Source organism: Pedobacter sp. N36a (genome assembly GCF_014472395.1).
In the GTDB taxonomy this organism is placed as follows: Bacteria; Bacteroidota; Bacteroidia; order Sphingobacteriales; family Sphingobacteriaceae; genus Pedobacter.
In genome coordinates, this window is record NZ_JACSZW010000002.1 from 346029 (window position 1) to 461371 (window position 115343).

At 41.1% G+C, this 115343-nt stretch carries 98 protein-coding genes and 2 pseudogenes (2 of these 100 cut by a window edge); 53 read left to right on the top strand and 47 right to left on the bottom strand.

Going from position 1 to position 115343, the window contains the following annotated elements; all coding sequences use genetic code 11:
- Together H9X96_RS05220 and H9X96_RS05225 are read right to left on the bottom strand one after the other, a co-directional pair.
- Positions 1 to 935: the 5' portion of an MFS transporter gene (locus tag H9X96_RS05220; RefSeq protein WP_187665266.1), read on the bottom strand. It extends 307 nt beyond the left edge of the window; the window shows 935 of its 1242 coding nt (coding positions 1-935); its start codon is at positions 933 to 935; its stop codon lies off the left edge, out of view.
- Positions 936 to 938: 3 nt separating this feature from the next.
- Positions 939 to 1661, bottom strand: coding sequence for a trans-aconitate 2-methyltransferase (locus H9X96_RS05225; protein WP_187665267.1), 723 nt, complete (start codon positions 1659 to 1661; stop codon positions 939 to 941).
- Between the two features lie 89 nt (positions 1662 to 1750).
- Between H9X96_RS05225 and H9X96_RS05230 the strand changes: the two genes are divergently transcribed.
- Entirely contained in the window at positions 1751 to 2326 is a 576-nt protein-coding gene (locus H9X96_RS05230; protein WP_187665268.1) for a TerD family protein, read from the top strand.
- A gap of 13 nt (positions 2327 to 2339) precedes the next feature.
- Here the strand turns inward: H9X96_RS05230 and H9X96_RS05235 are convergent, their stop codons facing one another.
- The 11 genes from H9X96_RS05235 to H9X96_RS05285 form a co-directional block, all read right to left on the bottom strand.
- Positions 2340 to 4958, bottom strand: coding sequence for a PAS domain-containing protein (locus H9X96_RS05235; RefSeq protein WP_187665269.1), 2619 nt, complete (start codon positions 4956 to 4958; stop codon positions 2340 to 2342).
- A 131-nt stretch (positions 4959 to 5089) separates the two neighbouring features.
- A complete protein-coding gene (locus H9X96_RS05240) occupies positions 5090 to 5671 on the bottom strand; it encodes a DUF4136 domain-containing protein (protein WP_187665270.1) in 582 nt (193 codons plus the stop codon).
- A 193-nt stretch (positions 5672 to 5864) separates the two neighbouring features.
- Positions 5865 to 6473 (bottom strand): hypothetical protein, encoded by a 609-nt coding sequence (locus tag H9X96_RS05245; RefSeq protein WP_255431005.1) that lies wholly within the window; start codon positions 6471 to 6473, stop codon positions 5865 to 5867.
- Positions 6454 to 7254, bottom strand: coding sequence for a metallophosphoesterase (locus H9X96_RS05250; RefSeq protein ID WP_187665271.1), 801 nt, complete (start codon positions 7252 to 7254; stop codon positions 6454 to 6456). Before H9X96_RS05250 ends, H9X96_RS05245 begins: the two co-directional genes overlap by 20 nt.
- A 127-nt stretch (positions 7255 to 7381) precedes the next feature.
- A complete protein-coding gene (locus H9X96_RS05255; protein ID WP_187665272.1) occupies positions 7382 to 7831 on the bottom strand; it encodes a hypothetical protein in 450 nt (149 codons plus the stop codon).
- 131 nt (positions 7832 to 7962) lie between these two features.
- Positions 7963 to 8274, bottom strand: coding sequence for a hypothetical protein (locus H9X96_RS05260; RefSeq protein ID WP_187665273.1), 312 nt, complete (start codon positions 8272 to 8274; stop codon positions 7963 to 7965).
- A 343-nt stretch (positions 8275 to 8617) separates the two neighbouring features.
- A complete protein-coding gene (locus H9X96_RS05265; protein WP_187665274.1) occupies positions 8618 to 8929 on the bottom strand; it encodes a hypothetical protein in 312 nt (103 codons plus the stop codon).
- 186 nt (positions 8930 to 9115) lie between these two features.
- Complete coding sequence (locus H9X96_RS05270; RefSeq protein ID WP_187665275.1) at positions 9116 to 9694, bottom strand: NAD(P)H-dependent oxidoreductase; 579 nt, start codon at positions 9692 to 9694, stop codon at positions 9116 to 9118.
- A 66-nt stretch (positions 9695 to 9760) separates the two neighbouring features.
- Positions 9761 to 10327, bottom strand: a complete 567-nt coding sequence (locus H9X96_RS05275) for a Crp/Fnr family transcriptional regulator (RefSeq protein WP_187665276.1) — start codon at positions 10325 to 10327, stop codon at positions 9761 to 9763.
- Between the two features lie 415 nt (positions 10328 to 10742).
- Positions 10743 to 11057: a hypothetical protein gene (locus tag H9X96_RS05280; protein WP_187665277.1), complete on the bottom strand. Its 315-nt coding sequence runs from the start codon at positions 11055 to 11057 to the stop codon at positions 10743 to 10745.
- Between the two features lie 243 nt (positions 11058 to 11300).
- Entirely contained in the window at positions 11301 to 11882 is a 582-nt protein-coding gene (locus H9X96_RS05285; RefSeq protein WP_187665278.1) for a hypothetical protein, read from the bottom strand.
- Positions 11883 to 12077: 195 nt separating this feature from the next.
- Between H9X96_RS05285 and H9X96_RS05290 the strand changes: the two genes are divergently transcribed.
- From H9X96_RS05290 to ribB, 3 genes and pseudogenes are all read left to right on the top strand, one after another.
- The gene (locus H9X96_RS05290; protein WP_187665279.1) at positions 12078 to 12575 is read left to right on the top strand and encodes a hypothetical protein; all 498 of its coding nucleotides are present in this window, start codon (positions 12078 to 12080) and stop codon (positions 12573 to 12575) included.
- Positions 12576 to 12588: 13 nt separating this feature from the next.
- The gene (locus tag H9X96_RS05295) at positions 12589 to 13452 is read left to right on the top strand and encodes an AraC family transcriptional regulator (protein ID WP_187665280.1); all 864 of its coding nucleotides are present in this window, start codon (positions 12589 to 12591) and stop codon (positions 13450 to 13452) included.
- Between the two features lie 105 nt (positions 13453 to 13557).
- Positions 13558 to 14181, top strand: a pseudogene (gene ribB / locus H9X96_RS05300) (3,4-dihydroxy-2-butanone-4-phosphate synthase); the annotation flags it as partial.
- On the opposite strand, the gene H9X96_RS05305 reads toward ribB, so the two are convergent.
- Both H9X96_RS05305 and H9X96_RS05310 read right to left on the bottom strand, forming a co-directional pair.
- Positions 14161 to 15432 carry a prephenate dehydrogenase gene (locus H9X96_RS05305; protein ID WP_187665282.1) on the bottom strand — a complete coding sequence of 424 codons (1272 nt, stop codon included), beginning with the start codon at positions 15430 to 15432 and terminating at the stop codon, positions 14161 to 14163. The pseudogene ribB and the gene H9X96_RS05305 overlap by 21 nt on opposite strands.
- Positions 15433 to 15511: 79 nt before the next feature.
- A complete protein-coding gene (locus tag H9X96_RS05310; RefSeq protein WP_187665283.1) occupies positions 15512 to 17776 on the bottom strand; it encodes a family 20 glycosylhydrolase in 2265 nt (754 codons plus the stop codon).
- A 346-nt stretch (positions 17777 to 18122) separates the two neighbouring features.
- Between H9X96_RS05310 and H9X96_RS05315 the strand changes: the two genes are divergently transcribed.
- Positions 18123 to 18644, top strand: a complete 522-nt coding sequence (locus H9X96_RS05315) for a DUF2314 domain-containing protein (protein ID WP_187665284.1) — start codon at positions 18123 to 18125, stop codon at positions 18642 to 18644.
- A gap of 488 nt (positions 18645 to 19132) precedes the next feature.
- Complete coding sequence (locus H9X96_RS05320) at positions 19133 to 19822, top strand: ABC transporter substrate-binding protein (RefSeq protein WP_187665285.1); 690 nt, start codon at positions 19133 to 19135, stop codon at positions 19820 to 19822.
- Here the strand turns inward: H9X96_RS05320 and H9X96_RS05325 are convergent.
- Complete coding sequence (locus H9X96_RS05325; protein WP_187665286.1) at positions 19819 to 20637, bottom strand: ion transporter; 819 nt, start codon at positions 20635 to 20637, stop codon at positions 19819 to 19821. The two genes, H9X96_RS05320 and H9X96_RS05325, sit on opposite strands and share 4 nt — an antisense overlap.
- Positions 20638 to 20659: 22 nt before the next feature.
- On the bottom strand, positions 20660 to 21364 hold the full coding sequence (locus tag H9X96_RS05330; RefSeq protein ID WP_187665287.1) for a FadR/GntR family transcriptional regulator: 705 nt from the start codon (positions 21362 to 21364) through the stop codon (positions 20660 to 20662).
- Between the two features lie 167 nt (positions 21365 to 21531).
- Between H9X96_RS05330 and H9X96_RS05335 the strand changes: the two genes are divergently transcribed.
- The 9 genes from H9X96_RS05335 to H9X96_RS05375 all read left to right on the top strand — a co-directional run bounded on the left by H9X96_RS05335 (position 21532) and on the right by H9X96_RS05375 (position 37057).
- Positions 21532 to 24846 carry a SusC/RagA family TonB-linked outer membrane protein gene (locus H9X96_RS05335; protein ID WP_187665288.1) on the top strand — a complete coding sequence of 1105 codons (3315 nt, stop codon included), beginning with the start codon at positions 21532 to 21534 and terminating at the stop codon, positions 24844 to 24846.
- Positions 24847 to 24855: 9 nt separating this feature from the next.
- A complete protein-coding gene (gene nanU, locus H9X96_RS05340) occupies positions 24856 to 26430 on the top strand; it encodes a SusD family outer membrane lipoprotein NanU (protein WP_255431006.1) in 1575 nt (524 codons plus the stop codon).
- An 89-nt stretch (positions 26431 to 26519) separates the two neighbouring features.
- Entirely contained in the window at positions 26520 to 27449 is a 930-nt protein-coding gene (locus H9X96_RS05345; RefSeq protein WP_187665289.1) for a dihydrodipicolinate synthase family protein, read from the top strand.
- A gap of 53 nt (positions 27450 to 27502) precedes the next feature.
- Complete coding sequence (locus H9X96_RS05350) at positions 27503 to 28624, top strand: galactose oxidase (RefSeq protein ID WP_255431007.1); 1122 nt, start codon at positions 27503 to 27505, stop codon at positions 28622 to 28624.
- Positions 28625 to 28627: 3 nt separating this feature from the next.
- On the top strand, positions 28628 to 29869 hold the full coding sequence (locus tag H9X96_RS05355) for an MFS transporter (protein ID WP_187665291.1): 1242 nt from the start codon (positions 28628 to 28630) through the stop codon (positions 29867 to 29869).
- A gap of 191 nt (positions 29870 to 30060) precedes the next feature.
- The gene (locus tag H9X96_RS05360) at positions 30061 to 31635 is read left to right on the top strand and encodes a sialidase family protein (RefSeq protein ID WP_222943836.1); all 1575 of its coding nucleotides are present in this window, start codon (positions 30061 to 30063) and stop codon (positions 31633 to 31635) included.
- A gap of 110 nt (positions 31636 to 31745) precedes the next feature.
- Positions 31746 to 33842 (top strand): GDSL-type esterase/lipase family protein, encoded by a 2097-nt coding sequence (locus tag H9X96_RS05365; protein WP_187665292.1) that lies wholly within the window; start codon positions 31746 to 31748, stop codon positions 33840 to 33842.
- A gap of 13 nt (positions 33843 to 33855) precedes the next feature.
- On the top strand, positions 33856 to 35040 hold the full coding sequence (locus H9X96_RS05370; protein ID WP_187665293.1) for an AGE family epimerase/isomerase: 1185 nt from the start codon (positions 33856 to 33858) through the stop codon (positions 35038 to 35040).
- A 76-nt stretch (positions 35041 to 35116) separates the two neighbouring features.
- Positions 35117 to 37057, top strand: a complete 1941-nt coding sequence (locus H9X96_RS05375; RefSeq protein WP_255431025.1) for a beta-N-acetylhexosaminidase — start codon at positions 35117 to 35119, stop codon at positions 37055 to 37057.
- On the opposite strand, the gene H9X96_RS05380 is transcribed toward H9X96_RS05375, so the two are convergent.
- The gene (locus tag H9X96_RS05380; protein WP_255431008.1) at positions 37052 to 37792 is read right to left on the bottom strand and encodes an arylesterase; all 741 of its coding nucleotides are present in this window, start codon (positions 37790 to 37792) and stop codon (positions 37052 to 37054) included. The two genes, H9X96_RS05375 and H9X96_RS05380, sit on opposite strands and share 6 nt — an antisense overlap.
- A gap of 153 nt (positions 37793 to 37945) precedes the next feature.
- Between H9X96_RS05380 and H9X96_RS05385 the strand changes: the two genes are divergently transcribed.
- From H9X96_RS05385 to H9X96_RS05400, 4 genes are all read left to right on the top strand, one after another.
- Positions 37946 to 38647, top strand: coding sequence for an ABC transporter ATP-binding protein (locus H9X96_RS05385; protein WP_222943837.1), 702 nt, complete (start codon positions 37946 to 37948; stop codon positions 38645 to 38647).
- Positions 38640 to 41204: an ABC transporter permease gene (locus H9X96_RS05390; RefSeq protein WP_187665294.1), complete on the top strand. Its 2565-nt coding sequence runs from the start codon at positions 38640 to 38642 to the stop codon at positions 41202 to 41204. The genes H9X96_RS05385 and H9X96_RS05390 overlap by 8 nt, the downstream gene beginning before the upstream one ends.
- Before the next feature lie 39 nt (positions 41205 to 41243).
- Positions 41244 to 41615 carry a DUF2784 domain-containing protein gene (locus H9X96_RS05395; protein ID WP_187665295.1) on the top strand — a complete coding sequence of 124 codons (372 nt, stop codon included), beginning with the start codon at positions 41244 to 41246 and terminating at the stop codon, positions 41613 to 41615.
- 185 nt (positions 41616 to 41800) lie between these two features.
- A complete protein-coding gene (locus tag H9X96_RS05400) occupies positions 41801 to 42559 on the top strand; it encodes a hypothetical protein (RefSeq protein WP_255431011.1) in 759 nt (252 codons plus the stop codon).
- A gap of 27 nt (positions 42560 to 42586) precedes the next feature.
- Here the strand turns inward: H9X96_RS05400 and H9X96_RS05405 are convergent, their stop codons facing one another.
- Positions 42587 to 43444 (bottom strand): HD domain-containing protein, encoded by an 858-nt coding sequence (locus H9X96_RS05405; RefSeq protein ID WP_187665296.1) that lies wholly within the window; start codon positions 43442 to 43444, stop codon positions 42587 to 42589.
- Between the two features lie 207 nt (positions 43445 to 43651).
- Here H9X96_RS05405 and H9X96_RS05410 point away from each other — a divergent pair, with 207 nt between their 5' ends.
- The 3 genes and pseudogenes from H9X96_RS05410 to H9X96_RS05420 all read left to right on the top strand — a co-directional run bounded on the left by H9X96_RS05410 (position 43652) and on the right by H9X96_RS05420 (position 47828).
- The gene (locus H9X96_RS05410) at positions 43652 to 44800 is read left to right on the top strand and encodes an MFS transporter (protein ID WP_370576718.1); all 1149 of its coding nucleotides are present in this window, start codon (positions 43652 to 43654) and stop codon (positions 44798 to 44800) included.
- Between the two features lie 108 nt (positions 44801 to 44908).
- Positions 44909 to 46594, top strand: coding sequence for a sodium/sugar symporter (locus H9X96_RS05415; RefSeq protein WP_187665298.1), 1686 nt, complete (start codon positions 44909 to 44911; stop codon positions 46592 to 46594).
- Positions 46595 to 46886: 292 nt separating this feature from the next.
- Positions 46887 to 47828 (top strand): annotated as a pseudogene (locus tag H9X96_RS05420) (type IX secretion system membrane protein PorP/SprF).
- A gap of 205 nt (positions 47829 to 48033) precedes the next feature.
- Here H9X96_RS05420 and H9X96_RS05425 read toward each other — a convergent pair.
- From H9X96_RS05425 to H9X96_RS05440, 4 genes are all read right to left on the bottom strand, one after another.
- Positions 48034 to 49257 (bottom strand): Gfo/Idh/MocA family protein, encoded by a 1224-nt coding sequence (locus H9X96_RS05425; protein ID WP_187665299.1) that lies wholly within the window; start codon positions 49255 to 49257, stop codon positions 48034 to 48036.
- 2 nt (positions 49258 to 49259) lie between these two features.
- Positions 49260 to 50618: a Gfo/Idh/MocA family protein gene (locus H9X96_RS05430; RefSeq protein ID WP_187665300.1), complete on the bottom strand. Its 1359-nt coding sequence runs from the start codon at positions 50616 to 50618 to the stop codon at positions 49260 to 49262.
- 10 nt (positions 50619 to 50628) lie between these two features.
- Positions 50629 to 51990: a DUF1080 domain-containing protein gene (locus H9X96_RS05435; protein WP_187665301.1), complete on the bottom strand. Its 1362-nt coding sequence runs from the start codon at positions 51988 to 51990 to the stop codon at positions 50629 to 50631.
- A gap of 64 nt (positions 51991 to 52054) precedes the next feature.
- The gene (locus H9X96_RS05440) at positions 52055 to 53089 is read right to left on the bottom strand and encodes a PmoA family protein (RefSeq protein ID WP_187665302.1); all 1035 of its coding nucleotides are present in this window, start codon (positions 53087 to 53089) and stop codon (positions 52055 to 52057) included.
- 184 nt (positions 53090 to 53273) lie between these two features.
- On the opposite strand from H9X96_RS05440, the gene H9X96_RS05445 reads away from it, so the two are divergent.
- A complete protein-coding gene (locus H9X96_RS05445; protein WP_187665303.1) occupies positions 53274 to 54302 on the top strand; it encodes an LD-carboxypeptidase in 1029 nt (342 codons plus the stop codon).
- An 18-nt stretch (positions 54303 to 54320) separates the two neighbouring features.
- On the opposite strand, the gene H9X96_RS05450 is transcribed toward H9X96_RS05445, so the two are convergent.
- Both H9X96_RS05450 and H9X96_RS05455 read right to left on the bottom strand, forming a co-directional pair.
- Complete coding sequence (locus tag H9X96_RS05450) at positions 54321 to 54560, bottom strand: hypothetical protein (protein WP_187665304.1); 240 nt, start codon at positions 54558 to 54560, stop codon at positions 54321 to 54323.
- A gap of 125 nt (positions 54561 to 54685) precedes the next feature.
- Positions 54686 to 54940, bottom strand: a complete 255-nt coding sequence (locus tag H9X96_RS05455) for a YtxH domain-containing protein (protein WP_187665305.1) — start codon at positions 54938 to 54940, stop codon at positions 54686 to 54688.
- 100 nt (positions 54941 to 55040) lie between these two features.
- Between H9X96_RS05455 and xseA the strand changes: the two genes are divergently transcribed.
- Genes xseA through H9X96_RS05470 form a run of 3 tightly spaced genes read left to right on the top strand, consistent with a single transcriptional unit; the run spans position 55041 to position 57556 of the window.
- A complete protein-coding gene (xseA, locus tag H9X96_RS05460; RefSeq protein WP_222943838.1) occupies positions 55041 to 56414 on the top strand; it encodes an exodeoxyribonuclease VII large subunit in 1374 nt (457 codons plus the stop codon).
- Positions 56392 to 56595, top strand: a complete 204-nt coding sequence (gene xseB / locus H9X96_RS05465) for an exodeoxyribonuclease VII small subunit (RefSeq protein WP_062548805.1) — start codon at positions 56392 to 56394, stop codon at positions 56593 to 56595. The genes xseA and xseB overlap by 23 nt, the downstream gene beginning before the upstream one ends.
- A 40-nt stretch (positions 56596 to 56635) precedes the next feature.
- On the top strand, positions 56636 to 57556 hold the full coding sequence (locus H9X96_RS05470; protein ID WP_187665306.1) for a tol-pal system YbgF family protein: 921 nt from the start codon (positions 56636 to 56638) through the stop codon (positions 57554 to 57556).
- 21 nt (positions 57557 to 57577) lie between these two features.
- On the opposite strand, the gene H9X96_RS05475 is transcribed toward H9X96_RS05470, so the two are convergent.
- The 3 genes from H9X96_RS05475 to H9X96_RS05485 are packed head-to-tail and all read right to left on the bottom strand — an operon-like array spanning position 57578 to position 60887.
- On the bottom strand, positions 57578 to 58567 hold the full coding sequence (locus H9X96_RS05475) for an NAD(P)-dependent oxidoreductase (protein WP_187665307.1): 990 nt from the start codon (positions 58565 to 58567) through the stop codon (positions 57578 to 57580).
- Entirely contained in the window at positions 58564 to 59685 is a 1122-nt protein-coding gene (locus H9X96_RS05480) for a hypothetical protein (protein WP_187665308.1), read from the bottom strand. The genes H9X96_RS05475 and H9X96_RS05480 overlap by 4 nt, the downstream gene beginning before the upstream one ends.
- A complete protein-coding gene (locus H9X96_RS05485; RefSeq protein ID WP_187665309.1) occupies positions 59682 to 60887 on the bottom strand; it encodes an aminotransferase class I/II-fold pyridoxal phosphate-dependent enzyme in 1206 nt (401 codons plus the stop codon). The genes H9X96_RS05480 and H9X96_RS05485 overlap by 4 nt, the downstream gene beginning before the upstream one ends.
- A 454-nt stretch (positions 60888 to 61341) precedes the next feature.
- Between H9X96_RS05485 and H9X96_RS05490 the strand changes: the two genes are divergently transcribed.
- On the top strand, positions 61342 to 61680 hold the full coding sequence (locus H9X96_RS05490) for a hypothetical protein (RefSeq protein WP_187665310.1): 339 nt from the start codon (positions 61342 to 61344) through the stop codon (positions 61678 to 61680).
- A 156-nt stretch (positions 61681 to 61836) separates the two neighbouring features.
- On the opposite strand, the gene H9X96_RS05495 is transcribed toward H9X96_RS05490, so the two are convergent.
- Complete coding sequence (locus tag H9X96_RS05495) at positions 61837 to 62442, bottom strand: hypothetical protein (protein ID WP_187665311.1); 606 nt, start codon at positions 62440 to 62442, stop codon at positions 61837 to 61839.
- Between the two features lie 228 nt (positions 62443 to 62670).
- Between H9X96_RS05495 and H9X96_RS05500 the strand changes: the two genes are divergently transcribed.
- Together H9X96_RS05500 and H9X96_RS05505 are read left to right on the top strand one after the other, a co-directional pair.
- Complete coding sequence (locus H9X96_RS05500) at positions 62671 to 63522, top strand: dienelactone hydrolase family protein (protein ID WP_187665312.1); 852 nt, start codon at positions 62671 to 62673, stop codon at positions 63520 to 63522.
- A 460-nt stretch (positions 63523 to 63982) separates the two neighbouring features.
- Positions 63983 to 64291, top strand: coding sequence for an RNA-binding protein (locus H9X96_RS05505; protein WP_062548794.1), 309 nt, complete (start codon positions 63983 to 63985; stop codon positions 64289 to 64291).
- A gap of 77 nt (positions 64292 to 64368) precedes the next feature.
- Here H9X96_RS05505 and H9X96_RS05510 read toward each other — a convergent pair whose 3' ends face one another.
- Positions 64369 to 64980, bottom strand: a complete 612-nt coding sequence (locus tag H9X96_RS05510) for a hypothetical protein (protein WP_187665313.1) — start codon at positions 64978 to 64980, stop codon at positions 64369 to 64371.
- Between the two features lie 128 nt (positions 64981 to 65108).
- Here H9X96_RS05510 and H9X96_RS05515 point away from each other — a divergent pair, with 128 nt between their 5' ends.
- Both H9X96_RS05515 and H9X96_RS05520 read left to right on the top strand, forming a co-directional pair.
- Positions 65109 to 66335: a sterol desaturase family protein gene (locus H9X96_RS05515; protein WP_187665314.1), complete on the top strand. Its 1227-nt coding sequence runs from the start codon at positions 65109 to 65111 to the stop codon at positions 66333 to 66335.
- Positions 66310 to 66999 carry a lysoplasmalogenase gene (locus H9X96_RS05520; protein ID WP_187665315.1) on the top strand — a complete coding sequence of 230 codons (690 nt, stop codon included), beginning with the start codon at positions 66310 to 66312 and terminating at the stop codon, positions 66997 to 66999. The genes H9X96_RS05515 and H9X96_RS05520 overlap by 26 nt, the downstream gene beginning before the upstream one ends.
- Here H9X96_RS05520 and pbpC read toward each other — a convergent pair.
- The 4 genes from pbpC to topA form a co-directional block, all read right to left on the bottom strand.
- Positions 66996 to 69386 carry a penicillin-binding protein 1C gene (gene pbpC / locus H9X96_RS05525; RefSeq protein WP_187665316.1) on the bottom strand — a complete coding sequence of 797 codons (2391 nt, stop codon included), beginning with the start codon at positions 69384 to 69386 and terminating at the stop codon, positions 66996 to 66998. The genes H9X96_RS05520 and pbpC overlap by 4 nt on opposite strands.
- Position 69387: 1 nt before the next feature.
- Entirely contained in the window at positions 69388 to 74952 is a 5565-nt protein-coding gene (locus tag H9X96_RS05530) for an MG2 domain-containing protein (protein ID WP_187665317.1), read from the bottom strand.
- Positions 74953 to 75022: 70 nt separating this feature from the next.
- Positions 75023 to 75427 carry a hypothetical protein gene (locus H9X96_RS05535; RefSeq protein WP_187665318.1) on the bottom strand — a complete coding sequence of 135 codons (405 nt, stop codon included), beginning with the start codon at positions 75425 to 75427 and terminating at the stop codon, positions 75023 to 75025.
- 24 nt (positions 75428 to 75451) lie between these two features.
- Complete coding sequence (gene topA, locus H9X96_RS05540; RefSeq protein ID WP_187665319.1) at positions 75452 to 78034, bottom strand: type I DNA topoisomerase; 2583 nt, start codon at positions 78032 to 78034, stop codon at positions 75452 to 75454.
- Between the two features lie 461 nt (positions 78035 to 78495).
- On the opposite strand from topA, the gene H9X96_RS05545 reads away from it, so the two are divergent.
- Positions 78496 to 79008: a glutathione peroxidase gene (locus H9X96_RS05545; RefSeq protein ID WP_187665320.1), complete on the top strand. Its 513-nt coding sequence runs from the start codon at positions 78496 to 78498 to the stop codon at positions 79006 to 79008.
- A 76-nt stretch (positions 79009 to 79084) separates the two neighbouring features.
- Here the strand turns inward: H9X96_RS05545 and H9X96_RS05550 are convergent, their stop codons facing one another.
- From H9X96_RS05550 to H9X96_RS05565, 3 genes are all read right to left on the bottom strand, one after another.
- Complete coding sequence (locus H9X96_RS05550; protein WP_187665321.1) at positions 79085 to 79396, bottom strand: rhodanese-like domain-containing protein; 312 nt, start codon at positions 79394 to 79396, stop codon at positions 79085 to 79087.
- A gap of 526 nt (positions 79397 to 79922) precedes the next feature.
- Positions 79923 to 80123, bottom strand: coding sequence for a hypothetical protein (locus H9X96_RS05560; protein ID WP_187665323.1), 201 nt, complete (start codon positions 80121 to 80123; stop codon positions 79923 to 79925).
- A 12-nt stretch (positions 80124 to 80135) separates the two neighbouring features.
- Positions 80136 to 80663 (bottom strand): serine hydrolase domain-containing protein, encoded by a 528-nt coding sequence (locus tag H9X96_RS05565; RefSeq protein WP_187665324.1) that lies wholly within the window; start codon positions 80661 to 80663, stop codon positions 80136 to 80138.
- Positions 80664 to 80821: 158 nt separating this feature from the next.
- On the opposite strand from H9X96_RS05565, the gene H9X96_RS05570 reads away from it, so the two are divergent.
- Positions 80822 to 81199, top strand: coding sequence for an RNA polymerase sigma factor (locus tag H9X96_RS05570; RefSeq protein ID WP_187665325.1), 378 nt, complete (start codon positions 80822 to 80824; stop codon positions 81197 to 81199).
- A gap of 330 nt (positions 81200 to 81529) precedes the next feature.
- Entirely contained in the window at positions 81530 to 81811 is a 282-nt protein-coding gene (locus H9X96_RS05575) for a hypothetical protein (protein ID WP_187665326.1), read from the top strand.
- A 14-nt stretch (positions 81812 to 81825) separates the two neighbouring features.
- Here H9X96_RS05575 and H9X96_RS05580 read toward each other — a convergent pair whose 3' ends face one another.
- Entirely contained in the window at positions 81826 to 82002 is a 177-nt protein-coding gene (locus H9X96_RS05580; RefSeq protein ID WP_187665327.1) for a hypothetical protein, read from the bottom strand.
- 126 nt (positions 82003 to 82128) lie between these two features.
- On the opposite strand from H9X96_RS05580, the gene H9X96_RS05585 reads away from it, so the two are divergent.
- From H9X96_RS05585 to H9X96_RS05625, 9 genes are all read left to right on the top strand, one after another.
- The gene (locus tag H9X96_RS05585) at positions 82129 to 83019 is read left to right on the top strand and encodes a CorA family divalent cation transporter (RefSeq protein ID WP_187665328.1); all 891 of its coding nucleotides are present in this window, start codon (positions 82129 to 82131) and stop codon (positions 83017 to 83019) included.
- 440 nt (positions 83020 to 83459) lie between these two features.
- Positions 83460 to 84893, top strand: a complete 1434-nt coding sequence (locus H9X96_RS22860; RefSeq protein WP_255431013.1) for a LuxR C-terminal-related transcriptional regulator — start codon at positions 83460 to 83462, stop codon at positions 84891 to 84893.
- 237 nt (positions 84894 to 85130) lie between these two features.
- Complete coding sequence (locus tag H9X96_RS05595) at positions 85131 to 85679, top strand: RNA polymerase sigma factor (protein ID WP_187665329.1); 549 nt, start codon at positions 85131 to 85133, stop codon at positions 85677 to 85679.
- A 57-nt stretch (positions 85680 to 85736) separates the two neighbouring features.
- A complete protein-coding gene (locus tag H9X96_RS05600; RefSeq protein WP_187665330.1) occupies positions 85737 to 86768 on the top strand; it encodes a FecR family protein in 1032 nt (343 codons plus the stop codon).
- Positions 86769 to 86859: 91 nt separating this feature from the next.
- Entirely contained in the window at positions 86860 to 90153 is a 3294-nt protein-coding gene (locus H9X96_RS05605) for a TonB-dependent receptor (protein ID WP_187665331.1), read from the top strand.
- Positions 90154 to 90163: 10 nt separating this feature from the next.
- Positions 90164 to 91522 carry a RagB/SusD family nutrient uptake outer membrane protein gene (locus tag H9X96_RS05610; RefSeq protein ID WP_187665332.1) on the top strand — a complete coding sequence of 453 codons (1359 nt, stop codon included), beginning with the start codon at positions 90164 to 90166 and terminating at the stop codon, positions 91520 to 91522.
- Positions 91523 to 91629: 107 nt separating this feature from the next.
- Positions 91630 to 92874: a YdcF family protein gene (locus H9X96_RS05615; protein WP_187665333.1), complete on the top strand. Its 1245-nt coding sequence runs from the start codon at positions 91630 to 91632 to the stop codon at positions 92872 to 92874.
- A 157-nt stretch (positions 92875 to 93031) separates the two neighbouring features.
- A complete protein-coding gene (locus tag H9X96_RS05620; RefSeq protein WP_187665334.1) occupies positions 93032 to 96565 on the top strand; it encodes a chemotaxis protein CheB in 3534 nt (1177 codons plus the stop codon).
- A gap of 6 nt (positions 96566 to 96571) precedes the next feature.
- A complete protein-coding gene (locus H9X96_RS05625; RefSeq protein WP_187665335.1) occupies positions 96572 to 97150 on the top strand; it encodes a MarR family transcriptional regulator in 579 nt (192 codons plus the stop codon).
- Here the strand turns inward: H9X96_RS05625 and H9X96_RS05630 are convergent.
- Genes H9X96_RS05630 through ribD form a run of 3 tightly spaced genes read right to left on the bottom strand, consistent with a single transcriptional unit; the run spans position 97147 to position 99672 of the window.
- Positions 97147 to 97761, bottom strand: a complete 615-nt coding sequence (locus tag H9X96_RS05630) for a YigZ family protein (protein ID WP_187665336.1) — start codon at positions 97759 to 97761, stop codon at positions 97147 to 97149. The two genes, H9X96_RS05625 and H9X96_RS05630, sit on opposite strands and share 4 nt — an antisense overlap.
- Positions 97751 to 98617, bottom strand: coding sequence for a DMT family transporter (locus tag H9X96_RS05635; RefSeq protein ID WP_187665337.1), 867 nt, complete (start codon positions 98615 to 98617; stop codon positions 97751 to 97753). Before H9X96_RS05635 ends, H9X96_RS05630 begins: the two co-directional genes overlap by 11 nt.
- Positions 98614 to 99672, bottom strand: coding sequence for a bifunctional diaminohydroxyphosphoribosylaminopyrimidine deaminase/5-amino-6-(5-phosphoribosylamino)uracil reductase RibD (gene ribD, locus H9X96_RS05640; protein WP_187665338.1), 1059 nt, complete (start codon positions 99670 to 99672; stop codon positions 98614 to 98616). The genes H9X96_RS05635 and ribD overlap by 4 nt, the downstream gene beginning before the upstream one ends.
- Positions 99673 to 99720: 48 nt before the next feature.
- Here ribD and prmC point away from each other — a divergent pair, with 48 nt between their 5' ends.
- Complete coding sequence (gene prmC / locus H9X96_RS05645; protein ID WP_187665339.1) at positions 99721 to 100569, top strand: peptide chain release factor N(5)-glutamine methyltransferase; 849 nt, start codon at positions 99721 to 99723, stop codon at positions 100567 to 100569.
- 15 nt (positions 100570 to 100584) lie between these two features.
- Here the strand turns inward: prmC and xerD are convergent, their stop codons facing one another.
- Positions 100585 to 101484, bottom strand: coding sequence for a site-specific tyrosine recombinase XerD (gene xerD / locus H9X96_RS05650; RefSeq protein ID WP_187665340.1), 900 nt, complete (start codon positions 101482 to 101484; stop codon positions 100585 to 100587).
- Positions 101485 to 101528: 44 nt separating this feature from the next.
- Between xerD and aroQ the strand changes: the two genes are divergently transcribed.
- Positions 101529 to 101948: a type II 3-dehydroquinate dehydratase gene (gene aroQ / locus H9X96_RS05655; protein ID WP_187665341.1), complete on the top strand. Its 420-nt coding sequence runs from the start codon at positions 101529 to 101531 to the stop codon at positions 101946 to 101948.
- An 8-nt stretch (positions 101949 to 101956) separates the two neighbouring features.
- The gene (locus tag H9X96_RS05660) at positions 101957 to 102919 is read left to right on the top strand and encodes a M20/M25/M40 family metallo-hydrolase (RefSeq protein ID WP_255431014.1); all 963 of its coding nucleotides are present in this window, start codon (positions 101957 to 101959) and stop codon (positions 102917 to 102919) included.
- A gap of 149 nt (positions 102920 to 103068) precedes the next feature.
- Here the strand turns inward: H9X96_RS05660 and H9X96_RS05665 are convergent, their stop codons facing one another.
- Positions 103069 to 104088, bottom strand: coding sequence for a glycosyltransferase family 2 protein (locus H9X96_RS05665; RefSeq protein ID WP_187665342.1), 1020 nt, complete (start codon positions 104086 to 104088; stop codon positions 103069 to 103071).
- Positions 104085 to 104966, bottom strand: a complete 882-nt coding sequence (locus tag H9X96_RS05670) for a lysophospholipid acyltransferase family protein (protein ID WP_187665343.1) — start codon at positions 104964 to 104966, stop codon at positions 104085 to 104087. Before H9X96_RS05670 ends, H9X96_RS05665 begins: the two co-directional genes overlap by 4 nt.
- A gap of 38 nt (positions 104967 to 105004) precedes the next feature.
- Between H9X96_RS05670 and H9X96_RS05675 the strand changes: the two genes are divergently transcribed.
- Genes H9X96_RS05675 through mgtE form a run of 3 tightly spaced genes read left to right on the top strand, consistent with a single transcriptional unit; the run spans position 105005 to position 108107 of the window.
- Complete coding sequence (locus H9X96_RS05675; RefSeq protein WP_187665344.1) at positions 105005 to 105610, top strand: WbqC family protein; 606 nt, start codon at positions 105005 to 105007, stop codon at positions 105608 to 105610.
- A 1-nt stretch (position 105611) separates the two neighbouring features.
- The gene (gene corA / locus H9X96_RS05680) at positions 105612 to 106730 is read left to right on the top strand and encodes a magnesium/cobalt transporter CorA (RefSeq protein ID WP_187665345.1); all 1119 of its coding nucleotides are present in this window, start codon (positions 105612 to 105614) and stop codon (positions 106728 to 106730) included.
- Between the two features lie 27 nt (positions 106731 to 106757).
- Positions 106758 to 108107: a magnesium transporter gene (gene mgtE / locus H9X96_RS05685; RefSeq protein ID WP_187665346.1), complete on the top strand. Its 1350-nt coding sequence runs from the start codon at positions 106758 to 106760 to the stop codon at positions 108105 to 108107.
- Between the two features lie 147 nt (positions 108108 to 108254).
- On the opposite strand, the gene H9X96_RS05690 is transcribed toward mgtE, so the two are convergent.
- Genes H9X96_RS05690 through H9X96_RS05700 form a run of 3 tightly spaced genes read right to left on the bottom strand, consistent with a single transcriptional unit; the run spans position 108255 to position 110797 of the window.
- Positions 108255 to 109637 carry an MATE family efflux transporter gene (locus H9X96_RS05690; protein WP_255431015.1) on the bottom strand — a complete coding sequence of 461 codons (1383 nt, stop codon included), beginning with the start codon at positions 109635 to 109637 and terminating at the stop codon, positions 108255 to 108257.
- A 27-nt stretch (positions 109638 to 109664) separates the two neighbouring features.
- The gene (locus tag H9X96_RS05695) at positions 109665 to 110309 is read right to left on the bottom strand and encodes a helix-turn-helix domain-containing protein (RefSeq protein WP_187665347.1); all 645 of its coding nucleotides are present in this window, start codon (positions 110307 to 110309) and stop codon (positions 109665 to 109667) included.
- A gap of 2 nt (positions 110310 to 110311) precedes the next feature.
- Positions 110312 to 110797 carry a DUF4442 domain-containing protein gene (locus tag H9X96_RS05700; RefSeq protein WP_187665348.1) on the bottom strand — a complete coding sequence of 162 codons (486 nt, stop codon included), beginning with the start codon at positions 110795 to 110797 and terminating at the stop codon, positions 110312 to 110314.
- A gap of 244 nt (positions 110798 to 111041) precedes the next feature.
- Between H9X96_RS05700 and H9X96_RS22865 the strand changes: the two genes are divergently transcribed.
- From H9X96_RS22865 to H9X96_RS05720, 4 genes are all read left to right on the top strand, one after another.
- A complete protein-coding gene (locus H9X96_RS22865; protein WP_255431016.1) occupies positions 111042 to 111188 on the top strand; it encodes a hypothetical protein in 147 nt (48 codons plus the stop codon).
- Positions 111189 to 111294: 106 nt separating this feature from the next.
- Complete coding sequence (gene hemF / locus H9X96_RS05710; protein WP_187665516.1) at positions 111295 to 112191, top strand: oxygen-dependent coproporphyrinogen oxidase; 897 nt, start codon at positions 111295 to 111297, stop codon at positions 112189 to 112191.
- A gap of 131 nt (positions 112192 to 112322) precedes the next feature.
- Positions 112323 to 114935, top strand: coding sequence for a DNA gyrase subunit A (gene gyrA, locus H9X96_RS05715; protein ID WP_187665349.1), 2613 nt, complete (start codon positions 112323 to 112325; stop codon positions 114933 to 114935).
- A gap of 24 nt (positions 114936 to 114959) precedes the next feature.
- Positions 114960 to 115343, top strand: partial view of a tetratricopeptide repeat protein gene (locus H9X96_RS05720; RefSeq protein WP_187665350.1) — the 5' portion only. 705 nt of this gene lie beyond the right edge of the window; the window shows 384 of its 1089 coding nt (coding positions 1-384); it begins with the start codon at positions 114960 to 114962; the stop codon falls past the right edge of the window.

Sequence of the window (115343 nt, forward strand, 5' to 3'; positions counted from 1 at the left end):
AGTGGGGAACCGAAGGGAAGCATGAGCACCAGGAAGGATGCCGCAATTAAGAGTACCCCAATGGTGATAAAGAATATCGAGGATTTTTTGCCTTCGATTTTATGAATCATCACCATTTCAAATAGGGCGATAATTATGCCATTGAGGCCTAAAATTAAACCAATCATAAACTCATCGATTTTCCATGATTCTTTGAAGAATACAGGAACCACCCTAAACATGAGGAAAAAGCAGATGATAAAAATGGTACTTAGCAGCAGGAATTTGATAAACAAAACATCTTCCCATGGCTTTCTAACCACAATGCCTTTTACCTTTTCTTTAATCGCCTTTCTATACCCTTTGATTTTCGGCAGGAAGCATAAAATGCTCAGGCCGGCAAAGATGCCAACGGCACCATCTACATAAAACAGCAGTCTGTAGTTATAAGAGGCGATTAATCCACCCATACTTACGCCAAATGCCCATCCCATATTTGTTGCCAGGCGATTCAAAGAGTAGGACCTGGTTTCCAGACCGGGTTTTGCATAGGCAGCAATCGCCGCAAAATTTGCTGGACGGAATGCTTCAGCAAAGAAGCTGATCACCACGGCCAGGACACAAAGCGTCTCGAAGTGTGTAATGCTGGCAAAAAACAGGAAAAACAAACCGCCTATAATGGCAGAGAGGATCTGAACCGGTTTGAAACCGATCACATCAGTGAGTTTTCCTCCTGCCGCAGAACCCATTATGGAGCCCACACCAAACAGGGTAATGATCAATCCTGCATCAGATGCGGAACGGTGTAATGATTGGGTCACATATAAGCCCATAAAGGGCACAGCCATGTATCCACTACGATTAATGAGCATAACGATGCTCAAAATCCAGGTCTCCTTGCTCAGTCCAGAGAACGAACGTTTGTAGTTCCCTGCGATATCTTGAAGTAAAGTCATGATTTATTTTATTCCTCCGAAAGCAGCAAAACAAAGGTTTTTGTGCAATACTTCTACGTGTTTAAAGCCGATTTCCTGCATCAGATTTAACTGATAATTGATAGATCTTGGCGTGTCCTCATGGTCAATATAATCCAGTACTTTCTGACAATACTCCGGTCCGCCCAATTCCTTCAGATAATCCGAATACCGCTGCTGGAAAAGCAAATTCAGGTGTGGGGCATCATGACTGATCAGGTCTGAAATCCAGAAGCAGCCACCAGGCTTTAAGGCCCGGTAAATTTTATTGAAAACAAGGTGCCAGTCCTCATCCCCACGAAGGTGATGTAAGGTAGCCGCGGCAAAAACGATGTCATATTTATCATCTTCGAGTTCCAATTCCCGCATGTCAAGCTGGATGGTGGTGACCTGTCCATTCGTAACCGCGCCAACGCGTTGTTCTGCTCTGCTCAGCATGGGTAAGCTAAGGTCATTTAAGGTACAGTTTAGATCCTTGATTTTCCCAAGCATTTTCAGCGTATAATTTCCCGCACCGCATCCAATATCCAGAAGTTCAGTGGCCTCTGGCACTACATGTTTTGCAGCTTCAGTACACAGCTCCATCGTTAATGCTGCATCAAGGGTAGTCAGCTGTCCGGTATCGAGATTGGAAAAACGTTCTACATCCTGATCAAATCTATGTTCGATTTCCTCGTTACTGGCTTTAGCTGAATAATCCTTTTTCATGATACTTGTAATATTTGTGCCAAGATAAATAAATAGAATTGTCATTCTTATAAAACATACTAACTTTAAAAAGTTCAAATGAAGAAAATATGGCAATTAACTTACGTAAAGGCGAAAAGATTAACATTGGCCTCACAAAAATCAGTGTAGGCCTGGGTTGGGACCCGAATGAAGGAACAGGGCATGATTTTGACTTAGATGCTTCTGCATTTATGGTGGATGGGAGCAGGGTGATTCCTGCAGAGGAGTATTTCGTTTTTTATGGAAATGATAAATCACCTGATGGCGCTTTATTCCATACTGGTGACGACCCTACGGGTGGGAACAGTGCCACCGGCGACGATGAAATTGTTAAAGTAGACCTATCTCTGGTAGACGACCGCATTCAGGAAATCCTGTTTGTAGTGACCATTCATGATGCACAGGCGAGGAGACAGAATTTCGGACAGGTACGCAGTTCTTACATTAGAATAGTAGACGACACCAACGGCGATGAAGTGGCCAAATATGAATTAGATGAAGATTTCTCTATTGAAACGGCCATTGAATTCGGCAGACTCTATAAAAGAAATGGCAGCTGGAAGTTCGAAGCTTCGGGCAGGGGATATAAAGAAGATCTGGCCTTTTTTCTGGCTAAATATTATACAGGGGAAATTATCAAATAACTTCCCCAATAAACTACCGTAAAGTAAGGACAGTAGGTGGATCATTTACCGGGAGAAGGATATGGAATTTAGTCCCTTTTCCCGGTTCACTGAACACCTGAATGGTGCCGCCAAGGTCGTCTACCTGTGTTTTTACCATAAATAGTCCCATTCCTTTTCCATCCACGTCAACATCAAACCTTTTATAAAGGCCAAACAGCTGACTGCCATGTTTCTTAAGGTCAATACCTTTTCCATTGTCCTCAAATATAATATTCAAGTGCTTTCCTGTCAGATAGGTCTTAATGATCATTCTTGGAGAAAGGTTGGCCTGTCTGTATTTTATGCTATTCAGAATCAGGTTGTAAAATATGCTGTATAGGTAACTGCGTACGGTATAAATCTTACTTTCTTGCAGCTGATATTCAAACGTCATATTTTCACTGACAATCAGGTTATTGATGCTGCTTTTAATTTCATCTACCAGAATTTGTATGCTCAGCTGCTCTTTCAGGCGCTCAGGTGCATCCTTTTTGACGGTCAGCACATAGTTCAAATCCTTGATTACCGTGTCCAAATTTTTAATAGAGCTGCGAAGCCCATGCATCAGCTCCCTCACTGAAGCAGGGTCTGATTCTACTTCACTGAGTAAATCGCTGATGCCTATGATGTTGGCAACTGGTGCGCGTAAGTTATGGGAAACCACATAAGTAAACTGCTCCAGGTCTTTATTTCTACGGATGAGCTCCGAGGTCATGTTATCCTGTGCTTTGGCAATACTTTTTTGATCGGTGATGTCTTTGATCGACAAAATGAATCCCCAGTATTGGTTTTCATCGTCATTTACCGCAATCCATTTTAAAGCATACCATTTTTCTGATCCGTCTTTTTCAATGACATTCGTTTCATAAGACATGTTTTTCCCATTGATCACATCATCCACAATCTTTTGAAGCCTTGCCCGCTTATTTTTTGCAAAATAATCTAAAATGCTATTTCCCTCCAGTTCTTTATAATGTCCTCTGAATTCGGCAATTTCTTTTGCCATCTGGCTATAGGAGATGATTTTCAATTGTTGATCTACCAATATATAGGCGGCATCGGTATGGTCTAATAAAGTACGGAGGTTGGCTTCAGATTTTTTAAGCGTATCCTCTGCGGCTTTAATGGAAGTCACATCCTGCAGTGTTCCATAGAGCCTGGTGGTGACCCCTTCTTTGTTAAACTCAATCCGGTTTTCCCCCTGCAATATTTTCACTTCTCCTGCGGGATTCCTGATGCGAAAACTAGTTTTCATGTTTTTTCCAAGGCGGATCAATTTATCCACCTCATATTCCACCCTAAGTTTATCCTCAGGATGAATCAGGGCATCAAAATATTCGTTTACCGGAACCAGGGATTCATCACCCCAGTAAATTTCTTTTAAGGCATCGGACCAGGTCAGCTCTTGTTTGGTCAGGTCGAAATTCCAGTTGCCAATCTGTGCCATCTTTTGTGCTTCGGAAAGGACAGACTCTGCCTGTTTGATTTTTTCTTCCGTTTGCTTCCATTGGGTAATGTCGCTGACTACGCCATCTACTGCATAGATTTCCCCATTCAGATGATGTGGGACTGCTTTTATCTCAATCCATCGGATACTTTTGTCTTTGCGGATGATCCGGTATTGGCTTTTTGTTTGTTTACCTTTTACCAGTGCCGGACCATCAAGTTCTGCGATATGACGGTCTTCAGGATGAATTACATCATACCATAAATTGGGGTTCTCATGAAACTCCGCCAAACTATAACCATATATTTTAGAACAGCCGGCCGACAATTTCAGGTAACGGTTATTTCGAATATCTTTAAGGAAAAACCCTTCATTTACTGCATCCAGTAACCTTTCTATTTCATGGCTTACCTGTTCTTTTTCTTTTCTGTACTGCACTTGTTCCGTGACTTCCAAACCAGAGAGGAGCAAGCCTTCAATGGTTCCTTTTGCATCCCTTAAGGCTTGAATGGTAAAATTGAAATAAGCGCCTTTGAGTGCGGCACTGGTGAATTCTTTTACCACATAAGGATGTCCGGTTTCATAAACTTGATCTGCCTCTTCATTTAGAAAAGCAAGCTCTGTATGCTCGTATGCCTCTTTTAAACTTTTATTTAGAATCAGTTGATCTCCGATTTTTTGTTGAAAAAAAGTATTGACAAACTTAAAAATGTGTTGCCTGCCCATGAGGACTGCCACCGCAGAAGGCATTTCCTGAAGTAAGTCGAAGTTTTCCTGCTGATGTGGTACAGCTATACCTGCTGTCGCCTGCAAAATGGCAGTGGGCAACCTCAGCAATCTGTCTGATAAGAGGTAGTCTGCAGCACCTGAATGTACGATTTTCAGGGCTTCCTCCTCGAATTCAGGTTCGCTGATACAAATGAAAACGGACTGACGATCACTTTCTTGCAATAGGCGGAAGGCTTCATGCCCGGTTGAATTTTTATCACCGCAAAATGCAAGTACAATATCTGGAGCAAAGCTTTTTAAAGTAAACTGAAAATCAGAGAGCTTCACAGTTTTCTGATATTGAAAGGGAAGTGCTGATTGGTCTAAGATGTTGGTTATTAAATTACTATCATTTGCTGGATCTCCAAAAATAAGGATTCTCAGAATGTTTCTCATTAGTTAAACTTGTTTTAATATGTAGGTAAAGGATAATATAGACATAATTTTAAAATCCTTGTCATTATTTTGATAAAAAACAAAAAGCCTCTAATTGGAGGCTCTTTATTTTGCTTGATAAGTATTGGAGACTAAGGCAGTTGCTTGAAAATATTCTCTACTACTTTAGGGATTTCATTAATAGCTTTTTGCGGATCTGTCAATTCACCTTCTGCCCAGCCTCTCCAGATTACTTTGGAGCTGCTGCGCTCGATAATATCGATCATAATATTTCCTTCTTTAATTGGCATTTTGCGTTCTCTGCTGCCTACATAAACCGGGAATGGGTTGTCATAAACATAAAAGAATCGCGCACGACCTTGATAATAAGCAATTCTAGGACTGAGCATTGGTGGCTGATTGTAATAAATCGGCTCATCATAAATTTTCATGCTCTTGTTCACAATTGCAGAATAACGGATCAACAGATCAGGGTTTTTACTGTCCAGGGTTAAGCCCTTTTTAGCAAGCTCCGTTTCTGTAGTTTGAACGATCTTATCGGTCACGATGTCATTGTTGTAAATGTTATTGGTTTTTGCGTCTTCTGGAGGAAGCCAGGCATACGTTTTAAAGTCGGTTCCAACAGGCTTACTGCCAACGGCATAGTAATTGTAAGGTGAGCAAGCCGACAGCATTCCTGTGGCTACTAGTAAGAATAATAGTTGTCTTTTCATGGCAAACGTTTTAGAGTAGGGTAAATTTTTAATACTTTTTGATTGTAGGTTAATTTCGTTTGTATGCGGACATAGTTCCGATTTATTTTAACCTAATAATTGTATTACAATAAATGCTCTAAAATGTTTAATCAATTTTAAAATAAATGAAAAAAGATGTTTACTGGCACAATAAATTTAGAAATGGATGGCCTTAGAATTTAACGCGCATCCCTATTCCCAACTGAAATATGTCTGCAAGGGTAAGTGCAGAGGTGTTTTGAAAGTAATTGACGATGTAATAATCATTGGTATTCATTTCTGAATATAAGCTGATGGCTTTAATTCCGGAATCCTTCCATATTTTTTTCATATTGAACTCAATTTCATTGCCGATGGAAAGATTGGGCCTCAATGCTTCAGACCAATAATAGTAATTATCAGGGAATAGATGTTGATTGAAACGGTAAGAAAGCTTAGGGTGAAAAGTATAACTCGCAAAGAACCCCGGATTAAATGGATAAAACTTTCCCCAGTCTTTCAGTTTAATCTCATAGAACTTATACGCAAACTTTGCCGTAACGATGTGTAATTCGCCTCCTTTATCTGCGGGCACATAACCATAATTGAAATCCAGAATTCCCTTCTTATTTTTAAAAAGGTCATAGCCGGCACCGACACTGAAATAGCCGATACTGCCTGCAAACTGTACAATCGCATTGTCGGGAACTAGTAATTTAAACCCTTGAGCTGATGCTTTCCCTGAAAAAACAATCAGGAAACCCAATAATATATAGACGTGCTTAAAATGATATCCGTTCAAAACTTATTTTATGATTAATGATTTCAACTAGTAAAAATTCTTCATTGCCCATGGCGCTGGTAATGATATAGGGAATTCCTGAATCGTCAGGGTAGTAAAGTTCATAAACATGTGTATGGGCATGTAATGAGGCCAGGAATCCTGGTGTTTGTGCAAAAGCATCAGTATAATCTTTTACCAGATTCTGGTCAAAGTCTGAATTGAGAGGCGGCACATGAGAAACGGCCACATAGTTGCTCACGTCTGCTTGTGGCTGCAATTCTGTTTTTAACCAGGAAATACTGGGAACCTGTCCATTAAATTTATACTCTCTACTATTGGTATCATGGCAGATGAATTTTGTTCCACCATAAGTGAAGGAATAATTCAAAGCACCGAACATTCGTTCAAAAACTTCTCTTCCACGGGAGGTCAGGTCATGGTTACCGATCACACCCATATAAGGAACATTAAGTTTTGATAAGCTTCTGGCAATCCATTCCATTTCCTTGAGCACGCCAAATTCAGTGAAATCACCAGCTACGAGCACAAAGTCAACATCGGGCATCTCATTCACCTTTTTAACAAAGGCCACCGTTTCATCTCTTGAGCGTTGCGTATCTCCGGTTAGGATAAATCTGACCTTATCGTCAGTTTTGCCATCTCCAAGTCGCTTTAAACTGCTGGCATTAATGTCTTGAGGGGAATTCCGATCGAAAATCTGATTTGGGCTATACTCAAAGCGATTACAGCTCCCCAAACCAAGACTAAAAACAAGCCCCAATAGTATAAATTTGTTCATCGAAAATTCAGATATTTCCGCAAACCTAAGGTTTAAACAAAGAGTTTAAACATCTAATTAGTTGTTATGGCATTAGGATAACCGTTAAATGGCATTAATTTAACATTTCTGTTAAACTCCTGAAAAGCTACAATTCTGGAAAAATGCTGGTCAGCAGGCTAACTGCCTGAGCTTCTTTTGCTGCCGCTTGAAAAAGGGGGAGGGGAATAAATTTCCAGGTAATTTGCTGTTCTTCCAACACATTTAAGACCTCTATCGCCTGGTTTATTAAGTGCTGCTCGAAGAACACCTGCTTGCTGGATGCCCAGGCTTTTGGATCTCCCAGATTTGCGGGCCAGGTATAGAGTTTATGAGCTTCCATGAATTTTCCATCCAGGATATGAGTAGATCTTTTAGAAATAACTAAACTAATATCATATTCCTGAACAGTCGCTTCAATGCCAGAATCACCATTGATCAAGGCTATAGCTTTGGCACTAAATCCGCTGACCATGATATTTTGTCCTTCCTGTTGTATCGGAGTTCCAAAAAACAAATACTTTCCCGGTGTCAATTGTTGCAGTCCTGTAGCCATCATAATTTTGTGCTAAAGCTACCATTTTATATGGCAGTTTTACTGCTGATATGATGGGTTTTTAGGGGTACTAAAGAAAAAGGGCCGGATTTCTCCAGCCCTTTTTAAACATACATTATATTGTTTGATTGGGATTATTGAATGATTTTGCCATCTACTCCAATTTTGATCGCTGCAGTTTCTGCCTCTTTCTTTACTTCGATTTCGTAGTATTGTGTTTTGTCTGCATTAGTTACCAAAGATGCTGCTGTTGGTGTCCATGCTTTAACAGGATCTGATTGCAAAGTAGTTTTCACTGCTTCTGGAAGATCTTTCAATTCTACCGGAGTTTTTGTAGTACTATCTTGTTTTGCAGTAATAGCTACTGGATTTTTTATTTCTGTTGCGTTTACTGCAGTGATTGATGCGAATGCTAAAAATGCTGCTGATAAAATGATCTTTTTCATATCTTATATATTACTGTTAAATATTCTTGTTGATTATACTAGGTAAAGGTTCATAATGATGCCAGAAAAGAAAGTGTATAGCATCGCACTGTAAATGAGGCTGTTGAGAATTGTCAAGGGATTTTAACTGTAGAGATGTGCCACACTTTGTGGCTAAATGAAGCGCTTTTAAGAGTTTTAACGCCATTGGCCTGCTGTGATCTTTAGGTCCGACTCAATTGGAGCCTAAGATGCAGGATTAAAGCAATGGATGGCGGAGCATTACAAAATTCAGGGGCACCAAAGAAAAAGGGCCGGATTTCTCCAGCCCCTTTTTAAACATACACTTATAGTTGAATACGGATTATTGGATAATTTTACCGTCCGCTCCAATTTTTATTACCGCAGTTTCTGCGTCTTTCTTTACTGCGATTTCGAAATATTGTGTTTTGTCAGCATTAGTAACCAAAAATGCAGTAGATGGTGTCCATGCTTTAACTGGTTCTGATTGCAAAGTAGTTTTCACTGCTTCTGGAAGATCTTTCAATTCTACTGGAACTTTAGTGGTACTATCTTGTTTTAGATTAATAGCTACCGGACTTTTTACTTCCGATGCGTTTACTGCAGTGATTGATGCGAATGCTAAAAATGCTGCTGATAAAATGATCTTTTTCATATCTTATGTATTTCAGTTAAATATTCTTGTTAATTATACTAAGACAAGGTTCATAATGATGCCAGAAAGGGTGTTCTTTGGCACTGGTCTATAAATGAGTCAGTTGAGAATTTGCAAGGGATTTTAACTGTAGAGATGTGCCACACTTTTTGGTTAAATGAAGCGCTTTAATACTGTTCATCCTGCTTATTTTTGTTTTTCCCCCAAAAGCTGGATTTTATCTAACCATTTCTGCCGCTGTTCCGGACTAGCGGTTTTGATAATGCCTATTGTGCTCACCTTAACCGGACGGACTCCGCAAAATTCAAGTGTACTTTTTTTGAGTTGACGGATGCTGGGATTCCCATAAAAGAAGCGGTAGTACCATGCCGGTTGGTCCATGGTGGTAATTATTCTGGCCGTTTTACCAACTAATAATTTATCCCACCAAATGGAATTTTCACGATATTGATAGGTGAGGCCAGGAAGAAACAGGCGGTCGATAAAACCTTTCATAACTGCAGGCATACCGCCCCACCAAACCGGATGTATCCAAACGAGGTGATCTGCGGCCTTTATTTTTTCTAAACTCTTCAGTAAGTCGGGCTCCAGATCCATTCTTTTGGTATAGCCATAGGCGAGGTTAGGATTAAAACTCAGCTCTGAGATATTGATTTGGCTAATAGATGCCCCGGTTTTTAATGCCCCATTGCGGTAGGCTGCTGCTATTGCATGGTTAAAACTCTCTTTATTTGGGTGCCCGTTTATAATCAGTATGTTGGTCATTCTTTGCGATTTCAAATATACCGCACAAAAGTAACAGAGATCGGAAGATCAGCACAGGACAAATGTCTATAAAGAAATCTCTTTTCTCAATCTGCTCAGGTGCCTGGAAGTGATCCCTAAATAAGAAGCCAGGTATTGTAATGGAATTTGCTGCACATAAATCGGCTGGTGCTCCAGCAGGTCAAGGTATCGCTTTTTTGCTTTTTCCTGCTGAAACTGAAAAACTCTTCTTTCCAATTCCAGGTATTGCTGCTCAGCAATGATTTTCAGGAAATTAGTCCAGTTCGGATTGGTGTTCGATAAAAGGTCTAACTCCTTTTTTTGAATCAAGAGCAGTTCGGTAGGGACTAAGGCCTGAATGTTTTCTATGGTCGGCTTGCTGGTGATGAAAGAGGAGTAGGCAGTCATTAATGCGCCAGGAAAAGTAATACAGTAGGTAGTCTCTTCCGCAGTTTCGGCCCGAAAGAAGGTCCTCAGGATGCCAGTGTTCAAGAAAGCTACTTCTTTACAGGTTTTTCCCTCCTGAATAAAGAAATCTCCTTTTTGCAGCTTTTTAGGCTTCATCAGCGCGATAATGTCATTGATTTCTGCCGGACTGAAAAGTTGAAAAGAGGCTAAAAAATTATAGATCATCTGGTTGGGCAATGTTTCTGGAGGATTCAAGCTTCAAATATATCATAAAATGCGAAGATAGCGCTGAAAGCAACAATGGCCAAGCTTTCTGTAACCTCATACTTACCTGATACTGGTCGGGTAGTGGTCGGGAAGAGAAGGGCGTTGGTATAGGGTCCCCGTAGGGTTCCGATAGGGTTACCGTAGGGTTGCCATAGTGTTTACTATCCCAACCCTACGGTAACCCCATCCAGATCCTATGGAAACCCAGGTCTCTTCCCGACCTCAATTACAGTTGCTTTCTTTCCCCGAAACTCCAACCTGTATCAGCTTATGCTGGTACAGGTTACAGACGTCGCACAACTGAACAGAAAAAACAGCCGCAACAGAAAAAGCCGGATTGCTCCGGCCTCTTCCTGTAAAAATACTGCTTCAATTATTGTTTAAAGGGCTTGCCTTCTTTATCTAATTTCACCGCTGCTGTCTCATCACCTTTTTTAATATCGATGTGGTAGTAGATTGATTTATCTGCATTTGTCACTAGAAATGCTGCTGTTGGTGTCCATTGTTTTACAGGCTCAGTTTGTAGTGTTGCTTTAACTGGTTCTGGTAAATCAGCCAATTCTACTGGAAGTTTAGTCGTACTATCTTGTTTAACTGTAATTGCTAAAGGTTCTTTTACTTCTGTTGCGTTTGCTGCAGTCATTCCTGCGAAAGCTAAAAATGCTGCTGATAAAATGATCTTCTTCATATCTCTTGTGTTTCAGTTAATATTCTAATTAATTACGTTTAGGGTAGGTTTAATAATGATGCCGTAAACGTATTTTTTTGGCATACTTCTGAAAAACAAGATGTTAGGTTTTTGAGGGTGCTTTTAGACTGTAGCGTTATTCCACAGTTTGTGGCTAATAGAAGCAGATCGACTTCGTATGGAAGGATATTAAAGGGTTATAAAAAGCAGGCCTGTTCTCTATAAGGTAATTAAAAAGTATCTTTAATTCATATCTCTTTCCACCTTTTTAGCCGTGCTTTTACCTGGCAGATAGATTTGGAAACCAACACCCAAACTTAAAGTATGGCTATAGGCACTACTTCCAAAACCAACAATACCATTGTATTTTAACAGTGTTTCCAACCCAATAGAACGGGTTACGAAATAGGTGAAACCTGGACCAAAGCTAAATCCAAGACCATTTGTAGAGCCTCCTGATCCTGCTGGGTTGATTCCGTTTACACCAACAGTAGCCTCTCCAAAAAACTTAGAGTTTTTTACCACTTCATCGGTGCCTTTTGATCCATAGTACCTTCCTAAAGCACCAATGCCGTAAGAGATACTGGTTCCTGCACCTTTTGCGGTAGCCAATCCAAAGTTAACATCTCCACCCAGAGCCAAACCGTCCTGTATGAACCAGGCTGCTTTGGGATTGATGTTTAAACTAAAGATGTTCGGCTTATCTAAGCCAAATTTGATGTCGGAAATGTTGGCACCCATCATTACATTTCCTTTTTGTATCTGCGCAGTCGCTCCATAAAGCATGCCGATAGTTAAACTAATTGTTAAGCATAATTTTTTCATGATATAGGATTTAAATGTATTTAAGTAACAAAATTTAGGAGTTTTGGTTTTTAAAAATCCTGTCAACTAGTATCTTATAGGAAATGACGATAGAAGCTCTCTGAAAAAAAAACCGTATTTCCTTGATTCTGGTCAATAAAATGGCCTTCTTTAAATATCTTACTACCTTTGGAAGTAGAAATAAATCCTTTGCTAATGAAATTATCATTTGGAACGGTCATTCAGGACCAGCCTAATTACTTTATAGAAAAAATCTGGAAGGGATTAACCAATCTTTCCGTTCACATGGAGAGCGATTATTATTGGTACCTGCAGCGCCATTTGGAAAAATTTAACCGGACTTGGGATGGAGACCAGTATACTGAATTTCTGGAACCAAAAATACATACCATTCGTAAGGATGCTTATGATGTATGGCGTCCAGGTATGGAAATCGTTATGGTAACTGATAAAGATGGGCCGGAGGAATTTCAATTTGCACCCCTATTAACTTGTCAGCATATTCAGATTGTGGAAATGAGAAAAGAAGAAAACAGTGCTCCTCAGCTGCGTATTGATGATCAACTATTCAGCGCGGAAGCCCTTCATCAGTTTGCAGTAAATGATGGTTTTCAAGATGCAGCAGCCTTATTCTCTTATTTTGACGACAGCTTCGAAGGGAAGCTGATCCATTGGACTGCTTTTAAATACTAACCGGTTATTATTGATGATTGTTACTTATCAGATTGAAGATTTCAGTTCTGCGTGTCCCATTCCTGGTCAGTTTATGATGGACAGGTTTGAAAATATTGGCCGCCCGATAAATATGGTGTGGCCTCACAAACATAGTTTTTATGAGATCTTATGGCTGGAAAAAGGGCCGTCCTTAAATACGATCGACCAGCATTCTTTTGAACTGTCGCTGGATTCCATTTTTTTTATCGCTCCAGGGCAAATTCATGAGCTTGCCAAAGAAGAAGATTTAAGGGGCTATAGCCTGATGTTTACGGAAGATTTTTTGGCTTTAGGAGATGCTGGTTTAGAGGTGTCTACCGGGCTTTCATTTATGGAAGACACCTATGCTAAGCCCGCTTTAGCCCTGGTGGAAAAAGAATTAGATGGACTATTTGCAGCTTTAAACCTGCTTTATCAAGAAACCGGAAGACCAGACCGTTCTGTAAATGTGATCCGGCATTTGCTCTTAACTTTTCTTTTTCAGATTAAGAGAATGGTAGGGGAGGCACCAGCATCAGCAAAAGACAACCTGCAGGTGATGACCCTTAAAAAGTTCAAAAAACTGGTAGACCTTAATTACATGCAAGAAACAAGGCTTTCTTTTTATGCGGATGCGCTGTTCATGACCACCGCACACCTGAATGAAGTGCTGGAAAGCATCAACGGTAAGACGGCAGGAGAAACGATTAGGGAATGGTTACTTTTAGAAGCCAAAAGAATGCTCCTCCATGGACATTTAACGGTCGGACAGATTGCTGCTGAGCTTGGATTTACATACTTTTCTTATTTCTCCAAACAGTTTAAAAATCAGGAGGGCATGAGTCCGGCTGCTTTTCGGAGAATAAAAATGGATTAGTTTATCCTATTCTAGTTAAAAGTGCCAATAAACCCCTGCTTTATCCTAAAATCGAAAATTGATTCCAGATACCTTTGCAGCTTAGAATTTAAGCGATAATATATCATGGAAATTAAACTGAATACCATTCCTGAAGCAATTGAGGCCTTAAAAGAAGGGAAAGTCATTATTGTAGTAGATGATGAAAAACGGGAGAATGAAGGTGATTTTATCAGCACTGCAGAAAATGCAAGTCCGGAAGTCATCAATTTTATGGTGACCCATGGCCGTGGATTGGTTTGCGCGCCCTTAACTGCTCAGCGATGTGAAGAACTGGGACTTCATCCAATGGTAAAACAGAATACCGCTGCTTATGAAACCAATTTCACCATTTCTGTGGACCTCTTAGGTAATGGCTGCAGTACTGGCATTTCAGCTTCCGACCGTTCTAAAACCATCCGGTCTTTAATAGGTCCTAAAATTAAAGGCTTTGACCTGGGCAGACCTGGCCATATTTTTCCTTTGTCTGCGGCAAATGGCGGCGTATTGGCGCGACCAGGGCATACGGAAGCCACAGTAGATCTGGCCCGTTTGGCCGGGATGGCCCCGCCTGGTGTATTGGTGGAAATCTTTAAAGAGTACGGAGAAATGGCGCGCCTGCCAGATTTAATGAAAATTGCTGCAAAGCATCAATTGAAAATCATCTCTATCGAAGACCTGAGCATTTATTTAAGGCAGATAAGTTTGATCTGATAGCCTTTTGATCATTTGAGAACTTTGCTCACGTCCATGCTCCAGCCGATCTTTAAAAAACATTTTTGTCTGATCGAAATGTTGTTTGTAACCTTCCATATCTCCATAGCCTATAATGGAAGTCCATTCGCGTACAGCAGAATGAAACTCCAGGTCGTCAGCACGTATACTTTTGTCGAACAAAGCCGCTGTGATGGATTCTTCCAGTAATTCTTCATTGCGGAAAAGGTATTCCACGATCCCCAGGCGCAAGCGGAAAGGAGGAGTCTGACAGATCAGATTGTCGTAAGGATTGGTGTTTAAATGGTACCAGGCATCGGCCATGCTCAATAAACTCAGGTGGGAATTCGCTTTTCTAACACCAGGACTGGCAGAAAGAGAGAACTCTTGCATGATCTGATCGTCCAGTAATAATGGTTTCCTGCTTTCATGAAAAACGAAATCCCGGACTTTATAAAGCCGGGTCCTGAAAGCCTGTTCTTCCTCCATGATCATCATTTTGAAAAGCTCAGATTCCGACTGTGCATATCGTTTTACCTGCTGACGTGCAAAAGGGTTCAATATTGCCAGGCCAGCATAAATATGTGCTTTATAACTGAAAATTCTTAGGGTAGTCAGGATTTTTACATTGTCGATTCCGCCAAGGTACGAGGCATTTTCCCAGGGGAAGAAACCGGCACTGGCCCATGCGGTACCCATACTTTCAAAGCCCACGTGTGTGGCCGCCTGAGTATCCGCAACAATGCGGTCATGGTCTTTATAATCTTTTATTTCGACCATTTCAGAGCCCAAACAGGAGAGGAGATCGGTCATTCTTTGATAAGCTACAGCCGTAGTTCTATGTGGAATCACGATCATTTTCTGTCCTGCAGGATCAAAGCCGGGGCCATGAAGTGAATGACAGGTGATGATGTGCACATCCTTCGGCAGATGTTTTTCAAAAGCCATAATTTCAGGATGCTTCACCGAAGTTTGTCCGGCAACAATTGCGCCGTATTTTGTGGAGCTGCCGTACCATCCCAGCACTTCTTCAATCCTTTCAGACTCTACCGCATAAAAAATCACATCGCAAATGCGCGACACCTCTTTGCCATCATAAAGAATGGAAATGCCAAAAGGATTCAGTTCTTCTTCTAGTTGTGTCCGCCTCTGCGGGAGATCTGAACCATAAACGGAATAACCTGCCTTGGCAAAGCCTTTGGCATACATTTTTCCCATATCGCCCAGACCGATGATACCTACATTCATAAATCTGTTCTTAATGCAAATAAGCAAAATAACGCTGGACTACAAAATGACCCTCATCACTTTGTAAAGGAAGCAATCGTTAATAAACGACTACTTCATCACTAAACATAAATCCTTTTTTCTCATTTTTTGCGGTAATCCGGATGTACCGTCCGGTATTTCCTTTGAGGTCGAAAATGAAAGTTTTAAACCTTAAAGAAGCGTCAGTGTAAGGTACGTCATTGTCTACCTGTGGAAGCGTTTTGAAATTAATTCCATCATTGGAAAGAGCTACTTTAACATAGGATGGCATATATACGCCAGGCCCGGTCAACTGCATATACCTCATTTTCAACTGCTGTAATGCCTGAGGGTTTTCCAGATCGATCGTGACATCCAGGTCACCCAGAAAACCTTGCCATTGCCCGTCACCATAAGTTAAATCTCCGGTTTGTCCATTCACTAAGCTGAGCTCTTTTTGTGCCGGATAATTGCTGCTGTATTTATTATTGTAGGTTACTTTTTTACCGATCGCTTTATGCAAGTCAATTTCCAGCGATTGTACCGCTCCGGCAGGGAGCTGATCTTTGAAGATCGCCGCTTTAACGGTCCCGGTCTGGTTTAAGGAAATACCATCTTTGTATAATGGAGATTGAGCTGTAGGGCTACTGCCGTCCAGTGTGTACCGGATTTCTGGTTGAAACTGCTCTGAGTTGATGGTCACCTGGGCCACTTTATTGGCCATATCAAAGTTGGAGAGTATACTCAGGTTGTTGGATGGCGGATAATAATTCACATTGAATTGCTGTAATAAGCGGTAATGCTTTTGGAGACGGGATTGAAAATCGTCCCAGTTTTTCTGCTTTACCGGTGTCCAGGCTACTTCTGAAAGTGCAATCGCCCTTGGGAATACCATGTAATCTACTTGATTCGAGGTTGGCATATATTCTGCCCAAACATTGGCCTGGACGCCTAAGATGTGCTGCCGCTTTGCAGGCTCAATTTCCGCAGGAATAGGTTGGTAGCTGTATACTTTTTTCAAAGGAAGGTAGCCGCCGATAGATTCCGGCTGACCAATTGGATTGGTTTGATAAGAATCCAGGTACAGGTGGGAGCCCGGCGTCATGATCACATCATGACCTGTATTGGCCGCTTCAATACCACCTTTTTCGCCGCGCCAGCTCATTACTGTTGCACCAGGTGCTAATCCGCCTTCCAGAATTTCATCCCAGCCGATTAACTTCCTCCCTTTACTGCTCAGGTAAGCTTCCATTCTTTTGATCGCATAGCTTTGTAAACCATGCTCGTCTTTCAGGTCAAAGTTTTTAATTACTTTCTGGCACTTCGGACATTGTTTCCAGGCTGTTTTATCGGCTTCATCACCACCAATGTGGATGTATTTAGAGGGAAAGATGGCTAAAACTTCATCCAGCACATTCTCTAGGAACTTAAAGGTATCTTCGTTGCCAATACAGAATTCTGAGTTCTTATAAGGCAGGCCATAACATGATAAATTAGGGTAGGCGGCAAGTACCTCCTCACTATGGGCAGGCATTTCAATCTCAGGAATCACAGTAATTCCTCTTTTTGCAGCATAAGCGATCAGCTCTTTTGCTTGTTCGGCAGTATAAAAACCTCCGGAAGCATTCGGGCTTCCCATTTCTGCATATTTGCGGCCATTGTTCCACCAGTTTTTCCAGCTGGCATCAGTTCTCCAGGCTGCAAATTGGGTCAGCTCCGGGTATTTCTTAATTTCTAAACGCCATCCTGCACCATCGGTGAGGTGCCAATGGAAGGTGTTTAACTTGTATAAAGATAAAAGGTCGATGTATTTTTTTAGAAAAGTAAGGGGCAAAAAGTGACGGGAAACATCAAGCATCAGTCCACGGTAGCCAAAAGCAGGTTGATCTTCAATCCATACTGCCGGCAGTGTTTTAGTATCTTTCCTGGTATAAGCAATCTGACGCAGGGTGGAGATTCCCAGCAGCAAAGCCTGTGGTTGATGTGCGGTAATGAGAATCCTGTCTGGGGTAATTTCCAGGCGATAGCCATTTTCGGCAAGCGTATCACCTTTAGCCGCTTTCAACAAGACCACACCTTGTTTCGGTAAGTGTTTAGCGCTCTTTAGCGGTTTTACCTGGTCGAATTTTAGGTAAGGGTGTTCCTGCAGGAGTGCTGCTGCTTCCTTAAATTCCGAACTGGCGAAAACTTCCGTGTGGGTAGTATATATATAATGTCCGGTTTTAGCGAGCTGAACTAGTGGCTTTGGGATGAGGAATAAAGAATCCTGTGCATAGGTAATTTGTGGTGTTAAATATAATGTTGCAGCAAAAGAAAGGGCTGCAGCCCATTTAGTCGTAGTCATGATGATTGGTTTCAGGTGTGTTGTGTGCTCAAATTTACGCTTTATCTGGAGAAAAGAAACTGAGATTGAATTTTGTTTCCTGATCTGCCACTTAAATGTGTAATTAATTATAAAAAGAAATTATTATTTTTAGAAAACCATAAATTATACGCTCATGGGTTTCTTGTCGTCATTTTTTAGAAAAAGCAGTTTTTTAGAAAAGAAGAAGGTATTCGGTTTAGGGTATATCCCTAGAGAAGGGGAAGAAATGAGCTGGGCAATGGAAAAAGCCCGGTTAACGCTATGGTATTTCGAAGAACATCTGATAAGACCGACGCCTGGTTAGGACTATTTTTCCATAAAAGTAATGGTGAAAGAAGATCACCTTGTGGAGCACCTTTGGTTAACAGCACCCGATTTTGATGAAGAAGGAAATCTATATGGAAAGGTTGGCAATGAACCTATTCAGGTGAAGAATATAAAGTTAGGTCAGGAAATTGGTGTTGGAAGGTTCCTGATCTCTGACTGGATGATTGTAGAACAAGGGACTTTGATTGGCGGTTATACGATTCGGGCAATTTGGGATGGACTTCCTCAGGGAGAACGACAGTTTTTTGATGAGGTTATAGGGATCGCTATAGATGCAGGTGTAGATCATTTTATCCCTGATTTGAATACACCGGAAGGGGCCATCACTGCTTTGGAGGTGGCTTATGCCAATCAGGATATTGAAGGTACAATTTCTTGTAAAGATTTTTATGAAGAGGCGAGGCTGCTGCTGCTAAGTATTGATCGAAAGCTGGATACGAAACAAATGATACAGGAAACTTCGGAGGCACTGCAAGCCGCTTTACCAAAAGAGAGAAATTTGCGGAGGATGCCTATGTGATTACTGAAGTCTGCACTTATCCCAATGGGTTAGTCAGTAAGAAAAAGTTCTTCACCTTAAATACTGGGCTGGGCTGGAAGGTGATCGGGATATTAGATGAAGACATTGCTTCCTGATCTATAGAAAGCAATGTTAAAAAAATATAATTAATGAGAATCGCTTGTATCTACTGGTCTTTTAATAAAAGATAGATAATATGCGGAAAACATAATGATCACTACAAGTGAAAGTAAGAAAGCTACCATACGAATTGCTATTTAAAGTTGATAATAAAATATGGTATGAAGGTAATGATTCTTTTTAATACCCCGGAGTGATATCGTTACTGTTTTTTTACATTCCCAATAACCGACTCTTTTTCATTGCCTTATCCTGCTTTTATGGATTGAATTCCTAGCAGGACAGTATTCTTTATATTTGGGATAGGAATAAATTGCTTTTACAATCGTAAATTAGCCGCGCCTGAACCCTTAATCCCCCAATTGAATATGGCCTTAAAGAGAGTATTAAAAGTCGGTTTAGACTCTGCCGCACCATTCCCAATGCACTCAGACTATAATTCTGAACGATTTGAAGGTTTTGAAGTAGACCTGCTCAGCGAAATTGCAAAGCAACTTGATTTTGAAATACAGTATGAAGTTTCTTTATGGAAGAAGATCCTTGGAAAACTATTTAAAGGAGAGTTGGATCTGATCTGCTCTGCTGTAACGATGACGGCTACACGTAAACACATTCTTGAGTTTACAGAACCTTATCTGCAGTTCAGGCTTTGTGCAGTAGTGCCTGCCGATGATGTACTGATCAATGAAGTGAAGGATTTTAAGGAAAAAAAGATAGGGGTAAGGATTGCCGCAGAGGCGGAACGTCATGTACATACTAAATTTCCTGAGGCCAATATGGTACATGCGGATACCAATAAGGAATTGTACGAACAGCTGGAGTCAGGTGAGATTGATGCTTTAATTGATGATTCACCGATTGCCAATGGTTTTCTGCAAAACAACGACAAGCTGAAAATCGGACTGTTCTTGCCGGGTACGGATTCTCAGTATGCGATTGCCATGAAAAAAGGCGATCTGGAGCTGAAAGATCAATTTAATGAAGCCTTGAAATTACTTAGAGAGAATGGTATCTATGATCGCATTTACAATAAGTGGTTTGCAGGAATGGATTTTTAAAGTTTCGTTGCACAATATTTACAGTACTTAGCGTCGTCATCGTGGCCCTCGCGGCCACAACCCGGACAAACTTCATGGTGATGGCCTTTCTTTCTGGCGGCAACAGCCATTTCGGTGGTAATAATACCGGTGGGCACCGCAATAATGGCGTAGCCGGTGAGCATAATTAAAGAAGCTACAAATTTCCCCAAAGGCGTAACGGGCGAGATGTCCCCATAACCCACGGTAGTAATGGTCACAATGGCCCAGTAAATGCTTTCCGGGATACTTGAAAAGCCATTTTCTCTGTTTTCTACGAGGTACATAATAGAACCCAATACAATCACTAAGGCGAGTACGGTTAGCATAAAGATGCTGATTTTTCGCATACTGCCTCTTAGGGCGACCGTTAGGAATTTCATTTCCGATAGGTACCTGCCCAGTTTAAAAATCCGGAATACACGAAGTAACCTTAATGCACGCAGGGCAAGAAGGGATTGTCCGCCAACAAAGATCACACTCAGATAGGAAGGGATCAGGGCCAGCAAATCCACAATTCCCAGCGGACTTTTGACGTAATTAATGGGATGTTTGATGATGACCAGCCGCAGGATATATTCTATGGTGAATAAAACAGTGAAAGTCCATTCAATAATGGAGAATAATCCACCATATTTTTGGTGATAACCATTGACACTATCCAGCATCACAATCAGGATGCTGGCAAAAATGGCAATCAGCAGGGCTACATCAAATGCCTTGCCGGCATAAGTGTTGGACTCATAGATGATTTCATGGAGTTTTTCCCGCCAGTCCTTTTGTTTTTTCTTCTCCATATCTTGCAGCTTTTTCAAGGATTTAACTAAAAATTCTTAAAAAGTGATTCTCCAGGTGATTGCGCATTGCATTTCTAAACAGTTCTGCAGAACCATTCTCCAGTATATCCACCAGGCCTTTATGAGAAACGAACTTTTTAATAGTCGCTTGTTTCTTTAACAAACCACTATTATGAACGTAATCAAATACCGGAAGAAGTAATTTCTGGAACTTCTTTAAAGTCTGATTTCCTGTGATTTCATACAGTTTTCCATGAAAAGCAATCTCATGATCGATATGAAAAACATAGTTTTCAGAGGTGTCAGGTTCGTTTTTAACGATTTCCTTTAACTCTTTAATGTGTTCTGGAGTGATGTTCTGAAAGAGAAAATCGGCCATGCCTATTTCCAAAACCAAACGCATTTCAAAGATTTCTTTTAAAGTTTCCTGATCCAGTAAATGGGGGTCAAGAGATTTTCCAATGATGCTAAAAATATCAGGACTAGTGATGACAGAGCCTTTTTTCTTTTTCGTCTCTATCAAACCTCTCATTCTTAACCTTAACAGTGCTTCACGTGTCACGGTGCGGCTAACGCCAAGGTTTTTCGATAAATCTATTTCTGTAGGAATAACATCTCCGATTTTCAACTTCCTGTCTACCAGTAGTTGCACAAGATTGGCCTCTACTTTATCGACCAAACTGCTGGTATCCATCTGGATAAATGTATTCGCTGTGCTGCTTTCCATATTATGTATAATAATAAATTGTGAGAGTATACCCCTAAATTAATACTAATAAAGCGGTTTATCAAAAATGACGGTAAATAAATTATAAATAATTCTTGCTTTCAAATAATATTTATCTCAACTTAGTGGTATTATGTATAACATAATGCTAACCAAAAACCAATAGTATGAAACAGTTTTACCTAAAAACGATTGTTTTAGTGTGCTGCCTATCCTCCTTTATAGGCGCATTTGCACAAAACAAAAAGGTAACCGGCACGGTTACTGGCGAAGATGACGGACAGGGGATTCCAAGCGTCAGCATTTCAATTAAAGGAACAAAGACCGGTACGCAAACCGATTTTAATGGGAAATTCATCATTGACGCGACTCCAAATGATGTGCTTGTGTTTACTTATATCGGTTACCTGCCTCAGGAATTGAAAGTAGGTAATAACAACAATTTGAAAGTGGTCATGAAGCCCTCAGCTGCTAATCTTGATGAGATTGTAGTAGTAGGTTATGGCACGCAAAACCGACGCACCGTAACCAACTCTATTGCAAAGCTGGATAAAGAGGTGCTGGCAAATGCACCGCGTGCCAATGTGGGTTCTGCTTTGCAGGGAACCATTGCCGGCGTACAGGCGATTAGTAAAAGTGGGCAGCCCGGTGTTGGTCCAACTGTATTTCTTAGAGGCGGGGCTTCTATCAATTCTCCAGGAACACCATTGGTGATTGTGGATGGGGTCATCAGGGATTATGACGACATCTCTTCTGAAAATATCCAGTCTATGGAGGTGCTTAAAGATGCGGCTTCAACTGCAATTTATGGGGCCAGAGCAAACAACGGGGTAATTTTGATTACCACCAAAACAGGATCAGCAGGTGCTGCCGAGATTAAATATAAATTTACAGGTGGTTACAATGTGAGACGAGCAGGCTATAATTATTTAGACGCCAGAGACTATATCTATTACACACGTTTAGGTTATAAGAATGCGGGTAGAACAGACCTTCAGGTAAATGGCTCAAGGGGATTGGGTTTACTAACTGATGCAGCCAATCTGGCCAGTTTCGACATCAGGTCTTTTACTGCTGGAACAACTGTGTTGCTAGAGGGCTGGGAAGTGATGAATGATCCTTTTACGTCAGGTAATCAGATTATGTTTAAAAACCACGGCGGCGAGATTGAAGACCTGGTGTTCAGAAATACTTATACTAAAGACCATTATATCAGTGCAAATGGTGGAAATGATAAAGGTAAGTTCTTTGCTGCTTTTGATTCTTACAATGAGGATGGGGTAATTGTAGGTTCTCAATACAAACGTTATACCGCCGACCTTAACGGATCTTATAAAGTAAAACCTAATATCGAAATTGCTGGGGGGACCACACTTTCTACTTCTTCTCAAACAGGTACAATTGGTGGTGAGGTGAATTCCTTATACCGAAGTATGGCCATTTGGCCAACGTTTAACCCATGGATAGACGAAGCTAAAACATTACCAAATCCTGGAAATAGTGCCAGTGATGGTAATCCATTGTACTGGCTAGGTAGATTAGACCGCCACAATGAGGTGAATAAAGTAGTGGTAAACGGTTCCATAAAATGGGATTTACTGCCAGGCTTATATTTTAAAGGAACAGCTAATGCTTATCTATTAGATAGAAAAGATGAGTCTTTCCAAAAATCAACGCAATTATATACCAATATCTTTGCTAGTCCACAATCTATAAATAGCAAGAGCAGAGATGCAATTAACAAATTAAGAAGAGATTTCCAGACGCAGTTTAATGGTATTCTGAACTATAACAAGTCTTTAAATCAACACAATTTCAGCGCGATGGCTGGGGCGGAAACCTTCCAGATTAAAACCATGAATTCTCAGCTGTATGGTCAGAATGCACCAACAGATGAGATTCCTACCATCAATGCTTCTACCGTTTTCCCTGCCATAGTAAATGGAGAAAAAGCAAATTACAGTGATAAATCCGTTTACCGCATCAACTCCTTCTTCGGTAGGTTTGCTTACGATTTTGATCAGAAGTATTTGTTTACCGCAGTAATTCGTGCGGATGGGGCTTCCAGCTTACCGGATCAGCATAAATGGGGTTATTTCCCTGGTGTTTCTGCAGGATGGAATGTTCAAAAAGAGAACTTTTATGTGAATTCAGGAATCAACAAATATGTATCTACCTTAAAACCTAGATTGAGTTATGGGGTGAATGGTAATATTGCTGGTCTGGGTAGATATGAAACTCAGGGGGTATACACTTCTCCTGCAAGTTATGACGGGGCGGGTGCTTTCTACCATGATAAACTGGCCAATCAGGACCTGAGATGGGAGAGAAGTAAGACTTTAGGTGCTGGTTTAGACCTTGGTTTGTTACAAGACAAAATCACTTTACTATTTGATTATTACGACCGCAGAACTTCAGATTTGTTAACTGATCTATTACTGCCTGATTATATCGGTTATCCGCCGCTAAAAACAAACTCAGGTACCCTTCAAAATAAAGGATATGAGTTTGCGGTAAACGCAAGAGTATTGAGTACAGCAGGAGGTTTCACACTGAACCTGGGTGCGAATGCCAGTTTTGTGAAAAACAAAGTCCTGCAACTTCCTTTCAATGGCAATGAAAACAACAGACAAGGTGGTCTACAGGTTTTTGATGCTAAATCTGGCCAGTTGAAATGGGTAGGTGGTCTTCAGGAAGGTCAGTCTATCGGAGATATTTATGGCTACAAACAGGTTTCTATCTTTAAAGATCAGGAAGAAGTAAATCGCATTGCAGGCAATAGAAAAGATGCAGTTGCAAATATATACGGACCTAATTTGCTGCCAGGAGTAGCAGGAACAGGTAGAATTACTCCAGGTGATGTGAACTGGTTAGACGTAAATGGAGATGACATTATCGATTCCAGAGATCAGGTGTATTTAGGAAATACAGCACCAAAATGGACTGGTGGTTTCAATGCAACCGCAGGTTACAAAGGAATTACTTTGTACACCAGATTTGAATTTGCATTAGGTCATACCGTTTATAATGACCTGCTGGCACGTACCCTTGGTAACTATCAGGGAACTTTCAACTATACAGATCTGATCAAACAAGCATGGAGCCCAGACAATACCGTAACCGATATTCCTAAGGTATACTTTGCAGATCAGGTAGTAGGTTCTAAACAAAACTATACCAGAGGAAATAATGCTGCCGCTAATTTGAATGGAAACAACTCATTGCTATATGAAAAAGGAGATTACCTGGCTTTAAGAGAACTGACGCTTTCTTACTCGCTGCCTAAATCATTAATGGCGAAATCTAAAATCTTATCACATTCAAGAATTTATGCAACAGGAACGAACCTATTCTATATCACCAAGTTTACTGGATCTTCTCCGGAAGCACCTTTAGATGCCAACAACAAACTTACAGGCGTGTATTTAGGGGCATATCCTACAGCAAGATCCTTTGTTTTTGGCTTAGAAGTTTCCTTTTAATCAATCTAGATGATGAACATCATGAAAAATAACTATAAAAATATAATCGCAGCAGCCTTACTCGTATGTACGCTTGGCGCCTGCAAGAAAAGTCTGGAATTAAAGCCAATCAGTAATCCTAGTGATGATACTTTTTGGAAAACCAATGATCAATATGACACATTTGTAGCAGGGATCCATAGTAAATTCCGTGGCCATAGTAAGAATTTCATGTTCCTCGGTGAACTTAGAGCTGATATCTATGGCAACGATCCAGGTACTACTGCTTCTTTTACCGGTGAAGCCTCACAGGGATTGGAACGCATGTGGCTGCAAACGCTAACATTGGATGCTGCCGGAGTAAACACTTTTGGTACTTTTTACAGCAATATCAATCAGTTAAACCTATTGATTTATAAGCTCAATACAGGAAACGTAGTGACTGAGGCGACTAAAAAGTATGAACTGGGGATGGCTTATGGAATGCGCGCATTCTATTATTATCAACTGTACCGCAGTTGGGGAAATACAGTGATCATCACGGATTTCATTGATGCGGCTAACCTGGATCTTTTTAACCTGGCTAAAGCTGCAGCGCCTGCTGCAGATGTGATGAAGCTGATTAAGGCAGATATTGATTTGTCGATACAGAATTTTGGCACTAATTACTCAATTCAGCACAACAAAGGCTATTGGTCTAAGTCGGCAACTTTAATGCTGAAAGCTGATGTTTACCTCTGGACAGCACACAGAACTGGTGGTTCAACTGATGCAACTTCTGCAAAAGAAGCGCTGACAGACATTCAAACCAATGTTCCTGATCTAGCTTTAGCGACCACTTCCAACAATTCAGCACTCAGTCCATTTGCAGATCTGTTCTCGTCTAAGCCTAATAAGGAGAATATCCTTGCCAGCAAATATGCCTTGAATGAAGCAGAAATGACCTTTATTCCAGAGTCATTTACGCCACAAACAGGTTTAATTGCGAATTACTACGATTCTTTGGCCAACAGGAAATTTAATGTAACGACCGATAATTATTCTGGTCAGCTAAGGGCACCTATAAAAATCGCGAATTACAGGAAGTTTAATGACAAAGACACTCGTAAACTGGCGACCATCCAGGCCGCTTATAATAGGTCTCTTACCGGAACCTATACGATTGCAGGTACTTTCCTAAAGAAATTCCAGGGACAACAAGATGCAGCAACCAGAAAATATACCAATGACTACCCAATTTATCGCTATGCTGACCTGTTGCTGCTGCTTGCAGAAGCAAAAGAAATATTAGGCGAAAGTCCTGCTGCCGAAATCAATGCCGTAAGAGCCAGAGCCTATGGTGTAAATTATGATCCTGCTGTTCAGGGATTCCCGAACATGCCTGGTGATGGTAACATTAAACAAGCAATTCTACAGGAACGTTTCTTCGAGTTTATCGGAGAAGGAAAGCGTTGGTACGATTTAAGACGTATGGGAGACAGCTTTGTGTATGCAAATACGACACTAACAGCCGCTGATGCCTATAAATTATTCTGGCCAATTGACCGTGTTTCTTTAACCAATAACAAATCCCTGGTTCAAACTACCGGCTACTCACAATTCTAATAAATATTTGGTGTAGGAGTGGAGACCGTAATGGTCGACACTCCTAATTTAACCATCCCTGATTTTGTATTCTTTAAACCCCTTATAAAATGACGATTCAACACTTACAAGGCCTTATTGCCGCTCCATTTACGCCAATGGATGAAAATGGACAATTAAATGTGGCCTTGATTCCAAGCTACTACCAGTTTTTAAAAGCCAACAAAGTAACCGGTGCATTCATTTGCGGTTCTACCGGAGAAGGTGTATCCTTAACCAACACAGAGAAAAAAGAAGTGGCACAGGCATGGGCAGATTGCACACGCGGCGACCAAGACTTTAAGGTAATGATGTTTCTGGGGGGAACCAGCATTGCCGACTGTAAAGACCTGGCCTTGTTTTCTAAAGAAATTGGCCTTTATGCCATCTCGTTCACTGCACCGTTTTATTTTAAACCATCAAATGTAGATGTCCTGGCCACGATCTGCGCGGAGATTGCCGCAGTTGCTCCAGATATGCCTTTCTATTATTACCATATTCCAGTATTGACAGGTGTTGGTTTTGCCATGTACGACCTGCTGCAGGCCATCGACGGGAAGATTCCTAATTTCGCTGGCGTGAAATATACACATGAAGATTTCATGGATTTCTTATCTTGTATCCATTTCCAAAATGGTAAATATGATATGCTTTGGGGACGTGATGAGAACATGCTGTCTGCCTTGGTTTTAGGGACTAAAGGTGCTGTAGGAAGTACTTTTAACTATGCCGCTCCTTTATATTATGATATGATTACCGCTTTTGAAAAGAATGATTTGAAAAAAGCACAGCTTTTACAGCAGCAATCAATTGATATGATCAGACTATTAGGTAAATACGGTGGTATTGCTACTGGAAAGGCCTATTTGAAATTAGTTGGCGTAGATTGCGGTGAATTTAGACTGCCGGTAAAAAATATGACTGCCGCACAATTTGAGAGTTTTAAACAAGATGTAGCCGCTGTTGGTTTCGATAATTTTAAATCAAAAGCAGCTCATTAGCCTAATTAATGAATGCGATGAGCAAGTACTTATTTTATCTATCAGCCCCCCTTATGTTGACAACAACAGCCGTTTTCGCACAGAAAACTCCTGCTGAGCAGATCGAATGGTCTATTGCAGCTAAATTACAAGCGCCCGATGGGCAAACTTCTATCGGCTTTGCCGGAGCAATCAATGCAGTGCTTCAAGATCGGCTGATCGTTGCTGGTGGCGCCAATTTTCCAGATAAAAAGCCATGGGAAGGCGGTAAGAAGCACTATTCAAACGAGATACATATTTTGGAGCAAACCAGGAATACGTTTTCCTGGAATAAACAAAAGGCCTATTTGCCGGAACCGATTGCCTATTGCGGGAATACCAGTACCAAATTCGGACTGGTGTATGCAGGTGGAGAAAATGAAAAAGGATTGTCGAATCAGGTTTTTCTAATGACATGGGATGACGCTCAGCAAATTCCTTTGTCCAAACCTTTAGCTAGCTTGCCCATCGCATTAACAAATGTTGCCCTGACCAGTATTGGGAACCTCGTTTATGCGATCGGTGGTGACCAGGAAAAATCAACTTCTAAAGCGGTGTTTAGCCTGGATTTGAGTCATCCTGCTGGAGTCTGGCAGGTCTTGCCGGAATTGCCAATTCCATTGGCCAATTCGGTAGTTCTGGTACAAGGGTCATCGATTTATGTGATTGGTGGACGTACGAAAACAGCCTCCGGCATCAGCGACCTTCATTCTACCGTGTTTATTTATCATCCTGAAAAAAGAACATGGAAAGAAGGTGCCCCGATTAAGGACGGAAAAGAAGTGATGAACTTCTCTGCAGGAACTGGTGTGGCTGTAGGAAAGAACGAGATTCTGATCTTTGGCGGCGACAATGGCAAGACTTTTCATCAGATAGAAACTTATATCTCCAGAATCGCTAAAACGGAAGACCCTGCAGAGAAAGCGAAATTAACCACCGAAAAGAACCAGCTGAGTATTCAGCATAAAGGTTTTTACAAAGGACTTTTACGATATGATACAGGGAAGAATACCTGGTCAAAGTTGGGGGAATTAGCTTTTCCAGCACAGGTAACGGCCATGGCCACAAAATGGAACAATAATATCATTATTTCTAGCGGAGAAGTGCAGCCTGGCGTCAGGACACCAAACATTACGCTCGGAAAAATTAAAGACTAGAAAATGAAAAACACAAACAGATATGCCTGGGTGGTGGTTGGATTATTGTGGGTGGTGGCACTATTAAATTATATGGACAGACAGATGCTGTCTACCATGAAGCCGGCAATGCAGATCGATATTCATGAACTGCAGTCGGCCACAAACTTTGGATACCTGATGGCCATTTTCTTATGGATCTACGGTTTCATGAGCCCGGTTTCTGGAATTATTGCCGATAAATTCAATCGGAAATGGCTGATTGTAGGCAGTTTGTTCGTTTGGTCTTTGGTCACTTATTTAATGGGTTATGCCACTACTTTTAATCAGATTTACTGGCTTAGGTCATTGATGGGCGTGAGTGAAGCGTTATATATTCCTGCGGGATTATCGCTGATTGCAGATTTTCACTCTTCGAAAACACGTTCATTAGCGATTGGAATCCATATGACTGGCCTTTACATGGGGCAGGCATTAGGCGGTTTCGGTGCAACCATTGCCGACAAGTTTTCATGGCAGGCTACTTTTCACTCTTTTGGAATTGTAGGTGTCGTTTACGCATTGGTGCTGGTGTTTTTCCTGAGAGAGAAAAAAGCAAGCGAAAGCGTTGAAATGGACGATGAGATTAAAATGAAGGTAAAACCTTCGATCTTTAAAGGTTTTGCCATTCTATTTACCAATATTTCCTTCTGGATTATCCTGTTCTATTTTGCCATTCCAAGCTTACCCGGCTGGGCTGCGAAAAACTGGCTGCCAACGCTCTTTGCACAAAACCTGAACATTCCAATGTCTACTGCCGGCCCCTTGTCGACCATCACGATCGCTTTCTCTTCTTTTGTAGGGGTGATATTTGGTGGGATTCTTTCAGATCGATGGGTGCAGAAAAATATTAAAGGAAGGATCTATACCAGCGCAATTGGCCTGGCACTGACGATCCCTTCCTTACTGTTTTTAGGTTTCGGACATTCCTTGTTCCATGTGATGGGCGCTGCACTTTGCTTTGGCCTGGGCTTCGGGATGTTTGACGCCAATAATATGCCGATCCTTTGTCAGTTTGTTTCCTCAAAATACCGGGCAACAGCCTATGGTTTGATGAATATGACCGGGGTGTTTTTCGGAGCATTCATTACCGATTTGCTGGGGAAATCTTCAGATGCTGGTCATCTGGGACAGGATTTTGCCATGCTTGCCGGAATTGTGTGCCTGGCGCTGTTTGTACAGCTTTACTTCCTCAGACCAGTAGTAAACGACTTTGCCGATGCTTAAGGATACCAGGGCCTTTTATTAAGGAAATTATAGCTGTTAAGCTATAATTGAGATCATGTCCCATGATTAAGGCGGGATAATGACGCTAATGCCAATACCATAAAATACGAATGAAAGTAAATGCCGATACTAACCAATAAGCGAATTACAAGATTTACTTGCCGAAACTTTTTAACACGATAAAACTAAACATGATGATTTCACAACATTACAAATGTGCTGCCCTTTCTCTCTTTCTAATAGCGACTGGGTTAACCGCCAGCAGCCAGAAAGTTCAATCCAATGCGGTTGATTTAAAGATCAGCGCGCAGCAAACCGTAAACCCGATTCTCAAAAGAAAAGCAATCAATCCGCTATGGCGTATGGAAATTGAGGTTCCGGCAGCAGGATTAACATTTAAAGCGTTGTTAGGTACGCTGAATAAAGCAGGTTTAACTGATCTCCAAGCTCTGGAAGCTTATTTGAGTACGGAGAATAAGGGAAAAGAGCAAGTGCTGGATACAAAGAAAAAGATTGGCGATGTAACGGTTTCCGGAAAAAACTTCCGCATTCCCCTGACTGCTACACTCGCTCCCGGTAAACAAGTGATCTGGATCAGTGCTACTTTAAAACCGGAGGCTAATATTGACGATCGTGTGGAATTAAAAGTTTCAGATTTAATAGATGCAGCCGATGTAAAACATAAAATCAGCATTCAAGGTCCCGTAGCGGCAAGCAGACTGGGGATCGCCATCAGAAATCCTAATGATGATGAGGTTAATTCTTATCGGATTCCTGGAATCATCGATACCGATAAAGGAACGTTAATCTCTGTTTATGACGCTCGTTATAAGAATAGCGGTGATTTGCCAGGTAATATTGATGTGGGCATGAGCAGAAGTAAAGATGGCGGCAAAACCTGGGAACCAATGAAAATCATTATGGATATGGGCGCTCCCCATGAAAATAATGGTGTTGGGGATCCTTCTATTTTATTCGACCCAGTCACAAAAACCATTTGGGTAGCGGCATTATGGAGCAAAGGAAACCGCTCTATTGCAGGTTCTGGCCCTGGTCTTTCTGAAGAAGAAACCGGACAATTTGCTTTAGTCAGCAGTACCGATGATGGCTTAACCTGGACAAAACCTTATAGCATTACCGCAGAGGTGAAAAACCCAATATGGAGGTTGTTTTTCCCTGGCCCAGGAAATGGAATCGCCATGGCGGATGGTAAAATAGTATTCCCTGCACAATATTGGGATGAGAACAAAATGCCGCATTCTACTTTAATTTATAGTGCCGACCATGGTAAAACCTGGAAAGCAGGAGTAGGTGCGAAATCAAATACTACTGAAAGTCAGCTGGTAGAAACTACGCCTGGCAAAATCATGCTGAACATGCGTGACAACCGTGGGAAATTCAGAAGTGTAGCCACCACTACGGATATGGGCTTGAACTGGGAAACACATCCTACCTCGGTGAAAGCCCTAATAGACCCGGTTTGTATGGCCAGTTTGATTAAAGCTCGTGTGAAAGTAAAAGGAAAAATGAAAGATGTTCTGTTTTTCAGCAACCCAAACTCCTCCACAGACAGAAAAGACCTGACCATTAAAATGAGTTTGGATCTTGGAGAAACCTGGCAGGATGCCAATTTATTGGTAGACGACCGTGGTTCTTTCGGATACTCCGCACTGACTAAAATAGATGAAAATACTTTAGGCCTGTTATATGAAGGCGTACGTGATTTATACTTTGTACGCATTCCCGTAAAAGACCTTTTAAAATAAACAATGAATCCAGGTAGCGAAGTTACCTGGATTCGTTCTTTGCAGTTTATAGCTGCTGAACTACGAAACCAAGCTGATCAACCATCAGCAAGAAAAATCAACAAAACGGAATGAGAACCACAAAAAACATCATCCTGGTCGTTTGGTTATTGTCGCTTTCTTTACCAGTCAATCTGTTCGCACAGGGGAAAAAGATCAAAGTAGCCTGCATCGGAAATTCCGTTACCGCAGGGTATTTGCTTAAAGATCCAGTTGCTGAATCCTACCCATCCGTACTGCAGGGTTTGCTGGGCAATACCTATGAAGTAGGGAACTTTGGCCTGAGCGGAGCCACTTTATTAAAGAAAGGACACAGGCCCTATTTTAAGACCAACGAATTTCTTAAGGCGCTTGATTTTCATGCCGATATTGCCATTGTGCACCTCGGTCTGAACGATACAGATCCTAGAAACTGGCCGGAATACCGCGATGAATTTCAGCAGGATTACGCCTGGCTGCTGGATACCCTAAAAAAGAACAACCCTAAAATCAAGTTATATGTTTGTCGGCTGACACCCATTTTTTCTGAGCACCCAAGGTTTAAATCAGGGACCCGGGAATGGTACTGGCAGATTCAAAAAGAGATTCCTTTGATCGCTAAAGACAATCAGGCAACGCTGATTGATCTGAACAGCCCTTTAAATAACCGTCCGGATTTATTTGCCGATAATCTACATCCTGACAAGGAAGGCGCTGCCATCATAGCCAAAACGATATATAGCAGTTTAAGCGGTAACTATGGCGGATTAAAACTGCCTTTGCTGTTTACTGATCATATGGTGCTGCAACGCGACCTGCCTATTCCAATTTATGGAACCGCCGACGCGAATGAACCGATTACCGTCGTTTTTAACGGTCAGAAGAAAACCGGAATCAGCGGAAAAGATGGGAAATGGAAAGTGCTGTTTCCTGCAATGCCTCATGGCGGGCCTTACCAGCTGAGCATCACCGCTAAAAAGAAAAAGATCGTTTTAACTGATGTACTGCTTGGCGATGTTTGGCTTTGCTCCGGACAGTCTAATATGTATTTTCAATTGAAACAATCCGCTGCAGGAGCGGCAGAACTACAGCAATTTCCTGCACAGCCGAAACTTAGATTGATGAAATTTAAGCCCCTTGCTGAAACCGATGCGGTATCCTGGGACAGTACCACTTTGGCTCAATTGAACCATTTGAACTATTTCTCTGGAAACTGGGAGCCGGCAACTCCAGGAACTGCTGCAGGTTTTTCTGCCATTGGGTATTATTTCGGCCAGCAGCTGGTACAGGAGGAAGGAGTGCCCATCGGGCTGATCCAAATGGCCGTTGGCGGTTCCACACTGGAATCATGGATCGACCGCTACACGATGGAACACGATCCTCAGCTGGTAGATGTATTGACCAATTGGCGTAAATCTGATTTCGTTCAGGAATGGGCCCGCGGACGTGCAAACCTGAACCTAAAAAATGCCACGAATCCCAAACAGCGTCATCCTTATGAACCAGCATACAATTATGAAGCTGGAATTGCACAGCTGACCAGCGCTCCAATAAAAGGGGTGATCTGGTACCAGGGAGAAAGTAATACGCAGAATCCAGAGTTTTACGCACACAGTTTTCCAGTACTGATTAAAAGTTGGAGAAAGAAATGGGGCCAGGATTTTCCATTTTACTACGTACAGCTTTCTGGAATAAATCGCCCTTCATGGCCATACTTTAGGGTCATGCAAGGCAGAATTCAAGATCAGGTAGCTAAAGCTTATATGGCGGTCAGCTCAGATCTGGGCGATTCTCTGGATGTTCATCCGACCAGAAAAAAAGAAATTGGCCAGCGTTTGGCCTTACAGGCACTGCAGCATAGCTATGGTAAAAAGGTCATTGCCGATGGGCCGATTCCAACAACGGCAGCCCTGAAAGACCATACGATTGAGGTTTCATTTGCGGCAGGAAGTCCATTGGCTGTAAAAGATGATCAGCCACTAAAAGGCTTTGAATTGGTCTTGGAAAAAGGAGCCATTATTCCCGTATCCGCTATTTTGCTAAACAACAAAGTCCATATTCAGCTCCCTAAGGAAATAGAAGCAGAAAAAATAAGAACAGTACGGTATAGTTATGCGCCTTTTAGTCGCGCAAACCTCATCAACAATAATGGTTTGCCGGCTTCAACCTTCGCTATGCCCATTAATTAAAAATATTAAAGACATGAATTATACTCAAGAAGACCTTCAGCAATTACAGCAATTTTATAACGATCAGCTTTTAAATGATACGGTTCCTTTTTGGTTTCCGAGGTCTGTAGATACGGAATTTGGGGGGTACCTGCTGATGAGAGATCAGGATGGAACGCTAATAGATGACGACAAAGCAGTTTGGATACAGGGGAGGGCTGCCTGGTTGCTTTCTACGCTTTACAATACGATTGAACCCAAACAAGAGTGGTTGTCAGCAGCAAAATCAGGCATTGATTTCCTGAATAAATATTGCTTTGATGACGATGGGCAGATGTTTTTCCATGTGACCCGTGATGGTCAGCCGATCAGGAAACGCCGGTATTATTTTTCGGAAACCTTTGCCGTGATCGCTAATGCCGCTTATGCAAAAGCAAGCGGAGATCCAGCAGCTGCTGAAATGGCGAGATACCTTTTTGGAAAATGTATCGAGTACTCGACAACTCCAGGTTTGCTGGCGCCTAAATTTACAGGAACCAGACCTACCAAAGGAATCGGGGTGCCGATGATCATGATGAACACCGCCCAGCAGCTCAGAGAAACGATTGGTGATCCGCGCTGTGATGAATGGATCGACAAATGGATTGCTGAAATTGAGACTTATTTTGTGAAAGATGACATCCGCTGTGTGATGGAACAAGTGGCGCCAGATGGGAGTATTGTAGACCATATTGATGGTAGAACGCTAAATCCTGGTCATGCGATTGAAGGGGCCTGGTTTATTCTTCACGAAGCAAAATACAGAAACAATGATCCTAAATTGATCGCATTGGGCTGTAAAATGCTGGATTATATGTGGGAACGCGGATGGGATAAAGAACATGGTGGAATTCTATATTTCAAAGATGTATATGATAAACCCGTGCAGGAATATTGGCAGGACATGAAGTTCTGGTGGCCGCATAATGAAGTGATTATTGCCACTTTACTGGCTTATACGATTACTGGTGAGGAAAAATATGCAAAATGGCATAAAATGGTTCACGATTATGCCTACGGTCATTTTCATGATAAAAAGAACGGCGAATGGTTCGGCTACCTGCACAAAGATGGAACTTTGGCACAAACCGCTAAAGGAAACCTCTTTAAAGGACCCTTTCATTTACCCCGCCAAGAATGGTATTGTGCCGCTTTATTGGCAGAACACCTAGAGAAATAAGTTTTATTATTCCTGAATTATAATGATGTTTAACCGAAACCTTTTAATACTTATCATTTTGTTGCTCTCCATCGATATGTTGTATGCCCAGGTCCCAACTCTGAAAGAGGACCAAAGGGCAATGCCTGCTTTAATGCCCCTTCCACAACGTATGGAAAGGAAGGACGGTGTTTTTGATTTTAAAAATTGCCAGTTCATAGTGGTAGAGAATGACGAGTTCATTCCGGAAGCTAAAATCTTACAAAAGGCGCTTAAAAGTCAAGGTATAGAGGTTAAAATAGGAAAACTACCAAGTGATGGATCCCAATACATTGTGTTGGCTAAGGAGGAGATGCTGGACGCTGAATTTAAAGAGGAAGCCTACCGTCTTTCCATAAATCCTCAGAAAATCAAGATTAAAGGGCTGAATAGAAAAGGGGTGTTTTATGGTATTCAAACGCTAAAACAACTGATATCGGCAGATAAAAAAGCACTTTCCTGCGAGGTGCTCGATTGGCCGGCATTTTCCTGGAGAGGCTATATGGTGGATGTAGGACGTAATTTTCAGTCTGTCGCCATGCTGAAAGAGCAAATAGAGGTAATGGCGGCTTATAAGCTGAACATTTTTCATTTTCATGCCACAGAAGACATCGCCTGGAGATTGGAAAGCAAGCTTTATCCCCAGCTGACAGCTTCAGAAACCATGCTCCGCAATAAAGGTGATTTTTATTCGGTCGCCCAGATGAAAGAACTGATTGCTTTCTGTAAAGAACGCCACATTACGCTAGTACCAGAAATTGATATGCCTGGCCATAGCGACGCTTTCAAAAGAGCCATGAAGACGGAAATGCAAAGCGATACCGGCCTCAACATTGTTAAAAACCTGATTAGAGAATTTATCAAGACTTACAATCTTCCCTATTTACATATCGGTGCAGATGAGGTTAAAATCACGAATGCGAACTTCCTTCCGGAAGTGACCAAACTGATCGAACAGCTTGGTAAAAAGGTGATCGGATGGGAGCCAGGAGGGAATTTTTCGGAAAGTACCATCCGCCAGCTATGGATGGAAGGGGCCACCAAAGTGAGTAAGAATAAAAACATACAATACGTAGATTCCAGACACCTTTACCTGAACCACATGGATCCTTTAGAAAGTGTGGCGACCATCTTTAACAGGAAAATTTCGAACCTGGATAAAGGCAATGCCAACGCTTTAGGTGGCGTAATTTGTAACTGGCCAGACCGGAACATCAATAAACCAGAAGATGCTTTAACTCAAAATCCTGTTTATCCTGCAATGCTGGCCTTCTCGGAACGCAGCTGGAGAGGCGGCGGAATACCTGGTTGGATGGCTAAAATAGGACAACCAGCATCAGAGGAAGCCCAAGGCTATGCTGAGTTTGAAAATCGCCTGATGCAGCATAAACAACGCTATTTTAGACGCTTGCCATTTCCTTATGTCGCACAGGCGGAGCTGACCTGGAAGCTGATCGGTCCTTTTGCTAATGGAGGGGATCTAACCGCATCATTTGATCCGGAAACAGCGAATGTAAACCTGGATAGTTTGCCGGCAGCCATGGAAGTTGTTGGTGGTACGATCATACTCAGACACTGGTGGACCCCTCAGGTGACCGGAGTATTGGACAAACCTCAGGAAAATACCACCTGGTATGCGTATCGCAAAATATGGGCAGACGAGGCAGAATCCAAAGATTTCTGGATCGGCTTTAACAATATGTCCCGTTCTTATGCTTCCAGTTCTCCTGAAAAAGGAACCTGGGACAGCCGCAAAAGCAATGTTAAGGTGAATGGAGTCCTGATTGATCCACCCGCATGGAAACAAGCCGGTTTATCTGGAAACATGGAAATCCCTTTGATAGATGAAGGTTATGAATTCAGGGCACCTACAAAAATAGCCTTAAAACAAGGTTGGAATGAGGTGCTGATCAAATTGCCGATCGCCAGCTTTAAAGGCGCAGATTGGAAAAATCCGCAGAAGTGGATGTTTACTTTCGTCGCAGCAGATCCTTTATAGGATTGGCTTTAAAGCTGCCCATACATTGTCTGCAAGGATTTTTTGCCCTTCCGCAGTAGGATGAATCCCATCTCCCTGGTTCAGCTTTGGTACGCCACCAACACCCTGAAGCAGGAATGGAACCAATACCAAGTCGTTTTTCCTGGCCAATTCCGGGAAAAGCGACTTGAACTCTTTCGCATAATCAGTACCCATGCTTGGTGGGATCTGCATCCCCGCCAGTACAATTTTCACCTCCGGGTTCTTTTTCCTTACTTTATCAATGATCTGCTGAAGGTTGTTTTTGGTTTCCTTTAAAGGAAGTCCTCTTAAGCCATCGTTTGCGCCAAGCTCCAGTACCAATAGGTCTACAGGCTGTTTCAGCAGCCAGTCAATCCTGCTATTGCCTGCGGCAGAAGTTTCCCCGCTTAAACCTGCATTGATCACTTTATAGGGAAGTTTAGCTTCCACTATTTTCTGCTGTATCAAGGCTGGAAATGCTTCATTAACCGCTAAACCATATCCTGCAGTAAGACTGGTTCCGAAAAATAAGATGGTTTTCTCCTCTGCCAGTGCCTTTTCTGTTGCCTTATTGTTTTCGGGCTTAACTTCAGTACTTTCCATGGCTTTATTTGGCTCGGTTTTTCCCTGATCAGTAGCGCTGGATCCTTGCTTTCCAGTGCAGGCACTGAATACGCTCATTATAGAAAACATATAAATCAATACGGATGAACCTTTGAAATTAAGCTGTAACATATATAAATATTATTTATCAAAATATCGTGAATACTTGTTAAAGGGTTATATTTAACCGCATGAGGCATGGTGAGACAAAAACATAGCGTCTTTTTGAATGACCGCTGCAATGACGACCCAAATCCTGATTTCTAAATTTAAAGCAAGATCCTAATGATACCGCCTGTGGAACATATCCTTAACATTCGAAATGTAAGTAAAATTTACGAAAATGCCGGTCATAAACTGACCGTACTCGATCAGATCAATTTTTCTATTCAAAGAGGTACTACAGTGGCCATTACCGGACCTTCCGGAAGTGGAAAAACCACTTTGCTGGGCTTATGTGCAGGACTGGACCGCTCAAGTTCAGGTACGGTATCCTTGAATCAGGTGGATTTAGATGAACTAACGGAAGACGAAAGAGCAGCAGTAAGGAACCGTTATGTAGGTTTCATCTTTCAGAATTTCCAGCTTTTACCTACGCTGACCGCATTGGAAAACGTCATGGTACCCTTAGAATTGAGAGGGGAAAAGAACATTAAAAAACATGCGCTGGACTTATTGGATAAAGTTGGACTTGCCGACCGTTCCGGTCATTATCCGGTACAGCTTTCCGGCGGAGAACAGCAAAGGGTGTCTTTAGCCAGAGCCTTTTCCAATCAGCCGGCCATCTTATTTGCAGATGAGCCCACAGGGAACCTGGATGCTGAAACCAGCGACAAAGTCATCAAGCTGCTGTTCGACCTGAACAAGGAAGCAGGAACAACCCTGGTGATTGTGACTCATGATCTTGACCTGGCGGCAAAAACCAATAGGATGATCAAATTAAAAGGAGGTGTGGTTGTTGCTGATTTAGACTTGAACCATGGCTGATCTTCATCCGATTAAAAGAACAATTAATTTTTCCTGGCTGATGAAAATGGCCTGGCGTGATAGCAGGAAAAACAGATCCAGGCTCTTGCTGTTTATGTCCTCCATTATTCTGGGGATTGCGGCCCTTGTGGCGGTTTACTCTTTTAAAGCCAATTTACAGCGGGACATCGACGAACAGGCCAAAACATTGACCGGTGCAGATCTGATTGTGGATAGTCGCCGGCCTTTGAGCCCCGCGGTTAAAGCTTTACTCGATACTTTGGGTTCAAAACGCGCTAGGGAAAGGAATTTTGTCTCCATGGTCTACTTCATGAAAGGAGAAGGAAGTCGACTGGTTGAAATCAAGGCCCTGAATGGAGATTTTCCCTTTTACGGAAGCATAGAAACAAAGCCGATTTCTGCCGCAAAAACCTTTAAAACTGACAGAAAAGCACTCGTAGACCATACCTTAATGCTGCAGTACCAAGCAAAACTTGGCGATTCCATCAAAATTGGGAACTTAAGCTTTGTGATTGAGGGGAGTCTGGAAAGTGTTCCCGGACAAACCGGATTGGCAAGTACGGTGACTCCGGTGGTTTATATCCCATTGGAATATTTGGAAAAGACTGGCTTAACACAGCTGGGCAGTAGAATTCAAACCCGTTATTTTTATAAATATCAAGATGTTGCCAGTGTAAACAGAGATTTAAAGCGCCATCAGCAATTGCTCGATAAAGAGCAGCTGAGGACGGAAACTGTAGCCACAAAGAAAGAAAGTACAGGCAGAGCCTTTAAAAACCTCAATCAATTTCTCGCCTTATCAGGGTTTATCGCCTTGTTATTAGGTTGTATTGGCGTTGGAACCTCTATTCAGGTCTACATCAAAGAAAAACTGGGCACTATTGCCACTTTAAGATGCCTCGGCCTAAAGGCCAGGGAAGCATTTCTGATCTATTTGCTCCAGGTAGCAGTTATAGGTCTTTTAGGTGCAGCTGCTGGTGCTTTTCTGGGCACTGCCTTACAGTTTTTACTTCCGCTCATTTTAAAAGATTTTATTCCTGTTGAGCTGTCGATGGGGGTTTCCTGGGCGGCAATTGGACAGGGACTGGCCACAGGGTTGATCATTTCGGTTTTATTTGCATTGCCATCCTTGATTTCTGTCCGGAATATCTCGCCTTTAAATGCAATCAGGGCTTCTTTTGAGGGCGCAAAGCCGAAAAGAGACCCACTAAAATGGTTGGTCTACCTGCTGATCATCGGCTTCATTTATGGTTTTACTTACTTGCAGATGAAGGATGCCATTCAGGCTTTTGCCTTTGTTGCCGGGATTTTACTGGCCTTTCTGCTACTGGTTGGCCAGTCTCAATTATTGATGCTGGTACTGAGGAAAATGATTCCTGAACGCATGGCCTATGTCTGGCGTCAGGGTTTTGCCAATCTTTACCGCCCTAACAACCAAACCATGGTGCTGAGCCTGGCCATTGGCCTATCTACGCTATTTATTGTGACGCTGTATTTGGTGCAGGGCGTGCTTTTAAATAAAGTGGAGGTATCCGGATCGGGGTCAAAATCTAATATGGTGCTTTTTGACATTCAGCCTGTACAAAAAGAACCTTTAGTCAAGCTGTTGAAAACGAATCATCTGCCTGTTTTAGGGCAGGTGCCTATCGTAACCATGAGGATCATTGAAATCAAAGGAAAGACCGCTGCGCAATATGGAGATACTGCGGGGAAAGATAAAGAGAAGTCTATGCTTAGGGCTTTCAGAGGGGAGGTTAGGGCTACTTATCAGCAAAACCTACGGGCTACGGAAAAAATAATGGAAGGTAAATGGATCGGAACCACGCCGGAAGCTGGAACTGTTTTCATCTCATTGGAACAGAATTACGCAGCGGGAATCAATGTAGGTATTGGTGATTCGATCGTTTTTGATGTGCAGGGAATGCCGGTTAAAACAAAAGTGGGCAGCCTAAGGTCAGTAGATTGGAATACGGTACAGCCCAATTTCAGGGTCGTATTTCCTGCCGGAGTATTGGAAGAAGCCCCACAGTTTCATGTCTTTATGACGCATGTGGCCGCCGCTGAGCAGTCGGCCGAATTACAGGCCAAAGTATTAAAGCAATTCCCAAATGTTTCAATTGTTAATTTAGATATGATTCTTAAAACAATTGGCAGCCTGCTGGATAAGGTTAATTTTGTGATCCGGTTTATGGCCGGCTTTAGCATGGCTACAGGCTGGATCGTCTTGCTGTCGGCTGTCATGAGCAGTAAAGGACAGCGATTGAAAGAAAGTGTGCTGCTTAGAACTATGGGGGCCAGCAGGAAACAGATCCTGACGATAACCGGCCTGGAATATCTTTTTCTCGGATTCATTGCGACAGCTGCAGGGATTATTCTAGCCGTATTGGGAAGCTGGGCCCTCGCAGTATTTGCCTTGAAAAGCGTTTATGCACCGGAGATTTTGCCTTTACTAGTCTTCCTGGTCGTCATTCCTTTGTTAGTGATGCTCACCGGTCTTTACAGCAGCAGAAGTGTATTGAATCATCCACCATTGGAGATTTTAAGAAAAGAATCCTAAATTTTAAGAAAGAAACCTTTTTTTAAGAAAGAAACCTGAATGAGCTTAGTAGCCCTCGATTATTTTTATACATTAATCCATTTATTGATCATTGGATTTAACCTCTTTGCATGGGCCTTTCCAGCTACCAGAAGGCTGCACTTGTACGGTGTGGCCATTACCCTGGGCTGCTGGTTGATTCTAGGCATCTGGTACGGCATTGGTTATTGCCCGGTCACAGATTGGCAATGGCAGGTTAAGGAACAATTAGGTGAACATGACTTACCCAATTCTTTCCTCAAGTATTATGCCGATCGCATCACCGCTGAGGACATCAATCCGGGACTTATTGATGGGTTAACACTCGGCTTTTTTCTGATTTCTATCTCTATTTCCCTTTACCTTAACTTTTTCAGGAAAAATAAGGTCTAGAAAGAGCCATATAAATGGTTACTGTAACAGCTCTGTTACTCTGCTATTTAAGTCTTAATCCGCTTCGGGACAGCCGATTATTAACGCATTGTGCCGCTTTAATCCATTGAATTTCGTGCTAAATTCCTACTTTTAGAAAAATTACGAGTAAAAAACACAATTTATTATTGCTTTGTTAATGCTGTATGATGATGAATAAATACCTGATACTTCCCCTTTTCTCTGTTGCCCTTTTATGGAGTTCCTGCTCTTCAGTATACATGCCAAATGTGCCTAACACACCGATGTTGAGTGAGAAAGGAGAGTTGAGTGCAGGAGTTCACATTTCTCCGAAGGGAAATGCGAGTATCAATGGAGCTTATGCAGTGTCTAATCATTTTGGGGTATTGTTCAGCGGATCTTATATGAAGAACGAGCGGACCAGCAAAGACTTCCGCCATAAATTGGTAGAGGTAGGTGGAGGGTACATCGATACCTTTGGTCCAGACAATAACCGCATCATTGAGATTTATGCTGGATACGGAGGTGGAAGTGCCGACCGTAATTTCAGAGAATTTGATGATCACAATGTCCTGACCAGTAATATTCAAGAGGAAGTTACCTTTACAAAAACATTCATACAAGTAAACTACAGTTCTAAAAAGAACAGTTACCTGAAGTTATTTGGAAACAGGTATGCTTTAAATTATGGTACTGCCATCCGGATCAGTCATGTGGGCATGGACACTTTTCTAATTAACAACATCGGACAACCTAAAGAAGACAATATCTTCATTGAACCCGTTTTCTTTACCAGAATGAGATTGAGTGATGCCGTACAGCTACAGTATACTTCGAGTGGCAATTTCGGCTTAAGAGACAATAAGTTTATGACGGCTGGTAATTCGATCTTTACCATCGGTGCAGTTGTTAATTTAGGGGGGAAGAAGTCGCCTTCAAAGTAGGTCCAGTTAAATTAGAAAACACACCAGCTATATAGAAAGCATGGCTTTCAAATTCCGGAGCTTAGTGGTTAAACTGGTTCCTTTTTTCAAAAATGCAGGATACCCTTTTAAGGTTTTAATGGCTTTAACGGCCTCATACCCTAAAGCGACGCTCCTGATTTTATTCAGCAGAAAGGTATCATCCTTAAATAAATCTGCTTCCTGAATGAAACCATTTCTCAGGAAATCTCTGATTAAGACGGCCATCTGCTGATTGGCATATAAATGAAGGGGAAGCTGGAATACCTCCTTTTTTAAACGTTCATAAAGGGTGTTGATCCAATTGACCTGCTCTTCATTGGTAACCACAATTTGACCTTTCTGCATCGTGATGTGCTCCAGAAACAGCTTGGCGGCAGGTCTGTTGATCAATCCTGCATGGAGAGAATCTCTAAGCGTATAATCCAGCCGATCTGCACACAGATCCGGTAGAGGCTGTTCCAGCAATGGGAAATCGCCATCCAGGATCTCATCGATATGATAACCATGTTTAGCTAGCAAAGCTGGAATTTCTGAGTTCATCAGCACCTCCGCAAACATCTCTTCATGATAATTCTCTGCTTCGTTTTTAACTACATAATCGCCAATATGTGAAAAGGCCGTATGAGAAACATCGTGCAGGAGCCCGGCAATCTGTTCCAGTTCAGAACCTCCAAGTCTTCTGATCAGCAGCATTACTCCGATAGAATGTTCCAGCCTGGTATGGCAGAGTTCCGGGTTGACCAGAAAGATGGCGCCGCTCTGATGGACGCCACCCAGCCTTTTTAAAGCCGGACTAGCCAGTAAATCATCAAAAACTGCGGGTAGTTCTACATTTCCATACAGCAAATCATTTACAATTATCATGTCTTTCTAAATTAGATTACAAATAAAATTACCCCCAGTAAGCAACCGTTGAGGCTACAATTATACTAATTATTTTAGTTTTATGGTGATATTTGCTAATTAAAATAGATTACCTCTTCTTAATTAATTTTCTGCTTACCTTTGGCACTTCATTTATCAATTTCAATGCAGCAATCTTTCGATTCTATTTATACTTTTCAATTTGGTCTGGTCTGTTTAAGCTCCTTTCTTTTCTCTGCGAGTTTCAACATGCTCATTCCAGAACTCCCAGCTTATTTAACTGCAATGGGTGGTGCAGAATATAAAGGTTTCATTATCGCGCTGTTTACGCTGACTGCTGGCATCTCCAGGCCTTTTAGCGGGAAACTGACCGATACCATCGGAAGGGTGCCAGTGATGGCTGTGGGCTCTTTAGTCTGCTTCCTCTGCGGGTTTTTATATCCTATGCTGACCACGGTTGCTGGCTTCCTGTTTTTACGCCTCCTTCATGGTTTTTCTACTGGATTTAAACCTACAGCTACCGCAGCTTATGTAGCAGACCTGGTGCCGGTTAACAGATGGGGAGAGGCCATGGGGGTACATGGGGTATGTTTCAGTACCGGACTCGCCATTGGCCCCGCAATAGGAAGTTTGATCACAGATCATTTCGACATCAATATCCTGTTTTACTGTTCTTCACTTTTCGCATTATTGTCGATTGTGATCCTGGCGAACATGAAAGAAACACTGCCAAATAAAGAGAAGTTCAAGTTTAGTCATTTGAAGATCAATAGAAAAGACATTATAGAATGGCGGGTCATCCCTTCTGTAATTATCATTTTCATGACCTATATCAGTTATGGCGCCATCCTTACGGTGATTTCCGATTGGAGTAAGGCCTTGGGCACCAGTAATAAAGGGATGTTTTTCATGGTGTTCACTTTAACCTCTCTTTTGATCAGGTTTGTGGCAGGAAAAGCTTCAGATAAATACGGGAGAGCAGTGATCTTAAAAGTTTCTTTAGTACTTCTGGCCTTATCAACTTTATGGATTGCACTCGCAGATACTTCAGTGATGCTGATGTCAGCTTCCGCATTATATGGGGTCGCTACGGGAATGTTATCGCCTACGGCAACAGCCTGGACAGTAGATTTAAGCGATCCGCAGCACCGTGGAAAGGCCATGGCGACCATGTACATCGCTTTAGAAGCGGGAATAGGCTTAGGTGCCTTGCTGGCTGGATGGTTGTTTATCGATGATCTGGCCATGATTCCGGTTACTTTTTACGCCTGTACAGGAATTACCCTGATCGCCTTACTTTACCTGCAATTCATCTATAAACCAGCAACTTTAGCAGCATCAGCAATTGTGAAATAATCTGCGCATTTGGCTCTTGCTTAAATTAATTTATCTTTTCTGTGGTTTTGTGAAAAGTTATGGCAAATAAATTTATATTTTAGCCAGCTAATCAACATTTAAACCACAATGAGCGGACTTCACAAATACGATTACATCGTATTTTTTATTTACTTCATTATCGTATCTTCTTACGGTTTCTGGATTTACTACAAAAAGAAAACTGCAGCAGCAGATTCCAAGGATTATTTTCTAGCAGAAGGTTCTTTAACCTGGTGGGCCATCGGAGCTTCACTGATTGCTTCTAACATCTCAGCCGAGCAAATGATTGGAATGAGTGGTTCAGGTTTTAAGCTTGGACTCGCCATTTCCGCCTATGAATGGATGGCATCTGCAACATTAATTATTGTAGCAGTGTTCTTTATGCCAGTATACCTGAAGAATAAGATCTTTACCATGCCCCAGTTTTTAAGTCAGCGTTACAACGAGAAAGTAGCGATGATTATGGCGGTATTCTGGTTAATGTTATATATCGTAGTCAACCTGATGTCTATTCTTTACCTTGGGGCCCTGGCCATCAGTGGTATCTCCGGACTTGACCTGACTGCCTGTATTTTGGCATTGGCAATTTTCGCAATTTTTATCACCCTTGGTGGAATGAAAGTAATTGGATATACAGATGTAATCCAGGTGTTCTTCTTAATCCTCGGAGGCTTAGTAGCTACTTACCTTGCTTTAAACCTGATTTCAGGTGGCGATGGCATCATCAAAGGCTTTGGTATTCTAAAAACAGGCGCTTCAGAACATTTCCATCTGATTTTCAAGAAAGACAACCCGAATTACATGGACCTTCCAGGTTTAAGTGTATTGATCGGTGGAATGTGGATTGCGAATCTAAGTTACTGGGGATGTAACCAATACATCACGCAAAGAGCACTCGGTGCTTCTTTACCAGTGGCAAGAGCAGGACTTTTGTTTGCAGCATTCCTTAAAATGCTGATGCCGGTGATCGTGGTGATTCCAGGTATCGCAGTTTATTTTATTGTTAAAGAAAATATGGGCGGGATCAAAGCAAGCGATTTATTAACCGCTTCTGGTGTGGAAGATCCAAATAAAGCATATCCTGCCTTATTAGGCTTGTTGCCAATCGGATTAAAAGGACTGTCATTTGCCGCTTTAACCGCAGCAATTGTAGCTTCTCTTGCCGGAAAAGCCAACAGTATTGCTACGATCTTTACCCTTGATATCTATAAAAAAGCCTTTAACCCAAGTGCCGGAGAACGCACCATGGTGAACGTAGGTAAAATCACAGTAGTGGTGTCTATGTTAATGGCTGTAGTACTTTCCCTAATCGTAGGTGATGCCTTGATGGGAGAAGGAAAACAAGGTTTCCAATACATTCAGGAATATACCGGATTCGTATCTCCAGGTATCTTTGCGATGTTTATCCTTGGATTCTTCTGGAAAAAAACAACTTCAAATGCAGCAATGTTCGCCACTGTAGGTGGTTTTGTTGTTTCGGTGCTCCTTAAATTCCTTCCAGGATGGGTTGATCTTGCGCCATTACATGAATACGGATGGGCAATCGCCAATTCAAGCGGTGTATTTGAGATTCCATTTATGGATAGAATGCTGATCGTTTTCGCGGTGTGTATTCTAGGCATGTACCTGATCAGTATTTATGAAGGTAAAAAAGGTGTAGTGACTAACGGATTGGAGATTGACGCCAAAATGTTTAGAGTTTCTACTTCATTCGCAATAGGTGCTTTAATCATCTTCGCAATGTTGGTAGCCTTGTATTCTGCCTTCTGGTAGCCTAAACTAATTAATGCTAAAAAGCGGCTTCTTTACTCAAAGAAGCCGCTTTTTTTTGCCCATATCATTTTCAAAGAGCTATTTTTACTCCTATAATGTTCACTAAATCGACAACTAATATCTCTAATTGCAATTTAATTGATATGTAATTCTATGAAATGATTATTTTAAAATAATACTTATTGAAGTAAAAAATATTTGTTCGTTATAAGCTTGTTTAAATGAGGGCAACTGGGTAGCTTAGTACCTGAGTCTTTCATTCAATGGTCGTCTGAAATTACAATAGGGTTCCATGAGCAAAATACTGGTGTTAGTAAATGTGTTACTGAGTTTCGCTTTGCTGTGCAAGGCACAGCAAAGACCTCAGTATACGCAGTATGTTTTTAACAATTACATTTTAAACCCCGCAATCTCAGGAATTGAAAACTATACAGATGTTAAGTTTGGGTATAGGAATCAATGGAATGGCATTGACCAGTCGCCGATTACCGCTTATTTTTCCGTACACCTCCCGGTAGGGAAAAACTATATCTATGGGAACTCTAATTCCTTTTCCGAAAACGGTGACAATCCAATGAAACGCAGTCTGGTACACACCTACATGGCATCAGAGCCACATCACGGCTTAGGCGTGTTTGGTGTAGTTGACCGTACCGGACCAATTACCAGTTCAGATTTTAAACTTACCTATGCTTACCACCTCGGACTAAGCCCCAAAATTAACCTCAGTGTGGGCGTAGGTGCAGGGGTGTCCAGGCTCATGCTTGATGTATCAAAGATCAGTTTGGAGAATAGCCTGGATCCAGCCATTGCGGCAAATGCCAACAATAGGATTCAACCTGATCTGGCCGCAGGTTTATGGCTATATGGCCCTGATTTTTTTGCCGGAATTTCTGCACAGCAATTACTCAGGAGGCCCATTACTTTTACCGATGAACCCGGATAAAATACAGGAAAACAAGTTCCTCATGTTTTTGTAACGGGTGGCTATAAATTCTTTCTTTCCGAAGAGATCGCAGCGATTCCTTCTGTCATGTTTAAATATGTTTCGCCAACACCGCTGTCTACAGACCTTAACCTGAAAATAGCTTTTAAAGATAAGTTTTGGGTCGGAGGGAGCTATTGCAGTCAGGATGCCGCAGCAATCATTGCCGGATTTAACATAAATGCCTTGTTTGTATTGGGCTATTCCTATGACTTTACGACTTCAGAGCTTGGGAAGATGAGTAATTGAAGTCATGAGATCGTACTCGGTATTTTGCTGAACAACAGGTATAAAGTTTCCTGCCCGCAAAGAAACTGGTAATTTAAAAAAACATCATTAGCTATAAACGAATGAAGCGACCCAAAAAAAGATTAGGGGCGCTTCATGAGCAGTCATTTTTTTAATCAGCTCAGCTGCAAAATAGACTGAAGATATATTTTGGCAGTACAAAAAATCAGGGTGTCAAGTTGTACTTCGGCTCCCAGCGTTCAATTTGCTGTCCATACAAGGCTTTATTAGCCAGATGCACGCAAAATGCAGTGGTTGCTCCGGTGATCACATTAGAGTCTGGCTGTTTCTTTTCCAGAATAGATTTATGAAAATCCTTCAAAGAATAATAAGTGCCATCTTTAGCGGGTAAATCTGTCTGAATAGGAATTCCACCATTCTTGTCCCATACTATTTTAGTGGCGCCAGTTACGCCATCCACCGTTTCCAGTGCTTTCTTCTGACTTTTTTCAGGATAAAATATCGCTTCATTGACCAACAAAGAAATGGTTCCTTTCGTGCCTTTCAGTTTAAACAGATAACCATCTCTTTCATTTCCTAAGGTAGTCCCGAAATTGCCAATCATGCCTTTATAGCGAAACATCACCTGCACATTGTCGTAGGTTTCCCTGCCATCTTTATACACGTCAATGCCACCTGTGGCCATGATTTCCTGGGGATGCGTCTTGAATGCCCAATTGATGAAATCCATCTGGTGCGAAAGCAGCTCGGCCATCAGTCCGCCGGAATATTCTTTGTACATCCGCCAATTCACCTTCCGCTCCAATGATGGGTTGGCAATGGGCCGTCTCCAGTTGTTATTCCTGTCCCAGCGACTTTCTATCTGGGTAACTTTCCCCAAATATCCATTGTCTATCATTTCCTTGACCTTATAATAAATAGGAGCGTAGCGGTATTGGTGGCCCACCTGAAAGGTTTGTTTCGGGTGTTTCTTCACCAATTCCAGCAGGGCAAAGGTTTCTGGAATATTATAAGTCATGGTTTTTTCCAGATAAACATGCTTTCCTGCCTTTACTGCATCACTTGCAATAGGAAAGTGCATGTTCAATGGCGTAGAGATGAACACAGCTGAAATCTGCGGATCATTCAGTAAATCCCGGTAATCTGCATAGGATTTTACGCCGGCAAGGCCCGGCTGCTGCAGGGTTTCTTTGATCCTAAAATCCAGCACATCTGCGATTGCAACCAGCTCAAACTCCTCTGGTAACTGCTTGGCAATATGAATTAATCCTTTTCCACGGTCTCCACAGCCAATCACCGCGATCTTGATTTTGGTTTCAGGAGCCCTGGGATCAAAACCAGCTAACTGCTCTTTGGCAAATATCTCTGGAGGCAATAATAAGCCTCCAGCCAGAATACTGGTATTTTGTATAAATTTCCTTCTGAACATCTTTAATATTTGAAAGGCTTACCATCCACCATTACCTCTTGTTTTACTTCATCAAACACTGCTTTTTTACCGGTTCTGGCGGCAGCATTGGTCATGATATTCGCAATGGAGTGGTAATATCCAGCTTCTACAGGCGCATTGGTTTCCTTTCTGCTGCGTACACATTCCATCCAGTTGCGCATGTGCGCTGAAGTCAGTTTATCGCCGCCGGTATTGGCGGAAGCGGCCACTTTTTCTACCATATCTGTCAGTTTTAATTCCGGCAGCAAGTTCGCCTGCATGTTCATGGCACTCGCTGCACCGGCTTTTAATCCGCCTTTTGGAGAAACGGTATTGGTATTCAGGTTCAGCTCACCACCATTCGCATAATAGATTTCTGCAGGATTTTCATCGCCATTGTGCATTCTGGAAGTAAAGACCACTTGAAATCCTTTTTGGGCATCATTTTCCGGCCCATAATCAAACACGGCGGTGGTGGTATCCCAGTTTCTTCGGCCGTCTTTCCATTGGTAGATGCCACCATTTGCCACCACACTGCGTGGGTGTTTTAGTCCCGTAAACCAATGAACGGTATCTATTTGATGTGACATCCACTGACCCGGCATTCCAGAAGAATATGGCCAGAACAAACGGTATTCCAGGTATTTTCTAGGATCCCATGCTTCAAAAGGACGGTTGATCAGGAAGCGTTTCCAGTCGGTATCTTCTTGTTTCAATTTGGCTACCAATTCTGGTCTTCGCCATCTTCCTGGTTGATTTACATTCCAGCTCAGCTCTACCATGGTGATGTCTCCGAACTTACCATCCTGGATAAATTTTGAAGCTGCTTTGTAGTTTCCGCCGCTTCTCCTTTGAGAACCTATCTGAACAATTTGGTTGGAGGCTTTCACGGCTTTTAGCGCGGCTCTGGCATCTTCCATGGTTTCCGCGAAAGGTTTCTCACAATACACATCGCATTTGGCTTTAATGGCTTCTATGGTGTGTACAGCGTGCTGGAAATCAGCAGTACTCACAATTACTGCATCAATATCTTTTAAATTGTATAATTCTTCATTGTTCCGACAAGCGGTAATGTCATGACCAAATTTCGATTTGAGCAGATCCTGACCTAAACCTCTGCGGTAATTCCATAAATCTGAAACCGCCACAATGTCGAAATTGAGTTCTTTATGATGATTTAGAAAACTAGGCAGGAGGGAACCCGCAAAGCGATCAGAAAATCCAACCACACCAACCCTTACCCGGTCGTTGGCACCAATAATATTTCCATAACTTTTAGCCGATAAGCCCATCGTTCCCATATAGGTTCCCGCGGCTGCAATCGCCGATTGCTTAATGAATTTTCTTCTTGAAGATAACATAGTAGGGGGATTAAAGTTGTTTCAATTTGATGCTTCTAAAGGATACCTGATCACCATGATCCTGTAACAGGATATGCCCTTTAGCGGCCATCCCGAAATCCTTCCAGTTTTTATACTTGCTGTCTGCCACTAAAGCCAGAAATTCTGCCGATCCTCTGGTATATTCCAGGATTTTGTAGCCATTTAACCAGTATTCAATTTTATTATCTGGGTAAACACGGATCAGACCCCTGTTCCAATCTCCGATTTTGCGCTGCGCATTAGGGATCTTTTTACTGGTCATCAGATCGTATAGAGAACCTAATGTGCGGTTGCCATCTTTGCCAAGTTTCGCATCAGGATGTCTGGCATCGTCAAGAATTTGATATTCCGGACCGATTGCAGAGCCTTTATTTCCCTCTGTCAGCGTCACAAAATACTTCACTCCACTGTTTGCACCTTCAGAAAGCTTAAAGTCGAACTTCAGCTCAAAAGCACCATATTGTTTCTCCGTAACGATGTCGCCGCCATTGGTAGACTCTGCACCATTAGATTTCTGTACGCTTAACTCTCCGTCATTTATTGACCATCCACTTGTTGGAAAACCAGGTTTATAAGCTCCTTTCCATCCTTTGCTTGTCTTTCCGTCCCATAACAGCGAATATCCTTCTGCCTTTTCCTGCGCAGATAAATCGTTAGGGACCATATTCACGACAAAAATCTCATCCGTTTTTGAAGGCTTCAGGTTTTCCGTCTGAATACGGATGTTGCGCCAGCGGATTTGTTTTCCAGGGACATCATTTTTTCCAATCGAATGTACCTGCAGCGCGATGAAACCAGAAGGAGTCATGGCGTCTACTACATTGGCTGCCGGAATGCCGTTCACCCAGGTGCGAATGGAATTGCCAATACATTCTACGCGGTATTTGTTCCAGGCCTGGTTTTTAAAGGCCATTTTTCCTTTTGGATTGATGTCCATTGGGTACAGCCAGCCTCTCCTGGATTCATCATAAATCCCACCGCTGAATTTTCTATCGGAGGGGTCGATTTCCACCTGATACCCATGAACCCTGCCATTGAGGTGATCTGCTTTACTTTCGCTTCGGATTTGTACGCCAGAGTTCATAGAATCATCTACCAGTAACTCCAGTTCCAGGATAAAATCTCCATAATTCTTTTCGGTAGTCAGGAAAGAATTGGGTTGATTAGGGACTGTAGTGCCTACAATTTCTCCATTTACAGCTTCATATTTTGCCTGGCCATTGAGCTGTTTCCAGCCTTGCAGGTCTTTTCCATTGAATAAGTTTTGCCATTTTTGAGTCTGTGCCTGTAATCCAACAGGGCTCCCTGCCCATAGCAAGGCAGCTAAAAGTAGTACTGGTTTGGTCTTCATTTGTGGTTCTATTAGGTTTTATAGGTGTTCTTTTGGATAAATTCCATGTGTTTGCAGGGATAGTTTAAAAAGCAGTTTTGCTGAATGCCGCAGCCTGATCGTTTAAAACTTCCGCCGTTGGCGTTGCAGCGGAGCTGACCAGGACGCGATAGCGAAAAGTAATCGATTCACCAGGGGCCAGGCTCAGGTTTAAGTTTTCCTTGCCATTGCTAAACACCTGCTGACCTAGTGGATTAGCGGCAAATAAACCATAATCCCGGGCATGCCAGTAGGTAGGGTAGCCTGGATTCTTTGGATGGTCAATAATAGCAATAGACACTTTCTGCTGGTCTTTCACACCTGCCAGTAAGCACCAGTTGGCCCTTGTTCCCCAGGAATCGTTGCCCTTTTTTCCGGCGCTGGTCAGGTAATCCCCATTTGCACCATTGCCGGATGCCGAAACTTTAGTGCGGTTGCCCTGGCTATCTGTAAATTCTGCGGTTTGGTTGGAGGGCATTTCCAGTTCTTTGGTGACCCGCACTGCGATCATGCCGTCTTTAACTTCTTTGAACTTTACCGTGTCTTTTACCGCAGTAAGGGTAGTTAGCCGATCTATGGTTCGCGTATTTTCAGTGCCGGAAAAAGTAAATGTAGTCTGTTCCTTTAATAAAACATGGCGATCCTGTCTTTCCCAATTTGCGGTATAGCTCAATTCTCCTTTCTGATTTCCGGATTTAAAACCAGTCACCTTTACGGCCCTGATCCATCCATATTTGTTCTTTTTCGCTGCAGGAATGTTATAGGAGTTGTTCCAGAAATCTAAGCCGTTAACACTTTCATAATTCAGCCAAAGCCCCACATGGTGCGGATGATCTGTACGTTCCTGATCTCTGGTCTGCAATGGGAACCCACGGGTTAAAGTAAGGCCAGAGGCGGTGTTAATAGGATATAGGATAGGTTTCTCCAAACTATCAGGATACATGAAGCTGCTGAAAAATTTCCCATCAACGTTAACATCTACCTGTTTCCCATTTTTTTGTGCTTGGAAAGTCACGCGTTTAGTCTGCGCATTTAATTGCAGGCTAAACCCACAAAAGGCAAGGATCAGGTATTTATTCATATTTGGTTAGGTTTTTTATTCGACTAAACTGTTAAATAGATCAGTCCTGCATAGCTAATATAGTTTTCTTCCTGCAAAACCGCTTTAAAGAAGGACTTAATCACATATAAAAATTACGAAAACGATGGAGTAAAATGCAGTATCTCCTCAATTAGCCTTATCATTGTAATACGCAATATATGATATGAAAAGGAAACATTTTCTCTCTTTTATGCTGACTGCAGGATTGGCCATCCCTGTTCAAGCCTCTTTTGGATCAAGAACTAAATCTCTTGAAAACCCTCCGCTAAAGCAGCCGCCATTCCTAAAAGCCGGAGATACCATTGGCATCACCAGTCCGGCCGGATTTATAACCACCGCAGAAATTTTACCGGCAATAGCCATGATGGAAAGCTGGGGCTTTAAGATCAAAATCGGGAAAACGATAGATAAAAGAGATTTTACCATGGGGGGCACCGACCAGGAGCGTGCGGCAGACCTTCAGGAGATGCTGGACAATCCAGAGATCAAAGCCATCATGTGCGCAAGAGGAGGGTATGGGATGGTTCGGATCATCGATCTTTTGAATTTTGACCGCTTCCTGCAAATGCCCAAATGGATCATTGGTTTCAGTGATGTCACCGTTTTACATTGTCATTTAAACCGCCAGTTTGGTATCGCCTCCATACATTCAAAAATGTGCAATTCTTTTCCTACAGATCCTGCATTGGCGGATGGAGTTCAGTTGGAGACGATCATGTCCATTAAAAAACTGCTGAAAGGAGAAAATCTTCAATATCAAGGCCCCATCGTCAGTCTGAATAAACCAGGCAAGACTGAAGGCCTGCTCCTTGGGGGGAACCTCAGCATCATTGAAACCATGGCGGGCACAAAATCCGACCTCCAGACCGATGGTAAAATTTTATTTGTAGAAGACACAGGAGAATACCTTTACCGCCTGGACCGCATGTTCTGGAACCTGAAAAGAACGGGGAAACTAGCCAATTTAGCCGGTTTAATCATTGGAGGCTTCAAAACGAAACCAGATGATCCCGGCGAAGAATTTGGAAAAACGATCTACGACATTGTTTTGGAGAAGGTCAAAGGTTATGGATACCCTGTTGCTTTTGATTTTCCTGTTGGACATCAAAAGAACAATTTCGCCCTGAAGTGTGGGGTAAAACATAGTTTAGAAGTAGGACCAAATGGGAGTCGCCTTGCTGCCATGAGCTAATCTATTCCCAGATATTACCTATTTTTTTGTCTTTTTACTAAACCAGGACTTTACTTTACCAAATAAAGAGACCACTTTTTCTTTTGGCTTCTCCGTATATTTCTTGACAATGTATCCTGGACTAAACTGATGGATATAAGTCTTTATATCGCGCTTAATACTTTCCTGGTATTGTTCCTGATCCGATAATAATTCGGCTTGCTTCTTTTTAAGATCCTTTAGACTGCGGATTTCTTTGTAATTGTAGTTTTTTCCCATCAAATCCCTTTTTTCTATCCACATCACCATGATTTCCTGGTCTTGCTTTCTGCTTATTTTAATTGGTCTATAATCTGACTCACCTGATCAGATCATCTATCATTCCTCATTACGCCAAAGAATCCCTATACGTGCTCCACATGATCATTAAAATCATCCTTTTCAAAAGTATTCATCAGTCGGTCTTTAATGCGATCCAGGTGCTGAATTTGCTTTTCGTTCAGCTCATCGCTGATCGACCCACCATTTGCATTTTCGCTGGCAGCCGCATGGCCATTCAAATGCCCTGTTTTCTCTTCCGGGGCAAGTAATAATCCCAATGCAGCACCCGCTGCCAGCCCTGCAAATATTCCTAATATTATTTTTGTATCCTGATTCATCTCCGTATTTATAGCTTTCTTACTCCATTATAAACTATCAAAAGATTGATTTGTTTTCAGATTTCCTAACTTTAGACCATAATCACAGATAAATAGAACCTTGAGCACCATCCCCTCCATAAAACTGTCCGAACTCACCCGCCAGATTCAACAAGCCATTGATGGGGTTTTTAGACAGCAAACCTTTTGGATCATCGCCGACATTACCAACTATACCTATAAACCACAAAGCAATTACCACTATTTTGAACTGGTAGAAAAGGATAAGAATGCCGCAAGGATCCTGGCAAAAGTTGCTGGAAGAGCCTGGGGCAATGCCTCTTTAAACATTACTAATTTTGAGAAGGCTACCGGACAGAAGTTCAAAAACGACATCAATGTATTGGTGCAGGTCTCTGTTCAATACAATCCTGCATTTGGATTGCAACTGAACTTGCTGGACATAGATACCAATTTCACACTGGGTTTATTTGAGCAGCAGCGTAAGGAAACACTGGAACGTTTGCTAAGAGACAACCCTGCATTTATTCAGAAACAGGGAGATCGCTATCTAACCAGAAACAACAGTTTATCATTTGGACCGGTCATACAGCATATTGCGGTGATTTCTTCTGATACCTCGGCGGGATTTCAGGATTTCAGACACAGTTTGGAGCACAATCCTTTTGGCTACAAATTCGAGATTGATGATTATTTCGCACTTGTGCAGGGCGATGGCAATGCCAAACAGTTTCTTGCTCAGATCATCGCCGTTTATGAATCTAAAAAGCCTTATGACGCTTTAATTATCATTAGAGGTGGAGGTTCGCAAACTGATTTCCTGCTGTACGACAACTACGAATTGAGCCGCGCGATTGCCAAATTCCCCATTCCGGTGATCACCGGAATCGGGCACCAGAAAAATGAGACCATAGCCGATTTAATGGCACATACCGCTACTAAAACGCCGACTAAAGCCGCAGAGTTTATCATCTCGCACAACCGCAATTTTGAAGACCGCTTAACCAGTATTCAGAAGATGATCCTGATCAAGACTTATCAAATGATCAATCACCATAAAGACCGATTGGTGCAACTCAATCAATCCACCATTAATACCAGTCGCAATCTACTGCATGGGCACCATAACCACATCCTGCAATTGTCAGGTCAGATCCTGACCAACCCAAGGATTCTCATTTCCAATAAAAGAAAAGACCTGAGCAATCTCGTACAGAACATGCAATCCTATGGCAGGATGTATTTCTTAAACAAAGGCGGCAATATTGCCCATTTCCAGTCGGTCATGAGAATTATGAGTCCGCAGAATATCCTGAACAAAGGATTTGCGATCCTAAAGGTAAACGGGAAAATTACCAGCAATGCCGATCAGATCGGCGTAGGAGAGGAATTGACCATCAGATTGGCCAGTTCAGAAATTAAAACAACTGTAAAATCAAAATCAGCATACGATGAAAACGAATTTAACTTATGAGTTAGCCTATAAAGAACTGGCAGAAATTGCACAGGAAATAGAGACAGAGTCCGTTTCTGTGGATGTTTTGGCAGAAAAGGTGAAACGTGCATCAGAACTCATTGAATTCTGTCAGAACAAGTTGCGTGCAACCGAGACAGAAGTAAATAAGATCATTAAACAAATGGAGCAACAAAAATAGTATATTGGTCACATTCGTAAACCATTTAAGTTTAAACATTATGTCTACACAAGGGAATTTTAACGCCGAACAAGAGGAAGAGTTTTTCAATAAGATTGACCAGGTTTATGATTTAACGGAGGCTTCAAACTATGATGCCGCGGAAAAATTGTTAATGGAGATCAATGGTTCAATAAGAGGACCTAAGGAAAACAGTAGTGTAGGAGGAGTAGTGCTCGACAGCATTTACTCTTTTTATGAGCAAACCGGAGCTCTAGAAAAGGCCTTGCCTTTCTTCCTTGAAGAGACCGAGTACCTGAAAGAAAAGATGGCCCATGAGAAGATCCATTCCACGCGTCACTTCCTGACCACAGGAGCAATTTATTATGCTTTAAAAGATCTGGACAATGCCAGACTAAACTTTCTGATCGCTTATGAGAAAGATGGCAGCAAGATTTTTATCGATGAAAATTCTGACTACCTGAAAATCGCTTTGATGGATGATCCGGAATTTGTGGCCTTCAAAGAAACATTTGTGCCTAACGAAGATGAGGAGCAGCTGGAGCTGACAGAAGAAGAGCATGAGCTGCTGGACAAGTACTGTGAAGAAGGAAATGCCGAGATGGACAAGGAAAACTATGCTGGAGCAATTGCCGCTTTTACTAAAGCATTAGAGGTATTACCAGCACCAAAAGACGATTGGGAAGCTACTGCCTGGATTTCAGCCTCTATTGGTGATGCCCATTTTGCAGAGAAAAAGTACAAAGAAGCATTAGACCATTTGCACCGTGCTTACCAGATTTATGGAGAAGAAGAGCCCAATCCATTTGTCTTATTACGTATGGGGCAAAGTTACCTGGAGCTAGGTGAAGAAAAGCATGCTACAGATTATCTGCACCATGCTTATAAGTTAGAAGGCAAAGAGTTATTTGAAGATGATAAAAAATACCTTAAATTTTTAGCATCTAAAGTGGCACTTTAATAAAAGTACCGCTGCATAACACTATAACCAGTTATTGTTTTTATACCAGCTGACCGTTTCTATTAAGCCTTTTTCAAGGTCATAGATAGGTTCAAATCCCAGATCAGCTTTTAAATGGCCGATATTACATGCCCAGTTAATGGCAGTAAGCTCGGCCATTTTTTCTTTGTTCAATGTTGGGGTAGTCTTGCTATTTGCATAGAAAATATCCATCATAGCGGCCATAAAACCTACTATAGCTACCGGTAAATGGAATTTTAAGGTTTTCTTGTTCAATGCTTTTTTAATCACATTGGCCAAAGTATAGCGATCATAAATATGACCATCAGAAACATTATAGCTTTTTCCAGTAAGGGGAGAAGAGAGTGCTTTGACAATCACTGCAGCCAGATCCTTTACATAGATGAAGCTCAGTTGCTGCTTAAAAGTTCCGATATGAGGTTCTAAACCTTTATTAATGGTATTAAATAAGATGAATAGGTCTTTTTCCCTTGGCCCATATACGGCTGTTGGACGGATAACGAGTAAAGGCAGGTTTGGAATCTCCGATAGATACTGCTCCGCTAATAATTTACTGGCGCCATAATTGGTCACCGGATGACCCGGGGAATCGTCCTGAATCTCCGCAGATAGATCGGTCAAAGGACCAATTGCCGCCAAACTGCTCACAAATACAAATTTCTGCAGGTCAATTTTAGCCGTACTTGCCGCTAAGGCCAGGTTTTTGGAAAACTCCGCATTGACTTTATTGTAAGCCGCTGGAGTCTTTGCCTTGGTAATTCCGGCAGCATGGATGATGTAATCGTATTGTTGTTCCTCCAGCGCGATTTTAAGGCGCTCTATGGAAGTATAATCCAAAGTGGTATACTTGATGTCAAAATCTTTCAAATGAGACTTATCAGTACCCGGACGGACTGCAGCGTGCACTTCCAGTCCGGCTCCTAATGCTTTCTCGATCAAATGATAACCCACAAATCCTGTTGCACCGGTAATTAATACCTTTTTTATCATATTGATTTCTCGAAAATCCTGTATTTTCTGTAAAGTTTACCATTGATTTGCTCAATAGCGCTGTTCACCATCGTGTTGTGTTCTAAGGTCCAGGAAGCTTCTGCATAATCAAACTTCTTTTCCTGGAATGTTTTGATCGTTAGTCCATAAAGACAGGCTTCAATACCCATTTTACGGTAACCGTCTAGCACACCTAAAGCCATAATCCGCAAGCCCTTGATTTTACGTTTGTACCACAGCAATTTGAAAATTCCAAATGGCAGTAAACGACCTCTTTTGATTTTAATCAATGCCTGGTTGATGTCTGGAATAGATAAGGAAATCCCTACCATTTTACCATCCTGCTCCGCAACATAGATAAAGTCGGGATCTACAATCATTTTTAAATCCTTTGCCAGATAATGAAACTCCTTATCTGTGGCCGGAACAAAACCTGTATTGTGGTCCCAGGCTCCATTGTATACTTCGCGAACTTTCACCACCTCATTCCAGAAATCATTCATATTGATCTTTCTGATGATGATGTTATTGCGTTTCAAGCGTTCACGAATCGCTTCGGTCAGCTTTAAAGAACGGTCATTATAATCGCCTGCAATAAATTTATAAGCCCTTAGATCTACCTTTTTAGCCAGACCTGTATTTTCCAGCAATTGCTGATAATAAGGGGCGTTATATGGCATCATGGCTACCGGCGGACCGTCGAAACCTTCGATCAGCAAAGCGCAAATGTCATTGGTAGAGAAGTTAACCGGACCAATCATACTGGTCATGTTTCTTTCTTTCAGCCATTTTGCAGCGGCATCTACCAATAACTGAGCAGTGGCCTGATCATTGATGCAATCAAAGAAACCAAAGTGCCCTTCAGTTGTTTTATTGATGTTATTGTGGTTGTTATTTTGAATAGCGGCAATCCTTCCAACGATTTTATCCCCTTCATAAGCCAGAAAAAGCTGTAAAGTGGAATGCTCATGAAAAGGATGCTTACCTGGGGTAAGCATATCCTGTTGCGCGATAAAAAGTTCTGGAACGTAGTTCGAGTCGTTCTTATACAAGTCGTGCGGGAAATCAATAAAAGATGCCAGTTGTTTCTTTTCGTTTACAGCAACGATGTTTTTCATATTGCTACTTGAGATGGAGTCAATTGCACTTCCTTAGCTGCAAGGGCGATTTTTTCTACCGCTTCTTCAATCTGAGCAAAAGTATGTGTCGCCATCAATGAGAACCTGATCAATGAAGCATCTGAAGGTACTGCAGGAGAAACTACTGGGTTCACAAAGATGCCGTTATTGCTTAGAATATTGGTGATCATAAACGTTTTGTCGTTATCTCTGATGTATACCGGAATAATCGGACTGTCGGTATGACCGATGTCAAATCCAGCTTCTAGTAATAATTTTTTAGCGTAGTTTGTATTTGCCCATAACTGGTCAATACGTTCTGGTTCTGCTTCAATAATGTCTAAGGCTGCGATCACACTGGCAACTGCCGAAGGAGGCATACTTGCACTGAACATCAATGAACGTGCTCTGTGTTTCACATATTCAATAGTTTCTTCTGTACCGGCGATGAAACCACCAAGAGAAGCTAAAGATTTACTGAAAGTACCCATGATTAAGTCTACCTGATCAGTTAAACCGAAATGTGAAGCCGTTCCTGAACCATTCACACCGATCACACCTAAACTGTGCGCATCATCCATCATGATGTTTGCACCGAATTCTTCAGCGATTTTAACAATTTCCGGTAATTTCACTAAATCACCTTCCATACTGAAAATACCATCTGCTACAATAAGTTTAGCAGAATCTTCTGGTAAGCGGCTTAATTTTTTACGTAAATCGTCCATATCATTATGGGCGTATTTAATAGATCTTGAGAAAGAAAGACGGCTGCCATCAATGATAGAAGCGTGGTCATACTCATCTAAAATCAGGTAATCATTTCTATCTAACAGACAAGAAATCACACCAAGATTTACCTGGAATCCAGTACTGAAAAGTACAGCAGCTTCCTTACCTACGTAAGCAGCAAGTCGTCTTTCCAATTCAATGTGTATATCTAATGTGCCATTTAAGAATCTTGAGCCGGCACAGCCCGTACCATATTTATCAATTGCAGCTTTTGAAGCTTCTTTTATTTTTGGGTGATTAGTTAGTCCCAGATAGGAGTTGGAGCCAAACATCAACACCTTTTTCCCATCAATAACCACTTCTGTATCTTGTCCTGATTCAATGGCTCGGAAATAAGGGTATAAGCCTCTTTCCTTGATTGCTGTAGCGTCTTTAAAAGCGGCTATCCTATCGTGTAATTTTTTGCGCATGCTAGTACTGTATGTTTAGATCACGGAGCTTTTTGTTGATGTTTGTCGGTTTGTTCGAAAAATTACTAGCTCTGTATTTAATAATTTTCCCCGTGTTACGTTCTTTCAGTTTGACAAATTTGTCAAATCGTAAAAAACTTCCCAAAGCTAAGATCATAAACACAGAAAACAAAACTTGAGGTCCTACAAGTTTGAATATATTACTTTTTAAAACAAAAATTACAATTTTCTTATAAATTCTGTGATTTTGGGCCACGAATAAACTGTCTGCTGATTTATGATTTGCAAGCAAGGATACAATATTGATACCAAAAAACAAAACTTAGTTAAGGTTAAACATCATAAAAACCTAACTTATGCGTTTTGATCGAATAATATCGAATAATATGCGGTATAAATGACCGGCTTTCTACCTGAACAAAAGATTTTATGTATTTTTGGAAAAAAAGATTAGATGAGCACTATTAATGTTATACCTACGTTCGAAAATTTTACTGATTTTTATAAACAGGCTGTTGAGCCTCTAAAGCAAGCCAATATTGCCTATATCAGATTGGATGGGAAATTAAAAGGAAAAACCAGGAACGTCTTTGCCTACTTCATGTATAAAGATAAAAAATGGAGAGTGGATGCCGATACTTATATTGATAGATTAAAATTGGCTTATGAAGCCGCACAGCAATCAGAAGAGCCTTTTGTGAGCAAAACAACCAGAAACGATAAAGGAGAATCCTTACACATCAAAGGACAGCCTGTTAGAAATGATAAATTCAATGTTTACCGTGCAGGTTAAGTTAATCCGATCATTAGTGATAAATATTTCCAACCTCAATATGATAAAGAGGCCATATCAAAAAAATGATATGGCCTCTCTTTTAATAAAAAAAGCGATCGTGTAAAAGATGATTTTTTACACGATCGCTTCAAATTTTTGTATTAGAAGAGGGGATTAGCCTTCTCTTTTTACATAGGTTTTATTGCCGTTCTTGTTGATATAGTATTTGCCGCCTCTTGGACCTGTTAAAATCTCTTCTCCGTTAGGTCCTTTAAGACTTCTGTCTACCGTAGGTTTATAATCTTTTACCGCAGTTGCCGCTTTAGTTGTTGCTGCTTTAGTCGTCGTTGCCGCCGCTGCTGGAGCTGCTGTTGCAGTCGCCGCTGCTGCCTTGTAACGTTTATCAGGAGTACCATCTTTTTTCAGCCCTGGGCTGCTCGACGCTACCGTTTTTGCCGCAGCTTCTTTTTTAGTCACCGCCGCCGCTTTTGTTTCTGCTGCAGTTGTTTTTGCCGCTGCAGAATAGCGCTTATCAGGCGTACCATCTTTTTTTAGCTTAGTACCTGCTGCTACTGCAGTAGCCGCTTCTGCTTTTGCTGCTTTTTTAGCTGCTGCCGCCTCTTTTTTGGCAGCCGCGGCTGCTGTTTTTGAATCAGCTGCAGTACTGCTGGCCTCTTTTTTAGCTTTTTGTTTAGCATTTGTAGCAGGAACTGCCGTTTGAGCCATACTTAAACCTACACAGAAGCTCAGCATGGTTAATAGTGAAAGTACTTTTTTCATGGTTTCTTTTTTTGATACGAGGTTAATAATTAAGATTGATCTACAGGTAGATACAAACATTAAACCAATTTAATTATTTATACAGACAAGTTCTACGAAAAGTATAGGGTATTTTCATTAGTTTTCTAATTATCAGTCTGATACTGCCTTTTTTCAGTCCTAAATAGCATTTTTAAACCAAGAAAAACCCTATATTGGATTTAGTTTTACTTTATAAAATAAATCATCATGGATCAAAGAATTATCAACCTTTACGATCAATACACACATAGCAGCATCAATAGGAAGGACTTCCTTAAAAAACTAGCCCTTTTAACCGGGAGCACAGCGCTGGCCCTGAGCGTACTCCCGCTGCTGGAAAACAACTATGCCGCCGCCGCAACGATAAATGAGGACAACCTGGATACAGAAAATATCACTTATAAAGGTGTTAAAGGAGATATGAAGGGCTTCCTGGCGAAACCAAAAGGTAAGAAAAACTTAGGTGCGGTATTGGTCATTCATGAAAACCGCGGACTCAATCCACACACCATAGCGGTCACAAAAAGAGTCGCTGCTGAAGGTTTTTTAGCACTAGGAGTAGATGCATTGTCTCCTTTTGGGGGCACACCTGCAGATGAAGATAAGGCCAGAGACCTAATCGGACAGCTAAATCCGGAAGAAAACCTTCAGAATTATCTTTATGGACTGGACTATTTGAGAAAACATCCGGATGGAAATGGAAAAGTTGGCTGTGTTGGCTTTTGCTGGGGTGGAGGAATGGCCAATAAATTAGCCGTAAGTGATCCTACATTGCAAGCCGCCGTCGCTTATTATGGTGCACAGGCAAAGACTTCAGATGTGCCCTTGATAAAGGCCGACCTGATGCTGCATTATGCGGGTTTAGATGAAAGAATCAATGCCGGAATACCAGAGTTTGAAGCCGCATTGAAAGAAAATCACATTCCCTATCAACTGTTTATTTACGAAGGTGTAAATCATGCGTTTAATAATGATACTTCTCCGACAAGGTACAATGAAGCCGCAGCAAAGCTGGCATGGGAGAGAACGATAGGACTATTTAAAAAAGATTTAGGCTAAGGGAATCCGGCAACCATTCACAGATTTTTGCCCTGAGAAAGCTGTAATTTTAAGACGAAATCTGTGTAGAAGCGGTCGAAAATGCGAAGAATAGGCCTATAATTAAGCAAAAACAAGGGGGTAATGCCTGCAAAATGTTCATATCAGGGAAAAGAAATCAGCTTAAATTTTAGAGCTAAGATTAGCTAAAGTATTTAACATTCAAAAATTAACTGTTTTTTTTTATAATGCTAAAAATGATTCTTTGCTACACATAATGAGTGTGTTGGCTTTTTGGAATCCTCATAACAGTGTCATTAAGATAGAAAAATAAGGGATTTTTCTAAAATACCAGGTAACTATAAAACAAAAAATACGCGTCAGATGTTTGAAAAGTAATTAGATAATTATACTTATAACTGACACTAGCATTGGAATTTAAGCTAAAAATGCTTAACTTTGTGCAAATTTTTAAACATTAATGAAGATATTTATTACAGGCCTTCCGTTAGAAGTAGGGGAAGATGAATTAACAGCCGTTTTTGGTGATTTCGGTCAAGTAAAATCACTTAGAATTATCAAAGATCGCGAAACTGGTCAGAGTCGTGGGTTTGGTTTTGTGGAAATGCCAGTAGAAGAAGAGGCAAAAGAAGCAATCAAACGCATGAACGGTGGCGATTATAACGGTAATAGAATTAAAGTTGCTGAAGCTCAAGAGAAACCAGGTACTGGTGGCGCTGGAGGCGGTGGTGGCTTTAAACGCAATAACCGTACAGAGAAAAGCTATTAATAGCTTTTTTCTTTTTATAGTTTATAAACTCTATCATTAGAGCCGTATACATATAAGGGCAGGAAATATAATGCAAATTATATTTCCTGCTTTTTTATTGCTAATAGCCCTAAAACAAGGCTTTTCCATTGTGGATAAGTGCATCCAATCTTAGCCATCCAGCCTATCAATACATTTCTAACGTTATTGATTAATACAGCACCTTCTGAATTGGGGATTTCATTTCTTCCATGAACTTCAGCATGCACTTCCATTCCCTTCCTATAAACTTTAAAAGTTGAAGTGGCTTTATCTTTGAAGAAATGAGCAGTTTCCGGATCCGGATGTAAAGGATTGGCGGCTGGCCTCACTCTAATGGCCATCATTTGTCCGGCTGAGGATTGCTCTTCCTTGATCCATTCAACCACAACCCAATCAAATCCTTCGCCTTTAGTCGTCCCTGGTCCAGGAATATTGATCTTCAAATAATCTCCTTCCATCACCTGACGCCTCATTTCTTTTCCAAAGGGATCAGTCAGGATAAACGTGGCCGTAGGAAAACCACACCATTTATCCCAATTGTATACTTCCAATAATCGCTCACGGACTACCGGATAAAAAGCTTTGGCAGCGGCCTCATCTTTGAACGTTACTTTCTCGAAAACATCCATCTGGGCGCCTTCTTCCTGTTTTGGCAATTCGTCTTTCATGGGATTTTAGTTTTAATCAACTCATTCTGCGATCATCTACCCCCTAAATAACGCCCCAGTTGAAAATTTGTTTCTCACTAATACTTTAACGGTTAAGATTATACCGTGTAATTTATTAAATTAGTTATATGAAAGTTGATTATATTGCGTTGTCTGTCCCAGTTTTTTTCATTCTGATCGGAATTGAACTCGTCTGGTCGTTCTATAAAAAGCTGGATTATTACCGACTCAACGATTCTATTGCTAACTTGAGCCAGGGGATAGGCCAGCAGCTCACCGGGATCTTTATGAAGACCGCCCTGTTTTTTGGCTATATGTATATCTATGAACACTGGCGCCTGTTTGATTTGCCTCAAACCATCTGGGTTTGGATCCTGCTGTTTATCGGAGTGGATTTCTTTTACTATTGGTTCCACCGAATGAGTCACCAGGTAAATGCATTATGGGCGGCGCACATCGTCCACCATCAATCGGAGGAATACAACCTAACGGTAGCATTGAGACAATCCTGGTTCCAGGGCTGGTTTTCCTGGGTGTTCTATTTGCCGCTGGCATTCCTTGGATTTGAACCCTTAATGTTCCTGACTTTAAGTGCTTTTAACACCTTATATCAATTTTGGATTCATACTAGACTGATCAAAAATATGGGGCCTTTAGAATACATTTTGAATACCCCATCGCATCACCGAGTACACCATGGCTCCAACCCTAAATATATTGATAAGAACCATGCAGGAACCCTGATCATCTGGGACCGGCTGTTTGGAACTTTTCAAAAAGAGGAAGAGGATGTTTATTATGGGATCACTACACCATTGGCCAGCTGGAATCCTTTATGGGCGAACGTCCATTATTGGGACGAGCTTTGGAATACCGCCAAACAGAGTCCGCGTTGGATCGATAAGATCAATGTATTCATCAAGCCGCCGGGCTGGTTCCCTGCGCATCTAGGCGGCTTTAAAGGCGCGCCTGAAATAGATCCTGTGCGCTATCAGAAATACAACCCATTGTACCAGAAAAGGCTGGTTCCCTATGTGCTTTTTCAATTTGTAATGGGGCTTGTTGCCGCCATACTCATTCTGTTTTTATACCATAAATTACCTGCCATCGCCGTAGTGACCGGCGTCATTTACGTCATCTTGACCTTACTGACCTGTACCGCCTTGCTGGAAGAAAAGAAATGGCAGGTTAAATTCGAATATGCTCGTCTGGTAATGGGGATTTTAATAGTTTTGCTGCAAGATTTCCCTGTCGGATATCGGGTCATACTCACTGGACTGAACATCTTCTCGGCGGTCTGGTTTTTTAACCTTCAAAAAAAGAATAACTATGCTGAAGAAGTACCTAAAGTTTAACCTCTTATTTGCCCTGATCTTTATTTTACAGCTCATCGCAGAATTCCAACAAATTACCGCATTAAGGTATTTCACTAAACCATGTATCGTCATTTCCCTAATGGTGATGCTGTACCTGAGCACCAATTTACAGGGCCGTTTCCACAAGCGCCTGTTTACCGGTCTGTTTTTCGCGCTGGCGGGAGATGTTTTATTAATGTTTGCCTGGCAAAGTCCAAATTACTTCATCTATGGTTTAGTCGCCTTCCTGATCGGTCACATTTTTTACATCAGTGCATTTTACCTCGACTTTCGCTCTGCACAGGAGCTGGATAAAAAAGGAGCGAGGCTGGCCATTATCTTATGTGCTACTTTCAGCATCGCCTTTTATTTCTATTTAAGACCGCATTTAGGCGATATGAAACTGCCCGTGATGGTTTACACCTTTGTGATCAGCTTAATGATGATGATGGCTGCATTTAGAAACCAGCGGGTAAATGTCATCAGCTTTAACCTCATCCTTTTTGGAGCGCTATTTTTTCTGGTTTCAGATGCCACACTGGCTTACAATAAGTTTGTCAAAGGTTTTGACTTTGGAGGGGTACTCATCATGGCCACTTATATGATCGCGCAATACCTGATCACCATAGGCGGGATTGAAAGAAAACTACGCCATCAGGACTAATCTTTTTCCTTACTGAGGATGGAGAAAGATTGTACCAGTCTTTCTCCATCCTCATCCACCAAGGTAAGCGAATGTTTTCCAGGTTTCGGATTCAATGCCAGCTGATGAAAATTCTTCGTAGTACCTACATATTCTTCATCAATATGCCAGTAGATCTTCGCATTGGTATTTCGATGAGAAACATTGAAAACCACATTGCCTCTGCTGCCATCTAACTCCAACGGGATATAAATTTGTGCATTAGGCTTGGGATAGATCATTTCCATCACAAAATTGCTTCCTGCATCCCCACATCCAGGCATAAAAGCAGGCAGCAGTTTATAATCACTATGTTTCACCTTGTAATAGTATTCCATTGCCGGAGGTAGGATAAACCAGGGCTGATGCTGCATCATGGCCGTCGACTCACATTCATCTGTAGCCCTGAAAGTGCCCGTTCTGTCGAGATGGATCAGCTTATGGTAAGGGCAGATGCTGGTCTTTTCCGCTGCAGGGGGCACTAATTCCTCTACCACTTCCTTACAATATTCGCCTGCTTTATAACCACTTTGCTTACATACCCGCATTTTTCGGAGCTGATGCTTAGGCGTAGTAAACCATTTTTCATTTGGAAGCTCCCTGAAAATATCAAATAAAACCGGTGCGGCGATATCTACACCCGTTAAACCGGGTCTTCCTTCACCATCGGCATTGCCCACCCATACACAAACCACATGTCCCGGTGTTAGTCCAACTGCCCAGGCATCTCTGGAGCCCACGCTGGTACCCGTTTTCCAGGCTACCCGCTGCGAAGAGGAGAACTGTTCCCATAATCCTTCTTCACCAGGCCTCATCAGCTCTTCCATGGCATTAAAAGTGTTCCAGATCGAACCATAATCGAGTATGCTATTGAGCTGCGCATCTTCAGGTGCCAGTCGAGCTTGCGCTTCCTGTTGAATGTATACCGCCGCATCGTAATCATGGGGATTATAGCGTCCCTGATAATCGTTAAAATGATTTAAAGTCCTGGCCATGCCCATATAGGTTTTTGCCAGATCCCACATCGTCACTTCAGAGCCGCCCAGAATGATAGACAAGCCGTAATGATCTGCGGGTTTGTTTAAAGTTTTTATACCGAGTTTTTTCAGCTGGTCATAAAAGCGCTGATACTTATAGCTTTGTAGCATCTTCACTGCAGGGATATTTAAGGACCTGCTCAAGGCACGATCTGCTGGAATTGCACCATCATAACCCAGGTCGTAGTTTTGAGGCGAGTAACCATTGATCTGTGTAGGAATATCAGGAACCAATGTACGCGGCAAGATGAAACCATCATTCAGCAAACTGGCATACAGCAAAGGTTTTAAGGTACTGCCTGGACTTCTGGAGGCTTTAATCATGTCTACATGGCTCTGCAGTTCTTTGTTATCCGGCTGATAAATATTGCCAACATAACTTTGTACCGTTCCTGTTTTCACATTCAACACCAATGCAGCGATATTATTAATATCGTTGGCCTGGTACCTGTTTTGGTAGCGTTTTAGTAAACTGCTTACCTTCAACTGCAGGTTATAATCAAGCGTAGAGGTGATCCTTGTCACCGGGATTTCCAATTGCGCCCTTTCTACTTTAAAGCGTTGTAATAGGTGTGGTGCATACTGAGGTAATGGCAATGGCTTACCTGGAATAGGTTCTAATTTTGAGAGATTAGCCGTTTCCTGGTCAATGATTTTTAAAGCCGCCAGCTTATCTAAAAGATCGTTTCTTTTTTTGATCAGTTTAACGGAGTTTTTACCTGGGTGGACTAAAGATGGGCTATTAGGAAGAACGGCCAGTGTAGCCATTTCTCCCCAGGATAAGCTTTCTGGACTCCTCGCGAAATAACGCCAGGAAGCAGCATCCAGTCCAACGACATTACTCCCAAAAGGAGCATTAGCAGTATAAAGTTTTAAAATATCGGCTTTTGAATTGCTGAATTCCAATCTGACAGCCATCATCACTTCTACTATTTTTTGCCATACCGTTCTGCTTTCTCTTCTTGACAAACGGATCACCTGCATGGTTAGCGTACTACCACCGCTCACTACGGCTTTAGCTTTAAAGTTCTGCTGCATGGCCCTGGCCATTGCCAAAACATCTACGCCTGGGTGTTGATAAAAACGCTGGTCTTCAAAAGCGACAATACATTGCTGGAATTTTACCGGAACCGTGTCTGCAACTGGAAATCGCCATTGGCCATCTTTTGCAATAGCTGCACTTAATAAAGCGCCATTGGAGGCCTCTATCACATAAGAGGTAGGACTTGAAAATAACCTGGAAGGCAAAAGGAACCAAAACCAGAGCAGCAGAAACAGGCAAAGCAGGTCGCTGATGATTAGTTTTGGTTCATCACTTAATTTTTTAAACATTTTATTTAATTACCTGAACCCATTTCCCTGCAGCTGTACTGCTTATGTTGTTATTGTACATTGCTTCACACTGCACCGCAGATAAATAATAACGGCCGATATAAGCTGCATTCAGCAGCACTTTGTAAGTCACCGTTTCATTTTCCCTTAAGTTGAAATACGTAAAGACACGGTCGTCTCTGATGTCTCTATAAATATACGGAGAGGAAGCAATCGCACTTTCTGTATCACTGATTCTGGTATTGATAATTTCCCAGCCCGAAGGGAAAATCTGAGTGAGTGCCATCTGTTCATAATAGCCCATTTTGCCAGGATTCTTGATCGTTACCTCCGCATAAAAATCTGTGCTTTGCTTTAAGACCGCTGGATCTATTGGCTTACCATTTAACAGTTTGTAGCTGATGCTCATTTCCAATGCTTCCGGATTATTTGGAAGAAAGGTGTTTTGATCAGCAGTAGGCTGTCCTTGTAAGATTAAACGTGCAAATAGTACGCGGTTTCCAGTATTGGTAATGGAAACTGTAGGATTTTTAAAGGTTAAAGGAATGCTGTTTAGGAAGTCTTTGGAATCTTTACTTCCTTTTCTGCCATCCAATACATAGTTATATTTCAGGTTGTTAGCAGCGGTATTTGCGCCGCAGAATTTCGCAATCGACAACAAGCTATAAGCGGTGGTCTGCGTGCTGTACCATTCATTGGTTCCTAATTTGGAAGCTACCGGCTGCAGTAATTTAGCGGCATCTCCTTTACGGCCTAATAAAGTCAGGGTTTCCAGAATCATGGCTTCATCTCTCAAACCGGAACCATAAGTTCCGCCCAATTGCTGGTAAGGCTGTATTTCAATCGACAATCCTTTGATCAAACCATTTGCTGCTACGGCTTGTCCGGCGAGTTGATAAGCCGCTGCCAGGCGCCATTTTGCCGCTACCGACAAGTATTGGAATGCCTTCAGTCTATTCATTGCCGCCATTTCAGGCTTTTTAGCTAGTGCAAGGACGTATAACCTGTAAGACTGAGTAAGATCAGCACCGTAGAAATTACTGCTGTTAGGTGCCCAATTTGAAGCTTTGCCTTTCAGGTAATGTAAAAGCTCATCCAGTAAACCAACAGGTAAGCTGTAACCAGCATTCTGTGATTCAATGAGGAAGTGTGCCCCATAAATACTGCCCCATTCATCAGCGCTGGTTGCACCAGGCCAGTAGCCCAATCCGCCGTCGCCGGTTTGGAAAGCCCGTAATTTATTGATTCCAGCCTTAATGTTTCGCTCTGTTGTGGTTTTCTGCTGTTCAGTAAGCGGTGTTAATTTATTCAAAAACAGTTGTGGGAACACACCAGAAGTAGTTTGCTCGACACAACCATGTGGATACTGCATTAAATAACCCAATCGTTTTTTAAGGTCAATGGGAGGGATTGCCGACAATTCCAAACTACCGGAATTGGTTCCTGTCATTCCAATCGGCGCATAATTCATGCCCCAGTTTTTACCTGGTTCAATCACTGCCGACACGACATTGCTGATATAAGGATTCGGATTGCGAATATCCAGTTCTACATCATAAGCTATTTTCTCATTCCCACTTTGGGCGATCAGTTTAACTTTTGCAATTCCTGTAATTTCAGGAACCTTAATCTCAAAGTACGCCATCTGCTCACCCGGTTGTTTAAATAACAGCTGCTGTGTTTTGCTGCCGATCACCTCCAGGTTGATGGCCTGCAAGGACAGGCTTACATTTTTCAGGTTTTTCTCTGTTGCAAATACGGTTGCAGGCAAGGTGAAATTTTCGCCAGGGCCAATCACCCTTGGAAGGGTGGCCAATAACATCAATGGCTTTTTCACCTGTACACTTTTTTCTGCAGCGCCGTAAGCACCATCTTGACCCGCGATCACCATGGCCCTAACGGCACCGATGTATTGAGGCAGTTTAAACTTATGGGTATTGCTTCCGCCTTTTGACAGACTGAATGGTCCCATATATTTTACCACAGGCACAAAGCGATTTGCTTTGGCAGGATTCAGATTTTTATTGATACTGCCATCACCGCCAATGCTTAAAATCCTTTCCAGATTACCGCCCCAGGCACCCAATACATAATCAAAGAGGTCCCATGTTTTGACACCAAGACCTTCTCTGGCGTAGAAAACTGAATGAGGATCAGGAGTTTTAAATCTGGTCAGGTCTAGTAAGCCTTCATCTACGATGGCGATGGTATAAGTCATCGCTTTCCCGTTTTGCTCACTTACATTGATGTTACTTTCGGTTTCCGGCTTCAGTTTATCCGCCATTTTAATCTGCGGTTTAAGGATGGTTTCCGGATCTTCGATCAATAGAGGAATGACGCCATACATACGAATCGGCAAATCATTTACCGTTTGCGCATGCGGCTGTAAGAGCGTGATATTGGCAAAGACGTTTGGGGTCATGCCTTTCTCTGCTTTGAATTTAAACTGCGTTTGTCCGGCTTTAGTATCCGTCCAAAAGGTTTTGATGACCCTGCTGCCGTTTTCGATGGAGATCAGTGCTTTGCCATCCTGACCAGAAGGAATCGTCAATACGATCTCTTCACCCACTTTAAATTTAGTTTTATTGGCAGTAAAGGACAGCATAGCCGCTTCCGTTGGGTTATTTCCCTGTTCGCGCTGTGCCCATCCTGGCCAATCAATGTAGACCGATTTACCAGTCACATGGCCGCTTTTGCGATCTCTGACCAGCAGGAGGTAACGACCCCATTCCGGTTCATCAACGCGCAAATTCCATTTGCCTTTTCCATTATTCAGGTTTACGCTTTCTTTAGAAACCAGCTTATTGTAGGAGTTCTGAGTAAAGTTTGCATAGGAGTCTTCCTGTTCGCGTTCCCACCACCAGCGCCATTGTACCTTATACAATTCTAACTCTACTTCCTTACTGCCTGCCAATAGCTGTCCATCTCTGTTTACATTGACAATGTCAATCTGATGGTCCTGGCCAGTTAGGAGCATACCCGTTAGCTTGTCGCCAGCCGGGGTTTTAATGCCATAATAATCGGAATATACATGGTAGGGGATGCTGAAATTGTCAATACTGAAATTACCGCCAGCTTCAAATACTTTAATCGAGAAATTGGCCTTCAGCATACCTGGTGCCGTATTGTTCTCATTTAAGTTGGTATTGACGGTGGCCATTCCATTTTCATTCAATGTGCCTTCAAAAATCGTTTTCAATTGCGACTCGAAAACAACGGTTGGATTGTCGAAACTATAATTATCGTATCCTTTAAAGGTCGTTTTCATGGTATTCAGACTCACATCTACTTTTGCCTTCAGGTGTTTACCTGGTGCACCGAATAACCAGTTTGCCGACAATACCGCCGTCGATGTAGCACCAGCGCCTAGATAGGGGCGATTGCCATAGTTGAAATTGATTTTTAAGCGGTTTGGCATCACCGTTTCAATCTTAATGGTTTTAGAGAATACTGCTCCACCGGCTTTTACTTTAGCCAGCCAGTTGCCCGTAGGAGCTGTACTTTCTGTTGCGGTTCTAAAGGCGTAGAAGCCATTTAAAGGTTTTCCATTTACCGCCCTTTTAACCAATTGTCCTTTAGGATTGTACAATTCAAAAGTAACCGGATAGGCACCTGGCAATTTTTTCAGTTTATCTTCCAGAATGAAGGATAGGAATAGGGAATCTCCTGGACGCCATACACCGCGTTCTCCATAAATGAACCCTTTTAATCCATGCTGCACCTGGTCTCCAGCCACATCAAACCTGCTCAATGGCAATGCATTTTCATCGTTTACTTTCAGATAGCCGCGTTCGTCACCCATTTTAGCCACCAATAAAAATGGCTTTCTTTTGGTATCGATGCTGACCATGCCATTGCCATCAGTTTTTACGGTTTCAATGATTTGCCGCTGGTAATCCTGTAATTCTATAGCCACTCCGCTTAGTGGTTTGGCCGTCAGCAGGTCGGTAGCGATGATCAGCATACTGCCATCATTGCCTCCTTTAGCAATCAAACCAATGTTAGAGGCGATCAGATTGCGGCTGGCGAATCTATCGCTTCTGTAGTAAGATGGGGTACAAGGGTTGTCCCTATCTTCCCAGCTGTAACCGCTTGGGTAATAATTATCATATCTCAGCCAGAAATCATCAAATTCATCCAGATTTTCTCTGCTGTAATTTCTAAACTCATCTTCATTCTCATCGATTTCTTTTGAGCTGCCTTCTTCTGCACATTTGAAAAGGTTGTAGGCTGCCCTAAAGCCAATCGTAACGCGGTACATGGCACCAGGTTCTGTCCGGATGATCTTGTCCAGGTCCAAGGTGAAACGGTTCTTTTTATGCAGATTTAAAGATTTATCTTCATCCAGACGCACTGTTTTCTGAACTATTGGTTTACCTACACGACGCAATTCCTGATTGCCGTCAAAACCATTGGTTTGAAAGAACTGAGGAATGTTATTTTCATAAATCTTGATGATCGTTACATCTACTGCTTTCAGGTTGACTGCATCAAATGGCAGTACCAATTTCCCTGAATTCGGAAGAATCGTTCCTTTTCCAGAAATCTCTACGGATGGCAGTTTATTCTCAAATATAATGTTGGCGGTTTTCGCAGCTGCTAGTGTCTTGTTATTGATGTTTTCTACACCTTCGTTTACTGTGAACTGGTAATTGCCTTCCAGTTTATCCGGACTATATACTTTCACCTGACTGGCATCAATAGTGAACCTAAGGTTTGTCAGTTGCGACAAGCTGATTAGTCCATTCAAATCCTGACCTACATTTACTGGCTCGGAGAATTGTACCAATGCAAAATCTTCCATATCCTGTACTGCTTTCATATTCAGGATTTTGAAAACCCCTTTAGCAGGGACTACCAATTCTTCCTGTCCTCTTCTTTCTGCTTTAATCGGATCGCCATTCCAGGCTAAGTTCAATGGCGTTTCGGATTTTCCTTTAGGGATACTGTCTATGCTGAAGCTGGAAGTGTTTTTTGCGGGTGTGTGCTGCCATTTCACTTTTAAAGCGCTTGGGAAATCCACTTTTAAACATTGTTCAATCAGTTTAGGATCTTCCTGATCGGCGGTGTTGATCTCTCCTTTAAGCTTCATGTAGTCCAGCGAAGTGTTGTTCTGAGAAACCAGACCTTCCTGAGTTAAATCCAATCCCGGATTGATGACCTTAAAGTCGAAATCAAAATCTCCCAATCCTTTCTCTGTCTCTGTCACCTCATCGAGGTGGAAAGTTACGTCATAAGTCTCGCCGGATTTTAGTGGTTCATCCGGACGGAATTCTAAAGTCTGCGCATCAATCCAATAAGTTTTTCCTTTGATGGAAGGGGAGCTGCTAAAAAGATCTCTTTTATCTGCTACACCAATGTCGCCCATGGTTTTCACCTGACTGGCTAATCTGATGACGATATTACTCTTTTTAGAGACGGTACCGGAGGTATAGGCCTCTATGTATTTGGCATAGGCCTGATTGTCTGCTCTGGATGTTTTCTTTTTAAGGAAGAAGAAGGTGGCAAGGCCGATAATGACGAGCAAAGCACCGCCAATAAAAAATCCTTTTTGCGTAATTTTCATGAAATATGTTCTTATAGGTAAAGATCATGAAAATTAACAAAAAGGATTGAGATCGGGAATTAAACCGAAATTATTTTATCATTACTCCTGGCTTGTTTACCAATGGAATACGTATCAGGTTCTCGTCAACGATGCTTTCAGGGAGAAAAATGAACTTTTTATCGTAGATCACATTGTCGATATAATAGCTCAGCCAATATTCGTTAGTCAGGCCAAGTACTTCAGGAGCAATTGCTTCTACACCTGAGAAGGACTGAGGCATTACGTTTCCTAAAGAATGACGCAGTACAGAAGTCTGCACTTTTCGGCCATCTTTCTCTCCGTAACCTTTAGAGCTGATCATTACATTTTCCAAAACCTCATTTTTCATATTAACCAGGTATACCGTCCAGTTTTTAAACTCCGGGCTTTCGCTGGTCAATACCACTGCGATGGCGATATCTTCTACTATATTTTCTGGGAGATCCTTTTTCATAATTACACAAGGGCTGCCTATTGGCTATTTCTTTGCTGCTGTTTTCTTTTTTGCAGGAGCTTTTGCCGCTTTAGCAGGGGTTTTCGCTGCTGCTTTTTTCTTTGTTGCTTTTGGTTCAAATGCATTAGGAACCTGCTCAACGATTAGTTTTTTCACTTCTTCCAGAGAAACGGAAGCCAGATCTTCAGGGGTGTATTTTTCAGCTGTAGCAGGGTTTTTACCTAGTTTCAGCATGTCTTTACCGAAACGGATGAAAGGTCCCCATCTGCCGTTTTCAATGGCAATTTTCTCTTCATTCCATTGCTGGATGAATCTGTTTGCCTCTTTCTCTACCTTTTTACCAATTAATTCATTGATATCTGCAGCTGAAAGTTCTTCGAAGTTATATGCTTTTGGTACGTTGATAAATAAGTCGTTCCATTTGATGAAAGGACCGAAACGGCCTTTACCTTTAGTTACAGGTAAACCTTCGTAATGAGCAACAGGCGCATCAGCAGTGATTTTCTCCTGAATAATTTCTACAGCGCGATCTCTATCTACTGATAAAGGCTCCTCGTTTTTAGGAATAGAGATGTAAGCATCTCCCCATTTCACATAAGGACCAAAGCGGCCTACACCTACAGAAACTTCTTTACCTTCGTAATCTTCCAATTGGAAAGGCAGCTTAAATTGCTCTAAAGCGTCTTCAAGGGTCACTGTGGCCACCGACTGAGATTTTGCCAAACTCGCATAACGCGGTTTCTCTTCATCATCATTCTGACCGATCTGTACCAATGGACCAAATTTACCCACTTTAGCATACACGTTCTTTCCAGAAACAGGGTCAACGCCTAGTAAACGTTCTCCATTTGCACGTTCTGCGTTTTCTAAAGTGGTTTCTACCTCCTGGTGAAAAGGGGTATAGAAGGAGTGGAGCATCTTTGTCCATTCCTGTAAACCTTGTGCGATCTCATCAAATTCCTTCTCTACATTCGCTGTAAAGTTGAAATCGACAATCCCTTTAAAGTGTTCTACCAGGAAGTCGTTGACTACTTCACCTATATCTGTTGGGAAGAGTTTTGATTTCTCTGCACCGGTAATTTCTGTTTTAATTTGTTTGCTGACTGCGCCATTCGCCAATACAATCGCAGTAAAGGAACGCGGACGACCATCGCGGTCTTCTTTGACCACATATCCACGGTTCTGAATCGTAGAAATGGTTGGTGCATAAGTAGAAGGACGACCGATTCCCAGTTCTTCCAGCTTCTTAATCATGCTGGCCTCTGTATATCTTGCCGGCGGACGAGAGAAACGCTCTGTTGCATTCATTTCTCTTAAGCTCAATTCCTGACCTTTGGCCAATGGAGGCAACATGTTGCTGCCTTCTGAATCTTCTGCTTCATCATCATCGCTGGATTCTAGGTATACTTTTAGGAAGCCATCAAATTTCAATACCTCACCTTCAGCAACTAAATGCTCTTTGCGCGTACTGATGGCAATCTGTGCGGTTGTTTTTTCAAACTGTGCTTCTGACATCTGAGAAGCGATGGCGCGCTTCCAGATCAATTCATATAAACGCTGCTCTGAGCTGTCGCCGGTAACGCTATGGTGATTGAAATAAGTAGGGCGGATGGCCTCGTGAGCTTCCTGTGCACCTGCAGATTTCGTTTTATAAGTTCTTTGGTGATGGTATTTCTCGCCCCATGCAGAATTAATTTCCGCTGCTGCTGCCTGTAATGCAGTTTCCGATAAGTTCACGGAATCGGTACGCATATAGGTAATACGTCCACTTTCATACAATCGCTGAGCAATCTGCATCGTTCTTGATACTGAATACCCCAGTTTGCGGGAAGCTTCCTGCTGTAAAGTCGAAGTTGTAAATGGAGGCGCTGGGTTTCTTTTTGCAGGTCTGGTTTCTAAACTGGCTACGCTGAATCCTGCCTCGATGCAGTCGTTTAAGAATTTCTCCGCATCTGCTTCTTTTTCAAAACGCTGTGGCAATTCTGCTTTAACCACTTCTTTACCTTTTCCGGTGCTGAATTGTGCAGATACCTTAAATGCAGCTGTTGCATTAAATTTATTGACTTCTCTTTCTCTGTCTACAATTAAACGTACAGCCACCGACTGCACTCTTCCTGCAGATAAAGAAGGTTTGATTTTCTTCCACAATACCGGAGACAGTTCAAAACCTACCAATCTATCCAATACACGGCGTGCCTGCTGTGCATTGACCAGGTTATAATCGATGGTACGCGGATTTTCTATCGCCTTTAAAATTGCAGGCTTAGTGATCTCGTGAAATACAATACGTTTAGTTTTATTTTCTTTTAGTCCTAATGTCTCATATAAGTGCCAGGAAATTGCTTCTCCTTCACGGTCCTCATCGGACGCTAGCCATACCATTTCGGCTTCTTTGGCTAACTTCTTAAGCTCGGCTACTACATGCTTTTTATCGGCAGGGACCTCATAGGTCTGGGCAAAATTATTGGCTACATCGATGCCCATATCCCCCTTTACCAAATCCCGGATGTGGCCGTAACTCGATTTTACAAGGAAATCTTTTCCTAAATACCCTTCAATGGTTTTAGCTTTTGCAGGTGACTCAACTATTAATAAATTCTTCGCCATTCAGAACGTTTTTCTGCAAATAAAGCTATAAATAAGGCTAATTTCAAAATCCGATATGATTTTTATAGTAAATAAATTTGAAAAAGCCATGTTTTAAGTTGTATAAAGTGGTGATTATAGCATATTTATGGGGCGTATTCGAGGTAATGTGTTTTTTTTTGATAAAAAAACGAGGGTGTGAGGAATAGGCTTATAGCGCGAATGTAATTGAGATGTTTTGCTTGATCATGCGGGAATGGCTTCGATTCTACCTTTATAGGAAGCAATTGTTTCCTTTATACTAATAAATAAGATGGATAATCTTTTTCAAATCTCTTAATTAGCAAGGCTATATATGAATGTTTAATCTGTCGGACACCATTATTTGATAAATAAAATTTTTTTTAGCAGTTTAAACCTTATTTTGGGTTCAAACAATCTTTTTGTGCTTAACTTCGTTTACACATTAAAAATATCAAACTATGAATACATTATTAATATTACTGAGCCTGATCTTTACACCGCCGGCAAAAAGTATTTATGATTTCAGCTTTAAAACTATTGATGGTAAAGAGGTGAAATTGTCGAAATTCAAAGGAAAGAAAATCCTGATTGTGAACACGGCTTCTAAATGTGGGTATACCCCTCAATATGAAGATTTAGAAAAACTGAGTAAGCAATACGGTAAGAATGTTGTGTTAATCGGATTCCCAGCTGGTAATTTCGGTGGACAGGAATTGGCTACTAATTCAGAGATCCAGGATTTCTGTAAAAAGAATTTTGGAGTTACCTTTTTATTAAGTGAAAAAGTGAGTGTTAAAGGTGACGACATTAACCCTTTATTCAAATACCTAACCACTGCGTCGAACCCCGATTTTACTGGTGATATCAACTGGAACTTCGAAAAGTTCCTAATCAATGAAAAAGGAGCATTGGTACACCGTTTCCGTTCTAAAGTGAAACCGTTAAGCGAAGAGCTGACTAAAAATCTTTAGTAATTATCTGGCAATTTTATTTAAACCTGTTTCTTTCGAGACGGGTTTTTTTATGGGCTGATGTTCAGGAAATACTTTATAAAAAGTAATTTCTCCATTTTGCAATGCCACCTTTTAGGCTGTACAGATGTTTGGCTGAACCATATTTATCATGTAAGGCTTCTGCAGCAGCCACACTACGTACCCCATGCTGACAAATGAATATGATGTTATGCTCATCTGGGTCTGTATCTAAAAAGTCGGCCAACTCAGACATTGGTACTTTTATATATGTTTTTCCATCAAGCAGAGGTAATTCATGACGTTCTCTTACATCGATGATTAAGGTTGAGTCTTCTTTCTGAAGTACTGTCAGTTGTGTGGTATTTATTTCAGTATATGCTTGCATGAATTGAGCAGAAATATGTTTTATATTTCTATAATGCAAATTTACCGTTTAAATACTGGTTTTGCCGATATTTTTTGTAAATCACATAACAATATTCCTAATTAGGTAAATCGGGGAGGTTACTCTTTGGATCTGGCTGTAGTTGTGATTTTCGCTTTGAGCTAAGTCTGGTTATGTCTATAGCTCTAGTTGTTTTTTGGTATATCTCAGTCGATTTACTAAAAGGGACAATTTAAGACAGGTAAAAGAAATAGAAGAGTTTTACCTACATTGATATTTTCTTAGCAGTCATTTCGCTGTTCTGATTTTTCTGAGACTGATAACCTTTCCTTTGGCATCAACCTTAAAAAGAATCGTAGCGTGCAGATTCCTGGCGAAAAATTGGTGTTTTCCAAAGGGGATCAGCTCTTTCCTGTCATTTCCTACCTGCCCATAAAGTGTATCATGATCTATTATGATTTCAAACAGCGGTGCTGGATTAAATTGATACTTGCCTACATAGCGCTGCATTAACTTGGCAGTTACGCTAATTTTTTTTTCGGGTTTGCAGCTTATTGTGTTGCAGGATACCAATATTGCTCAGTCCTGTACTACTTGTTCTGAAACCTTGAACCTTACCATGTTGATCTTTATCAAAAATGAAGCAGGTCAGACTGTTTTCTAAAACAAAATGTTCTTTTTTATAAGGGATCAAACGTGTTTTTGAGCCACCCAGGAAGTAATACATGAGCTGACCATCTTACGGATTTACCATGTATTCCCCAGGGTTTGCCAATTTGTATACTCCCTGATAAGCTTCCAGTTTAGAGATCGCCATCATCATGGTTTTATAATCATAAGGTTTTCCCAACGCAATGGCCAGCATTTTTGAAGCAAGAATGTCCGGGTCGGCTGGATGATCACAATTTCTTAGAATGGAAATGGACAAATTCTTTTCCGGAAGGTAAGCGGCATAGGTGTAAAACCCGTTAATTACCCCGATGTATTTGACACTTGGAATTCCCTGCACATTTCCTGTTTCCCAGCCATAACCATAGCCAGTTAGCGTCCCGTTGCTCAGCCGGTAGGAGGTATACGCTTTATGAAGGAGCTCCGGTTTTAGAAATTTCCCATCGTACAAAGCAGTATACCATTTTTGTAGATCTTCCGCAGTAGACGCTAGGGAACCAGCAGCATAGGACAGCGTCATACTCAGGTATGCTGCATTTTGGTAACGTCCATTTTTTTGTTCATATCGTGAAATAGTAATAGCTAATGGTGAATACAATTAGGGAGATGGATATAAATAATGTTGCTGATGTGGTTTCCATTTTTTTGCTGATTTCCTCATAAGACTGTATATATTTAGAACTGGTCACATTTGTGACTCTTTTTTCTGAAAGGCAGTCTAACCTATTGTAAATGTAAAATTAACTTATCCTAAGCATGCTATTCGGACGCAACCGTAAAGAAGATCACTTTTTAAAGCAGGCCATTCTCGGTGAGCGAGAAGGTTCTGAATATTTGGTAAAAACCTATCAGAATCTATCCTATACCCTGGCAATTAAAATTTGCGGAAATAGCGAGGATGCTGAAGAGGTGGTACAGGATGCTTTTATGAAAGCTTTTAAGGCATTAGCAGGCTTTGGAAATTCCTACAAATTTTCGAGTTGGCTCTATCGGATCCTTTACCATACTGCTTTAACAAAAAAAACTTCTAGGCGCATGGTCAGCGAAGAATTAAACGAGCAATCAGGTGCAGTCGGTTATTTATTGGGTGAAAAAAAGGAGTTTGGGGCCTTGGTCCATACGGAATTTATATAGTATATTAATGATCTTTTATCGTTTGAACCTATTTGAGGTAAATCTTGTAGGATTGATGATTGCGCTCCCTTTTGGGCGTGGATTGGGGGTTTTAGTTAGAATGAACATACAGGCAGAGAAAGCCAAATAAAAGAAGTGTCGCTTCGATAAGTGCTTGTCAGCCCAGGGCCAGCTGCTTAAAGCATTGAAACATTAACACACGGCGGTTGATTAACCCATTTATTTCAGTAGCATGTAAAACAATATTCTTCTTAGCCTAGTTTATTGTCATTGTCAGACCTTGAGTATTTATTTACTACTAACATTTTCAATTTAAGCGTAAACAACAACATGGAAAAAGAAGCTTTTAACATTCGGGTCGGTTACGGCAAGAAGGAAGTCACCCTGACGATCCTTAAAGAAAAGGATTATTATAAGGTGATCTACTTTGGTGGAATTATGGGCGCTGTTCGTCATGATCGGAACGAATGGGTTTTATTGAAGACTACTGAAATCCCAGCCGGAGACCTTCCAATATATACTCCGGAATTGAAAGGCGAGCACTTGGAGATTGTATTTGATGAACATACAGCACGTGCTATTGGAAAGGAAATTGAGCACCTGAGCTACTAAGCAACCGGTAAAATCTACTTACTGGTCAAAGGTTTCTCAGATTTAAATTTTGGCTCTGCAGCACGCGTCCCATTGTTACATTTACCTAACATCATGTAAATTACCGCAAATATGATAATCGTAGACAAGCAGCCGCCGCCTAATTTTTTTGCGCCCCAGCCAGCAATAATGGTTCTGAAAAAGTTATTCATAAGTTTAAATTTAGGATAGAAGGTTTCAATATAGACATAACACTTTGTGCGTCATTAGGTTTAAATAAAATAGAACAATGAACTAAAATGAGTGTTAACACTAGTACCTTTTATTAAAGAAAATTTATGACTAAAAACCTGGCTGAAAATCAAGGATTCGAATGGATTGACCTCACTGCTCCTACAACAGAGGAGCTTTCCAGCATCGCTAAAAAATATAATTTGCACCCCGCCCTAGTTAATGACTGTCTTCAGCCGGATCATTTACCAAAATATGAAAGGATGGAGGATTATGCCTTTATCATTTTTAGAATACATACGCAAAAGAATGTTGCAGAGGCAGATACTGTTCAGGAGCTTACCCATAAAATAGCATTTTTTTACTCCGATAAATTCCTGATCACGGTTCATCGCAGAACACATGATTTGATCGCACCCATCGCAAAGATGATTAAAAATGAAAAATGCAGCAATACTCTTGATTTATTGAATCTGTTGATCAGCGCCTGTTTAAATACTTATACCGAACCATTAAATAAACTGGCTAAATCCGTGGATTATTATGAAGAGATTGTTTTTTTAAGGCCGAAAAAAGCACCTTTGCTGAAAGGGTTGTACTATTTAAAACGGAAAATTGATTTATTGAAAAGGATGCTGATTCTTTCTTACGATATTATCGATGCATTGGATGCTCAGGAAGGAAATGTGAATACCAGGGACACCCGGGATTTATATGTTAAACACCAGAGTATGCTGGACTCACTGGCTGAAAACATCCATCAGCTGCTGGCCATTTACTTCTCCGCATCTTCTCAGAAAACGAATGAAATTATGCGGGTGCTGACCATCTTTTCGGTATTCTTTATGCCCTTAACATTTATTGTTGGGATCTATGGAATGAACTTCGAGTTTATGCCGGAAGTACATTGGAGGATGGGATATCCGGGAGTGATGGCATTGATGGTCGTGGTAACCGTGGCTATTTATTTTTGGTTCAAAAGAAAAGGCTGGCTGTAATTTTATTATTTTTTTGATCAGGGTAAATGTTGATATTAATGCCGGCAGCGCTTAGACTACCGGCGAGAGAGGCTACAGGTTCGGCTTTTCAAGCCTTTATTGTCGCTATGGTTTAACCTTCGGAAATTAGTATTATTTAAGAAGGGAATGGATTCATTGAATACATCGGTAAACATACAAGGCTAAAAGGCATTATTTCCCACCCGCACGGGTAGTTTTCATAATTTAATGCGTTAAAATCAACCTACCCATTCGGGTAGGTTAAGAAAACATACTTTATATGTTATTGAAATGCAGCAGGTTGCGTCTGTATTGTTGTTTTTAGCAATCAGCATTTTGTTTTCAGAAAGAAAAGAAATCTCAAATTACACAAAGTTATTACAATGAGCACAGTCGAAAAAGATTAGTTTTGAGTTCTATTTTAGCCGTTTCTAGTATAAATGAATTGTTTCCAACCTATTCAATATCGAATTTTTTATCCCCGGATCATCGTTCTGATACTGCTGTTATTACCGGGTGTTTTTGTGAATGGACAAACTGCAGATCGCAGTAGAATTCTAGAGAAAGAGATTTCAAGTTTGATTTTCAAACCTCTCAAAAAAGCACCTTCTTTTGGTTTTGCGGAACATCCAGGCCCAAAGAAAAATCAAGCAGCTTACTGGCTAAAAGGTCAACTTGATGCTGATCAGCTCAATCAACCTTTAACGTTACAGATTTCTTCTTCACATCTTCACCATACCGTACTTTATGGGTATAAAGATGGACAGCTAATTGAAATAAAAGAGCAGGAAAATCTGGCCAGATACGACCAGTTTAACTTTCAAACAGATCGTAATGTCTATTATTTGAAAAGCTCAGACGTACAGCTGAAACAATTGCCTTTGGTGTTGATGGATGCTGCGTCCTTCCAGGAAAAAGAGGGCAAGAGGCTGCTTAGAATTGGCTTTTATTATGGTCTGGGATTGATGTCGATTATTTTCAATTTCGTGTTCTTCCTGATTTTCAAAGACAAGCGCTTTATTGCCTATTGCTTTTTACAGATTGGCGTTTTTGTGGAATTTTTCTATGAAGATGGAATGTTTTATTACTTATCGTCAGGAGAGTTGGTGATGAATAACTTATTGGTTTATACCGTGCCATTCACCGCCGCTTTTGCCTGTGTTTTTTCTTACTATTTCCTGGATTTGAAAGATACGCATAAGCAGTACTGGCGTTATGTGGGCCCGGTAATCGCCCTGGCATTATTGACCTTGATTTTATTTACCATATTCAAATGGGAGGGTTTCCTTCCTATTATAGATTTACTCAGCTTTTTAAGTGCCCTAATCCCTATAAGCATTGCCATTTCCAGGTTTAAGAAGGATGTTTATGCCCGTTTTTTAGTGTTAACTTTCGGGGTCATCGTCATTTTTGGAGCTGGCTTTGTGCTCAATATGAATTTTAACCTGCCCTGGTTAGCTGCTTTTGATATGGATGCATTGAGAATGGTGAGTGCTTTTGAAATTATTTCGATCGGCTTTGCCATCACCTTTAAAGTCAGAGCCTTGCAGGAAGAGAAAGAACATTACCGGACTGAAATCAACAAATACCTGGTGGAATTTAAAGAAAGTGCTTTAGTTGTACCTGGGATTTCCAACTTTCCGGTGAGCACTGAGGAGGATACCCTAGTGATTTTACAAAAGGACTTTCTGCTTACAGAGCGCGAAACAGAGGTGCTGCAAGGGATTTGGGAAGGCTTAACCAATCAGGAACTGGCGAATAAACTGTTCATTTCTCCAAATACAGTGAAGTATCACATCAGTAATTTATATGTGAAGCTGGATGTGAAGAGCAGGACGCAGGCGGTAAGGATTAAAGACAAGGTCAACGCATAAAAAAGGCTTTCAGGCCACAACTCATAAAATCAATTTTTAGTTATTGAGCATTGAAGGTCCTATATTTTTTCAATATGGTAAATATTGAAACCTCATTTAAAAGCAGAAAATGATCATACTTGATGGTATGCCTGGAGAAAGTATCTGTATGGATACATAAATTACAACGATGACTTTAATCAGAATTAACACTATATTTAGTTTTGGCTAATATGTATCTAATAGTTTTGTGCAGAAATGTTAAGCTATATCCATAATTTAAAATCAGGTAACCACGAGTCTTTTGAGATGGTCTTCAGACTGTCTCACAAAAAGGTATATGCCTATTTTTTTAAGAAAACAAACGATGAAGATAAGGCCCAAGACTTAACTCAGCTGGCTTTTATCAAATTATGGAACTTCCGGCACACCTTGTCGGAGGAGCACGAACTGGATGTTCAGCTGTTCCGGATCGCAAGAACGACCTTACTCGACTATTTCAAAAAGGAGAGTAACGACGAACGCAATCTGAAACTCTATTACAACAGCATTTCCGAAGAAACCACAGATCAGCATCAAAAGTTTGAAATCAATCAACAGCTGGAGGTTGCGCTAAGTGTGCTTCCGCCAACCAGGAAAAAGGTTTTCATTTTAAGTCGACTGCAAGGGTATTCTTATAAAGAAATCTCTGAACAGCTTTGTATTTCCCCGAGAACGGTTGAAAAGCACATTTCTTTAGCGATTAAGCAGCTTGATGGTTATGCTTATGTCCCAGTGCTGGTACTGCTGGCAAAATTCCTCGACTAATTTAAATATATTTTTATTCCGTTACGGGTTTCCCTCCAATCCAGTCGTATTGTTAGTATGAGTGTCTCTGAAGCGTTATTAGATAAATATTTTAAAGGACAGTGCAGCCCGGAGGAAAAGCTTCAAGTATTGAACTATTTGAATGCTATTGACGAATTGCCAGATCATTTATTGGGCCAGGCCGAATGGGACGAAACCAATGATGCTCAGCTGGAGGAGCTTAAAAGCGAGGAGATGTTTAACGCGGTAAAAAAGCAGACTCTCGCTAAAACTTACCGCTTAAAATGGATAAAGATCGTTGCTGCAGCTGCAGTTCTGCTGGCTATACTTTCCATTGGCCCATTTAATTTGAATTGGAACCCGAGAGATTCAAAAATAACGCTGGCCAGCAATAAAGCCTTGACTCCTGAAAAAGCAAATCCGATCAATTGGAAATCAGTTGTCAACTATACAGATCATCAGCAATTGGTAAACCTTCCCGATGGTTCTACTGTCAAAATATTTCCTGGGGCAGAATTAAGGTATGCCATTCCTTTTGTGAAAAATAAAAGAGAAGTATTCTTAAATGGAAAAAGCTTTTTTGAGGTTTCAAAAGATACAAACCATCCTTTTGTAGTGTATGCTCAAGGCATTGCCACCACAGCTTTGGGTACCTCATTTACCATTACCGCTCTAGAAAAAAGCAAGTTCATCAAAGTAGAACTCCATACGGGAAAGGTTTTGGTTAAGAACATAGATACTGTCCAGCATATTTCCGCATTCAGCGAAGTGCTGCTGCCTGGAAAAGAATTGGTTTACAACAGCATTCTGAATAAGATCAGCGTATCAGACCACAGGAGTTTACTTGCAAAAGGAAAGAATGGCAGTCAGGATCTCAATTTCCAGCAGGCTTCTTTGGTGGATGTGTTTGATCAATTCGAAAAATACTATAAAGTTAAAATTACTTACGACCGTGCTGACCTCGCTGAGATGTCATTTACAGGAAGTATAAAACCTACGCAATCTATAGAAACGATATTAGAGGAAATTGCTGAACTAAACAAACTTAACCAAATTAAAACTGCCGAAGGGTTCCTGATCAGAAAGTAAATCAAAGAACCATATTAAAACACATGAACCTGCAAGAAATGGCGGGAGTGGAATCTTTTTGCCAAAAAACAACAATCAAACAAATTAGACTATGCTAAAAAAATTTACTACACACTTGTTCTTTTGCCTGCTGATGATGTCAGTGTCGGCAAAGACCTGGGCTCAGACTTCTGAGATTACCGGGATTGTAAAAGACGAAACAGGGCAGCCCTTACTCGGTGCTTCGGTACTTTTACTGAATGTCAAAACCAATGAAAAGAAAGGAATTATGGTCAATTCTGAAGGTCAGTTTTCGATAAAAGGCCTTTCTGCGAATGTTCCATATAACATCAGCGCTTCTTATATAGGCTATGAGACCAAAACCATCACCAATTATATACTGAAACCTGGTGAACAGGCCACGCTGCTGATCCAGTTAAATCCGACAGCAAATAATTTGTCTGACGTGGTAGTGGTAGGTTATGGTAGTCAGAAGAAAAAGGATGTGACCACCGCTATTGCGAGTATCAAGGCCTCAGATCTGGAGAATCAGCCGATTAGTAATGCGGCAGAAGCGATGGTCGGAAAAATGGCAGGGGTCCAGGTTTCGCAAGGTTCAGGTGCACCGGGCGGCGCGCTTGCGATCAAAGTAAGAGGTGTTGGTACCATCACTGCAGGCTCAAATCCGCTGTATGTGATTGATGGAGTACCGATCTCAAATGACAACATCAATACGCTTAATACCAATGATATTGCTTCCATAGAGGTCTTAAAAGACGCTTCATCTGCTGCAATTTATGGATCCAGAGGTTCCAATGGTGTGGTATTGATCACTACCAAACAAGGCAATAATGGCGTAACCACGGTAAGTGTAAACAGTTATACCGGCTGGCAATCGCTAGCGCATAAAATCAAGATGATGGATGCGTATCAGTATGCACAGATGGTATTGGAATCCAGAAATAACTCTTATATAGATGTTATGGAGGCCAATAACAGGAAGTATCTGGCCACTGGAAAGCCATTGGTGAATTATAGCGTGAATGACAACAACGGTCTGCGTTTATTTAATACAGGTAATAATACCAATACAGTGATGCCACTGGAGGTTTTACCTTATCTGCAAGGTCAGCAAGGTTTAACAAATACGGACTGGCAGGACCAGATTTTTAGAACAGCAGCAATTCAAGACCATTCAATATCTGCATCTGGTGGGTCTGAGTCAATGAAATACTATGGTTCCCTGGAATATTTTGATCAGGATGGAATTATTTTAAATAGCGGTTTCAAGCGTTATAGTGGTCGCGTAAACCTGGAAGGTAAAAAAGGTGTGGTTAAATATGGTATTAACTTCAGTCCTTCGGTCACCAATGAAAAGCGAGTGAATGCCAATGGTGCTTATAATGCTAACGGTGGCGGTATTGTGGCCTCAGCATTGCATTATGCCCCAATTTTCCCGGTGTACAATCCTGATGGCAGTTATAATTTTGACCAGAATTCATGGAGTGCAGGCACAAAAACTACCTTGCCTGACAATAGAACTGCAGACGGTAATGGAGGAACACAAGCCTGGAATCCAGTGGCTTTGGCCATGCTTCAGAAAGACGATGTAGCGACCAGCCGTATGACTGGTAGTGCCTTTTTGGAAGCAGAATTGTCAAAGGATTTGAAATACAAAATTCAGCTGGGTGTGGATTTGTTTAACAGTTCTGAAGATACTTTCAGGCCATCAACCTTTCCGCAATCCAATACTGCAGGAAATCCACTTTCTGAGGCTACAGGTTCTTCACGCACGATTAAAGAAACGAATTGGCTGTTAGAGCAAACCCTAAACTATGCAAAAACCATCGGTGACCATAACATCAATGCTTTAGTCGGCTGGTCTACTCAAAAAGATGATTTAAGCGGCAATTACGCTTTTGCTTCTAAAGGATTTATCAGTGATCAGGTAGAATTTATCAAAGCTGGTTTGGTAACCAACGGTACAGCGACAAGAACGCAATGGGCATTGGCTTCCGGTATCGCAAGGCTGCAATATGGCTATAAAGGCAAGTATTTGTTTACGGGATCGATCAGAGCGGATGGTTCTTCTAAATTCGGCAGGAACAACAAATGGGGTTATTTCCCATCGGCTTCCCTGGGATGGAGGTTATCAGAAGAAGATTTCCTGAAAAACTCGGAAACAATTTCTGACCTGAAATTAAGGGCTAGTTATGGGTTAACCGGTAACTTCAACATTCCTAATTACGCGGCACAAGGTTCCATGAACAATTTTGGCTATGTGTTTGGCGGGACTACTCCAGGTGTCATCAATGGTGCAGCACCAATTGCAAAGCCTAATGACGACTTACAATGGGAAAAGACAGCACAGCTGAACATTGGTTTTGACGCGGCATTTTTCAAGAATCAGCTAACTTTATCAGTAGATATTTATAATAGTAATACCAATAACCTGCTGTTAGATGTGCCAGTGCCAATTTCAACCGGATTTGCGACGGAATTGAAAAACATTGGTAAAGTAAACAATAAAGGGATTGATATCAATTTAGGTACACAGCAGCAGTTTGGTTCGGTTAAATGGAATGCGAGTGGAAACTTCTCCAAGAATATCAATAAAGTAGTAGAGCTGGGCCCAGGAAATGCAGACATCATAAAAACAGGTTCTGTTGCCAATGCTTATTTCATCACCCGTGTGGGGGAGCCGATCGGTTCTTATTATTTACCAGTGGTTTTAGGAGTGTTTAAAAACCAGGCAGAAGTGGATGCTTATCCTCATTACCTGGATACACAGGGCAATTATGATGTGAATACCTCTAAACCAGGAGATTTCAAATTTAAAGATGTGGATGGTGATGGGGTGATTGATCTGACGAAAGACAGAGAGATTGTAGGAAATTACCTGCCTAAGTTTACCTATGGTTTTGCTACTTCATTTGAGTATAAAGCCATAGATTTAAATATTGCCATGCAAGGGGTTTACGGCAATCAGATTCTAAACCTTTCCCGCAGATATTTTGCCAATAAAGAAGGAAACATGAACAACATGATCAGTTCGCTGGACCGCTGGAAATCAGAAAGTGATCCAGGAAGCGGTCAGGATGTTAGGGCCAATCGTGCGGCTAAAGGCAGCAATGGAACAACTTCCACCTGGCATATTGAGAATGGTTCTTATCTACGTATCCGCAACGTTGCCCTTGGTTATACTTTACCGGAAAATTTAGCTAAAAAATTAGCGATTAATAAGGTTAGGATTTATGTAGCCATGCAAAACCCATTCACTTTCACCAAATATACCGGCTATAATCCAGAGGTAACCAATCGCAGCGATGCCACTACAAATGGCGAAGATTACGGGGTTTATCCAACAGCAAAAACAACGTCAATAGGAATTAACATCACTTTATAATCATAGAAAGATGAAAAAATATATCATACTCATTTGTGTGCTCATCACAGCAACTTCCTGCAAGAAATTTTTAGACTTAAAACCACTGGATTCTTATACAGAAAGCACTTTTTACCTGGATGAAAAGGGACTCCAGGGCGGTCTGGTCACTTGTTATGACGCTTTACAGAGCGATAGTCTTTATGGAAATAATTTATTGACTCTTGGGGAGCTTCGCGGCGATAACCTGATCGATAATGATCCTGGATCTGGTGCCGGTGTACGTAATCAGATTGAAGTATTTGCGGAAACTTCGGCCAATAGTATTCTTTCTGCCACCTGGATGGGTCACTACAAAGCGATATACAGGTGTAATATTATCCTGGACCGTGCACCTGCAATTACCATGAATGAAACCATTAAGGGGCAGATCATCGGTCAGGCGAAATTTATCAGGGCCCTAAGTTATTTCAATCTGACCCGGATTTGGGGCAAGGTTCCTTTGGTGCTGACTGTTCAAACCACAGAGCAGGCTAGACAAAATACAAGGGCATCATCTGAACAGGTCTATCAGCAGGTGATTGATGATTTAAAAGATGCAGCTGCAAAATTGCCGACATCCTGGCCAGATGCACAGCGTGGAAAGGCAACCAGCTTTGCGGCGACCAGTTTATTAGGCAAAGTGTACCTATATCAAAAGAAATTTGACCTGGTAGCAAGTACCTTACAACCTGTGGTGACCGCTGTTTATGCTAGAAATCTATTAGATACGGTGCCGCAGAACCGAACTTTCCCTAATAACCTGAAAACCAGCAAGGACATTATATTTGCAGTGCAGTACCTGAATGGCGGTGTAAAAGAGTTTGTACACCAGGACAACCGTTATAGAAATAACAACAATACGAACATCATTAGTATTCCTCAATCGTTATTTGAAACTGGTGATAATCGTCAGCCATTGGTGGCGATTACCGGAACTGGCAGCAGACCAGGTAAATTTAATGCGCCTCAGCTGAACAATGAAACCAGCGGTGATTTCCCTGTGCTGCGTACTGCTGATGTGTTACTGATGTATGCGGAAGCACTCAATGAAACCGCTTATGGCAATACAGAAGCTTTTAAAGCATTGAATGCGGTTCGCAAAAATGCGAATGCTTCTCTAAAAACGCCTTTATTACTGACTACACAAACTGAATTTAGGACAGCGGTGTATTTAGAGAGAAGATTAGAGCTGGCCTTAGAAGCTGATCGTTGGTTTGATATCGTGAGAACCAATCAGATGGCTGCTATTTTCCCAGGTATCCCAGCTTTCAGAAGTCTTTATCCAGTACCGCAAGTTGAAATTGACAATATCAACAATAAAGGTGGTTACCAGAATGAAGGCTATTAATTTGTAACCTGATCTGGACCGGCAGCTTGAACACCGATTGATCCACTAAACTGTGGGAATAATCCAGGTTTAGGCTGCCGGTTTTTTATTTCAAATTTTGAATAGTTATGAAAATGACATTTCTTTTCTTTTTACTCCTTGGAGGATTGTGCAACTTAAATGTTGCCGCACAAGATCCAAAATATGTGTTTTCGGAACATTTAAATCCCGTTCAGTATAAGAATTATTACCTGCTCACTTTACTTCAACAGAATGCTGCCGTTAAAAAAGGGATTCAGAATGATCTGGAATTGACTGCGTTGTTTAAAAGTAAATCGCTGAAAATAGCAGATGCCGTTAGAAATTGTGAAACTGACGTTACCTGTCTCAGCACTGCGTTTAAATTTACGGAAGAAGAAATTGCTGCTGTGAGCAAGCGATTAACTATTCTTTTTAAACAGGATGAATCATTAAGCAACATGGTCAAAAATGAACTGATCCCTTCTGGCTGTTACCTGATGTACGGCCATCTGAAACCCGTAGAGTTGTTAATTAAGGCCTGGGAGCAGGATGCTAAGGCCCTCAATTTTACAATTGGGGTATATGTAGCAGGCGCAAAACCGAACTATCCGAAAATAGATTCCATCGCTTTTAATGTAAAGGATAAAAGTTACCTGGAACTGGTCCGTACCAATGCCGTATTGAGTTCGGGAAAGTCCGATGCTATGTTCTTTGAGCCTGCAATTACTTTTGCTTTAACTGCGCTGGAAATTAATGAGCGTGATGAAGCCGGTGATTTTGAACCGATGCGAAGCGGCGTAAATAAAGCAAGTATTTCAGCAATCAGTACAACAAGCTTTGCCTCCTATAAATACAGCTTAATTTTAGTACCTGGTGAAGGACCTGAAGAACGTGATGTGGAATTAAGTGCGGGTGGTATGCTGCGCTGCCGATTGGCAGCCATAGAATATCATCAAGGCTTAGCGCCATTTATTATGGTTTCTGGTGGGAGAGTACACCCATTTAAAACGAAATACAATGAGGCTTATGAGATGAAAAAATACTTAGTTGAAAAACTGAAGATACCAGAAAGTGTGGTGATTATGGAGCCTCAAGCCAGACATACCACTACCAATATGCGCAATGCAGCTAGGATCATGTTCAGGTACGGGATCCCTATGGATAGAGCAGCGCTGACAGTGACGGCTATATCTCAAAGTAGGTATATCGGCGGCGCTTTATTAGGGAGATGTGTGCAGGAATTAGGATATGAGCCTTATAAATTAGGAAAACGCTTATCTGACTTTGCCTTGGAGTTTTATCCTAATGTCATGTCCCTGCAAATTGATTTTGATGAACCGATGGATCCTTAGTTCAGCTAATTGTTTGTTTTATGGTGGTTTTACAGCCAAATAGGAAGGGCAATTCAATTAATAAGTTGAATTGCCCTTAGTTTTAAGTAGATTTATGATTCTGCAGCTTCCTATTTCCGCTATCCATGAAAACAACAGTTTTAAATTTAAAAAGGGCATGAGTGCTCCAGCATATATTATTGCAATTGGTGCATCAGCCGGTGGCTTAGAGGAAATTAACACTTTCTTTGACCATACTCCGCTAGATGGAGTTTCTTATGTGGTTGTTCAGCATCTTTCCGCTACTTTTAAAAGCAGAATGTCAGAGGTTTTGGCTAGACACAGCAAACTAATGGTCACAGAAGCCAGCGATGGAATTTTGGTGGAATGTAATAAAGTGTACCTTATTCCACATGATAAGTACATGACCATTGCTGCCAGTAGACTATATTTAAGTGCTAAAGATGAAATAAGAGCAGCACACCTCACTATCAATACATTTTTTAATTCTTTGGCGGCAGATTACGGTAGTAAAGCAATAGGCGTTATCCTCTCTGGTTTAGGAAGTGATGGTTCTGAAGGACTTGTTTCGATTAAAAAAGCTGGAGGAATGGTGATCGCCAGAAACCCTGACACTTCCAGCTTTCCAAGTATGCCATCTAAAGCGATTGCTACAGGAATGGTCGATTTTATATTAGAACCAGCGGCAATGCCTGGTGCTATTGAAGATTATGTGCAGCATCAGCGGACTTTGAAGATTGATAATTCTAACGATGAGCTCAGTCTAAAAGCAATCATACAACTCATCAAACAGCAGTCTCCCCATGACTTCTCCGATTATAAAACCTCTACAATTTTGAGGCGGACTAAAAGAAGAGCGGCTGCTCATGATTTCGATACCCTCGATAAATACTTTAACTATTTAAAGACCTCTCAGGAAGAAATTGAAGCTTTATCAAAAGAGTTTTTGATTAGTGTGACTTCATTTTTTAGAGATAAAGAAGCATTTCAGTACATACAACATAATGTACTACCGACGATTTTGAAAAGCCTTGGTCCAAAGGAAGAACTTAAAATTTGGGTAGCAGGCTGCGCCACAGGTGAAGAGGTTTATTCTTTGGCAATTCTAATTACCGAATTGTTAACTGGTGAGCTTAAGCAACTTGTGGTTAAAATATTTGCCACAGACATTGATAGTACGGCATTAATTCATGCTGGGAAAGGATTGTATCACCCGGATACGTTGAAAGAGGTATCGAAAGAGCGCTTAACTACTCATTTTGTAAAGGAAGGCAATCATTATCAAGTTAAACCCAGCCTTCGGAAAATGGCCATTTTTGCACAACATGATTTAGTCAAAAATCCGCCTTATTGCAATATGCATTTCATCAGCTGCCGGAATTTGCTGATTTATATGGCTCCAATATTACAAAAGAAAACATTCGAAATGTTGCTGTTTGGGCTTAAAATGGACGGTTATTTATTTTTAGGATCCAGTGAAAATCCAATGCCGATTATTCAGAACCTGGAAATTGTAAATAAACAATACAAGCTATACAAGAATATAAAATCAAAACGAATGGATAGTTTTGAGGCTTTTTCAATGCCCGATTCATTGGAAGTTAAAAATCGCCCTGTTTATGTCAGCCGTCAGGAGCTAGGTTCCGATCAATTTCCCTCTCTAACGGAGCTGATGCAAACTAATCTTGCGGAAGAATTGGGTTATCTGGTGCTGTGTATTGACGAAAACAAGGAAGTGGTCAGGTCTTATGGAGACACTTCTAAATATTTACTCCCTAAACTTTTTACCACTAATCTGGAGATGTTATTGCCGAAAAAATTGGCTATGGTCTTTAATACCTTAAGCAATACAGTATTAAAGACTAATAAAAAAGCTAGTCTGAATCGCATCAAAATAAAACAGGCTGATCAATTGATGATGGTAAATATGATGGTGAGCCCGATGCTGATTGACAGAAAATTACCAAAATTTTTTATGGTCACTTTCACTGAAGATAAAGTTCTTGCAGTCGCTGAACACGAAAGCAAAGACTTTGATGAGGCTGGTTTTCAGGATCAATATACAATTAATTTGGAACAGGAGCTGAAAGAAACAAAAGAGAAGCTCAATTCTGTTTATGAGCAACTGGACGCTTCTAATGAAAATATGCAGTCCTTTAACGAGGAAATGATATCTGCAAATGAAGAGATGCAGAGTACAAATGAAGAAATGCAGTCTGTGAATGAAGAGCTGGATACCATTAATTCTGAGTATCAGCTAAAAAATAAGGAGTTGCTGGAGACTAATGATGACCTGAATAACTATTTCAGAAGCAATATCAATGGCCAGCTGTTTATCAATAACGATTTGCTTTTGATGAAATTCTCCCCAGGCACAGTGAAGCAGATCAATCTATTGGAATCAGATATTGGAAGGCCATTAAGTAATATCACTACGAATATAAAGTTTGAAACGATTATTGAAGATATTAAAAAGGTACTGCGAGATGGAATTGTGATTACCAAAGAGATTGAAACCAATAATGGGAAGTGGTATCAGGTGATGACGATGCCTTATATGCGACAATCTGACCAGCAGAATAACGGGGCAATCATTACTTTTAATGACATTACGGAACTAAAAAATACACAGCTTGATTTGGATATCAGCAATAAGATGCTGGGAATGACTATAGATTCAGCTGAACTGGGCACTTGTTCTATTCATGCTAAAACCCGTGAATTTTTACCATCTACGCATTTTAAGGAAATTTTTGGCTTCTATTCTGAAGAAAAACTAACTTATCAAGCGGCTGTCGAAAGAATTGCTGAAACACACAGGGAAAAATTTATTAATGCCATTGAAGCAAATATTCTTGGTGGCGAGAGGTGTGATCTGGAGTTTCCATTATTAGGCTTTAACAACAATCAATTGAGGTGGGCAAGGCTAATTGGAAATCTTTCTTATGACAATGAAAAAAAACCAGCTTATTTCACGGGTGTTTTGAATGATATTACCATTCATAAGCAAGATGAATTGCGCAAAAATGATTTCATTGCTATGGTCAGTCATGATTTAAGGTCACCACTCACTTCGATCCAGGCTTATGTGCAAATGATCAGTAAAAAGGTTGAAAAAACAGATGATTCTTTTATCGGTCCTTCCTTATCAAGGGTAAGTCTTTTGATCAAAAAAATGAACAGTATGATTAATGGATTCCTATCCGTATCAGGTTCAGATGGAGGAAAAATTCACTTAGACCTTGAAGTATTTGAAATAAACGAACTAATTGAGGAGGCAATTCAAGAATCACTTTTTATAAATCCGACAATCGATATTGTTTTCAAAAAGGGATCGGTAATGATGGTAAAAGCAGATCGTGATAAGGTAGGTCAGGTACTTAACAATTTTCTAAGCAATGCGATTAAATATTCTATAAACTCTAAAAAGATAATTGAAGTATCATCGGTAGCCGCTTCTGGCATGGTGCAAGTTTGCGTGAAAGATAATGGAATTGGTATCAAGAAAAAAGATTTGGAACAGCTTTTTGAACGCTATTATAGAGTGAAAAGTGAGCACAATAAATTTATTTCTGGTTTTGGCCTGGGACTCCATTTATCTGCGGAGATTATTAAAAGACACAATGGAAAAGTATGGGTCGAAAGTGAAATTAATCAGGGTTCCTCTTTTTACTTCAGTCTACCATTGTAAACGACTGTGCTTGCGGAAGAAGGGGAAAAGACCATCACTGAAATTGCAGTCGAGATAGGGCATTCACAACCTTCAGTGAGTAAGATCATTCAGGCAATGACAGGGGCAGGATTGGTTCAGGAAAACCGTGACTCCCAGGATAAAAGACGAAATGTAGTGGAATTAACGCCAAAGGGAATCGATTTTGCGAAAGAACTTAAGGTACAATGTGTAGATGTAGATGCCGCTATTAACAGCGTGATTTCGGAAGCTAGGCACAACCTTTGGGAAGCCTTAGAAGAATGGGAATTCCTTTTGGATCAAAAACCTTTGCTTAGGAGGGTTCAGGAGCAGAAAAAATTAAAGGAAAGTAAGGAGGTACAAATTGTACCTTATGAATCTCAATATCAGTCGGCATTCAGAGCTTTGAATGAAGAATGGATTTCTACCTATTTTAAAATGGAAGAAGCCGATTATAAGGTTTTAGATGATCCAGAAGCATATATTTTGGACAAAAGAGGGAAGATATTTGTTGCACTTTACAATAATGAACCAGTAGGGGTTTGTGCATTGATTAAAATGCCGTGTCGGAATTACTTTAATTAGACGGTATGGAGATAGTTGAGTTTAATGCCATCGATCTTTTCGATTTTCCCTAAAACCTGGTTTAGCTGTGCTTTTCTGACTTCAAACTTAATGCTGCAGGAATTGTCGAACTCCTGAGCAAGAATCTGCAGCTGTTCCTCTTTAAATAAGCGCATCACATCGTTCATCCTTAGGTAATCGAAAGTGAGTTCATAAACATCGTTTACCGTCTTTTCTACGATTTCTGCGGCTTGAATCGCTTCAATTGCTGCAGATTTATAGGCATTGATTAAGCCAGGTACGCCCAATAATGTTCCTCCAAAATAACGTACTACAACGATCAGGACATTGGTGATGTCAGCAGAAAGCATGGCGTTTAAGATGGGCCTGCCGGCAGTTCCCGAAGGTTCTCCATCGTCCTGGATTCTAAAAGCGGCACGATCAGGGCTTAGGCGTAAAGCCCAGCAGAAATGCCTGGCTTTTCCGTGTTCGGAGCGCAATTGTGCTAGTATCGGCTTTATTTCTTCTTCAGACCTAATGGGGTAAGCAAAGGCAATAAATTTACTGCCACGGTCTTTAAATAGTCCTTCAGAAGGAGCAGAGATCGTTTTATAAGTATCGTCAAATAGCATGAAACTGTGATAAGGTAATGAAGATGATTGCGATTAGAGCCAGCGCCAAACCTAGATAATTGAGGTTGTTCAGCTTTTCTTTAAATAGCAATATGCCAACCAGCGTACCCAGAATAATCACGCCGGTATTCATCGCCGCAAATACCGTAGATGGATTTTCAGCCATTGCGCGGTGTGCTTTCAGGTAAAAAAGAATATTTCCGAAATTGAAAAGTCCTAGTATCGCTCCGCAGGCAAAATTGACAAGTTCTAGTTTTTGCTTTTTAAAAAGGGACAGGTAAATGATGCCCAGAAGAGATAAAATGAAAGCAATGGCGAAGGTCAGGATTAAGGAACTCGTATAAGCCAGGTCTTTGATCTGTGCGATTTGTTTAAACAGAATGTCAATAAAGCCAAAACCAAAGAAAACCAGCAGGGGATAAATCCAGCTGCCACCAGATGTCGGGGCATTGGATTTACGGTACAGCGTGAAAATAATCGCTGCAAAACCAAAAAACAAGCCTAAGATTTTTAAGGTATTAAACTGATCTCCGAATAGGAAATAGGCTGCCAGGATCGAAATAAACAAAGATAATCGCTGTGCAATATCTGTTCTTACAATCCCTATGCTTCTAATGGATGCGCCGAGGAACCAAAATACCAGGGGTAATAAAATACCTAATCCCAGATAAACAGGTGATATTTTGGCAGTTGTTAATTCTGAAACCGAAGGTTTGAAGAAGAAGAGACTCAAAGCAATCGCAAATAGATAGTTCCAGGTGATCGCTTGTAAAATATTTATTTTATATCGGCGTGCGAGTTTCAATAGAACAGCGACAGTAACGCTGCAAAAAATGCTAATGATTAAATAGATCATGCTTCTTGGTTATTTTGATAAATCTTTAGCTGATCATTTCCAATCTGATGCGCTGCGCTAATGATTTTATTAATCTTTGGTGCGGGGATGCCATCGGTCCAGGCATCTTTTGAAGTAAATACCCGGGCTTCATCCCATAATCCAGCTTCAATAAATTGGTTCAGCAGATGTGCGCCTCCATCAATAATAACGGATTGTATGTCCATTAAGTACAATTGAAAAGCAATCTTTTGAGGCAGGTAGAAAGACATGTCTTCCATTTGGATGAAGTGTGTGTTTTCGATTACATCAGTTTTTATTTCGTTGAATATGAATGTTTTAATATGGTTGTTGTAAATGTGATGTGTAATTGGGACTTCCAGATTTCGATCGATGATGATCCGGATTGGATTTCTGCCGGGCCATTCTCTGGAGTTCAGCTGTGGGTTGTCGACCATAGCAGTTGTTTTACCAACGATGACCGCGTCTTCTTCTGTTCTCCATTTATGAACCAGACGTTTGGCCAGCGGACCAGAGATCCATTTTTGTTCTTCTTTTATCGGGGCAAAATAGCCGTTGGCTGTATTTGCCCATTTTAGGATGATATAAGGTCTCTGCTGACGAATTCTGGTGAAAAACCGACGGTTTAAATGAGCGCATTCTTTGTCGAGGATACCAGAAACAACAGCTATGCCTGCATTTTTCAATTTAGTAATGCCTTTTCCGTCTACTGCATCAAAGGGGTCTTTGTTACCAATAACAACTCTTTTAACCTGATGTCTGATCAGGAGATCTGCACAAGGAGGTGTTTTGCCAAAATGGGCACAAGGTTCCAGACTAACATATGCTGTTGCTTGTTTTAACAATAATGCGCCTTCTGTTTCCCCATATTTAGCAAATACCGCTTTTATAGCATTTACTTCGGCATGTGCTTCCCCGATTTTCTGATGGTATCCTTCTCCAATAATGACCCCATTTGTAACGATCACACACCCTACCATTGGGTTTGGACTCACGTTTCCAGCGCCAAGAATAGCGAGCTCCAAACATCTTTTAATATATAATTCGTCGGCCATTGGGGCAAAAGTAAGGTATATTGTTCGATTTACTTACTTTTGCAGGGCATGAATTTAAGCCAGTTATTAGCGCATTTTAAGACAGAATTGAAAGATGTTTATGAGGACGAGGAAGTTAAGTCGATTTTCTCGGTTGCTGTTGAACATTTGTTAAAGATCACGAGGAGCAGCCTGATGATGAATTGGGACAAAGAACTGAGCTTAGCAGTACAGGAGCAGTTTTATGCGGTTGCAGCTGGACTAAAGACACATAAACCCATTCAGTATCTTTTAGGAGAGGCCTATTTTTATGGATCATTCTTTATAGTCAATGAAGCGGTGTTAATTCCAAGACCAGAAACGGAAGAATTGGTAGATTGGATTTTAGAAGATCATCTTGCCGGTAAAACGGTGATTGATTTTGGAACAGGAAGCGGTTGTATTGCGATCAGCCTGAAAAAACATGTTGAAGCTTTAGACGTAACCGCGGTAGACCTATCTCAGGAGGCCTTATCAGTGGCCTCGGAAAATGCTTTGCGACTGGGGAGCCCTGTGAATTTTATTCATGCTGATATATTAAGCTTTAAGTCTGAGGCCCGATTCGATATCATCGTGAGCAATCCACCCTATATCACCGGAAAGGAAATGGCCGAAATGCATCAGAACGTTTTGGCACATGAACCTCATCTGGCGCTATTTGTTCCAGACGAAAGACCTTTGCTATTTTATGAAGCAGTTGCTGATTTTGCAGTTAGCAATCTAAAAAAAAATGGAAAACTGTTCTTCGAAATCAATGAATACTTATCCGAAGAAACGATTCAGATGCTGAAAGATAAAGGCTTTGAATTCATATCATTAAGAAAAGATATGCAAGGAAAACCAAGAATGATTCTTGCGTCAAAAGTTGTTCGTAGCTAAGCTAACGCCTACCTTTTAACTCCTGGGGTGGAATCCAGTAATGATTTCCCTTAAATAATTTCTGTCAAGATGTGTATAAATTTCCGTCGTAGTAATACTGGAATGTCCGAGCATTTCTTGTACCGCACGCAGATCTGCACCGCCTTCAATCAGATGAGTGGCAAAGGAATGACGGAAGGTGTGGGGACTGATGCTTTTCTTTAATCCTGCGGCTAAAGCCAGGTCTTTGATGATCGTAAACACGGATATTCTCGACAAACCTGTTCCTCGGCGGTTTAGAAAAATATAATCTTCGTAGCCTTTTTTGATGGGAATGTGGACACGACTGGATTCCAGGTAAATCTTAATATACTTCAATGCCACAGCACCAATGGGGATAATCCGTTCTTTATTCCCTTTTCCTACAATCTTTACAAATTCGCTTTCTGCAAAGATATTGGAGATCCTGATATTGGTCAGCTCCGAAACCCGTAATCCACAGCTGTACAAGAGTTCAATAATTGCCTTATTTCTCATGCCCTCTGGTTTTGATGCATCAATTGCCTCGATCAAAGCATTGATTTCTTCAATATTCAAAACATCGGGTAATTTTTTACCTAATCTTGGTGTCTCCAGCAAAGCGGAAGGATCTTCTTCAATAATCTGTTCCAGCATGAGGAAGCTGAAAAATGATTTTAAGCCAGAGATCACCCTTGCCTGTGTACTGGGTAACATCCCCAGATCATTGATCCAGCTGATAAATTTTTTTAAATCCGCTGGTTTGATTTCTTTCACTGAAGGCTTCTCTTCAACAGATTCAAAATATTGAAACAGTTTTTGAACATCATTGATATAGGCCGCAATGGAGTTGCCTGAAAGCGAGCGCTCCAATTTCAAATAGGCTTTAAAAGCCGGTATATAGGGGTTATTAATCACACAAAAATTTTCTACTGTAAGTTTTTAGCTTTAAGTTTGAGCTAATGAAGATACAAATTATTAACGGCCCAAATTTAAACCTTTTAGGCGTCCGCGAACCAGGAATCTATGGAAATTTAGGTTTTGATGAATATATCACGCAATTGAGAACCATGTACAGCATCCTTCAAATCGATTACTATCAGAGTAATGTAGAAGGTGAACTGATCAATAAATTGCATGAAGTGGGTTTTGAATATGATGGTATCGTAATCAATGCTGGGGGCTATACGCATACTTCTGTGGCATTGGCAGATGCGATTGCCGCTATAAATACTCCTGTAATAGAGGTTCATGTGTCTAATATCTACGCCAGAGAAGAATACAGACATGTTTCCCTGACCGGAAAGAACTGTAAAGGCGTGCTAACTGGGTTTGGCCTGGATGGTTACCGCTTAGCGATTGAAAGTCTTTTGAAAAGCTAAGGATTGACATGATGAAAAAGATTTTTTTATCTGCAGTATGCGTTGTGATCAGCGCAGCTGCTTTAGCGCAGGCAGACATTACTGAAAAGGAAATTAAAGAGCACATCTGGACATTGGCATCGCCGAAGATGAAAGGGCGTTTTCCTGGAACTGCCGAAAACAAAAAGACAGTTAACTATTTGGTAAAGCAGTTCAAAAAATCAGGAATTGCAGCTTATAATGGAAGTTATATCCAGGAGTTTACCGCCAAAATGAGGGTAAAAAAAGGAGTACAGGATACGCCTTATGTGAAAACTCAGAATGTAATCGGTTACATTGAAGGTTCCGATCCAGTTTTAAAGCAGGAGTTCATTGTGATTGGTGCGCATTATGACCATTTAGGAATGGGAGGGGCTTCTTCCAAAAAACCAGATACGGTAGGCATTCATTTAGGTGCTGATGACAATGCCAGCGGTACCGCTGCACTTTTGGAAATCGCAGAAAAACTGGCTGCAAATAAAGCTTCATTGAAACGCAGTGTGATGGTGATTGCTTTTGGCGCAGAGGAACAGGGTCTATTGGGTTCTAAATATTTCACAGAACATCCACTGGTTCCTTTGTCTCAGATAAAACTGATGATCAATATGGATATGGTAGGGAGGATGAATTCAGAAAAACACCTGTATATGGGCGGCGCGGCTACATTTGATGGCGGTGTGGAATTGTTGACGAAGCTGGGGCCGGAAATCGGTGTTCATCCCTTCGTGAACCATTATGATGTTGGCGGTTCAGATCATGTTTCCTTTTACAAGAAAGATATCCCGGTATTGGGATTTCATACGGGTGGTCACCCGCAGTACCATACTCCGGAAGACGACAGAAGATTGATCAATGTACCAGGTGAAAAACTGGTTTGTGATTATATCTATAAGGTTTTAACGACAGTAGCCAACAGACCAGGGCCGATTATTTTTGTCCCTGAAAAGAAATAATTATTAAAATTTATCATGTACTTGAAAAATTCCCTTACCAACCCATTGTTTAATCATGGGTTGGTAAGGGAATTTTTTATGGCTAACTGAAGTTTCAACAGCTATGTTTTCTTTTCAAAGAAAATGAAAGCAGCATGCTCAATATAGATTTAAATACCTAATCCGCTAAAGAATCTGATTTTCTTAATGAAATAGGCATATACAATACTTGAAGAATAGTGCCCGGTATGTTTGTGGTAGGCAATCTGCTGTTTTGTCCTTTTCTTTCCATTGGTAAATATGTTCTGGAAGAAATGAAAATGAGCCTTGCTGACTGCCATCGCGAAATCTACTTTACCCTGTGCCAGGAAGTGAACTAAGGCTACGAAATCTATAAAAAAACGAATGAAGATCCTGAAATAAGCATCTGATAATGGCAGGTTTTTCTGCATAATGATCAGGTTATTTCTGAAATTCAGATAGGTTTTATAAGGGTTATTGGCATTCAATGTACCACCGCCAACATGGTATATTTCGGCATCAGGACAGTACATGATTTTATAGCCCATGTTTTTTAATCTCCAGCAAAGATCAATTTCTTCCATATGTGCGAAGAAGTCAGCATCTAAGCCGCCGGATTCTTTCCAGCATTTGCTTCTAATAAATAGGGCGGCACCACTTGCCCAGAAGATCTCTTTTGCGTCGTTATATTGACCCTGATCGTCTTCTACGGTATCAAACAAACGTCCTCTGCAGAAGGGGAAGCAATGTAAGTCCAGGTATCCACCGGCAGCACCCGCATATTCAAATTTAGTTTTGTCTTTTTGCCATTTGATCTTCGGTTGTGCAGCGGCGATTTTATCATCCTTTTCCATCAGGTCGATCACCGGTTGAATCCAGTTTACAGGTACTTCAACATCAGAATTTAGTAATACATAATATTCTGCATCAACCTGATCCAATAACCTGCGGTAACCTTCCGCAAAGCCATAATTTCCATCATTTTGAATTAAACGGATTTCCGGATAAATGTGACGCACAAATGCGACAGAGTCATCTGTAGAGGCATTGTCGCCCACTATAATTTGTAAATTGGGATAGGAGGACCGTACCACTCCCGGTAAAAATTTTTCCAGAAGTGTTTTTCCGTTCCAATTTAAAATTACTACTGCTACACTTGCTGCTGTCATGATGCGTATTCTCGTTTTGTTTTCCATCGCCTATGGCTCCAAAGCCAGTAAGCAGGTTCTTCGTTAATAATTTGTTCCAGTAAACTAAAATGGGTATTGGTGATTTCGTGTGCTTTGGTTTCTTTTGGGACTGGACAGATCGGCACGCAATCTACTTCGTAATAACCTCTTTTGAGGTATTTCAATTTAAAGTAAAAGATAGGTCTATTCGTTTGTAAAGCGATTTTTTCTAAGCCTAATAAGGCCGCAGTATCCTGATGCAGGAAATTTAGCCAATAGTGGGCTTCTCCTGTAACCGGACTTTGATCACTCGCAAAGCAGAACATTGTGGCTTCATTTCTTGTGCTGGCAAGGCTGCGCAATGTTTGTCGCATGGGCACACCAACATTGCCATATTTGCTCCTCATCTTGAGAAACCAGTTGTCAAAAACCTTGTTGTTGAGCGGCTTATAGATTACATATGCTTTTTTGGAAAGCTGTGCGCCCAATGCCAGCATTCCCCATTCCCAATTGCCATAATGACCGGTACAGGCCAATACGCTTTCTCCTCTGTTAAAATATTCCTCGACTAAATGCAGGTTGGTAAATTTGACACGTTTTTGGACTTCCTTTTTAGAGATGGACTGCATTTTGATCACCTCAACAGTTAAATCAGCGAAATACCTAAAAAACCTTTTCTCAATAGTGATGATTTCTTCTATACTTTTTTCTGGGAAGGAATTGACAAGATTTTCACGCACTACTTTCTTTCTATAGCCTACAATATAATAGATTACATAGTAACAGATTGCCGAAATTAAGTACAGCAGCTGGATAGGCAGGAGGGATAAAAAGTTTAAAAAAACTACTCCTATATAAGAAAAGCTTTTTTTTATCATTATTTTGGCGGATTAAGATTGCAAACATAAAATAACAGATGCAAAGTTTAGCTATATTCCCCCTTTTTTATCTTCCCCCAGTAAGTTATTTCAAAGAATTGAAGCGTTTTGGAAACGAATTTTTACTGGAAAAAGAGGAACATTTTCCAAAACAAACCTTCAGAAACCGGGCTACAGTTTACTCACCTAATGGGAGTTTAGACCTGATCGTTCCGGTGATCCGCGGTAAAAAATTACACACCAAAATGAAGGATGTAAAAATCAGTAATGATTTCAACTGGCAGCGCTTACATTGGAAGAGTTTGGAGAGCTGTTACCGCAATTCTGCTTATTTCGAATATTATGAAGATGAGTTTGCACGTTTTTATCATGAAAAATTCGATTCTCTTTTTGATTACAATCAGGAAATCATGGATTGGCTATTCAAGCAACTCAAGATCACGCCTAAATTTGAGCTGACTGAAGAATATTATGATGAGGTTACGGCGGAACTTGATTTTCGTTCCGGACCAGTATTTAAAAAGCCTGAAGGTGATTTTAAGCCTTATTTTCAGGTGTTTGACGACAGGGCAGGATTTAAGCCAAACTTAAGTATTGTGGACTTGTTGTTTAACCAGGGCCCGCAAGCGAAATCCTATTTTTAAAATGGCTAAACCAGCAAAGCACAAAAAGAAACGTCAGCATTTAGCGCTGCCACATGCCGGATCTAGTCCGGGGATGGTTTATATTGACCCAAATGCATTAAAACCCGTTGTTACGCTGTACCGCTATAATGCGGACAGCTATGAAGAGCGGCAATTAACTGACATTAGTATGCTGAAAACCCTCTTACAGGATAAAACGCATACGTTTTGGGTGGAGATTAAAGGCTTCAATTCTTTGGCTTTGTTTGAAACGTTAAGCAAGGATTTCGATGTAAACAAGCTGATTTTAGAGGACATTACCCGAACTTACCAGCGTCCGAAACAGGAAGAGTATGACCATCATGTTTTCGCAGTCAGCAGAATGCTGCAGCTGGATGAAAATCAAAACCTGGAAAATCAGCAGTATTCGTTTTTGTTGACGGATAATGCACTGTTTACTTTTCAGGAGAAATATGAGGACTGCTTAGCGCCGGTGCGTTCCCGACTAAAAATAGGGAAGGGTAATATTCGGATTGGAGGGAGCAGCTACCTGATGTACGCCCTGATGGACATTATAATCGATACTTACTTTGAGATTCTGAGTGCCTGGGGTAATGAATTAGATAATATAGAGGACCGTTTATTTGATAAACCAGATAAGTCGGTCATGTTTGATACACAATTGATCAAAAGAAATCTGATCAATATCCGAAGAGTAGCCTGGCCGGAACGGGATAAATTAAATGACATTCTGCGCAGTGACACACATTTGATCACGGATCAGACGAAAATGTATATCCGGGATGCTTACGATCATTGTATCCAGATTATAGATATTGTGGAGTCTCTAAAGGAGATTTCTGCGAGTAATATCGATATGTATCTGTCTATTATCAGCAACCGGATGAATGAGATTATGAAGGTGCTGACCATTATTTCTTCTATTTTTATCCCTTTAACTTTTATTGCAGGAATATACGGAATGAACTTTGCAAACGTTGATCCAATCAGCGGTAAAGTACTGCCTCAGAATATGCCGGAGCTCTATCAGGCGAATGGTTATGTGTATACGATGCTGGGCATGGCTGCAATTGCAGTGCTGCAGGTCATATATTTCTGGCGCAAAGGATGGTTTAAATAACCCTGATTATTGTAACTTTGGGAACACATGCAATCCTTCGACCTGGACAAAACAGACGTTTCTAAATTAAAGAACGCCTTAAATAGTGATGATGAACAACTTAAGGTTATTCTTTCGGAGTATCATGCCTCGGAAATAGCCATTCTTTTCGAAAGTATCAATAAAGAAGACCAGGAACGAATCATCAATCTTTTGCCAGTAGAGATCGCTTCAGAAGTCATTTCTGAGATGCATGAAGAATCCCATCCCGAGGAATTGTTATTGCAGCTGCATCCCGACAAGCGGACGGAGATTGTAGAGGAGCTGGATTATGATGATGCTACCGACATTATTTCCCAGCTGGAAGAGCATGAGCAGAAGGAGATTCTGGAAGATTTAAGTGAAGATGATGCGTCCAGTATCCGGAATTTATTGAGTTACGACGAAAAAACAGCCGGTGGTTTAATGAACACCGAGTTTATTCGCGTCAATCTAAACCTTACTAAAAAGGATGCCATTGACGAGATTATTCGTCAGAGTGAAGAAATCGAGGAGTTTTATACCATTTTTGTGATTGATGACGACAATGTTTTTCAGGGGATCGTTTCTTTGAAGGACATCATTAAGGCTAAAGGAAACGTACATATTACCGAATTAGTGAAAGCAGAGGTGGCTTGGGTAACCCCTGATACCGATCAAGAGGAAGTGGCCAGGCTGATTTCGCAATATAACATTACCAGTATTCCGGTTGTCGACAACGATATGAAGTTACTCGGACGGGTTACTTTTGATGACGTTATTGACGTATTGGAGGATGAAAACACGGAAGATATCCTGAAAATTTCCGGAGTATCCGAAGATGAAGAACTTAGCGGTAACTGGGTAGAAGCGGTAAAATCCCGTCTGCCTTGGTTGATTTTAAACTTAGGAACGGCATTTTTAGCATCCGCAGTAGTACGTCATTTTGGTTCTACTATTGAAAAGATTGCGGTACTTTCGGCTTACATGACGATCATTGCAGGGATGGGTGGAAATGCAGCAACACAAGCCCTGGCGGTTACTGTAAGAAGGATTTCCTTATACGACCTGACCGATAATCAAGCGTATCGTACGGTATTGAAAGAGTTCACCGTAGGATTGATCAACGGTGCGGTTACGGGATTGATCGTGTTTATGTTCGCTATATTTTTTGACAGTAATCCTTTACTGGGTGTGGTCATTTTTCTGGCGATGACCGGGAATTTATTGATTGCAGGTGTGACTGGTGCGGGCATTCCATTGCTTTTAAAAAGAGTCGGAATTGATCCGGCTATCGCATCATCGATTATTATTACCACTTTTACAGATGTTTTCGGATTCTTATTGTTACTGGGATTGGCAAGCAAGCTGTTGCTTTAAGCGATTGATCACCGATCATAAAACTAATTTACTGCAAAAAACTTTGTTTTCCTACTCATAAAAAAGCTCCCAAAAAGTGTCTAACTTTTTGGGGGCTTTTCATTTTTATTCTAATAAATGGGTTTTATGTATTTCTTGCTGATCGCATTAAACTGCTTTAATATTCAGCGCTCTGGTTTTACTCTGGAATCTAAAGAAGAGGAGTACAGAAGCGGTAAGCAGGCCAAATGTTAAACCGTACCATATTCCGTTTACGCCTAAATCCAATTGAATACCCAGGTAATATCCCAATGGAATACCAATTACCCAATAAGCAAGGAAGGTGATAAATGTTGGGATATTGACATCGCCAATACCTCTTAAAATGCCCAATCCAACGACTTGGGTGCCATCAAACAGTTGGAAAAACCCTGCAATGATCAGCAATTGAGCTGCGATATTAATCACCGCCATGTCTTCTGTGTAAATATACGGCAGTAAATTATTGGCTGCAATAAATAGAATTGCTGTAATGCTCATGAACAAAATAATGACATGATAACTCGCAATCGCCGATTGTCGGAGGTCCAGGAAGTTTTTCTTGCCAAAATTATTTCCGGTTTTTATGGTGGCCGCAGAAGCAATTCCGCTACCCATCATATAGGTTACCGCGGCAAGGTTCATCGCCACCTGATGTGCGGCTTGTTCAACTGCGCCGATGGTACCGATTAGAATGGCTGCACCGCTAAAAGCACTGATCTCAAAAGAATATTGTAAGGCTACCGGGGCACCGATCTTGATGATTTTTCTTGCCCTTACTTTATCAAAGAAAGTAATTTTAAAGCTTTTGATATAGTCTTTGAAGTATTTAGATTTTAGGACATAGATCGACATAACAATGGCCATCAATGTACGGTCTATCAGCGTGCTGATGCCTACACCTTTGACACCCATTGGGGCTATTCCGAACATTCCTTTTACCAGAATGACTCCAAGAATAATGTTGAGCAGGTTTCCCCAGATCGACACAAACATGGCCTGTTTAGTGAAACCAAGACCTTCTGCGAATTGCTTAAAGGTTTGAAAGATCATTAATGGAATAATGGAAATCGCCAGATAACCTAAATATGGCTTGGCGTAAGCGACTACTTCGGGTGATTGTCCGAGGTGATCGATAACGAGTAAAGTGCCAAGGTGCACAAAACCATAAAGTAAAATAGAGGTGATGATGTTAATGATTAAACTGTTGGATAGTAGTTTCCCGCATTCATCATAATTTTTGCGGCCATTTTCCTGAGCCATCAACGGGGTTAGCCCATAGGAAATACCCATACCGATCACCAGAATGAGCATAAAAAGACTGTTTACCAGAGAGACTGCTGCGAGCTGAATCGTTCCGGCAAAATGACCAACAATTACACTGTCGGCTAAATGGACAAGAGTATGCCCCAATTGTGAAACCACAATCGGCATAGCCAATCGTAGGTTATCGGAGTAATAAGGTTTATATTTTGAATAAAGTCTTTGTAGCATTGCTACAAAAGTCGGCATTTCTATCCTGATTTTTTGAGATAGAAATTATTTAACGAGTTGTTGTGGTTGAATTGATGTAAAATATTCTTCCTTTTCTGAACTATGGGGCCGGATCGTACCGCCAAGAATTTGTGCAACCAATATTTTTTGTGCCTTTTTATAAGAGCTTTTGATGATTTTACTGAATTGTTTTAAAGTAATACGTCCTTCCTCGCCAAGGTAATCAAATAGCACATGCTCCTCTTTTCCATGAGGAATTGGATGGGTTTGATGTTCTGTGCTTTTTTTAATGACGTCAACCAGAATTTTACTCGCTAGAAGACTTTTGTCCTGAATTCTGAAATATACCCACCATTTTTTGTTTTCATCTAAAGCATAGTGGGGCTTCGTTTCACTAGCGCCAATATTTACCACCAGCAGGAGCTTATCTTCGATATATACTTCTTCGAAAGTTAAATCTATTGCTGGTCTGCAGAATTGTTGCGCAGATTTAAGCAGCATATATCTTTCTTCGTCTTCGGATTTCACACCTCTAATTGTTCCATCATCGGCTACGCCAATCAGCAATTGCCCCCCTTTATGGTTCGCAAAAGCGACAATACTACGGGCAATCTTTTCATGATTGGTAACGGTTTTCTTAAAATCAAGGGTCGTTCCTTCGCCTTGCAGGATAAGTTTCTTGATATTCATAATTAATAAGCAATACGCGGTGTTTCTCCCTGATGTAAGTTACGCACATAGATTTCATTCATGACGGTGGCACACAATTCACCTGCCGCATTGGTGATTTCCATGGGATAAGCCTTCACAAATTTACCTGTAGTATTCATGGCTTCTATGGCCTCATTGAGCATATCGTCTGTCACAATAATGGTAAAAAACAAGTCTCCATGACCCGGTTTTAGGTATTGTATAGAGGCACTTTTCAACCATACCCTTACTTTAAAACCTTCACGCCTGAGCAGCTGATCAAACAATAGGGCATAGAATGGATCTGTGGCCGCATAGATCGTCCCACCGAAAATAGAACCATTATAATTCTTATTGAACAGACTCTTGTTGATTTTCACATCTACGCCACGAAAGCCTTTATGAAACCGCTTTACCCATATTCGCTGAAATAATAAAGGCGGATACAAACAAAGTCCCCATTTTAGCGTTTTTTCTGATACCACCATGATGCTTAAATATCAGAAAGTTTATTGAACTATGAAATTTAAAAAGGCAAGTAGTACAATTAATTTTTATTAAATTAGAATTATGTATATCTATGACACTCTGACCGCTGCTGTTTCTGACCTTGTGGAAAGAGGTTATGAATATGATTTCACACTGGCGCCTGATAGCATAGAGTGCAAGGCGCTCGACATACAGGTGATGCCGGAAGAGTTTTAGATTGTCGAGTTTTATCGTTTTGAGGGGATGACGGATCCCGGAGACAGCGCCATAATCTACGCGATTTCTTCACCGGTAGGAAACCTGAAAGGGGTAATCATTGATGCTTACGGTGTTTATGTAGAAAACATTTCCCCGGAGCTATTAGACAAGCCGAAAATGCACCACGATTAATTTTAATGCACGTTTCAGGCGCATTTTGTCAAAAAAATGTACTATCTCAACTTTAGCCTCAAAGGCAATTTTTATAAAGTTAACTTTGAAGTTAAGTTTAAGAGAAATGGTATTTAAAGATAAAGTAGTCGCAGCTTTCCAGAAAATTCAGGACTCCATTTGCCAGGGTTTAGAACAAACTGACGGTAAAGGAAAATTTGAAGAAGAGATATGGAGCCGTGAGGGTGGCGGTGGCGGCAGAACCCGAATTCTGCAAAATGGAAATGTAATCGAAAAAGGTGGTGTAAACTTCTCTGCAGTATATGGTAAATTACCGGACACGATTAAGAAGTCTTTTAAGCTGGAGAACGATGAATTCTTCGCAACCGGAGTTTCTATTGTAATGCATCCTAATAATCCTTTCGTGCCTATTATACACATGAATATCCGTTATTTTGAAATGGATGAGCAGACGCGCTGGTTTGGCGGAGGTATTGACCTGACGCCGCATTATGTAATTGACACGGATGCCAGATTTTTTCATCATTTGCTGAAACAGACTTGTGATGAGTTTGATGCTTCTTTTTACCCTAAATTTAAAGCACATGCGGATGATTATTTTTTCATCAAACATAGAGAAGAGACACGTGGCGTTGGTGGTGTTTTTTATGATAAACTAAAGCCAGAGAACACAGGGCTGGATTTTGACCGTTTACTGAGCTTTTCTGAAGCGGTAGGAAATACATTCCTTCCTGCTTATACCGAGCTGATTGACAGAAATCGCGATGCCGATTTTACTGCCGAAGAACAGGAATGGCAATATTTAAGAAGATCGCGCTATGCAGAGTTTAATTTAGTGTATGATGCAGGTACAAAATTTGGCCTGGAGACCAATGGAAGGATCGAATCGATTCTAATGAGCTTACCACCAATGGCGAAATGGGTATATAATTATCAGCCAATCCCTGAAAGCCCGGAAGCGCACACACTAAGTAAGCTAAAAAAAGGCATTGAGTGGGCTTAATCCCGGTTTTTTGACCTAAAATATATACGATAAATTTTTTCCACAATGCGCCTTTATGGCGCATTTTTTATTAAATTCGCAAGGTTATAAGAATACCACGTTTAAATCGTTCTTAGGGAACATTACTATTTATGGCAGAAGATTTAGAAAATCAAGAAAACGACAAAATAATAAAAATCAATATTGACGAGCAGATGAAATCCGCTTACATCGATTATTCGATGTCGGTTATTGTATCAAGGGCTTTACCTGATGTTCGTGATGGATTAAAACCAGTTCACCGCCGTGTTTTATACGGTATGCTGGATCTGGGACTTGCAAACAACAAACCTTATAAAAAATCTGCCCGTATTGTTGGGGAGGTTCTAGGTAAGTATCACCCGCATGGTGATTCATCTGTTTATAATACCATGGTTAGGATGGCTCAAGAGTGGAGCTTAAGGTACCTGATGGTGGAAGGACAAGGTAACTTTGGGTCTATTGATGGTGACTCTCCAGCAGCAATGCGTTATACAGAGGCACGTTTCCAAAAGATTGCAGAAGATATGCTTGCCGATATCAATAAAGACACGGTAGATTTCCAGTTAAACTTTGATGATTCCCTGCAAGAGCCAACGGTTCTTCCGGCTAAAGTTCCAAACTTACTGATCAATGGTTCTTCAGGTATTGCAGTGGGTATGGCTACTAATATGCCGCCACACAATATTACTGAGGTGATCAATGGTACTATTGCCTATATCGAAAACAAAGAAATCACTATAGCTGAATTAATGAAGCACATAAAGGCACCTGATTTTCCTACAGGAGCAATTATTTATGGGTATACAGGGGTTCAGGAAGCTTTCGAAACTGGTAGAGGCCGTATCGTTATGCGCGCTAAAGCGGAGATTGAAACGCATAAAGATCGTGAAACGATTATCGTTACAGAAATCCCTTATCAGGTAAATAAAGCGATGATGATTGAGCGTACCGCTGAATTGGTAGGTGAGAAAAAAATCGAAGGTATTTCGAATATTAAAGATGAATCCAACAAGGATGGTATCCGTATCGTTTATGAAATTAAACGTGATGCGAATGCTTCAATTGTTTTAAATAACCTCTTTAAACAGACTGCGTTACAAACTTCATTCAGTGTGAATAACATCGCACTCGTGAACGGCAGACCGCAGATGCTGAATGTGAAAGATTTGATTCGTCATTTCGTTGACCACAGACATGATGTGGTCGTGAGAAGAACGAAATTTGAATTGGCAGAAGCTAAGAAAAGAGCACACATTCTGGAAGGTTTATTAATTGCTTTAGATCATATTGAAGAAGTAATTAAATTAATCCGTGCTTCTGATAATCCTGAAGAAGCAAGAACAGGATTAATGGAGAAATTTGGTTTGAGTGATATTCAGGCCAGAGCGATTCTTGACATGACTTTACGTAGGTTAACAGGTCTGGAACGTGATAAAATCAAAGATGAATACAACGAATTAATGAAAACTATTGAGTACTTACAATCTATTCTGGATTCAGAAGATTTACGTATGAAAATCATTAAGGACGAGTTGACTGAAATGATGGAGAAATATGGTGATGAGCGTAGAACTCAGATCGTACATTCTGCAGAAGACATGAGCATGGAGGATTTCATCGAAGATGAAGACGTAGTGATCACGATTTCACATGAAGGTTATATCAAACGTACGCCTGCAACTGAGTACCGTACTCAAGGTAGAGGTGGTAAAGGTTCTAAAGGCAGTGATTCAAGAAACGAAGATTTTATTGAACACTTATTAGTGGCTTCAAACCACAATTACATGCTGTTCTTTACTGAATCAGGACGTTGTTTCTGGTTGAGAGTTTATGAAATTCCTGAAGGATCAAGACTAAGTAAAGGTAGAGCAATTCAGAACATCATCAATATTCCTAAGGAGGAAAAAATTAAAGCATACATTAAGGTAAAGAACTTGAAAGACCAGGAATACCTGGAAAACAATTATATTATCATGTGTACTAAAAAGGGAACCATTAAGAAAACCTCTTTAGAAGCTTATTCAAGACCACGTGTAAATGGTATCAATGCGATTAACATTAACGAAGGGGATCAACTATTAGAAGCAAGTTTAACGACAGGAAAAAGTGAAATTGTAATGGCTTTGCGTTCTGGTAGAGCAATTCGTTTCAATGAGGAGAAAGTTAGACCAATGGGTAGAACTGCAACTGGAGTAAGAGGTGTAACGCTAGCGCACGATCAGGATGAGGTTGTTGGCATGATTGCTGTAGATGATCCAGGTGTAACTATTTTGGTAGTTTCAGAAAAAGGTTATGGTAAACGTACTGATATTGAAGATTACCGCGTTACAAATAGAGGTGGTAAAGGTGTTAAAACCATTAGTGTAACCGAAAAAACCGGTGCATTGGTAGCCATTAAAAACGTAACTGACGCGGATGATTTAATGATCATTAACAAATCAGGTATCGTGATCCGAATTGTAGTCAGCGAATTAAGGGTAATGGGAAGAGCAACTCAAGGGGTGCGCTTGATTAACCTGAAAGGAAATGACGAAATTGCATCTGTTGCTAAGATCGAACATGAAGACGAAGAAGTTGAATTGGAAGATGGAGAAGAAGGTGCGGTTGTGGTAAATGATGCTATCGTTACAGATGAAGTAGCTGAATCAGAAGAAATCATCGAAGAGGAAGAAGAAGAAAATGATGAAGAGGCTGAGGACGATACCGAAGAAGAAGAAAATTAAATTTTTGACCCATAAATTAACAAGATGAAAAAAGTACTTTTTAGTATGTTATTAGTAGGTGCTGCCACCTATGCAAATGCGCAAAAAAGTGAAGTAAATGACGCCAAGAAAGCATGGACATTGTTGGCAATTGCTAAAACAACAACTTTAGCAGACAACTTGAAAACTTTGAATGAAGGTTTGGCCCATACTGATAAAGCGATTGTTCATGAGAAATCTAAAGATATGCCAGAAGCATGGTCTTACAGAGCTTTATTTGCATCTAGAATTGCATTAGTGGATTCCTTAGATCTTAACAATGCTAAAGCAAACCAAAAGATTGCAGAAGAAGCAATCGTTAAGGCAAAAGCTTTAGACACTAAGAATGCAGAGAAAGACAATATTCAGCAAGCAGAAATCAATGTAGAT

Coding starts and splice junctions, on each gene's coding strand:
- H9X96_RS05225 (WP_187665267.1), bottom strand. CDS start 1,661: ATGAAAAAGGATTATTCAGCTAAAGCCAGTAACGAGGAAATCGAACAT.
- H9X96_RS05230 (WP_187665268.1), top strand. CDS start 1,751: ATGGCAATTAACTTACGTAAAGGCGAAAAGATTAACATTGGCCTCACA.
- H9X96_RS05235 (WP_187665269.1), bottom strand. CDS start 4,958: ATGAGAAACATTCTGAGAATCCTTATTTTTGGAGATCCAGCAAATGAT.
- H9X96_RS05240 (WP_187665270.1), bottom strand. CDS start 5,671: ATGAAAAGACAACTATTATTCTTACTAGTAGCCACAGGAATGCTGTCG.
- H9X96_RS05250 (WP_187665271.1), bottom strand. CDS start 7,254: ATGAACAAATTTATACTATTGGGGCTTGTTTTTAGTCTTGGTTTGGGG.
- H9X96_RS05255 (WP_187665272.1), bottom strand. CDS start 7,831: ATGATGGCTACAGGACTGCAACAATTGACACCGGGAAAGTATTTGTTT.
- H9X96_RS05260 (WP_187665273.1), bottom strand. CDS start 8,274: ATGAAAAAGATCATTTTATCAGCAGCATTTTTAGCATTCGCATCAATC.
- H9X96_RS05265 (WP_187665274.1), bottom strand. CDS start 8,929: ATGAAAAAGATCATTTTATCAGCAGCATTTTTAGCATTCGCATCAATC.
- H9X96_RS05270 (WP_187665275.1), bottom strand. CDS start 9,694: ATGACCAACATACTGATTATAAACGGGCACCCAAATAAAGAGAGTTTT.
- H9X96_RS05275 (WP_187665276.1), bottom strand. CDS start 10,327: ATGATCTATAATTTTTTAGCCTCTTTTCAACTTTTCAGTCCGGCAGAA.
- H9X96_RS05280 (WP_187665277.1), bottom strand. CDS start 11,057: ATGAAGAAGATCATTTTATCAGCAGCATTTTTAGCTTTCGCAGGAATG.
- H9X96_RS05285 (WP_187665278.1), bottom strand. CDS start 11,882: ATGAAAAAATTATGCTTAACAATTAGTTTAACTATCGGCATGCTTTAT.
- H9X96_RS05290 (WP_187665279.1), top strand. CDS start 12,078: ATGAAATTATCATTTGGAACGGTCATTCAGGACCAGCCTAATTACTTT.
- H9X96_RS05295 (WP_187665280.1), top strand. CDS start 12,589: ATGATTGTTACTTATCAGATTGAAGATTTCAGTTCTGCGTGTCCCATT.
- H9X96_RS05305 (WP_187665282.1), bottom strand. CDS start 15,432: ATGAATGTAGGTATCATCGGTCTGGGCGATATGGGAAAAATGTATGCC.
- H9X96_RS05310 (WP_187665283.1), bottom strand. CDS start 17,776: ATGACTACGACTAAATGGGCTGCAGCCCTTTCTTTTGCTGCAACATTA.
- H9X96_RS05315 (WP_187665284.1), top strand. CDS start 18,123: ATGGTGAAAGAAGATCACCTTGTGGAGCACCTTTGGTTAACAGCACCC.
- H9X96_RS05320 (WP_187665285.1), top strand. CDS start 19,133: ATGGCCTTAAAGAGAGTATTAAAAGTCGGTTTAGACTCTGCCGCACCA.
- H9X96_RS05325 (WP_187665286.1), bottom strand. CDS start 20,637: ATGGAGAAGAAAAAACAAAAGGACTGGCGGGAAAAACTCCATGAAATC.
- H9X96_RS05330 (WP_187665287.1), bottom strand. CDS start 21,364: ATGGAAAGCAGCACAGCGAATACATTTATCCAGATGGATACCAGCAGT.
- H9X96_RS05335 (WP_187665288.1), top strand. CDS start 21,532: ATGAAACAGTTTTACCTAAAAACGATTGTTTTAGTGTGCTGCCTATCC.
- nanU (WP_255431006.1), top strand. CDS start 24,856: ATGATGAACATCATGAAAAATAACTATAAAAATATAATCGCAGCAGCC.
- H9X96_RS05345 (WP_187665289.1), top strand. CDS start 26,520: ATGACGATTCAACACTTACAAGGCCTTATTGCCGCTCCATTTACGCCA.
- H9X96_RS05350 (WP_255431007.1), top strand. CDS start 27,503: ATGTTGACAACAACAGCCGTTTTCGCACAGAAAACTCCTGCTGAGCAG.
- H9X96_RS05355 (WP_187665291.1), top strand. CDS start 28,628: ATGAAAAACACAAACAGATATGCCTGGGTGGTGGTTGGATTATTGTGG.
- H9X96_RS05360 (WP_222943836.1), top strand. CDS start 30,061: ATGATGATTTCACAACATTACAAATGTGCTGCCCTTTCTCTCTTTCTA.
- H9X96_RS05365 (WP_187665292.1), top strand. CDS start 31,746: ATGAGAACCACAAAAAACATCATCCTGGTCGTTTGGTTATTGTCGCTT.
- H9X96_RS05370 (WP_187665293.1), top strand. CDS start 33,856: ATGAATTATACTCAAGAAGACCTTCAGCAATTACAGCAATTTTATAAC.
- H9X96_RS05375 (WP_255431025.1), top strand. CDS start 35,117: ATGTTGTATGCCCAGGTCCCAACTCTGAAAGAGGACCAAAGGGCAATG.
- H9X96_RS05380 (WP_255431008.1), bottom strand. CDS start 37,792: ATGTTACAGCTTAATTTCAAAGGTTCATCCGTATTGATTTATATGTTT.
- H9X96_RS05385 (WP_222943837.1), top strand. CDS start 37,946: ATGATACCGCCTGTGGAACATATCCTTAACATTCGAAATGTAAGTAAA.
- H9X96_RS05390 (WP_187665294.1), top strand. CDS start 38,640: ATGGCTGATCTTCATCCGATTAAAAGAACAATTAATTTTTCCTGGCTG.
- H9X96_RS05395 (WP_187665295.1), top strand. CDS start 41,244: ATGAGCTTAGTAGCCCTCGATTATTTTTATACATTAATCCATTTATTG.
- H9X96_RS05400 (WP_255431011.1), top strand. CDS start 41,801: ATGATGATGAATAAATACCTGATACTTCCCCTTTTCTCTGTTGCCCTT.
- H9X96_RS05405 (WP_187665296.1), bottom strand. CDS start 43,444: ATGATAATTGTAAATGATTTGCTGTATGGAAATGTAGAACTACCCGCA.
- H9X96_RS05415 (WP_187665298.1), top strand. CDS start 44,909: ATGAGCGGACTTCACAAATACGATTACATCGTATTTTTTATTTACTTC.
- H9X96_RS05425 (WP_187665299.1), bottom strand. CDS start 49,257: ATGTTCAGAAGGAAATTTATACAAAATACCAGTATTCTGGCTGGAGGC.
- H9X96_RS05430 (WP_187665300.1), bottom strand. CDS start 50,618: ATGTTATCTTCAAGAAGAAAATTCATTAAGCAATCGGCGATTGCAGCC.
- H9X96_RS05435 (WP_187665301.1), bottom strand. CDS start 51,990: ATGAAGACCAAACCAGTACTACTTTTAGCTGCCTTGCTATGGGCAGGG.
- H9X96_RS05440 (WP_187665302.1), bottom strand. CDS start 53,089: ATGAATAAATACCTGATCCTTGCCTTTTGTGGGTTTAGCCTGCAATTA.
- H9X96_RS05445 (WP_187665303.1), top strand. CDS start 53,274: ATGAAAAGGAAACATTTTCTCTCTTTTATGCTGACTGCAGGATTGGCC.
- H9X96_RS05450 (WP_187665304.1), bottom strand. CDS start 54,560: ATGGGAAAAAACTACAATTACAAAGAAATCCGCAGTCTAAAGGATCTT.
- H9X96_RS05455 (WP_187665305.1), bottom strand. CDS start 54,940: ATGAATCAGGATACAAAAATAATATTAGGAATATTTGCAGGGCTGGCA.
- xseB (WP_062548805.1), top strand. CDS start 56,392: ATGAAAACGAATTTAACTTATGAGTTAGCCTATAAAGAACTGGCAGAA.
- H9X96_RS05470 (WP_187665306.1), top strand. CDS start 56,636: ATGTCTACACAAGGGAATTTTAACGCCGAACAAGAGGAAGAGTTTTTC.
- H9X96_RS05475 (WP_187665307.1), bottom strand. CDS start 58,567: ATGATAAAAAAGGTATTAATTACCGGTGCAACAGGATTTGTGGGTTAT.
- H9X96_RS05480 (WP_187665308.1), bottom strand. CDS start 59,685: ATGAAAAACATCGTTGCTGTAAACGAAAAGAAACAACTGGCATCTTTT.
- H9X96_RS05485 (WP_187665309.1), bottom strand. CDS start 60,887: ATGCGCAAAAAATTACACGATAGGATAGCCGCTTTTAAAGACGCTACA.
- H9X96_RS05490 (WP_187665310.1), top strand. CDS start 61,342: ATGAGCACTATTAATGTTATACCTACGTTCGAAAATTTTACTGATTTT.
- H9X96_RS05495 (WP_187665311.1), bottom strand. CDS start 62,442: ATGAAAAAAGTACTTTCACTATTAACCATGCTGAGCTTCTGTGTAGGT.
- H9X96_RS05500 (WP_187665312.1), top strand. CDS start 62,671: ATGGATCAAAGAATTATCAACCTTTACGATCAATACACACATAGCAGC.
- H9X96_RS05505 (WP_062548794.1), top strand. CDS start 63,983: ATGAAGATATTTATTACAGGCCTTCCGTTAGAAGTAGGGGAAGATGAA.
- H9X96_RS05510 (WP_187665313.1), bottom strand. CDS start 64,980: ATGAAAGACGAATTGCCAAAACAGGAAGAAGGCGCCCAGATGGATGTT.
- H9X96_RS05515 (WP_187665314.1), top strand. CDS start 65,109: ATGAAAGTTGATTATATTGCGTTGTCTGTCCCAGTTTTTTTCATTCTG.
- H9X96_RS05520 (WP_187665315.1), top strand. CDS start 66,310: ATGCTGAAGAAGTACCTAAAGTTTAACCTCTTATTTGCCCTGATCTTT.
- pbpC (WP_187665316.1), bottom strand. CDS start 69,386: ATGTTTAAAAAATTAAGTGATGAACCAAAACTAATCATCAGCGACCTG.
- H9X96_RS05530 (WP_187665317.1), bottom strand. CDS start 74,952: ATGAAAATTACGCAAAAAGGATTTTTTATTGGCGGTGCTTTGCTCGTC.
- H9X96_RS05535 (WP_187665318.1), bottom strand. CDS start 75,427: ATGAAAAAGGATCTCCCAGAAAATATAGTAGAAGATATCGCCATCGCA.
- topA (WP_187665319.1), bottom strand. CDS start 78,034: ATGGCGAAGAATTTATTAATAGTTGAGTCACCTGCAAAAGCTAAAACC.
- H9X96_RS05545 (WP_187665320.1), top strand. CDS start 78,496: ATGAATACATTATTAATATTACTGAGCCTGATCTTTACACCGCCGGCA.
- H9X96_RS05550 (WP_187665321.1), bottom strand. CDS start 79,396: ATGCAAGCATATACTGAAATAAATACCACACAACTGACAGTACTTCAG.
- H9X96_RS05560 (WP_187665323.1), bottom strand. CDS start 80,123: ATGTATTACTTCCTGGGTGGCTCAAAAACACGTTTGATCCCTTATAAA.
- H9X96_RS05570 (WP_187665325.1), top strand. CDS start 80,822: ATGCTATTCGGACGCAACCGTAAAGAAGATCACTTTTTAAAGCAGGCC.
- H9X96_RS05575 (WP_187665326.1), top strand. CDS start 81,530: ATGGAAAAAGAAGCTTTTAACATTCGGGTCGGTTACGGCAAGAAGGAA.
- H9X96_RS05580 (WP_187665327.1), bottom strand. CDS start 82,002: ATGAATAACTTTTTCAGAACCATTATTGCTGGCTGGGGCGCAAAAAAA.
- H9X96_RS05585 (WP_187665328.1), top strand. CDS start 82,129: ATGACTAAAAACCTGGCTGAAAATCAAGGATTCGAATGGATTGACCTC.
- H9X96_RS22860 (WP_255431013.1), top strand. CDS start 83,460: ATGAATTGTTTCCAACCTATTCAATATCGAATTTTTTATCCCCGGATC.
- H9X96_RS05595 (WP_187665329.1), top strand. CDS start 85,131: ATGTTAAGCTATATCCATAATTTAAAATCAGGTAACCACGAGTCTTTT.
- H9X96_RS05600 (WP_187665330.1), top strand. CDS start 85,737: ATGAGTGTCTCTGAAGCGTTATTAGATAAATATTTTAAAGGACAGTGC.
- H9X96_RS05605 (WP_187665331.1), top strand. CDS start 86,860: ATGCTAAAAAAATTTACTACACACTTGTTCTTTTGCCTGCTGATGATG.
- H9X96_RS05610 (WP_187665332.1), top strand. CDS start 90,164: ATGAAAAAATATATCATACTCATTTGTGTGCTCATCACAGCAACTTCC.
- H9X96_RS05615 (WP_187665333.1), top strand. CDS start 91,630: ATGAAAATGACATTTCTTTTCTTTTTACTCCTTGGAGGATTGTGCAAC.
- H9X96_RS05620 (WP_187665334.1), top strand. CDS start 93,032: ATGAGTGCTCCAGCATATATTATTGCAATTGGTGCATCAGCCGGTGGC.
- H9X96_RS05630 (WP_187665336.1), bottom strand. CDS start 97,761: ATGCTATTTGACGATACTTATAAAACGATCTCTGCTCCTTCTGAAGGA.
- H9X96_RS05635 (WP_187665337.1), bottom strand. CDS start 98,617: ATGATCTATTTAATCATTAGCATTTTTTGCAGCGTTACTGTCGCTGTT.
- ribD (WP_187665338.1), bottom strand. CDS start 99,672: ATGGCCGACGAATTATATATTAAAAGATGTTTGGAGCTCGCTATTCTT.
- prmC (WP_187665339.1), top strand. CDS start 99,721: ATGAATTTAAGCCAGTTATTAGCGCATTTTAAGACAGAATTGAAAGAT.
- aroQ (WP_187665341.1), top strand. CDS start 101,529: ATGAAGATACAAATTATTAACGGCCCAAATTTAAACCTTTTAGGCGTC.
- H9X96_RS05660 (WP_255431014.1), top strand. CDS start 101,957: ATGATGAAAAAGATTTTTTTATCTGCAGTATGCGTTGTGATCAGCGCA.
- H9X96_RS05665 (WP_187665342.1), bottom strand. CDS start 104,088: ATGACAGCAGCAAGTGTAGCAGTAGTAATTTTAAATTGGAACGGAAAA.
- H9X96_RS05670 (WP_187665343.1), bottom strand. CDS start 104,966: ATGATAAAAAAAAGCTTTTCTTATATAGGAGTAGTTTTTTTAAACTTT.
- H9X96_RS05675 (WP_187665344.1), top strand. CDS start 105,005: ATGCAAAGTTTAGCTATATTCCCCCTTTTTTATCTTCCCCCAGTAAGT.
- corA (WP_187665345.1), top strand. CDS start 105,612: ATGGCTAAACCAGCAAAGCACAAAAAGAAACGTCAGCATTTAGCGCTG.
- mgtE (WP_187665346.1), top strand. CDS start 106,758: ATGCAATCCTTCGACCTGGACAAAACAGACGTTTCTAAATTAAAGAAC.
- H9X96_RS05690 (WP_255431015.1), bottom strand. CDS start 109,637: ATGCCGACTTTTGTAGCAATGCTACAAAGACTTTATTCAAAATATAAA.
- H9X96_RS05695 (WP_187665347.1), bottom strand. CDS start 110,309: ATGAATATCAAGAAACTTATCCTGCAAGGCGAAGGAACGACCCTTGAT.
- H9X96_RS05700 (WP_187665348.1), bottom strand. CDS start 110,797: ATGGTGGTATCAGAAAAAACGCTAAAATGGGGACTTTGTTTGTATCCG.
- H9X96_RS22865 (WP_255431016.1), top strand. CDS start 111,042: ATGACGGATCCCGGAGACAGCGCCATAATCTACGCGATTTCTTCACCG.
- hemF (WP_187665516.1), top strand. CDS start 111,295: ATGGTATTTAAAGATAAAGTAGTCGCAGCTTTCCAGAAAATTCAGGAC.
- gyrA (WP_187665349.1), top strand. CDS start 112,323: ATGGCAGAAGATTTAGAAAATCAAGAAAACGACAAAATAATAAAAATC.